108 protein-coding genes and 18 tRNA genes (2 of these 126 only partly in view) are annotated in these 115,343 nt (G+C 49.3%); 39 read left to right on the top strand and 87 right to left on the bottom strand.

Translation table 11 applies throughout. The features are described 5' to 3' along the window. The 7 genes from cysI to cyaB form a co-directional block, all read right to left on the bottom strand. Window positions 1-109, bottom strand: the start of a protein-coding gene (gene cysI, locus AACQ93_RS01715) for an assimilatory sulfite reductase (NADPH) hemoprotein subunit (protein WP_064601714.1). 1,583 nt of this gene lie to the left of the window's left edge; only the first 109 of its 1,692 coding nucleotides appear in the window; the start codon lies at window positions 107-109; its stop codon lies beyond the left edge, outside the window. Continuing rightward, window positions 109-1,920: an assimilatory sulfite reductase (NADPH) flavoprotein subunit gene (locus AACQ93_RS01710; RefSeq protein ID WP_064601712.1), complete on the bottom strand. Its 1,812-nt coding sequence runs from the start codon at window positions 1,918-1,920 to the stop codon at window positions 109-111. Before AACQ93_RS01710 ends, cysI begins: the two co-directional genes overlap by 1 nt. Window positions 1,921-2,091: 171 nt before the next feature. Beyond that, window positions 2,092-2,325: a hypothetical protein gene (locus AACQ93_RS01705; RefSeq protein ID WP_007470785.1), complete on the bottom strand. Its 234-nt coding sequence runs from the start codon at window positions 2,323-2,325 to the stop codon at window positions 2,092-2,094. 117 nt (window positions 2,326-2,442) lie between these two features. Further along, on the bottom strand, window positions 2,443-3,084 hold the full coding sequence (locus tag AACQ93_RS01700; RefSeq protein WP_064601711.1) for a TIGR04219 family outer membrane beta-barrel protein: 642 nt from the start codon (window positions 3,082-3,084) through the stop codon (window positions 2,443-2,445). A gap of 189 nt (window positions 3,085-3,273) precedes the next feature. Then, window positions 3,274-3,510 carry an envelope stress response protein PspG gene (pspG, locus tag AACQ93_RS01695; RefSeq protein ID WP_064601709.1) on the bottom strand — a complete coding sequence of 79 codons (237 nt, stop codon included), beginning with the start codon at window positions 3,508-3,510 and terminating at the stop codon, window positions 3,274-3,276. Window positions 3,511-3,716: 206 nt separating this feature from the next. Beyond that, window positions 3,717-4,757 (bottom strand): tRNA dihydrouridine(20/20a) synthase DusA, encoded by a 1,041-nt coding sequence (gene dusA, locus AACQ93_RS01690; protein ID WP_064601707.1) that lies wholly within the window; start codon window positions 4,755-4,757, stop codon window positions 3,717-3,719. A gap of 505 nt (window positions 4,758-5,262) precedes the next feature. Next, window positions 5,263-5,805, bottom strand: coding sequence for a class IV adenylate cyclase (gene cyaB, locus AACQ93_RS01685; RefSeq protein WP_064601706.1), 543 nt, complete (start codon window positions 5,803-5,805; stop codon window positions 5,263-5,265). 614 nt (window positions 5,806-6,419) lie between these two features. On the opposite strand from cyaB, the gene zur reads away from it, so the two are divergent. From zur to AACQ93_RS01670, 3 genes are all read left to right on the top strand, one after another. Further along, window positions 6,420-6,869, top strand: coding sequence for a zinc uptake transcriptional repressor Zur (zur, locus tag AACQ93_RS01680; protein WP_007470791.1), 450 nt, complete (start codon window positions 6,420-6,422; stop codon window positions 6,867-6,869). A gap of 33 nt (window positions 6,870-6,902) precedes the next feature. Continuing rightward, window positions 6,903-7,367 (top strand): chemotaxis protein CheX, encoded by a 465-nt coding sequence (locus tag AACQ93_RS01675; protein ID WP_064601705.1) that lies wholly within the window; start codon window positions 6,903-6,905, stop codon window positions 7,365-7,367. A 269-nt stretch (window positions 7,368-7,636) separates the two neighbouring features. After that, entirely contained in the window at window positions 7,637-7,846 is a 210-nt protein-coding gene (locus AACQ93_RS01670) for a cold-shock protein (RefSeq protein WP_007470794.1), read from the top strand. 77 nt (window positions 7,847-7,923) lie between these two features. Here AACQ93_RS01670 and pgi read toward each other — a convergent pair whose 3' ends face one another. Beyond that, a complete protein-coding gene (gene pgi, locus AACQ93_RS01665) occupies window positions 7,924-9,576 on the bottom strand; it encodes a glucose-6-phosphate isomerase (RefSeq protein ID WP_064601703.1) in 1,653 nt (550 codons plus the stop codon). A gap of 280 nt (window positions 9,577-9,856) precedes the next feature. Between pgi and AACQ93_RS01660 the strand changes: the two genes are divergently transcribed. Further along, entirely contained in the window at window positions 9,857-10,276 is a 420-nt protein-coding gene (locus tag AACQ93_RS01660; RefSeq protein WP_064601702.1) for a secondary thiamine-phosphate synthase enzyme YjbQ, read from the top strand. A 108-nt stretch (window positions 10,277-10,384) separates the two neighbouring features. Here the strand turns inward: AACQ93_RS01660 and alr (AACQ93_RS01655) are convergent, their stop codons facing one another. Continuing rightward, entirely contained in the window at window positions 10,385-11,464 is a 1,080-nt protein-coding gene (gene alr / locus AACQ93_RS01655; RefSeq protein WP_064601700.1) for an alanine racemase, read from the bottom strand. A 71-nt stretch (window positions 11,465-11,535) separates the two neighbouring features. Beyond that, complete coding sequence (locus AACQ93_RS01650) at window positions 11,536-12,933, bottom strand: replicative DNA helicase (RefSeq protein ID WP_064606446.1); 1,398 nt, start codon at window positions 12,931-12,933, stop codon at window positions 11,536-11,538. Between the two features lie 265 nt (window positions 12,934-13,198). On the opposite strand from AACQ93_RS01650, the gene AACQ93_RS01645 reads away from it, so the two are divergent. Then, entirely contained in the window at window positions 13,199-13,951 is a 753-nt protein-coding gene (locus AACQ93_RS01645; RefSeq protein ID WP_084418896.1) for a DUF481 domain-containing protein, read from the top strand. An 86-nt stretch (window positions 13,952-14,037) separates the two neighbouring features. Here the strand turns inward: AACQ93_RS01645 and rplI are convergent, their stop codons facing one another. The 7 genes from rplI to nsrR form a co-directional block, all read right to left on the bottom strand. After that, window positions 14,038-14,490 (bottom strand): 50S ribosomal protein L9, encoded by a 453-nt coding sequence (gene rplI / locus AACQ93_RS01640; protein ID WP_064601697.1) that lies wholly within the window; start codon window positions 14,488-14,490, stop codon window positions 14,038-14,040. 37 nt (window positions 14,491-14,527) lie between these two features. Continuing rightward, a complete protein-coding gene (rpsR, locus tag AACQ93_RS01635; RefSeq protein WP_002539422.1) occupies window positions 14,528-14,755 on the bottom strand; it encodes a 30S ribosomal protein S18 in 228 nt (75 codons plus the stop codon). A gap of 16 nt (window positions 14,756-14,771) precedes the next feature. Then, window positions 14,772-15,074 (bottom strand): primosomal replication protein N, encoded by a 303-nt coding sequence (gene priB / locus AACQ93_RS01630; protein ID WP_007470813.1) that lies wholly within the window; start codon window positions 15,072-15,074, stop codon window positions 14,772-14,774. 6 nt (window positions 15,075-15,080) lie between these two features. Next, window positions 15,081-15,470 (bottom strand): 30S ribosomal protein S6, encoded by a 390-nt coding sequence (gene rpsF, locus AACQ93_RS01625; protein WP_007470815.1) that lies wholly within the window; start codon window positions 15,468-15,470, stop codon window positions 15,081-15,083. A 299-nt stretch (window positions 15,471-15,769) separates the two neighbouring features. Further along, on the bottom strand, window positions 15,770-16,504 hold the full coding sequence (gene rlmB, locus AACQ93_RS01620) for a 23S rRNA (guanosine(2251)-2'-O)-methyltransferase RlmB (RefSeq protein ID WP_064601695.1): 735 nt from the start codon (window positions 16,502-16,504) through the stop codon (window positions 15,770-15,772). A 3-nt stretch (window positions 16,505-16,507) separates the two neighbouring features. Beyond that, a complete protein-coding gene (gene rnr / locus AACQ93_RS01615) occupies window positions 16,508-19,060 on the bottom strand; it encodes a ribonuclease R (protein WP_064606444.1) in 2,553 nt (850 codons plus the stop codon). A gap of 121 nt (window positions 19,061-19,181) precedes the next feature. Then, complete coding sequence (gene nsrR / locus AACQ93_RS01610; RefSeq protein ID WP_064601693.1) at window positions 19,182-19,616, bottom strand: nitric oxide-sensing transcriptional repressor NsrR; 435 nt, start codon at window positions 19,614-19,616, stop codon at window positions 19,182-19,184. A 104-nt stretch (window positions 19,617-19,720) separates the two neighbouring features. Between nsrR and hmpA the strand changes: the two genes are divergently transcribed. Next, window positions 19,721-20,905 carry an NO-inducible flavohemoprotein gene (gene hmpA, locus AACQ93_RS01605; RefSeq protein ID WP_064601691.1) on the top strand — a complete coding sequence of 395 codons (1,185 nt, stop codon included), beginning with the start codon at window positions 19,721-19,723 and terminating at the stop codon, window positions 20,903-20,905. Window positions 20,906-21,012: 107 nt separating this feature from the next. Here hmpA and motX read toward each other — a convergent pair whose 3' ends face one another. The 12 genes from motX to AACQ93_RS01545 all read right to left on the bottom strand — a co-directional run bounded on the left by motX (window position 21,013) and on the right by AACQ93_RS01545 (window position 34,298). Beyond that, window positions 21,013-21,639 carry a flagellar protein MotX gene (motX, locus tag AACQ93_RS01600; RefSeq protein WP_007470823.1) on the bottom strand — a complete coding sequence of 209 codons (627 nt, stop codon included), beginning with the start codon at window positions 21,637-21,639 and terminating at the stop codon, window positions 21,013-21,015. 236 nt (window positions 21,640-21,875) lie between these two features. Beyond that, entirely contained in the window at window positions 21,876-23,192 is a 1,317-nt protein-coding gene (locus AACQ93_RS01595; protein WP_007470825.1) for an adenylosuccinate synthase, read from the bottom strand. 122 nt (window positions 23,193-23,314) lie between these two features. After that, a complete protein-coding gene (locus AACQ93_RS01590) occupies window positions 23,315-23,509 on the bottom strand; it encodes a DUF2065 domain-containing protein (RefSeq protein ID WP_007470829.1) in 195 nt (64 codons plus the stop codon). Between the two features lie 110 nt (window positions 23,510-23,619). After that, window positions 23,620-24,621 carry a protease modulator HflC gene (gene hflC, locus AACQ93_RS01585; protein ID WP_007470831.1) on the bottom strand — a complete coding sequence of 334 codons (1,002 nt, stop codon included), beginning with the start codon at window positions 24,619-24,621 and terminating at the stop codon, window positions 23,620-23,622. A 2-nt stretch (window positions 24,622-24,623) separates the two neighbouring features. Further along, entirely contained in the window at window positions 24,624-25,781 is a 1,158-nt protein-coding gene (gene hflK / locus AACQ93_RS01580; RefSeq protein WP_064601689.1) for an FtsH protease activity modulator HflK, read from the bottom strand. A 56-nt stretch (window positions 25,782-25,837) separates the two neighbouring features. Further along, window positions 25,838-27,127 (bottom strand): ribosome rescue GTPase HflX, encoded by a 1,290-nt coding sequence (gene hflX / locus AACQ93_RS01575; protein ID WP_064601688.1) that lies wholly within the window; start codon window positions 27,125-27,127, stop codon window positions 25,838-25,840. 26 nt (window positions 27,128-27,153) lie between these two features. Continuing rightward, the gene (gene hfq / locus AACQ93_RS01570; RefSeq protein ID WP_007470837.1) at window positions 27,154-27,423 is read right to left on the bottom strand and encodes an RNA chaperone Hfq; all 270 of its coding nucleotides are present in this window, start codon (window positions 27,421-27,423) and stop codon (window positions 27,154-27,156) included. 86 nt (window positions 27,424-27,509) lie between these two features. After that, the gene (gene miaA / locus AACQ93_RS01565) at window positions 27,510-28,445 is read right to left on the bottom strand and encodes a tRNA (adenosine(37)-N6)-dimethylallyltransferase MiaA (protein WP_007470839.1); all 936 of its coding nucleotides are present in this window, start codon (window positions 28,443-28,445) and stop codon (window positions 27,510-27,512) included. After that, window positions 28,442-30,619 carry a DNA mismatch repair endonuclease MutL gene (mutL, locus tag AACQ93_RS01560; protein WP_064601686.1) on the bottom strand — a complete coding sequence of 726 codons (2,178 nt, stop codon included), beginning with the start codon at window positions 30,617-30,619 and terminating at the stop codon, window positions 28,442-28,444. The genes miaA and mutL overlap by 4 nt, the downstream gene beginning before the upstream one ends. Before the next feature lie 18 nt (window positions 30,620-30,637). Then, the gene (locus tag AACQ93_RS01555; RefSeq protein ID WP_084418893.1) at window positions 30,638-32,332 is read right to left on the bottom strand and encodes a LysM peptidoglycan-binding domain-containing protein; all 1,695 of its coding nucleotides are present in this window, start codon (window positions 32,330-32,332) and stop codon (window positions 30,638-30,640) included. A gap of 5 nt (window positions 32,333-32,337) precedes the next feature. Beyond that, window positions 32,338-32,802 carry a tRNA (adenosine(37)-N6)-threonylcarbamoyltransferase complex ATPase subunit type 1 TsaE gene (gene tsaE / locus AACQ93_RS01550; protein ID WP_007470845.1) on the bottom strand — a complete coding sequence of 155 codons (465 nt, stop codon included), beginning with the start codon at window positions 32,800-32,802 and terminating at the stop codon, window positions 32,338-32,340. Between the two features lie 8 nt (window positions 32,803-32,810). Further along, window positions 32,811-34,298: a bifunctional ADP-dependent NAD(P)H-hydrate dehydratase/NAD(P)H-hydrate epimerase gene (locus AACQ93_RS01545; RefSeq protein WP_064601682.1), complete on the bottom strand. Its 1,488-nt coding sequence runs from the start codon at window positions 34,296-34,298 to the stop codon at window positions 32,811-32,813. A 232-nt stretch (window positions 34,299-34,530) separates the two neighbouring features. Here AACQ93_RS01545 and queG point away from each other — a divergent pair, with 232 nt between their 5' ends. Then, on the top strand, window positions 34,531-35,664 hold the full coding sequence (queG, locus tag AACQ93_RS01540) for a tRNA epoxyqueuosine(34) reductase QueG (protein WP_064601680.1): 1,134 nt from the start codon (window positions 34,531-34,533) through the stop codon (window positions 35,662-35,664). A gap of 853 nt (window positions 35,665-36,517) precedes the next feature. Here queG and AACQ93_RS01535 read toward each other — a convergent pair. From AACQ93_RS01535 to orn, 19 genes are all read right to left on the bottom strand, one after another. Then, a tRNA-Gly gene (locus AACQ93_RS01535) sits at window positions 36,518-36,593 on the bottom strand. Window positions 36,594-36,596: 3 nt separating this feature from the next. Next, window positions 36,597-36,673, bottom strand: a tRNA-Met gene (locus tag AACQ93_RS01530). Window positions 36,674-36,714: 41 nt separating this feature from the next. Then, window positions 36,715-36,790, bottom strand: a tRNA-Gly gene (locus AACQ93_RS01525). A 2-nt stretch (window positions 36,791-36,792) separates the two neighbouring features. Beyond that, a tRNA-Met gene (locus AACQ93_RS01520) sits at window positions 36,793-36,869 on the bottom strand. Between the two features lie 41 nt (window positions 36,870-36,910). Continuing rightward, window positions 36,911-36,986 (bottom strand) — tRNA-Gly (locus tag AACQ93_RS01515). 2 nt (window positions 36,987-36,988) lie between these two features. Then, a tRNA-Met gene (locus AACQ93_RS01510) sits at window positions 36,989-37,065 on the bottom strand. A gap of 41 nt (window positions 37,066-37,106) precedes the next feature. Further along, window positions 37,107-37,182 (bottom strand) — tRNA-Gly (locus AACQ93_RS01505). Between the two features lie 51 nt (window positions 37,183-37,233). After that, window positions 37,234-37,309: transfer RNA gene (locus tag AACQ93_RS01500), tRNA-Gly, on the bottom strand. A gap of 51 nt (window positions 37,310-37,360) precedes the next feature. Next, window positions 37,361-37,436 (bottom strand) — tRNA-Gly (locus AACQ93_RS01495). A gap of 51 nt (window positions 37,437-37,487) precedes the next feature. Then, window positions 37,488-37,563 (bottom strand) — tRNA-Gly (locus AACQ93_RS01490). Window positions 37,564-37,566: 3 nt separating this feature from the next. Then, window positions 37,567-37,643, bottom strand: a tRNA-Met gene (locus AACQ93_RS01485). 41 nt (window positions 37,644-37,684) lie between these two features. Beyond that, window positions 37,685-37,760, bottom strand: a tRNA-Gly gene (locus tag AACQ93_RS01480). Window positions 37,761-37,811: 51 nt separating this feature from the next. Next, window positions 37,812-37,887 (bottom strand) — tRNA-Gly (locus AACQ93_RS01475). Window positions 37,888-37,938: 51 nt separating this feature from the next. Next, window positions 37,939-38,014 (bottom strand) — tRNA-Gly (locus AACQ93_RS01470). Between the two features lie 51 nt (window positions 38,015-38,065). Beyond that, window positions 38,066-38,141 (bottom strand) — tRNA-Gly (locus AACQ93_RS01465). 2 nt (window positions 38,142-38,143) lie between these two features. Then, a tRNA-Met gene (locus tag AACQ93_RS01460) sits at window positions 38,144-38,220 on the bottom strand. A gap of 41 nt (window positions 38,221-38,261) precedes the next feature. Beyond that, a tRNA-Gly gene (locus tag AACQ93_RS01455) sits at window positions 38,262-38,337 on the bottom strand. A 3-nt stretch (window positions 38,338-38,340) separates the two neighbouring features. Continuing rightward, a tRNA-Met gene (locus AACQ93_RS01450) sits at window positions 38,341-38,417 on the bottom strand. 128 nt (window positions 38,418-38,545) lie between these two features. Then, window positions 38,546-39,091 carry an oligoribonuclease gene (orn, locus tag AACQ93_RS01445; RefSeq protein WP_064601679.1) on the bottom strand — a complete coding sequence of 182 codons (546 nt, stop codon included), beginning with the start codon at window positions 39,089-39,091 and terminating at the stop codon, window positions 38,546-38,548. A gap of 133 nt (window positions 39,092-39,224) precedes the next feature. On the opposite strand from orn, the gene rsgA reads away from it, so the two are divergent. The 4 genes from rsgA (at window position 39,225) to AACQ93_RS01425 (ending at window position 44,968) form a co-directional block, all read left to right on the top strand. Then, window positions 39,225-40,277 carry a small ribosomal subunit biogenesis GTPase RsgA gene (gene rsgA / locus AACQ93_RS01440; RefSeq protein WP_007463018.1) on the top strand — a complete coding sequence of 351 codons (1,053 nt, stop codon included), beginning with the start codon at window positions 39,225-39,227 and terminating at the stop codon, window positions 40,275-40,277. 156 nt (window positions 40,278-40,433) lie between these two features. Continuing rightward, window positions 40,434-41,315: an archaetidylserine decarboxylase gene (asd, locus tag AACQ93_RS01435; protein WP_007463016.1), complete on the top strand. Its 882-nt coding sequence runs from the start codon at window positions 40,434-40,436 to the stop codon at window positions 41,313-41,315. A gap of 143 nt (window positions 41,316-41,458) precedes the next feature. After that, a complete protein-coding gene (locus AACQ93_RS01430) occupies window positions 41,459-42,874 on the top strand; it encodes an SLC13 family permease (RefSeq protein ID WP_064601678.1) in 1,416 nt (471 codons plus the stop codon). A gap of 210 nt (window positions 42,875-43,084) precedes the next feature. Next, window positions 43,085-44,968 carry a methyl-accepting chemotaxis protein gene (locus tag AACQ93_RS01425; protein ID WP_064601676.1) on the top strand — a complete coding sequence of 628 codons (1,884 nt, stop codon included), beginning with the start codon at window positions 43,085-43,087 and terminating at the stop codon, window positions 44,966-44,968. A 432-nt stretch (window positions 44,969-45,400) separates the two neighbouring features. Here AACQ93_RS01425 and epmA read toward each other — a convergent pair whose 3' ends face one another. Then, a complete protein-coding gene (epmA, locus tag AACQ93_RS01420) occupies window positions 45,401-46,372 on the bottom strand; it encodes an elongation factor P--(R)-beta-lysine ligase (protein ID WP_064601674.1) in 972 nt (323 codons plus the stop codon). Window positions 46,373-46,917: 545 nt separating this feature from the next. On the opposite strand from epmA, the gene frdA reads away from it, so the two are divergent. The 5 genes from frdA to AACQ93_RS01395 all read left to right on the top strand — a co-directional run bounded on the left by frdA (window position 46,918) and on the right by AACQ93_RS01395 (window position 51,813). Continuing rightward, the gene (frdA, locus tag AACQ93_RS01415; protein WP_007463006.1) at window positions 46,918-48,723 is read left to right on the top strand and encodes a fumarate reductase (quinol) flavoprotein subunit; all 1,806 of its coding nucleotides are present in this window, start codon (window positions 46,918-46,920) and stop codon (window positions 48,721-48,723) included. Further along, the gene (locus AACQ93_RS01410) at window positions 48,723-49,463 is read left to right on the top strand and encodes a succinate dehydrogenase/fumarate reductase iron-sulfur subunit (protein WP_007463004.1); all 741 of its coding nucleotides are present in this window, start codon (window positions 48,723-48,725) and stop codon (window positions 49,461-49,463) included. Before frdA ends, AACQ93_RS01410 begins: the two co-directional genes overlap by 1 nt. Window positions 49,464-49,465: 2 nt before the next feature. Then, window positions 49,466-49,849: a fumarate reductase subunit FrdC gene (gene frdC, locus AACQ93_RS01405; RefSeq protein WP_064601673.1), complete on the top strand. Its 384-nt coding sequence runs from the start codon at window positions 49,466-49,468 to the stop codon at window positions 49,847-49,849. Between the two features lie 10 nt (window positions 49,850-49,859). Beyond that, window positions 49,860-50,222 (top strand): fumarate reductase subunit FrdD, encoded by a 363-nt coding sequence (frdD, locus tag AACQ93_RS01400; RefSeq protein WP_007463001.1) that lies wholly within the window; start codon window positions 49,860-49,862, stop codon window positions 50,220-50,222. Window positions 50,223-50,403: 181 nt separating this feature from the next. Next, on the top strand, window positions 50,404-51,813 hold the full coding sequence (locus tag AACQ93_RS01395) for a hypothetical protein (RefSeq protein ID WP_064601672.1): 1,410 nt from the start codon (window positions 50,404-50,406) through the stop codon (window positions 51,811-51,813). Window positions 51,814-51,984: 171 nt separating this feature from the next. Here the strand turns inward: AACQ93_RS01395 and efp are convergent, their stop codons facing one another. Next, a complete protein-coding gene (efp, locus tag AACQ93_RS01390) occupies window positions 51,985-52,551 on the bottom strand; it encodes an elongation factor P (RefSeq protein WP_007462997.1) in 567 nt (188 codons plus the stop codon). 33 nt (window positions 52,552-52,584) lie between these two features. Between efp and epmB the strand changes: the two genes are divergently transcribed. The 5 genes from epmB (at window position 52,585) to AACQ93_RS01365 (ending at window position 58,422) form a co-directional block, all read left to right on the top strand. Continuing rightward, a complete protein-coding gene (epmB, locus tag AACQ93_RS01385) occupies window positions 52,585-53,607 on the top strand; it encodes an EF-P beta-lysylation protein EpmB (RefSeq protein WP_064601671.1) in 1,023 nt (340 codons plus the stop codon). 217 nt (window positions 53,608-53,824) lie between these two features. Further along, window positions 53,825-55,441 (top strand): methyl-accepting chemotaxis protein, encoded by a 1,617-nt coding sequence (locus tag AACQ93_RS01380; RefSeq protein ID WP_064601670.1) that lies wholly within the window; start codon window positions 53,825-53,827, stop codon window positions 55,439-55,441. 43 nt (window positions 55,442-55,484) lie between these two features. After that, window positions 55,485-56,699 (top strand): alanine racemase, encoded by a 1,215-nt coding sequence (alr, locus tag AACQ93_RS01375; RefSeq protein WP_084418890.1) that lies wholly within the window; start codon window positions 55,485-55,487, stop codon window positions 56,697-56,699. Window positions 56,700-56,918: 219 nt separating this feature from the next. Then, window positions 56,919-57,824 carry a 30S ribosomal protein S6--L-glutamate ligase gene (gene rimK, locus AACQ93_RS01370; RefSeq protein ID WP_064601669.1) on the top strand — a complete coding sequence of 302 codons (906 nt, stop codon included), beginning with the start codon at window positions 56,919-56,921 and terminating at the stop codon, window positions 57,822-57,824. Between the two features lie 100 nt (window positions 57,825-57,924). After that, window positions 57,925-58,422 (top strand): MgtC/SapB family protein, encoded by a 498-nt coding sequence (locus AACQ93_RS01365; protein ID WP_064601668.1) that lies wholly within the window; start codon window positions 57,925-57,927, stop codon window positions 58,420-58,422. An 844-nt stretch (window positions 58,423-59,266) separates the two neighbouring features. On the opposite strand, the gene groL is transcribed toward AACQ93_RS01365, so the two are convergent. Together groL and AACQ93_RS01355 are read right to left on the bottom strand one after the other, a co-directional pair. Further along, complete coding sequence (gene groL / locus AACQ93_RS01360; protein ID WP_064601667.1) at window positions 59,267-60,904, bottom strand: chaperonin GroEL; 1,638 nt, start codon at window positions 60,902-60,904, stop codon at window positions 59,267-59,269. A gap of 41 nt (window positions 60,905-60,945) precedes the next feature. After that, window positions 60,946-61,242 carry a co-chaperone GroES gene (locus AACQ93_RS01355; protein WP_064601666.1) on the bottom strand — a complete coding sequence of 99 codons (297 nt, stop codon included), beginning with the start codon at window positions 61,240-61,242 and terminating at the stop codon, window positions 60,946-60,948. Between the two features lie 208 nt (window positions 61,243-61,450). Between AACQ93_RS01355 and AACQ93_RS01350 the strand changes: the two genes are divergently transcribed. Next, window positions 61,451-62,818: an MATE family efflux transporter gene (locus tag AACQ93_RS01350; protein WP_064601665.1), complete on the top strand. Its 1,368-nt coding sequence runs from the start codon at window positions 61,451-61,453 to the stop codon at window positions 62,816-62,818. A 106-nt stretch (window positions 62,819-62,924) separates the two neighbouring features. On the opposite strand, the gene AACQ93_RS01345 is transcribed toward AACQ93_RS01350, so the two are convergent. Further along, entirely contained in the window at window positions 62,925-63,458 is a 534-nt protein-coding gene (locus AACQ93_RS01345) for an FxsA family protein (RefSeq protein WP_007462978.1), read from the bottom strand. A gap of 466 nt (window positions 63,459-63,924) precedes the next feature. On the opposite strand from AACQ93_RS01345, the gene aspA reads away from it, so the two are divergent. From aspA to AACQ93_RS01325, 4 genes are all read left to right on the top strand, one after another. Then, complete coding sequence (aspA, locus tag AACQ93_RS01340; protein WP_007462976.1) at window positions 63,925-65,385, top strand: aspartate ammonia-lyase; 1,461 nt, start codon at window positions 63,925-63,927, stop codon at window positions 65,383-65,385. Between the two features lie 121 nt (window positions 65,386-65,506). After that, a complete protein-coding gene (locus AACQ93_RS01335; protein WP_007462974.1) occupies window positions 65,507-66,808 on the top strand; it encodes an anaerobic C4-dicarboxylate transporter in 1,302 nt (433 codons plus the stop codon). A 555-nt stretch (window positions 66,809-67,363) separates the two neighbouring features. Then, a complete protein-coding gene (locus tag AACQ93_RS01330; protein WP_232323268.1) occupies window positions 67,364-68,260 on the top strand; it encodes a LysR family transcriptional regulator in 897 nt (298 codons plus the stop codon). A gap of 128 nt (window positions 68,261-68,388) precedes the next feature. Then, window positions 68,389-70,245 carry a protein-disulfide reductase DsbD gene (locus AACQ93_RS01325; protein ID WP_064601663.1) on the top strand — a complete coding sequence of 619 codons (1,857 nt, stop codon included), beginning with the start codon at window positions 68,389-68,391 and terminating at the stop codon, window positions 70,243-70,245. Window positions 70,246-70,322: 77 nt separating this feature from the next. Here AACQ93_RS01325 and AACQ93_RS01320 read toward each other — a convergent pair whose 3' ends face one another. Further along, a complete protein-coding gene (locus AACQ93_RS01320; protein WP_064601662.1) occupies window positions 70,323-71,483 on the bottom strand; it encodes a GGDEF domain-containing protein in 1,161 nt (386 codons plus the stop codon). Window positions 71,484-71,683: 200 nt separating this feature from the next. Between AACQ93_RS01320 and AACQ93_RS01315 the strand changes: the two genes are divergently transcribed. The 3 genes from AACQ93_RS01315 (at window position 71,684) to AACQ93_RS01305 (ending at window position 74,557) form a co-directional block, all read left to right on the top strand. After that, complete coding sequence (locus tag AACQ93_RS01315; RefSeq protein ID WP_064601661.1) at window positions 71,684-72,328, top strand: response regulator transcription factor; 645 nt, start codon at window positions 71,684-71,686, stop codon at window positions 72,326-72,328. 248 nt (window positions 72,329-72,576) lie between these two features. Continuing rightward, window positions 72,577-72,843, top strand: a complete 267-nt coding sequence (locus AACQ93_RS01310; RefSeq protein WP_007462966.1) for a DUF4212 domain-containing protein — start codon at window positions 72,577-72,579, stop codon at window positions 72,841-72,843. Between the two features lie 10 nt (window positions 72,844-72,853). Continuing rightward, complete coding sequence (locus AACQ93_RS01305) at window positions 72,854-74,557, top strand: sodium:solute symporter family protein (protein WP_064601660.1); 1,704 nt, start codon at window positions 72,854-72,856, stop codon at window positions 74,555-74,557. 78 nt (window positions 74,558-74,635) lie between these two features. Here AACQ93_RS01305 and AACQ93_RS01300 read toward each other — a convergent pair whose 3' ends face one another. From AACQ93_RS01300 to flgB, 24 genes are all read right to left on the bottom strand, one after another. Beyond that, the gene (locus tag AACQ93_RS01300) at window positions 74,636-75,637 is read right to left on the bottom strand and encodes a hypothetical protein (RefSeq protein ID WP_064601659.1); all 1,002 of its coding nucleotides are present in this window, start codon (window positions 75,635-75,637) and stop codon (window positions 74,636-74,638) included. Beyond that, window positions 75,630-76,676, bottom strand: coding sequence for a plasmid segregation protein ParM domain-containing protein (gene parM / locus AACQ93_RS01295; protein WP_064601658.1), 1,047 nt, complete (start codon window positions 76,674-76,676; stop codon window positions 75,630-75,632). The genes AACQ93_RS01300 and parM overlap by 8 nt, the downstream gene beginning before the upstream one ends. A 483-nt stretch (window positions 76,677-77,159) precedes the next feature. Next, the gene (locus AACQ93_RS01290; protein ID WP_064601657.1) at window positions 77,160-78,149 is read right to left on the bottom strand and encodes a flagellar motor protein MotB; all 990 of its coding nucleotides are present in this window, start codon (window positions 78,147-78,149) and stop codon (window positions 77,160-77,162) included. A gap of 6 nt (window positions 78,150-78,155) precedes the next feature. Beyond that, window positions 78,156-79,004, bottom strand: coding sequence for a flagellar motor stator protein MotA (gene motA / locus AACQ93_RS01285; RefSeq protein ID WP_064601656.1), 849 nt, complete (start codon window positions 79,002-79,004; stop codon window positions 78,156-78,158). Window positions 79,005-79,016: 12 nt separating this feature from the next. Next, window positions 79,017-79,772: a FliA/WhiG family RNA polymerase sigma factor gene (locus AACQ93_RS01280; RefSeq protein WP_064601655.1), complete on the bottom strand. Its 756-nt coding sequence runs from the start codon at window positions 79,770-79,772 to the stop codon at window positions 79,017-79,019. A gap of 10 nt (window positions 79,773-79,782) precedes the next feature. Then, on the bottom strand, window positions 79,783-80,265 hold the full coding sequence (locus tag AACQ93_RS01275) for a flagellar basal body-associated FliL family protein (RefSeq protein ID WP_064601654.1): 483 nt from the start codon (window positions 80,263-80,265) through the stop codon (window positions 79,783-79,785). A gap of 19 nt (window positions 80,266-80,284) precedes the next feature. Then, window positions 80,285-81,448, bottom strand: coding sequence for a flagellar hook-length control protein FliK (locus tag AACQ93_RS01270; protein ID WP_064601653.1), 1,164 nt, complete (start codon window positions 81,446-81,448; stop codon window positions 80,285-80,287). 13 nt (window positions 81,449-81,461) lie between these two features. After that, window positions 81,462-81,749: a hypothetical protein gene (locus AACQ93_RS01265; protein WP_064601652.1), complete on the bottom strand. Its 288-nt coding sequence runs from the start codon at window positions 81,747-81,749 to the stop codon at window positions 81,462-81,464. Next, a complete protein-coding gene (gene fliS, locus AACQ93_RS01260; RefSeq protein WP_064601651.1) occupies window positions 81,739-82,146 on the bottom strand; it encodes a flagellar export chaperone FliS in 408 nt (135 codons plus the stop codon). Before fliS ends, AACQ93_RS01265 begins: the two co-directional genes overlap by 11 nt. A 12-nt stretch (window positions 82,147-82,158) precedes the next feature. Next, a complete protein-coding gene (gene fliD / locus AACQ93_RS01255; protein WP_064601650.1) occupies window positions 82,159-83,709 on the bottom strand; it encodes a flagellar filament capping protein FliD in 1,551 nt (516 codons plus the stop codon). 197 nt (window positions 83,710-83,906) lie between these two features. After that, window positions 83,907-85,097: a flagellin N-terminal helical domain-containing protein gene (locus AACQ93_RS01250; protein ID WP_064601649.1), complete on the bottom strand. Its 1,191-nt coding sequence runs from the start codon at window positions 85,095-85,097 to the stop codon at window positions 83,907-83,909. Between the two features lie 264 nt (window positions 85,098-85,361). Beyond that, window positions 85,362-86,582 (bottom strand): flagellin N-terminal helical domain-containing protein, encoded by a 1,221-nt coding sequence (locus tag AACQ93_RS01245; protein WP_064601648.1) that lies wholly within the window; start codon window positions 86,580-86,582, stop codon window positions 85,362-85,364. 469 nt (window positions 86,583-87,051) lie between these two features. Continuing rightward, complete coding sequence (locus AACQ93_RS01240; RefSeq protein ID WP_064601647.1) at window positions 87,052-88,140, bottom strand: hypothetical protein; 1,089 nt, start codon at window positions 88,138-88,140, stop codon at window positions 87,052-87,054. Between the two features lie 66 nt (window positions 88,141-88,206). Further along, a complete protein-coding gene (flgL, locus tag AACQ93_RS01235) occupies window positions 88,207-89,121 on the bottom strand; it encodes a flagellar hook-associated protein FlgL (protein ID WP_064601646.1) in 915 nt (304 codons plus the stop codon). A gap of 27 nt (window positions 89,122-89,148) precedes the next feature. After that, a complete protein-coding gene (flgK, locus tag AACQ93_RS01230; RefSeq protein ID WP_064601645.1) occupies window positions 89,149-90,552 on the bottom strand; it encodes a flagellar hook-associated protein FlgK in 1,404 nt (467 codons plus the stop codon). After that, on the bottom strand, window positions 90,549-91,055 hold the full coding sequence (locus tag AACQ93_RS01225) for a rod-binding protein (RefSeq protein ID WP_064601644.1): 507 nt from the start codon (window positions 91,053-91,055) through the stop codon (window positions 90,549-90,551). Before AACQ93_RS01225 ends, flgK begins: the two co-directional genes overlap by 4 nt. Next, window positions 91,055-92,158, bottom strand: a complete 1,104-nt coding sequence (locus tag AACQ93_RS01220; RefSeq protein WP_064606440.1) for a flagellar basal body P-ring protein FlgI — start codon at window positions 92,156-92,158, stop codon at window positions 91,055-91,057. The genes AACQ93_RS01225 and AACQ93_RS01220 overlap by 1 nt, the downstream gene beginning before the upstream one ends. Window positions 92,159-92,163: 5 nt before the next feature. Continuing rightward, complete coding sequence (gene flgH / locus AACQ93_RS01215; RefSeq protein ID WP_064601643.1) at window positions 92,164-92,823, bottom strand: flagellar basal body L-ring protein FlgH; 660 nt, start codon at window positions 92,821-92,823, stop codon at window positions 92,164-92,166. Between the two features lie 10 nt (window positions 92,824-92,833). Then, entirely contained in the window at window positions 92,834-93,619 is a 786-nt protein-coding gene (gene flgG, locus AACQ93_RS01210; protein ID WP_064601642.1) for a flagellar basal-body rod protein FlgG, read from the bottom strand. Window positions 93,620-93,695: 76 nt separating this feature from the next. Beyond that, window positions 93,696-94,430, bottom strand: coding sequence for a flagellar basal body rod protein FlgF (locus AACQ93_RS01205; RefSeq protein WP_064601641.1), 735 nt, complete (start codon window positions 94,428-94,430; stop codon window positions 93,696-93,698). 16 nt (window positions 94,431-94,446) lie between these two features. After that, a complete protein-coding gene (gene flgE, locus AACQ93_RS01200) occupies window positions 94,447-95,652 on the bottom strand; it encodes a flagellar hook protein FlgE (protein WP_064601640.1) in 1,206 nt (401 codons plus the stop codon). A 32-nt stretch (window positions 95,653-95,684) separates the two neighbouring features. After that, window positions 95,685-96,359: a flagellar hook assembly protein FlgD gene (locus AACQ93_RS01195; protein WP_064601639.1), complete on the bottom strand. Its 675-nt coding sequence runs from the start codon at window positions 96,357-96,359 to the stop codon at window positions 95,685-95,687. An 11-nt stretch (window positions 96,360-96,370) separates the two neighbouring features. Further along, window positions 96,371-96,790 (bottom strand): flagellar basal body rod protein FlgC, encoded by a 420-nt coding sequence (flgC, locus tag AACQ93_RS01190; protein WP_064601638.1) that lies wholly within the window; start codon window positions 96,788-96,790, stop codon window positions 96,371-96,373. A 5-nt stretch (window positions 96,791-96,795) separates the two neighbouring features. After that, a complete protein-coding gene (gene flgB, locus AACQ93_RS01185; protein ID WP_064601637.1) occupies window positions 96,796-97,176 on the bottom strand; it encodes a flagellar basal body rod protein FlgB in 381 nt (126 codons plus the stop codon). A 119-nt stretch (window positions 97,177-97,295) separates the two neighbouring features. Between flgB and flgA the strand changes: the two genes are divergently transcribed. The 3 genes from flgA to AACQ93_RS01170 all read left to right on the top strand — a co-directional run bounded on the left by flgA (window position 97,296) and on the right by AACQ93_RS01170 (window position 98,824). Further along, window positions 97,296-98,033 carry a flagellar basal body P-ring formation chaperone FlgA gene (gene flgA, locus AACQ93_RS01180; protein ID WP_232323266.1) on the top strand — a complete coding sequence of 246 codons (738 nt, stop codon included), beginning with the start codon at window positions 97,296-97,298 and terminating at the stop codon, window positions 98,031-98,033. A gap of 84 nt (window positions 98,034-98,117) precedes the next feature. Further along, window positions 98,118-98,390, top strand: a complete 273-nt coding sequence (flgM, locus tag AACQ93_RS01175; protein WP_064601636.1) for a flagellar biosynthesis anti-sigma factor FlgM — start codon at window positions 98,118-98,120, stop codon at window positions 98,388-98,390. Next, window positions 98,390-98,824 carry a flagellar protein FlgN gene (locus AACQ93_RS01170; protein WP_064601635.1) on the top strand — a complete coding sequence of 145 codons (435 nt, stop codon included), beginning with the start codon at window positions 98,390-98,392 and terminating at the stop codon, window positions 98,822-98,824. Before flgM ends, AACQ93_RS01170 begins: the two co-directional genes overlap by 1 nt. A gap of 20 nt (window positions 98,825-98,844) precedes the next feature. Here AACQ93_RS01170 and AACQ93_RS01165 read toward each other — a convergent pair whose 3' ends face one another. From AACQ93_RS01165 to AACQ93_RS01130, 8 genes are read right to left on the bottom strand one after another with little or no spacing between them, the layout of a single operon-like run. Beyond that, window positions 98,845-99,276, bottom strand: a complete 432-nt coding sequence (locus AACQ93_RS01165) for a flagellar export protein FliJ (RefSeq protein WP_064601634.1) — start codon at window positions 99,274-99,276, stop codon at window positions 98,845-98,847. Window positions 99,277-99,279: 3 nt separating this feature from the next. Beyond that, complete coding sequence (fliI, locus tag AACQ93_RS01160) at window positions 99,280-100,620, bottom strand: flagellar protein export ATPase FliI (protein ID WP_064601633.1); 1,341 nt, start codon at window positions 100,618-100,620, stop codon at window positions 99,280-99,282. Then, window positions 100,613-101,326 (bottom strand): flagellar assembly protein FliH, encoded by a 714-nt coding sequence (fliH, locus tag AACQ93_RS01155; protein WP_064601632.1) that lies wholly within the window; start codon window positions 101,324-101,326, stop codon window positions 100,613-100,615. The genes fliI and fliH overlap by 8 nt, the downstream gene beginning before the upstream one ends. A 2-nt stretch (window positions 101,327-101,328) precedes the next feature. Next, complete coding sequence (fliG, locus tag AACQ93_RS01150) at window positions 101,329-102,336, bottom strand: flagellar motor switch protein FliG (RefSeq protein ID WP_064601631.1); 1,008 nt, start codon at window positions 102,334-102,336, stop codon at window positions 101,329-101,331. After that, a complete protein-coding gene (gene fliF / locus AACQ93_RS01145; RefSeq protein ID WP_064601630.1) occupies window positions 102,317-104,020 on the bottom strand; it encodes a flagellar basal-body MS-ring/collar protein FliF in 1,704 nt (567 codons plus the stop codon). Before fliF ends, fliG begins: the two co-directional genes overlap by 20 nt. A gap of 13 nt (window positions 104,021-104,033) precedes the next feature. After that, on the bottom strand, window positions 104,034-104,378 hold the full coding sequence (gene fliE, locus AACQ93_RS01140) for a flagellar hook-basal body complex protein FliE (protein ID WP_064601629.1): 345 nt from the start codon (window positions 104,376-104,378) through the stop codon (window positions 104,034-104,036). A 28-nt stretch (window positions 104,379-104,406) separates the two neighbouring features. Continuing rightward, window positions 104,407-105,807: a sigma-54 dependent transcriptional regulator gene (locus tag AACQ93_RS01135; RefSeq protein ID WP_064606436.1), complete on the bottom strand. Its 1,401-nt coding sequence runs from the start codon at window positions 105,805-105,807 to the stop codon at window positions 104,407-104,409. Window positions 105,808-105,834: 27 nt separating this feature from the next. Continuing rightward, complete coding sequence (locus AACQ93_RS01130) at window positions 105,835-106,704, bottom strand: OmpA family protein (protein ID WP_232323263.1); 870 nt, start codon at window positions 106,702-106,704, stop codon at window positions 105,835-105,837. A gap of 799 nt (window positions 106,705-107,503) precedes the next feature. Between AACQ93_RS01130 and AACQ93_RS01125 the strand changes: the two genes are divergently transcribed. From AACQ93_RS01125 to flhA, 7 genes are read left to right on the top strand one after another with little or no spacing between them, the layout of a single operon-like run. Then, window positions 107,504-108,397 carry a flagellar motor switch protein FliM gene (locus AACQ93_RS01125; protein ID WP_064601627.1) on the top strand — a complete coding sequence of 298 codons (894 nt, stop codon included), beginning with the start codon at window positions 107,504-107,506 and terminating at the stop codon, window positions 108,395-108,397. An 11-nt stretch (window positions 108,398-108,408) separates the two neighbouring features. Continuing rightward, window positions 108,409-108,765 (top strand): flagellar motor switch protein FliN, encoded by a 357-nt coding sequence (fliN, locus tag AACQ93_RS01120; protein ID WP_064601626.1) that lies wholly within the window; start codon window positions 108,409-108,411, stop codon window positions 108,763-108,765. After that, window positions 108,765-109,493: a flagellar type III secretion system pore protein FliP gene (gene fliP, locus AACQ93_RS01115; protein WP_064601625.1), complete on the top strand. Its 729-nt coding sequence runs from the start codon at window positions 108,765-108,767 to the stop codon at window positions 109,491-109,493. Before fliN ends, fliP begins: the two co-directional genes overlap by 1 nt. Window positions 109,494-109,496: 3 nt before the next feature. Next, window positions 109,497-109,766 carry a flagellar biosynthetic protein FliQ gene (locus tag AACQ93_RS01110; RefSeq protein ID WP_007462886.1) on the top strand — a complete coding sequence of 90 codons (270 nt, stop codon included), beginning with the start codon at window positions 109,497-109,499 and terminating at the stop codon, window positions 109,764-109,766. A gap of 7 nt (window positions 109,767-109,773) precedes the next feature. Continuing rightward, window positions 109,774-110,547, top strand: a complete 774-nt coding sequence (gene fliR, locus AACQ93_RS01105; RefSeq protein WP_064601624.1) for a flagellar biosynthetic protein FliR — start codon at window positions 109,774-109,776, stop codon at window positions 110,545-110,547. After that, window positions 110,547-111,674: a flagellar biosynthesis protein FlhB gene (gene flhB, locus AACQ93_RS01100; protein WP_064601623.1), complete on the top strand. Its 1,128-nt coding sequence runs from the start codon at window positions 110,547-110,549 to the stop codon at window positions 111,672-111,674. The genes fliR and flhB overlap by 1 nt, the downstream gene beginning before the upstream one ends. A 15-nt stretch (window positions 111,675-111,689) precedes the next feature. Next, complete coding sequence (gene flhA, locus AACQ93_RS01095) at window positions 111,690-113,789, top strand: flagellar biosynthesis protein FlhA (RefSeq protein ID WP_064601622.1); 2,100 nt, start codon at window positions 111,690-111,692, stop codon at window positions 113,787-113,789. A gap of 76 nt (window positions 113,790-113,865) precedes the next feature. Here the strand turns inward: flhA and AACQ93_RS01090 are convergent, their stop codons facing one another. Further along, window positions 113,866-115,343 carry the final stretch of a PAS domain-containing hybrid sensor histidine kinase/response regulator gene (locus AACQ93_RS01090; RefSeq protein ID WP_064601621.1) on the bottom strand. Its footprint extends 2,011 nt past the window's final position, so 1,478 of the gene's 3,489 nt are visible here — the last part of the coding sequence; the start codon falls outside the window, past its right edge; its stop codon occupies window positions 113,866-113,868.

The following is a 115,343-nucleotide window of genomic DNA, read 5'->3' as shown; positions in this document are numbered from 1 at the left end:
CAGTAAAACCGCCGGTAATGCGATCATTCAAATCGTCAACAATGGTCCCGCGCAAGAAATTACTTTCGCCTTTCAGGCGTTCGTTATCTGATAATTTTTGCTCGCTCATTAGTACACATCCCTTTGATAACGCTTGGTCTTGCGCAGTTCATTCAAATACTGCTCCGCCTGTTCGCGGCTCTGCTTACCCTGTTGTTCAACGACTGAGATCAGGGCTTCATGGACATCTTTCGCCATCCGGTTGGCATCTCCGCAGACATACAGGTGGGCACCGTCCTGCAGCCACTGCCATACCTGTCCGGCGTGTTCTAAAATCCGGTGCTGGACATAAACCTTCTCGGCCTGGTCCCGGCTAAACGCCACATCCATCTGAGTCAATACGCCATCTTTCAGATACTTCTGCCATTCAACCTGATACAGAAAATCGTCAGTAAAGGTCCGGTCGCCAAATAACAACCAGTTCTTACCCGTGGCATCCCGGTTGTCCCGCTCCTGAACAAAGGCGCGGAATGGCGCAATTCCCGTTCCGGGGCCTATCATGATCACCGAAGTATTATCATCAGCCGGAAGCTTGAAGTTATTGTTAGCTTCGACAAAAACCTTCACCTCTCCACCTTCCTCAAGGCGACGGGACAGATACCCGGAAGCTCCGCCCTGTCGGGTTTCATCTCCGGCATCGTATTCCACAACCCCGACGGTCAGGTGTACCTCTTCTCCAACCTCTTCCTGGCTGGAGGCGATGGAATACAGACGTGGTGTTAACCTGCGCAGCAAACCGATAAGCTGCTGTGCTGTCAGCCTGGTTTTCTTCTCTGCCAATACATCGACTACCTGAGTATTGGCAGCATAACTGCGTAACTTGTCTTTATCGGCCAACAGCTTAGCCAGCTTTTTACTGCCAGACAGATCAGCATAAGCCGTCACCAATTGCGGGTTGGCAAGTGTAATTTCGTATTTACTGATCAGAGCCTGTTTCAGAGAAAGGCTTTCCCCATCAACCTCGACACTCTCCGAGCCATCAAGCCCGGCCCGAATAAGCAGGGCATCAACTAAAGCCGGATCGTTTTCGTACCAGACACCAAGGGCATCACCCGGTTGGTAACTCAATCCGGAACCTTCAAGATCAATTTCAATGTGACGAACATCCTTACCTGAACTGCGACCGGTAATTTTCTGATTGGTCAGCAAAGTTGCGGTGTACGGATTTTGTTTAGTGTAAACAGACGTCACCTGCTGGGCATGGCCAACCGGCAACTGGACTACCTCGGCATCACCAACTGATAAGGTTTCCTGAACCTTTTCCAGTGCCTGATGACGCCACTCAGCCGCCGGCGCATCATAGTCGACATCGCAGTCAAAGCGCGGCAACATTGGCTCGGCCCCTAACTTACTGAGGAAACCATCGAAATCTTTCGCCGTCTGGCAGAAGAACTCATAACTGGAATCTCCCAGCCCTATGACCGCATATTTCAGATTGGGGAGTTTCGGGGCTTTTTTCGACTGCAGGAATTCATGCAGTTCAATAGCATCATCCGGTGCTTCCCCTTCACCATGAGTGGAAGCAACAATGATGACATGGGTTTCTTTGGCGAGGTTTTTACCTTTGTAATCACCGGCAGCAAAGAGTTCAACGGCAACACCGGCTGAATCGGCTTCTTCTTTAAGGGCCTGCGCGACACCTTTGGCATTTCCCGTCTGGGAAGCATAAATAATAGTAAGCTTACCTGCTGGCCGGGCCGCTGCAGCAGGTTGCTGAGCAGGCTGTAACTGACCGACAGGCTGAGTCTGGCTTAAGCCCCAGAAGTATCCGCTGAGCCACGCCATCTGCTGTGGCGTTAACTCTGCTGCGGCCTGCTGCAGTTGACTTATCTGCTTATCATTGAGTGGACTGGCTATAGCCGAGAGTTCCTTGAGTAACATGACACGACGATCCCTATACATTGCGTAGTGTTAGATTAGCCACTCAAGGAAATAACTAGAAAGAATAGATAAGAATGCTTTATAACTTTTAGTAAGGTAAAACACAGCCAGCTTTTCCGGCTTAACTAAGGTTAAGCCGGACTATTTTTGCTGAGACCATTTGCTTAGGATTCAGAAAGTATCTGCAATACGTACCTGATGGAAGCCAACTTCAAACGCCCGTTCTGTCGCGGTATCAATATCGTGGTAGCACTTTTCGCTGCCGGAACCGTCGGTCAGCGGAACAAAGCCCCCACGGCGATGCCGAAACTCGACGATCCAGCCATTAGCCTGAATCGAAGGCTCGATAACCGCTTCCACTATCTCGCTGTTGGCATATAAACGCTTCAGTTCAGTTAATGTCATTCGCCCATTTCCTGATAATTGTATCACTTTTAAAAATGGTACAAAAAACCAAAAACAGGCAACAAAAAAGCCACGCAAAAGCGTGGCTTTTAAAAATACAGCTGTTAAAGCAAAAGATTAGAAATCAACTTCAACACCGGCAAACCAACCATCCAGCTTCACTTCACCACCAGCAGGGTGTTTAATAAAGTCAAAATCATAATCCATCACACGATAGCCGCCGCGCAGGTTAAGATCAGCGGCAATCAGTGGAAGTGTCCACTTCACACCCACCTGAGCATCAACAGTACTAGTGCTGTCATAGTTACCGAAGTTCAGATCACCAAATACGGATACCGGCGTCATCGGCAGACCCAACTCTACGTTACCGTATAGATTTGGCTGCCATTCACTGAAGCTTTCATTTCCGAATTTACCGGCATTGAATTTCGACATGGTGATACCGATATCGAACGCAACAGCATCGTTATCAAGAATTTCGTAGTACGCTGTATAGTCAGTCTGACCAAAAGATACGTTACCTGCATCAATGTCGCTGTAGCGCAAACGGAAGTTTGGTACCAATGGGATAAAGTGCTCCAACGCTACATAGTATGACTGGTGAGTATCACTATCACTGTTGCTAACGTTGTTAACTTTAGCGTCTGCAAACCATGCATCTGCACCTGCCTTCACGCCTAGTAGCGTTGCTGCCTGCGCCGGAACTGCCGCTGACAAAGCAACCGCCGCAGCGACAGCAGAAATTGTCAATTTTTTCATGCCGAGTCTCCGCTCTTATTAGAATTTTCAGATCGCGAAGACTATACCAGATGGCGTACAAAAAAACCGCATTTCCATCTCGAGCTTATTAAGCTCGGCACAAAATCAGCATTCGTTGCCAGAATCCGCTTATACAGGCACAGCATGTCATAACGGACCTGAATACCAGGCTTCAACAATAGTCAATGGTTATGGCCGACGACGATAATGGTGACAATGACGCTGCTCGCCTTTTCTGTCTTTATATAACCAGACGGCAACGGCTATCAGGATCAGCCATGGTAACAACTTGAACATCATGCCGATCATGCCCGCCAGCGCCATGACCACAAAACCAATCAGCACGGCAAACAACATGCCGACAATACTTACCCCGGTAAACACCAGTACAAAGGCAAACGCCAATAAAAACAGGAACTCAATCATCGTCAGGCCTCTCTTCGCTTCAGTTTATTTGCTTTAACTTCCTTTCTTTTCCTTAATTGTAATAGCACAAACCGAGCCAGACTCACGCCGTTTATCTAATTCCATATTTATCAGCCAGATACAAAAAAAGCGCGACCCGTTTACTGTTCGCGCTTTTCTCTTTTAGCTTTTCCCGCCATTTAATATGGCGAAATTAACCACATTGATTACACATCAAGATGAGCAGGAATTTTCGCCATTGCCTGCTCCAGTACTTCAATACCAGAACCCGGCTTGTGGGCGTTTTCACTGATATGACGACGCCACTGACGGGCACCCGGCATATTCTGGAACAAGCCCAGCATATGACGTGAGATATGATTCAGGTAAGTACCTTTTGCCAGCTCACGCTCAATGTATGGGAACATGGCTTCCACCACTTCACGGCGTTTTTTCACCGGCTTGTTGCTGCCAAACAGGCGCTGGTCAAGATCGGCCATCATATACGGATTCTGGTATGCCTCACGGCCAACCATTACGCCATCCAAATGCTCAAGGTGCGCTTCAACTTCTTCCATCGTTTTTACCCCACCATTAATCGCCATGGTCAGGTGTGCAAAATCTTTCTTCAGCTGATAAACACGCGGGTAATCCAGCGGCGGGATCTCTCGGTTTTCTTTCGGACTCAAACCCTGCAACCAAGCTTTACGAGCGTGGATAGTAAAGTCGCTGCAACCGCCTTTTTCGCTTACCGTGCCAATGAAGTCAGTCAGGAACTGGTAAGAATCCTGCTCATCAATACCAATGCGGGTTTTAACGCTGACCGGGATATCCACCACTTCACGCATAGCTGCCACACACTGAGCAACCAGCTCCGCTTCACCCATCAGGCAGGCACCGAAACGACCATTCTGAACACGGTCAGACGGGCAACCTACATTCAGGTTCACTTCGTCATAACCACGTTCCTGCGCGAGTTTAGCACACTGGGTAAGTTCAGCCGGGTTCGAGCCACCCAGCTGAAGAACCAGAGGATGTTCTTCTTCGTTATAAGCCAGGTAATCTGCTTTGCCGTGAATAATTGCACCGGTTGTCACCATTTCAGTATACAGCTGCACATGCTCGCTCAACTGACGATGGAAATAGCGGCAATGACGGTCCGTCCAATCGAGCATCGGGGCAACAGAGAAGCGGCATGAAGGGTAATCACCCTTCGCTGTTTGTTCTGTCTGTAGATCGTCGCGGTTGGCAACAGCACTGTTTGGCATCGAAAAAACCTCAATTTAACCCGTTTACCCGTTATCTGAACATCATCATGTCATTCGAATGACACAACCCTTAGCCTCTGTCCGGCAAAAAACCAAACGGAAAGCCAGTATTCTTAACGGCTGTTTATATAAAAGAGAGCGGATTCTACCCCATTATGGCTTTGAGCCCAATAGGACCGGATGCTCCCCTTTTACTGCTTTTCACTAATGCTGGGATAGCAAAAAGAACATCATATTACTTTCACTAAAAGGTGTAATACACTGTTTTTAAATAATTAAATAAAACAACCACCAAAAACGCACAGCAATATAAGCTTTTGACCACCAACAACCCAAAAACCTGTACACTCGGTCTCAACCATTGAAATTCAGTAACTTAACAACAAGCAATTCATTCTACCGTCCAATCGGAAACCTTTTTTCTGTTTTTTAACCGAAAAGCTGTACAGGGATTTATCTGTTTGCGCCTTCCCCCCTTGGCTTAGGCTATTCCAGCTACGACTGTTTATATATGGCCTAACAGAGCACGGTATGAGTTCACTTCCAAAGCATCGCTGCCTAAGCCCAATTTTTCACTCAATTGAAGGCACTGCTCTTTTAGTGGTTCCAACAACTCAGCTTCATCTGTCATTACTGCAATTTCAACAAAACAGCCCAGTTCACTGACCACATCCAGAGTGACATGAAACTGCTCCAGAAAATAAATACTGCGGGATTTCTCAATCGTAAATGCAGGGTGATAGCCCAGAGTTTCCAGCATGCTACAGGTTTTACTCACCGACTCGACATTAACGGCTTCACATCGATCATTTCCTGGGCCTTTCACAATCCACAGCTTGATCCCGGAAGGCTTCATCACCCGTACACTCATGCTCACTCCTTGCTGAGCCAACTCCTTATCACCAAGTTCAAAGTAAATATCCCGCTCACGGTTTTGCTCCACAAACACACAGGCACCCAGCGCCTGCAGTGTCGCCAGTACAGATTGGTGCGATTCAACCCGGTACTTGTATTCCACTTCATATTTGCCCACAAAATGCTCACTCATTTCACTCAGTCCTTTGCCTTCATTTCTTTTGCCATTATTAAAACAGACTAAATTGTAAAAACTGGTTAATCAGTTTCTGATTCTGTAACTATGTCACAGCTTAATGAGAATTAGGCTATAGCAGAAAGAAAGCTCTCCATAAGGAGATACACCTCATATAAAACCAATCTTTTAGACACCTATAGGCCAAATACTAATAACATCGAACAGTAAAAATAAGCACAACCACTATCAGAAAAACAAAAATTACATATAAAACAAAAGATTGAGCAAGACCTCAAAATAAAAAAGAGAAGCAAAAAAGCATTTGGACAACTACAGGCAAAAAGCTAAAAGAGCTGTACAACAGATAACTATCAATAACTTAGCTATCAAAATATTAGGAGTTTTTTAGAGGTGGCAGCAAAAAGCTTATAAATACAAATAAAGGTGTACGCACACAAAGATGATGGACAGCATCCTGTTATTACGACATTACCAAGTAAAATCCAGACAGTTGAGCGTGATCCTACACACGATTTTTCTGAGCTATTTGTCCAGAATTAATGGAACTAAGATACGTTTGGCGCGAGCTATGATAAACTACTGCACTTGTCGCTGTTTTTTGAGGTTATATGGCAAATCAAACGCAACTGCTGAATAAAGCCCAACAGATTTGCGAGCAACGGGGAGTAAGGCTGACACCTCAAAGGCTGAAAGTCCTTGAGTTAATTGTTGAGCATCACAGCTCAATCAGCGCCTACGAACTGCTGGACTTACTCAGGGAAACCGAGCCGCAAGCGAAGCCACCGACAGTTTACCGGGCTCTTGATTTTCTACTAGCTCAGGGTTTTGTTCATAAAGTGGAGTCCACCAACAGTTATATTGCCTGTTGTGTCTTGGGACACGCGGATCACAGTTCCCAGCTGCTTATTTGTGACGAGTGCGGTACGGTCGAAGAGTGCCATGATGACGAACTGGCTAAACTATTACGTCAGAAGGCGGAAAAACACGGCTTCCGGATATCTAACCACGTAGTGGAAAGCCATGGCATTTGCCATAAATGTCAAAACAGTGAGCAATAGTTCCTTAAATTTCAATACAGTCATTATCAGATTATGCGTGCAGAATTCGTAAACCCTTTCCTAGCTTCGCTCCTGAATGTCCTGAAAACCATGGCATCAATGGAGCTGGCACCGCAAAAACCTCGAGTTAAGCGTGACGAGGTTGCCCGCGGTGATGTTTCTGGTCTTATCGGCATGGTTGGCCCACAAACCCGTGGTTCAATGTCGATTACTTTTGATGAAAGTCTGGCGCTGGAAATCATGCAGCGTATGCTGGGCGAACGACCGAACGGGATTAATGAAGAAGTCACGGACATGGTGGGTGAAATCACCAATATGGTAACCGGTGGTGCGAAACGCATCCTGGCAGAAAAAGGCTATGATTTTGAAATGGCCACCCCGGCAGTTGTTTCTGGCCGCGGCCACACCATCACTCACAAGTGTGAAGGCGCAATTATCATCATGCCGTTTAACTCTGAATTTGGTAAAGCATTTATCGAAATCTGCTTCGACGGCTAATACCCCGCTTTACTCTGCGAATCGCTCCAGTCAGAGGATTATTCTGGCTGGCGATCCCTCACTTCCCGTCTCAATTTTGCTATCACTTTGAAATTTATGTGAAGCAGCCAGAAATCCCAGACAAAAAACTACCACCCCTCATATAATCGATCTAGACTTGGTTATGCTGAATAAGCATCAAGGCTCTTATAGATTGATCGTCAGCACGTTATTTTGCTCAGCCAAGCTGGCGAGCAAGGAAATACTTCATTCAAAGGAAAGATCGTAACATGAACAAACTGACTGGAACCGTAAAATGGTTTAACGATGAAAAAGGCTTTGGCTTCATTTCTGGTGCTGATGGCAAGGATGTATTCGTTCACTACAGTGCAATTCAGGCTCAGGGCCGCCGCACTCTGCACGAAGGCCAGAGCGTTGAATTTATCGTAACAGATGGTCAGAAAGGTCCACAGGCGAGCGAAGTTATTGCACTGCCTTAATTTGGCTGAGCACCAAAAGTCTCAGAATAAAAAAACGCCGCAAATGCGGCGTTTTTTATATTCAGTACGTCAACGTCTTATTTGCGCCAGTTTTTGAACGCATTGATTAGGCCATTAGTTGAGCTGTCGTGGCTGCTGATCTCTTCAGCATTGTTCAGCTCTGGCAAGATGTTGTTGGCCAGCTGTTTACCCAGCTCAACGCCCCACTGATCGAAGCTGAAGATGTTCCAGATAACGCCCTGAGTGAAGATCTTGTGCTCGTACAGCGCGATCAGAGACCCCAGAACAGCAGGTGTTACCTGCTTAACCAGAATTGAGTTGGTTGGGCGGTTACCTTCAAATACTTTAAACGGAACCAGATCTTTCACTTCGTCCAGAGACTTACCTGCTGCAACGAATTCAGCTTCTACCTGCTCTTTAGTCTTACCGAATGCCAGTGCTTCAGTCTGAGCGAAGAAGTTCGCCATCAGCTTAGGATGGTGATCGCTCAACGGATTGTGGCTAAGAGCTGGTGCAATGAAGTCACAAGGGATCAGCTTAGTACCCTGGTGGATCAGCTGGTAGAACGCGTGCTGACCGTTAGTGCCTGGTTCACCCCAGATGATTGGGCCAGTCTGGTAGTCAATTGGGTTACCGCCACGGTCTACACACTTACCGTTAGATTCCATGTTGCCCTGCTGGAAGTAAGCCGCAAAGCGGTGCAGGTACTGGTCGTAAGGCAGGATAGCTTCAGATTCTGCACCGTGGAAGTTGTTGTACCAAATGCCAATCAGCGCAAGGATTACAGGCAGGTTTTCAGCCATAGGCGCTTCTGCAAAGTGCTTGTCCATTGCATGGGCACCTTCCAGAAGCTCAACAAAGTTATCGAAGCCAATAGACAGGCTAATTGACAGACCGATAGCAGAGCAAAGAGAGTAACGACCGCCAACCCAGTCCCAGAATTCGAACATGTTGTCAGTATCGATACCGAACTCAGCAACAGCAGAAGCGTTAGTAGACAGCGCAGCAAAGTGCTTAGCTACGTGTGCCTGATCCTGTGCTTGAGCCAGGAACCAGTCACGTGCAGAGTGCGCGTTAGTCATCGTTTCCTGGGTAGTGAATGTCTTAGATGCAATCAGGAACAGAGTTGTTTCCGGATTCAGTTTCTTCAGTGTCTCGGCAATATGAGTGCCGTCAACATTCGATACGAAGTGCAGGTTCAGGCGAGTTTTGTATGCAGCCAGCGCTTCAGTCACCATGTAAGGGCCAAGGTCAGAGCCACCGATACCGATGTTTACAACATCAGTGATTTCCTTACCGGTGTAACCTTTCCATTCACCATCAACGATGCGGGCTGTGAAGTGTTTCATCTTCTCCAGAACCGCATTCACGTTTGGCATTACATCTTCACCGTCAACCATGATCGGTGTATTGCTGCGGTTACGCAGAGCTGAGTGCAGTACTGCACGGCCTTCAGTCTGGTTGATCTTCTCACCGCTGAACAGATCAGCAATCGCTGCTTTAACTTCTGTTTGCTCTGCCAGATCAAGCAGCTTACTCATAGTCTCTTCTGTAATCAGGTTCTTTGAGTAATCCAGCAGGATGTCTGAACCGAAATTAGCCGAGAATTTAGCGAAACGCTCGCTGTCTTTTGCAAACAGCTCACTAAGCTGTAGATCCTGTGCCTCTTCAAAATGTGCTGTCAGTGCTTTCCAAGCAGGAGTCTGCGTTGGGTTGATGTTTTTCAACATGGTGAAGTTCCTGATTTTTTAATTTTAATCCATCGGCTTTATCAGACTGATCCTGCCCATGGATCCCCGATATTCTTAAATGTTGTCAATTGTAGCGCAACCTGCTGGCCTGGCTATATTTTTGTAATTTTACGACTTGTGACAAATTATGACGTGAAGATATCCCAAGCTTCATTGAGTCAGGTCACGAAAACCGAGAGTAAATAATAGACGTAAAGCATCTGCATGAATACAGTAATCAACTAAGATTGCAGCAAAACGATAACAAAAGGGCGAACAGATGTGGTTTCAAAAAACGATTCAGCTAAAACCTCGTAGCCGGGGGTTTCATCTGATAACCGATGAAATTGAACAACAAATCCCGGAGCTTCAGCAGTATCAAGTTGGCCTGCTTCACTGTTTTATTCAGCACACCTCCGCCAGCCTGACAATCAATGAAAATGCCGATCCGACCGTACGCAGCGACATGGAAGCCCATTTCAACAAGTCAGTACCGGAGCGGGCTTCATATTACCGTCACACTTATGAAGGTGATGATGACATGCCGGCACATATCAAAACCTCAACCCTGGGCAACAGCCTGATGATTCCGATCACACAAGGCCGCCTGGCACTGGGGACTTGGCAGGGGATCTACCTCGGGGAACACAGAGATTTCGGTGGCAGCCGCCGGGTGGTCATAACGATTCAGGGCGAATAAGCACGCAATCCATTCAACAGATACAAAAAAGCCGCAGCAAACGCTGCGGCTTTCAAAACCTTGGTTGCCACCCAAATCAAAGCTACTTGGTCTGGGCTATCCGGCTAATTAACAATAAGCCATGGCAACGCGGGATGTCAGCTTGGTCACCAGCTCATAAGCGATGGTACCGATGTGTTCAGCCACCACTTCTGCCGGCAGGCCTTCGCCCCACAAAATCGCTTCATCGCCGACTTTATCGGTCGCATCCGGTCCCAAATCCACCGTCAGCATGTCCATCGACACTCGGCCAGCCATAGGAACAACACGGCCATTAACTAACACAGGTGTGCCGTTTGGTGCTGTACGCGGGTAACCGTCACCGTAACCGATAGCAATAACGCCCACTTTGGTATCTCGCTCACTGGTCCAGATGCCACCATAGCCGACTTTCTCGCCTTTCTTAACATCCCTGACGGCAATCAGGCTGGAGGTCAGTGTCATCACCGGCTTCATGCCATAAGAGGCAGCCGAACGCTCTGGCTCCACAAAAGGAGAAACACCGTACATGATGATACCCGGGCGGATCCATTCCAGATGGCTGTCAGGCCAGGCCAGAATCCCCCCAGATGCCGCCAGCGAGCGTTCTCCGCTACATCCTTCAGTCAAAGACAGGAAGGTATTGATTTGCTGACAGGTCACATCACTTTCAAGCTCATCAGCGCAGCCAAAATGGCTCATGTAACGCAGCGGCTTAGCGACATTTTTACAGGCATGAAGACGCTCGACGAACTCCTGAAACTGTTCAGGGCGTACGCCAAGGCGATGCATGCCGGTATCGATTTTCAGCCACACCACAACGGGCCCGTCCAGCTTCGCTTGCTCAAGCGCTTCAAGCTGTTCGATAGAATGAACCACGGTGTGGATATTGTTAGTCACCAGTACAGGCAAATCCGACGGCGCGTAAAAACCTTCCAATAAAAGCACCGGCTTAACAACACCTTTGGCCCGCAAGGCCAACGCCTCTTCGATGCGGGCAACACCAAAACCATCAACATCAGGCAGGCTTGTAGCCACATGCGCCAGGCCGTGCCCGTAGCCGTTGGCCTTCACTACCGCCAGAATTTTGCTGTGTGGTGCCTGTAACCGGATTTGGCTGAGATTGTGAATCAGCGCTTCCGTGTTGATATAAGCTGTCGCTGCTTTCATTGAAAATCCTATACTCATTTGTTCAAACTGGCGCAATCATCCGTTGCTCCAGTGATAAAGAAAACTGCCGTTTACTCCTCGTCGAAGGCCGGGCCGGCGTAGTTGTCGAAGCGTGAGAACTGCCCCTGGAAGGTCAAACGTACCGAACCGATCGGACCGTTACGCTGCTTACCGATGATGATTTCTGCAATCCCCTTCAGAGCACTGTCTTCGTGGTACACCTCGTCACGGTAGATGAACATGATCAAGTCGGCATCCTGCTCAATCGCACCGGATTCACGAAGGTCCGAGTTAACCGGGCGTTTATCAGCACGTTGTTCCAGCGATCGGTTAAGCTGCGACAGAGCAACCACAGGCACATTAAGCTCTTTCGCCAGCGCCTTAAGGGAGCGGGAAATTTCGGCAATTTCCAGGGTACGGTTGTCCTGCAAGCCTGGAACACGCATCAGCTGAAGGTAGTCGACCATGATCAGGCTTAAGCCACCGTGATCACGGGCAACCCGGCGAGCACGGGAGCGAACTTCAGTCGGTGTCAAACCTGAACTGTCATCAATGTACATGTTTTTCTTCTCCATCAGGATCCCCATGGTAGAAGAAATACGTGCCCAGTCTTCGTCATCCAGCTGACCAGTACGGATCTTAGTCTGGTCGACCCGAGACAGGGACGCCAGCATACGCATCATGATCTGTTCTGAAGGCATCTCCAACGAGAAGATAAGCACCGGCTTATCCTGTTCCATGGCTGCGTTTTCACACAGGTTCATGGCAAAGGTTGTTTTACCCATCGACGGACGCGCTGCCACGATGATCAAATCTGAACCCTGCAGACCTGCGGTTTTCTTGTTCAAGTCGGTAAAACCGGTCGAAACACCAGTCACACCATCCTGAGGGCTCTGATACAACAGCTCGATACGTTCCAGCGTTTTCTCAAGGATATTATCGACATTCTGCGGGCCTTCATTTTCAGAGGTGCGCTGTTCCGCAATGGCGAAAACCTTACTCTCTGCCATATCGAGCAGATCTTCACTGGTGCGACCCTGCGGGTCATAACCGGCATCGGCAATCTCATTCGCCACACCAATCATGTCGCGGATCAGTGCACGCTCACGGACAATCTCAGCATAGGCCGAAATATTGGCCGCTGACGGGGTGTTTTTGGCCAATTCCGCCAGGTAGGCAAAGCCGCCGACATCTTCCAGCTGATCCGACTGTTCAAGGTGCTCCGACAGAGTGATCAGATCCAATGGCTGACCGTTTTCGAGTAAAACCGAAGCACCCTCGAAAATCATCCGGTGAGGACGACTATAGAAATCTTTTGCGACGACTTTTTCTGCCACCGTATCCCATTTTTCATTGTCCAGCATCAGGCCGCCTAGGACGGACTGTTCTGCCTCCAGCGAGTGCGGCGGCATCTTAGCTGCATCCATCTGGGAATCTTTGGATTTATACGGTTTACTTTTCTCTGCCATAGGAATTGCGTGGTTACCGGAAAAAACTGAGCGGTGCATTATACCTTATTCAAACAGACTCTGAGCACCAATCTCATTAATACATCAAATAATAGTGAGGAAAGGATCAACATCCCAGTGTCAGGTTAACTCATCAGCATTATGTCGCGAAATCATGCCAGCTGCGCACATGAATACAATTCCTGACCAAATAATGACATTTATAGGGTAAAATCTGTGGTTTGCTTCCATATTTACTACTTGCCCGCTATCCAAAGGAGGACTCTTGGCAAGATACCTGATGGTCTTATTGCTACTTGCCAATACTGCCGCCTATGCAGACGACGAGGATGCCCCGACCAAGCCACCCTCACCCTGGACCAGCGAACTGGAGCTTGGTTACCAGTCATTGGGGGGGAACTCCGACTCTGAATCCCTGAATACCCGCGTAGGGCTGACCTATGTAAAGAAGCAGCTGCGTCAAACCGTCGAAGCCAAATACCTACTGGCAGAAAAAGATGGTGAGGAAGACAAGCGTAAAGGCCAGCTTGAGCTGCAGAGTGACCTTAAGGTCAACGAGAAAACCTATGTGCTGGGCAACGCCAACTACGTAGATGACAAGTATGGGCCATACTTTACGGATTTCACCCTATCAACCGGTCTGGGTTACCAGTTATTGCGATTAGAGACCTTTCAGATGGAAGTCGAACTCGGTCCAGGTTACCGTCATCAGGAACCCAATATCGACGAAATTGATGATGACGATATCATCGTACAGGAAACAGTGGATGAGTTGATCCTCCGTGCCAACACCAAGTTTACCTGGAAACCATCGAAAAACGTCGAACTCAGCGGTCGTGTTACCGGTATTGCTGGCAACAGTAACAGTACCCTCGAAGCTCAGATTAACCTGACCAGTGCCGTGACTGAAAATATCGCCATCAAAATCAGCAACACCCAAAAGTTAAACAGCTGGGTACCGGAAGGGCTGAAAAAGCGCGATTCCACCATGACTATTAACCTGCTTTTCAAAATCTGATAAAGGACGGTCAGATTTTCCCAAACCTCAAACGCAAAAAAGCCAGCCCGAAGGCTGGCTTTTCCACTTATTAACGCTAAAAGCTATTACTCAGCAGCAACAACGTTTAGGTTAACAGTTGCGAATACGTCAGAGTGCAGCTGGATGCTGATCTCGAATTCGCCAGTCGTGCGCAGAGCGCCTTCTGGTAGACGAACTTCGCTCTTCGCTACTTCAACGCCAGCTGCAGTGATTGCATCAGCGATGTCACGAGTACCGATAGAACCGAATAGTTTACCTTCGTCACCAGCTTTAGAAGCGATAACTACAGCTTCTAGAGCGTTGATTTTCTCAGCGCGTGCTTCAGCAGCAGACAGTTGCTCAGCAACTTTAGCTTCTAGCTCAGCACGACGAGCTTCGAACATCTCAACGTTAGCTTTAGTAGCCATTACTGCCTTACCCTGTGGGATAAGGAAGTTACGTGCATAACCCGCTTTAACGTTAACCTGATCGCCTAGGCCACCCAGGTTACCGATTTTATCAAGTAGAATAACTTGCATTATCTTGTCCTCTTAAACTTAATTAAACCGCTACCGATTACTGATGCTTGTCAGTGTATGGTAGAAGTGCTAGGTAACGAGAACGCTTGATAGCGCGAGCTAGCTGACGCTGGTATTTAGCGCGAGTACCAGTGATACGGCTTGGTACGATTTTACCAGCTTCAGTGATGTAGTTTTTCAGAGTTGCTACGTCTTTGTAGTCAATCTCTTGTACGCCTTCTGCAGTGAAACGGCAGAACTTACGACGACGGAAGAAACGTGCCATGGGCTTATCTCCTGAACTAAATTTTTTCAATGTGGTCAGCATGTAACACTAATTTACCGATACCATTCCGACCGGTTTGGTATGAGACAAAGCCTCCTACCTTAATGTGACTGCCGACAGCTAAATCTTGAGTGAGAACTTGTTGACCTTGCCCGCTAACCACCACGTTGATGTAACAATACACCTGGCGTGGTAAATCAGCTTCTTGCTGGTAAGAACGATGCTCAAGCACAAAGTGACAATGAGGAATTCCTGCCAGCGACCGGCTTCGTTTGGGTTCTTTGGCGATAACGCCAGACAACTCCAGACGATTGGTCATCCAATATTACTCAGCTGCTTCTTCGCCTTTAGATTGTGCAGGTTCTGCACGCTCTTCACGACGTGGGGCACGCTCTTCTTTAGCCTTCATCATTGGAGATGGCTCAGTGATAGCGCCTTTGGTGCGCATGATCATGTTACGGATCACAGCGTCGTTGAAGCGGAAGTTAGACTCCAGCTCGTCGATTACAGACTGCTCAGCTTCAACGTTCATCAGAACGTAGTGTGCTTTGTGCAGTTTGTTGATTGGGTAAGCCAGTTGACGACGGCCCCAATCTTCTAGACGGTGAATCTGACCACCAGAATCTTTGATTGCACCAGTGTAGCGCTCGATCATGCCAGCAACTTGCTCGCTCTGATCTGGGTGCACCATGAATACGATTTCGTAATGACGCATTGGTTGCTCCTTACGGATTTATCAGCTTCTCTAGTTGGCTCGGTCATCCATGAGAAGCAAGGAACTAAAAAAAGAACCGAGAATTTGGAGGCAGAATAGTACAGAGAATGGGCAATCTAAGCAAGCGAATTTTAAAAAAGAAACAAGGTGCGAGACGCCGAAAATGGCAAGCCCTGTGAACATTGCAGCAATTTTACTTGCTTAACATTCACAGGGCTGCTTTTCTCGAAACTCGTTACTGACTAACACGCTTCTTATTCAGAGAGCCAAAGGCCACAAAGCCGCTACTTCCCTGACTGTTACTGACGCTGACGCACCGCCTCAAACAGGCAGATACCGGTCGCTACCGATACGTTCAAGCTGGATACTGAACCAGCCATCGGAATTTTGATCAAATCATCACAGGTTTCGCGGGTCAGACGGCGCATACCTTCACCTTCAGCTCCCATCACAATCGCCAACGGGCCTGTCAGCTTACTGTGGTAGATATCGTGTGTCGCTTCACCGGCAGTGCCGACAACCCATACACCTTGCTCCTGCAGCGCTCGCAGCGTACGAGCCAGGTTAGTGACGCGTACCAGTGGCACCACTTCTGCAGCACCACAAGCTACTTTGCTGGCTGTCGCATTCAGCTGGGCTGAACGATCTTTCGGTACAATCACCGCTACCGCACCCGCAGCGTCGGCATTTCGCAGACAGGCACCCAGGTTGTGCGGATCTGTTACACCATCCAATACCAGCAGCAACGGATTTTCTTTACCTGCCAGTATATCTTCCAGGTCATTTTCGTTGTACTGCTTCCCCGGACGCACTCGGGCGACAATTCCCTGGTGCGAAGCGCCCCTGACTTTGTCATCCAGCGCCTTACGGCCAGCCTGCTGGATAGTGATACCCAACATCTGCAGCTCATTCAGCACTGGCAGCAGACGCTCGTCCTGACGACCTTTCAGGACAAACACTTCAATAAAGCGTGCAGGATCCGACGCCAAAACGGCTTTAACGGCATGAATGCCGAAAATCATGTCATTACTCATTGGTTATTTCTTCTTTGCTGCCCGTTCTTTCTTACCAGCACGTTGCTTCTTCTTACGTGCCTTGGTGGATTTCTTTTTCGGCTTTTGGGTATCTTCTTGTTTGCTACCTTTTTTGCCTTTCGGTGGCTTGTCCCCCTCAATCTGAGGCACTGCACCATCTTTAAGCATCTGGCGTACCGAGCGACGCTCTTTTTTCGCCTTGCTCCGGTGCTCCTGCTGAGCCTCGCCTTCTTCAACCCGATAGACTTTCAGGCTCTGACGCTTCAGCCCATCCGCTTTACGCATACGCTGCTTTTTCTCGCGATTCTTGACTGTTTTACCAGCACCACGCGGCTTGCGGCCACTGCCAACAATATCAAAGTCAATTTGACGATCATTAAGGTTAATCGCCGCCACCTTGACCTTCACCGGATCACCTAAGCGATATACCTGACCGGAACTGTCACCAATCAAACGCTGACCGATAGCATCATACTGGTAGTAATCATTTGCCAGATTCGAAATGTGCACCAGACCGTCAATGTTCAGTTCGTTCAGGCGAACAAAGAAACCAAAACCAGTTACATTGGCAATCACCCCGTCGAACTCATCACCGACGTGATCCTGCATGTACTCACACTTCAGCCAGTCCGCAACATCACGGGTTGCATCGTCAGCACGACGCTCTGTCATTGAGCATTGCTCACCCAGAGTATCCATATCATCGAAGGAGTAATGGTAACCACCCGACGGAGTCCAGCGATCTTTGTTGGTACCTTCCTGTTTCGCTATCAGGTACTTAAGCGCACGGTGCAGAGTCAAATCCGGGTAACGGCGGATTGGCGATGTAAAGTGAGCATACTGCTTAAGAGCCAAACCGAAGTGGCCGATATTGTCAGCCTGGTAAACCGCCTGCTTCATCGAACGCAGCAGCATGGTCTGGATCAGCTCTTTATCCGGACGATTCTGGATCAGCGTTGCAAGTGCCGCATAGTCTCGCGGAGACGGCTCAAGGCCACCGGACAACTGCAGGCTCAATTCACCCAGGAAGTCACGGAAACCGGTCAGACGCTCTTCACCCGGGGCATCGTGAACTCGGTATAGAGCCGGTTCTTTGGCTTTTTCGACAAAGCGAGCCGAGGCAATATTGGCCAGGATCATACATTCTTCGATGATCTTGTGCGCATCGTTACGCTCAGCAGGGACGATACGGTCAATTTTGCGGTCAGCGTTGAAAATGAACTGGGTTTCCACTGTTTCAAATTCAATTGCACCACGAAGCTCACGCTCAGCTTTCAGCACCTTATACATACCGTACAGCTCTTCAAGGTGTGGAACCAGCGGCTTATAACGCTCGCGCAGTTCTTCGTCACCTTCAAGCATCTTGCTGACCTTGGTGTAAGTCAGGCGAGCATGTGAATTCATCACCGCTTCGTAGTGCTTATATCCAGACAACTTGCCGCTTTCCGAGATAGTCATCTCACAAACCATACACAGGCGATCTACCTGTGGGTTAAGCGAACACAGGCCATTGGACAGCACTTCCGGCAGCATAGGGATAACCTGTGACGGGAAGTACACCGAGTTACCACGCTTAACGGCTTCATTATCCAGTGCAGAGTCAGGGCGAACGTAATGGCTTACATCAGCGATGGCAACCCACAGGCGCCAGCCGCCGGAGCGCTTGCGTTCACAGTAAACGGCATCATCGAAATCACGGGCATCTTCACCATCAATCGTAACCAGTGGCAAATCACGCAGATCGACACGACCTTTTTTGGCCTCTTCCGGTACTTCTTCACCCAGCCCCTGGATCTGCTTTTCGACCTCAGTCGGCCATTCATTTGGAATATCATGGGTACGCAAAGCAATTTCAATTTCCATCCCGGGAGCCATGTTCTCACCCAGAACTTCAACCACTTTACCGATGGCATTGTGCTGACGGGTTGCCCGCTGATGGATCTCAACCACAACCACGTTACCCATACGGGCCCCCATACGCTCATCATTCGGGATCACAATGTCCTGAGCAATGCGGGAATCGTCCGGCACCACGTAGCCAAGGCCATCTTCAATAAAGAAGCGCCCCACAATCTGACCAGTGTATTGCTGTAGCACACGGACAACTCGACCTTCGCGACGGCCTCGCTTATCCGTTCCCGCAACTTGGGCAAGGATATAGTCACCATGGATCACTCCACGCATCTGGTGCGCCGGCAACAGTAAATCTTCTTCTTTGGCATTCGCCCCTTCCGGACGCAAGAAACCAAAACCATCGCGGTGACCAATAACATGGCCCTTGATCAAATCAAGACGCTCCGGCAGAGCATAACACTGGCGACGGGTGTAAATAAGCTGACCATCTCGCTCCATCGCACGCAGGCGACGGCGCAGGCCTTCATATTGGTCATCTCCTTCAAGCTTCAGCTCAGCAAATAGCTGATCCCGGCTGACAGGAGTACTAAAACCACGAATTACTTCAAGAAGCATCTCGCGGCTTGGAATTGGGTTTTCGTATTTTGATGCTTCGCGATCGCGAAAAGGGTCGACCGGTAAATCGGTAGTACCTTTGGACATAATCAGATCCATATTGGCGAAGATATAACCATAGTATATCCGGGCCATAGGTGAACAGACGGGAGCAAAGTTCAATTTCTTTACTCCACAGAACAACTTAAGAAGTTATTGGTTGGCTCAGTTATGAGGCAGCAGGTTGATCCAGCAAAACCCGAAGCGGTGAGTTATCATCAATCACACTTGCCAGGGTATGTTTGTCCAGTTCAGCTAAAAATGCTGTTCTTGCTGCGTCAAAAATCCCTTTCAACCGGCAAGCCGGGGTGATATGGCAAAACTCCGGACTGCAGTTCACAATCTGCAGCGGCTCGATCGCGCGTACCACATCGCCAATGACAATTTTGTCAGCAGGCATACCTAAACGGATACCGCCATTTTTACCACGCACGGTTTCAACGTAACCCAACTGGCCTAATCTATTGATAATTTTGACCATATGGTTACGTGACACGTTATAAATCTCGGTCACTTTCGAAATACTGGCCAACTCCCCTTCAGGTAACGTTGCCAGGTAAATCAGGGCCCGCAAGCCGTAATCGGTAAAACTTGTCAGTTGCACAATAACTCCTCCTGCCGCCATTTTAATCGCGTTATTGACTAAAAGATACAGATCATATACAAGTTATAAGATGCATTATAAATACAACTATTAATGAGAAAGTAATGATTAGTCAAAACACCATCAATACAATTAAAGCCACTGCTCCGCTGCTGGCACAAACCGGCCCGGCCCTTACCGCCCATTTTTACCAACGTATGTTCAGCCATAATCCTGAACTGAAAGATATTTTCAACATGAGTAACCAGCGTAACGGCGACCAGCGCGAAGCCTTGTTCAACGCTATTTGTGCTTATGCCAACAACATCGACAATCTTGCCGTGTTATTACCGGCAGTAGAAAAAATCGCGCATAAACATACCAGCTTTATGATCACCGCGGAGCAATATGCCATTGTCGGTCACCACTTGCTGGCTACCATTGATGGATTATTCTCGCCGGGACAGGAGGTTCTGGATGCATGGGGAGAAGCATACGGCGTGCTGGCCGATATATTCATCCAACGTGAAGAAAGTATCTATCAGGAAAATGAAAAACGGGAAGGCGGATGGCGCGGTACCCGCGAGTTTGAAGTTATAGAAAAAACGCAGGAAAGCAATGAGATCACCAGCTTCATTTTCAAGCCAGTTGATAACAAACCAGTCGCGACATTCAAACCCGGCCAATATCTCGGGATCTACCTGAAACCGGAAGGATTTGAGTACCAGGAGATCCGCCAGTACAGCCTGTCCGGCGCTCCGTGCAATGACAGCTACCGGATCTCAGTCAAGCGCGAAGAAAACGGCAAAGTTTCCAATTACCTGCACAATGAGCTGCAGGTCGGTGACAAAGTCAGGCTCGCCCCGCCTGCCGGCGACTTCTTCCTAGATATAGAACCGACAACACCAGTCGCATTAATCTCCGGTGGTGTCGGCTTAACACCAACCCTGTCGATGCTGGAAAGCCTGACGGCTCACCAAGCTGAAGTCCACTGGTTGCATGCAGCAGAAAACGGTCACCATCACGCCTTCAAAGACCACATCACAAACTTGGCGAAACATCATCAGCACATCAGTGCCACTATCTGGTATCACCAGCCTCAGGACTCCGATCGTCCGGGTGAAGATTACCAACATGCAGGACTGATGGATCTCAAACAACTCACAACCCAGCTGACAATTCCGGACATGCACTACTATTTCTGCGGTCCGATTGGTTTCATGCAATACATTGCCAAGCAGCTCATCGATATGGGAGTGTCCGAATCACATCTACACTATGAGTGCTTCGGCCCGCATAAGGTTCTTTAATACTAAGAAGCAAAGTGTGAAAACGAAATATATGCAGTAGAAACGCAAAGAGAGGCCAACTGGCCTCTCTTTTATTGTTCATCTTGTGGTAGCACTAACGCTCATGCCTACCAAAATACGTCCCGTCGCTTTGCCCTGGCAATCACATTGGCCGGCATGCGATTTTCCAGGCCACGACGCAGTTTGGTGATCTTACTGTGCACAGAGCTACTTGCTGTCACCGTGTTGTATAGCCAACGATAGGCATCTTCAAAATCCAACGGACTACCGTAATTACTAAGCAACAGCTCAGCTAACTGAATGCGAGCATCAACATTGCCCATGGCTGCAGCTTCACGCAGATACGGAATTGCCCGCTCACGATCCTGCTGAACCAGAGTGCCGGTCGCATAATAACGCCCCAGTTGTTCAAGAGCGGCTGGCGATCCCTGATGAGCTGCCGACTGCATGTAGTAAACACCCAGTTCAACATCACGATCAACACAAACGCCCCAGGCCAGCATATCGCCATACAAAAACTGATACGACGGGGACTCTACCCGCTGTGCCCGTGCTTCAATATCCTGGACCAGCTGACATTCATCAGCCTTTACCCGCTGAAGATGACTATTGGATTCAAACAAACGGATCAGTTCACCATCGGTATAAACAGGTACTGCATCGCCTACATCCTCTAATGCATAAGCGGGTGCCGCTGCCAGCAATGTTAAAAGAAGCAGTTTACGCAGTTTCATGAACTAATCTCAGTTGAACCGTAGTTAACTTATCGGCAAGGGCAAAACAGACTTTAACCTCTTTTACCAAAAAAACGGCAATCTATTGCCGCTTGAATATTTGGCACAGCCAAGCTATTGATACAAATGTTTTTTCAATATTTGGGATCAGTATCTTTACTTGCCTCCCGGCAAAGAGGCATAAAAAAACCAACCCCGGAGGGTTGGTTTTTATCGAACGTCATCAAAGGCGATGATTATTCACCGTATGGGTGAACCTTGATGATAGTTTCGTTACGGTCTGGGCCTGTTGAGATGATGTCAACTGGCACACCAGTTAGCTCTTCGATGCGAGCGATGTAATCTAGTGCCGCTTGTGGAAGCGCATCTAGAGACTTAGCACCGAATGTGTTTTCAGACCAGCCAGGTACGGTTTCGTAGATTGGCTCGATGTTTTCGTAAGCGTCTGCCGCCATTGGAGACACTTCTAGGATTTCGCCATCTTTAGTCTTGTAACCAGTACAGATCTTGATCTCTTCCAGGCCATCTAGTACGTCTAGCTTGGTTAGACAGAAGCCTGAGATTGAGTTGATCTGAATAGCGCGACGCATAGCTACTGCATCGAACCAACCAGTACGACGTAGACGACCTGTAGTTGCGCCAAACTCGTTACCTACTTCACCTAGGTGCTTACCAACTGGGTCTTGCTTATCTTGACCATCGTATAGCTCAGTTGGGAATGGACCAGCACCAACACGTGTGCAGTATGCTTTCGCAATACCCAGAATATAACCCAGGTGACGAGGACCGAAGCCAGAACCTGCAGCAACACCACCAGCAGTAGTGTTAGAAGAAGTTACATACGGGTAAGTACCGTGGTCGATGTCTAGAAGAGTACCTTGCGCACCTTCGAACATGATCTTGTCGCCACGCTGACGCGCGTCATCAAGTTCTTTAGTTACGTCGATAACCATAGAAGTCAGAACATCAGCTTGCGCCATGATGTTTTCCAGAACTTCTTCGTAGCTTACAGGCTCTGCATTGTAGTAGTGCTCAAGCTGGAAGTTGTGGAAAGCCATAACTTCTTTAAGCTTCTCAGCAAATGCTTCTTTGTCGAACAGGTCGCCAACACGCAGGCCACGACGAGCAACTTTATCTTCGTAAGCTGGACCGATACCACGGCCAGTTGTACCGATCGCTTTTTTACCGCGAGCAACTTCACGAGCCTGGTCTAGAGCGATGTGGTATGGAAGGATTAGCGGACAAGCTTCTGACAGGAACAGGCGTTCACGAACTGGGATACCACGTTCTTCAAGTGGGCCCATTTCTTTCATCAGAGCATCTGGAGAAAGTACAACACCGTTACCGATGATACATTTAACGTTGTCACGCAGGATACCTGATGGGATCAGGTGAAGGACAGTTTTTTCACCGTCAATGACAAGGGTGTGACCAGCGTTGTGGCCACCTTGGTAGCGCACTACATATTTTGCATCTTCGGTCAAAAGATCAACGATCTTCCCCTTACCTTCGTCACCCCACTGGGTGCCAAGAACGACTACATTATTTGCCATCTTTCTTCGTCTATCAGTAGTTAAAAAGGGATTCTAGCACCTTAAAGGCCGCGTTGCAGTCATTTTTTAACCATAGGCAGCTTTTCGACTGGCACCGCATCACGATATCGTGAAACCAGAATTTACATACTAGTGTACATCATATAAGCAATCACACTGCCCGCCACCACCAGGCAACCACCAATGCGCCGCAAGGTGTTGTCATTCTGCTGGCTAAGCTGGCTCACCATTTCCCGCCAGCCGCGTGGTGCAAGCAATGGACCCAAGCCTTCAAAAATCAACACCAGGCCCAATGCCAGCCAAATAGCTTTACTCATTTGTTCTTTCCTTATGCCGGAATCACAGCCCGGTCTCGCGAAAATTATTATATAACGGCAAAAAAAAAGACAAGGCCAAAGCCTTGTCTTTCAATTCAGATAGCTACTGGTTAGTTAGCAACACCGTTAGCATCTTTCATGTACTTGAAGAAGTCACTGTTCGGGTCAACAACCAGAATGTCACTCTTCGACTTGAAGCTGTTCTCGTATGCTTTCAATGAACGCAGGAAGTCAAAGAATTCCGGGTTCTTATTGAATGCTGCAGAGTAAATTTCAGCAGACTTCGCATCAGCCGAGCCTCGAAGAACACGAGCTTCACGATCAGCTGCTGCCAGAATCTTAGCGACTTCCAGCTCAGACTGAGCGCGAATTACTTCTGCCTTCTCACGGCCTTGCGAACGGTGCTTACGAGCAACTGATTCACGTTCAGCACGCATACGACGGTAGATAGACTCACTGATCTCATCTGGCAGGTTGATTTTCTTCATTCGGAAATCAACTACTGCAACGCCCAAGTCTTTAGCCGCACTAATCTGGATATCAGCAAGTACATTATCCATGATTTCGTCGCGCTGGCCTTCAACCTCTTTACGAGGAGCAACTTCTGCAACAATTTCTGTTGCTGGCGCATCGCTTTCATCAGAGGCAACTGCGTTAGCATCAACCTGCTTACCACGATCCGGACCAGACACAATCTGCTTGATTTCACGCGAACCGATTTCAGCACGCAGACTATCAACCACTTTACGTTTCAGCAGAGCCTCAGCTGTAGAAGCATCACCACCACCGGTACTCAGGTAGTACTGGCCGAAGTCTTCGATACGCCACTTCACGTAGGTATCGATGATAACGTCTTTTTTCTCAGCCGTTACGAAACGGTCAGCTTGGTCATCCATAGTCTGGATACGAGCATCAAGCATACGAACACGGTCAAATACCGGCACCTTGAAGTGCAGGCCTGGTTCGTAGATACGTGCAATTTCGGTGTTATCATCTTTCAGAATACGACCGAAACGTACCACGATACCGCGCTCACCTTCCTGAACGACAAACATCGACATCAGCAGGGTAGCAACAAAGATGACAATCACCGGGATCATTAACTTACGCATAATTAATATCTCCCCTGACGACCAGTATCCGGACGTGGTGACGTCGTTACCGGCGCTGTTTCAACTTTTTCCAGCTCAATACCGAACGAACTGCTTGATGTGCTGCTCTTCGGTTGTGCGCTGCGCTCCGAAGGGGAGATCAGCTTATCCAAAGGCAGATAAAGCAGGTTGCCGCTAGAGTTAGAGTCAATCATCACTTTGCTGGTATTGCCGTAAACGCGTTCCATCGTTTCCAGGTACAGACGATTGCGTGTTACTTCTTGCGCAGCCAGGTACTCAGGTAGCAGCTTTTCAAACTGAGCCACTTCACCAAGTGCACCGTTAACAACCTTTTCAGAGTAACCCTGAGCTTCTTTCTTCAGACGCTCAGCACGACCGGTTGCCTTCGGCAAGATGTCGTTGCTGTAAGCTTCTGCTTCACGAACAAAACGTTCCTCATCCTCTCGAGCAGCAATCGCATCATCAAATGCATCTTTTACTGCTTCCGGTGGACGTGCTGACTGGAAGTTCACATCGACAACCAAGATACCCATATCGTACTTCTGGATGATCTTGTCAATCGCTTCCTGTGTGTTAGCACGGATCGTTTGACGGCCCGTTGTCAGTGCTTCGTCCATTGTCGAGTCACCGATCACTGCACGCAGTGCAGAGTCAGTAGCCTGACGCAGGCTATCATCAGCATTCGTTACGCTATACAGGTACTTCTTAGGTTCAGAAACACGGTACTGGACGTCCATTTCAACTTTCAGTACGTTTTCATCTTTCGTCAGCATCAAGCCAGAGCTACGCAGCGAACGGATCGCCTGTACGTTTACAGCTTCCACTTTATCAACGAAAGTTGGTTTCCAGTTCAGACCCGGATCGACGATTTCATAGAACTTACCGAAACGAAGTACAACACCACGTTCCGCTTCGCCAATCGTATAGAAACCCGAAAATGCCCATACAGCTGCAGCAATTACGGCCAACGCCCCCAATCCGACAGCACTGCCGCCAGTCGAAGGTCCTCGCTTATTCCCAAAAATACCACCGAATTTACGACTCAGTTTTGAAAAAACTTCATCGAGATCCGGCGGACCTTGATCACGACCACCGCGATTATTATTCCCCCAAGGGTCTTTATCACGGCCGCCGTTGTTTCCAGGCTCATTCCACGCCATTATAGAACTCCATCAATATGATATGACGACAGTTTTTTTATTACTCTAGCAGTCCATTAAGCAACGATAAAGTCATCTAACGAAGTACTTTCTCTTTTTTGTAACCGAGACCACTCTGTCATTGGCAGGCGAATATCAATCGTCAGGCTGCCATCAGATTCATATTCTTCGCGCAAGATACATCCAAGCTGATAAAACTTGCTGCGGTAACGACCAATCAAATGCGGCGGCAATCGCAGGGTATGCTTCACCATTGTGCCGGACAAGCGTTCAGTGAGGGCTTCAAAAAGCAAGTCGATCCCCAGCCCTTCCATCGCAGAAACCCAGACTCGACGAGGAATGCCATCCTCATCTCGCTCAATTCGAGGTTCTGCATCTTCCAGGTTGTCGATCTTGTTCATCACTACCAGCATCGGCACTTCTGATGCATCGATCTCTTCCAGCACCTCATTTACCGCATCAATATTTTCACGGAAACGATCATCGCTGGCATCTACCACATGCAGCAGCAAAGTTGCATCCTGCGTTTCTTTCAGTGTGGCTTTAAACGCCGCTACCAAATCATGTGGCAAGTGACGAATGAACCCAACGGTATCCGCCAAAATCGTTGCACCGACATCAGCAACATCGATCTTTCGCAAAGTCGGATCCAAGGTTGCAAACAGCTGATCGGCTGCATATACCCCGGCATCCGTCACCCGGTTAAACAGGGTGGACTTCCCGGCGTTGGTGTAACCTACCAGAGAGATAGTCGGAATTTCAGCCCGATTTCGAGCCCGACGTCCCTGCTCCCGCTGCTTGGACACTTTTTCCAATCGGCGCAATATGGTTTTAATTCGATCCCGCAACAGACGTCGGTCTGTTTCCAACTGAGTTTCACCCGGACCACGCAAGCCAATACCACCCTTCTGTCGTTCAAGGTGGGTCCAACCGCGGATCAATCGAGTAGAAATGTGGCGAAGTTGGGCTAGCTCAACCTGCAGCTTACCTTCGTGGGTTCGTGCGCGCTGGGCAAAGATATCAAGGATCAGACCGGTTCGGTCTAACACCCTACATTTGCAAATGCGCTCCAAGTTACGCTCTTGCGCTGGAGAGAGGGAGTGGTTGAAAATGACAATCTCGGCTTCTTCAGCCCGTACCGCGTCGGCAATTTCCTGTGCTTTACCTTCTCCCACGTAATACTTAGGGTGGGGAGTTTTACGACTACCTGTTACCACACGTAGCGTATTCACTCCCGCCGAGGAGACCAGCATTTCAAACTCGCTTAAGTCTTCCCATTCCCCTTCTTGCGTGAAGTTGATATGAACAAGAATCGCCTGCTCACCGGCTTCATAACGGTCAAACAAGCAATCAACTCCTTATTGAAGAACGATTATTCTTCAGTTTTTTCCTGAGAACGCTCAGCAGGAGCCTGACGCTCACCTGCGTGATGGTGGTTAACCGGACGAGCAGGAACCACTGTTGAGATCGCGTGCTTGTATACCATCTGGTTCACAGTGTTCTTCAGTAGGATCACGAACTGATCGAAAGACTCAATCTGGCCCTGTAGCTTGATGCCGTTTACCAGGTAAATAGAGACCGGGATTCTTTCACGACGCAGCGCATTCAAAAACGGGTCTTGTAGAGATTGCCCCTTAGCCATTATTTCTTTTCCTTATTTGTTTGTAGTTGTAGTTAGCAACGAACAAAAATTAAAAATACGCAAAACAGTGAGAGTATACACGCTAATCAAACGTCACATCTAATTGAGTTTGTGACGGTTTGTAACGATGTATCCACATCACTGCTATCCAACCACGTCAAATCTTTCCAGCTGCGAAGCCAGGTAATTTGACGCTTAGCCAATTGACGGGTAGCACAGATTCCGCGAAAAACCGCTTCGTCCAAATTGCAGCTCCCGTCCAAATAATCCCACATCTGTCGATAGCCAACGCAACGGATCGAGGGCAGATCGGGGTGAAGATCACCACGGTCATACAAAGCTCGAACTTCCTGTTCAAAGCCAGCTTCGATCATGTTGTCAAAACGTTGCTCGATTCTCTGATGCAGGACAGCCCTATCCTTGGGTGTAATTGCAAACTGGTGAACCTTATATGGTAAAGATTCACCCTGTGTTTTCGTCAGCTCAGTTAAAGTTTTACCTGAAATGCGGAAAACTTCCAATGCCCGAGACAAGCGCTGCGGATCATTGGGATGAATTCGTGCTCCGGATACAGGATCAATACGCACTAACTCGTCGTGCAAAGCCTGCCAGCCCTTTTCCTGGGCCTCACGCTCAATCTCTGCCCGGATCGCCGGATCCGCTGCCGGCAGTGGTGACAATCCTTCAAGTAGTGCCTTGAAGTAAAGCATAGTACCACCAACCAACAAAGGAATACGTCCTGCTGCAACTATATCAGCCATTTCTTTCAGTGCATCAGCACGAAAGTCTGCAGCCGAATAACTTTGCGCTGGATCACGAATATCGATAAGACGGTGAGGAGCGAGGGAAAGTTCCTGCTCGTCCGGCTTAGCGGTACCAATATCCATTCCTTTATAGATAAGGGCTGAATCAACACTTATCAACTCTACCGGGAGTTGCTGACGCAATCTTATTGCCAGATCTGTTTTTCCCGATGCGGTCGGCCCCATTAAAAAAATGGCCTGAGGTAGTGGCTTACTCATAAATTAAATGCTTCTATTGCTGCGCCGACATCAACCGGACGCAACAAGTTTTGATAATAGTCTTCAAGTGTCTCCCCCCATAACTGCTCCAGCTCAGTCACCAACTGAATCGCCTGTGACAAACTGAATGCATCGGTCGGGATCACTAATTGTGATGCTAACCAGTCCAGTAACTTATCCCACCCCTGAGCTTCCGGGTCCTCGGCCACCGAAGCCAGGTAACCCAGCAAGGTCGGGATCAGCTGTTGCAGGTTTTGCTGCCGAAGCGGCTGGCAGACCGACATAATAATCAGCCCGTTCCGGCCCTTGGCCTTTAATTGAATACCCAGCTGTTTCAGCAGCTGCGCATGTTGTTCGGCACATTCTATCATGCCTGGCTCAACAGGGATCGAATGCGGGATCAACAACGGCTGGGGTTTGAGCCCTTCACTTGCAGCTAGGCGCAGTTGCCCCTTATTGCGCAGGCGCTGGGCATAGTCCAGTGACAAAACAAACACTCCGTCATCACGGCTAAGCAGCAGAAAACGTTGCTCAAACAGACAAAGCGCTTTACCCAGACCAACACCGCAACTCGAATCGATAGCGTTCTGCTTTACCGGCGCAGCAAGCGATGGTTTTGCCGGAGCCAGTTCATAACGCTCTGGCATCTGCGGAGTCTGAACCTGTGACACAGCAGAGTCAATCTCATCCATCTGCGGCGTCTGCATTAATTGCTGGTAAGCACTGACTTCTTTTTTAGACGGAGCTTCATTGCCGTAATGTTGGGAATGACGAGGTTGTGATCCGCCAGATCTGGCTGCTGATGCGCCACTACCAGCATAATTCTGCCCGGCTGAGCGGTTATGACCAGAATAGTTAGCACCTGAGCTTGAGTGGTTGGCACCTGAATAACGAGAGCTGGAGTTATCATTACCCAAGTTATAGCTACCCGTTTTCTCACAGCTATCGCTATTACCTTCCCGACGACGTGGGGAATCAGAATCTCCCGAGGTTGGTAACCACTCACTTGGACTGGCTTTATTGGGATAATCCGGTGTCTGTGCCACAGCAGCCATCAAAGGAGACGGCTCAGCAATCTGGTTTTCCGATGCATCATAACCAGCAGAATTTGTTGCCACAGAGGCTGCCGCGCTGGCGCGCTGAACAGGCTGATAGACCGGTTCGCCCATTTCAAGCTGACTTTGATGCAGGGCACTTTGTAACCCCTGCAAAATAAAATCATGAACCAGACGAGCCTGATGGAAACGTACCTCATGTTTGGCCGGGTGAACGTTAACATCAACTTGGTGTGGGTCCACTTCGATAAACAAGACATAAGCCGCGTACTGATCCGGATTCAGGCTGGTTTCATACGCCTGACGTATAGCGTGGTTGATGAGCTTATCTTTCATCATCCGGCCATTAACGTAGCAATACTGGATATCGTTTTGCGCCCTGGCACCTTGCGGACTGCAAATCCAGCCGGACAGCTTAAGATCGCCATGGGCCAGCTCAACGGCCAGAGCATGGTTAAGGAAATTACTGCCACAAACCGCGGCCAAACGACGCTCTTTTTGTACCTGGGTCTGGGCAGCCCGGTATTGGCGGATCATTTTGCCGTTATGACGCAGGTTAATCGTGACATCAAACCGACTCAGGGCGATGCGCTTGAGCAGCTCATCAATGTGGCTAAACTCGGTTTTCTCGGTGCGCAGAAACTTACGCCGGGCCGGGGTATTGAAAAACAGATCCAGCACTTCCAGTGTTGTGCCGACCGGATGCGCAGCCGGTTTCAGCTTCACATCCATGTCGCGCCCTTCGGCATAAGCAGACCAGGCTTCTTCCTGCTCTGCCGTTTTCGACGTCAGCGTCAGGCGGGAAACAGAACTGATACTCGCCAAAGCCTCACCGCGAAAGCCGAGGCTCATGATTGCTTCCAGATCATCCAGTGTTGAGATCTTCGAAGTGGCATGACGACTCAGGGCCAAGCCCAGTTCATCTTTTGAAATCCCCTTACCGTTATCACGAATGCGAATCGTCCGGCTGCCGCCCTTGTCGATATCAATATCGATACGGGTTGCACCGGCATCCAAGCTGTTTTCTACCAGCTCTTTCACCACCGAAGCGGGGCGCTCAACAACTTCACCGGCAGCAATTTGGTTTGCCAGCCGGGCTGGCAAAATCTGAATAGGCATAATGCACTTCTAATCGGATTAACTTCTGGGAATCGTCAGCTTTTGGCCGACCGCCAGGGTATCGGTACGCAGTTTATTGGCCTCGCGAATACTAGCGACACTGGTCCCGTAACGGGATGCAATCTTACCCAGGAATTCGCCACGCTGGACTGTATGCTGGATAGGCTTAAGGTTACGGCCGTTAATCTTAAGTTTCTGGCCCACCGCCAGCTCATCAGAACGCAACTTGTTCAGGCTGCGGATACTGGCAACCGACACACCATAGTCTGCCGCTATTTTGCCAAGATACTCACCACGTTTCACCGTGTGATTCACTGTTTTCACTACAGCTTTCGCTGAGCGGGTAGACGCAACTGCCACCCCGCCCGGGATCACCAGTACCTGACCTACTTTCAAGGTATTACTGCGAAGATTATTCGCATGCTTCAGGTTCGACACCGACGTCCCGTATTTGGCGGCAATAATGCTAAGCGACTGGCCCGAAGTGACCTTATGCTTGATGCCATTTTTCCTGGACGCAAACAACGTACCTTGCGGTGGCTTAGCATTAAAGTAACTCAGTACCCCTTTATATACTGCGTTTGCCAGTTTGCTCTGGTGAGCACGGGAATTCAGCAGGCGCTCTTCCTTCGGGTTAGTAATAAACCCGGTTTCAACTAGCAGCGACGGGATATCCGGCGATTTTAATACTGCCAGGCTGGCGTGTTCCGGCTTACTCTTGTGCAGCGTAGTGATTTTGCTCAGCTCTTTCAGGACACGAGAGGCTACGTCATAGCCCTCTTTCTGGGAGTGACTGAACTGTAAGTCCAACACCGCCATGCTAAGGTACTGGTCATCGTTATCGCCAGACAGAACATCGCCACCACCGAGTAATTCAGACTGCTTCTCATGCTGCTCCAGCCAGCGACCAATCTCACTGTTGGCCCGGCGTGTATTGAGCACCCATACCGATGCCCCGCGCGGTTGCGGCTTATGGAAACCATCAGCATGGATAGAAACTAACAGGTGTGCTTTGTACTTACGGGCAATCTCCGAGCGCTTATTGAGATTAACAAAGTAGTCACCGCGACGGGTCAGTACCGCTTTCATACCCGGTGTTGCATCTATTTTCGCTGCAACCTTCCTGGCAATATCCATGGTGACATTCTTCTCATATTTTTTGCTCGGACCGATAGAGCCGGGATCTTCCCCGCCATGCCCGGCATCAACAGCAACCACGATATCGTCCGTGCCATAAGGCAACACGGCTTTCTTGTTTTCTGTCACCGACTTCTTTGACTTCAGTACCTGCGCCTTTACCGGCTTCTTGCTGTGCGGTAAATCCAAAACTAAACGGTGGCCGTAGTGACCGTCAGGGGTCGGTGACAATTTGAAAATAGTCGGGTTCACCCCCGCCTTGGTTTCAAACACCAGACGGTAAGAGCCCTTTTCCGGAGGACTACTGCTGCGGATCTTTTTCAGCACGGCACTGTCTTTAACCGTGAGCGGCAGCTTCGTCTTCAGCGACGTATTCTTGAGATCAACAACCAGTCGATCCGGCTTGGTCAGGGTAAAGTAAGAAAATACAGCCGCATCCTGTACGTCCAGAACAACCCGAGTTTCATCGGGCGCCGGCCAGACACGAATGCCCTTCAGCTCGTTGGCCATCACCAACGAACTGAACAATCCTGCCCCTGCTAATAACAAAACATGAAAAAAAGTCCGCGATGACATCCTGATCAACACAACTCCAAACGCTTGATCAAATTTAGACCATATTCATTATTTGCGGTAATCGTCGCTTTACGCTGATCGCCGCTGTAACGCATTTCAATTTCCAGATCAGGAGCTGGCAACAGCCCTTCACCTTTTTCCGGCCACTCAACCAGGCAAATTGCATCTTCAGTGAAATAATCACGGATCCCCATAAATTCCAGCTCTTCCGGATCAGCCAGTCGATACAGATCAAAGTGGTAAACATGCCACGGCGGCAGCTCGTAAGGTTCAACCAAAGTATATGTCGGACTTTTTACATTTCCGTTATGGCCCAGAGCACGGATAAAGCCGCGGCTGAACGTGGTTTTCCCCGCCCCCAAATCTCCGTGCAGAAAAATGGTTGTCTGTTGCTGACATGCTTGTGCTAATTTCAGGCCAAAATCTACTGTTGCCTGCTCATCGGCAAGAAGAGTTTCAAATTTTTGCATTGATATCTTTATCTTGGATTTACTAATTGTCGAATATAAGGAAATAGATCGCTGGCCAACACGCCCCGTTCACCCTCTAGGGCGCATAAATCAGCTGCAGTACTGTGGATCCAAACGCCAACTCTGGCGGCTTCGGACAAGGACAGCCCCTGACCGGCTAACGCACCGATAATGCCAGAAAGCACATCCCCCATGCCACCCGTCGCCATGCCCGGGTTGCCTGCCATGCAGAGCCAGTACTGCTGTCCGCCATAGATCAGCGTACCTGCTCCTTTCAGTACAACAACGCCACCGAATTTCTGTTGCAGCGATTGTGCTGCAGCAAAGCGGTCGGCTTCAACCTCTGCTACTGTCGTTCCCAGTAACCGGGCAGCCTCCCCCGGATGCGGCGTTATTATACGATTATTTTTATAGTCTGGTGAAAGGGCTAATAAGTTCAATCCATCCGCATCCACTACCATGGTTTTCTCGGTCGATTCAAAATGGAACAACAAAGCCTTGCTCCAGTCACTCTGACCAAGCCCGGGGCCAATAACAACCACATCAGCCCAGTCCAGCCGCTGGGTTATTTCGTGGGCCTTATCCTGCCAGCCCTGCGCCATTATCTCAGGTCTAGCCCCGACAATTGACAATACATTGTCAGGTTGAGTGATCACCGCAGTCAAACCTGCGCCACATCGGGCACAAGCTTCCGATGCCAGGCGAATAGCACCTGCCATTCCAAGATCACCACCAACACACAACACTCGACCATGATCACCTTTATGTGCTGTACGAGATCGTGACGGCAAACAGCGACTCACTTCATCTCGGCTGATCCGCATTGCGGCAGGTTTACACTCATCATCAAAAGCGGCTTCAACCCCAAGGCCTGAAAAACAAAGCTGGCCGGTATAATTCGCGGCCTGGCCGGTACATAGCCCCTGCTTCATCCCGATGAAAGTAACCGTCGCCTCAGCCCGGATCACCGGGCCTAATTCTACGCCGGTATCAGCACACAAGCCGGAAGGAATATCCACCGCCACCACCGGGCAGGCAAATTCATTTATCAACTGAATCAACCCGGCACAGTCGCCTCGAACCCGCCCTTTCAACCCGGTTCCGAGCAACGCATCAACCACGACTTCAGTTGATGACGAAATAGATGACTGAGGCTGACAAATCTCACCGCCAGACGCCAGCCAGGCATCACGGGCCAAAGCCGCGTCTCCGGTCAGTTTACCGGCGTCACCCAGTTGCCATAAAATCACATCCATACCAACTTCACGAGCCAGACGCGCCACAATATAACCGTCACCACCGTTATTCCCGCCTCCGGAACACACTAACAGCGACTTCACCTCAGGAAATTGCTGCACCAATACGTCAAACACTGCCTGTCCGGCTCGCTCCATTAACTGATACATTTCCAACTGCATGGCTTTTGCAGCCAGTTGCTCTCCCTGACGAACCTGATCGGCCTTATAAAGACGAACTGGTAGCTGTGAAGTCTCCATGAAATACCTCTAATGTTAGTTATAAGCAGACGATGATGACTGCGACAGGGTAAACCAAAGGCATGATGCATAAATATTGCCCAAAACTTCTGCCGGGCACAATATCTCAACGCGCCTTAACTGCCTGTCTGAGATCCCGCTTCGCGAAGATCAATAAAAGGATCCGTGAAAGCCATGATGATTGTGGTACACTTCCGCCCCCGATTATTCAGCCATACTGTGAATCAAACCTATGAGCATCGACTACAGCGAACTAGCCCATAAGATAAAACAATGGGGTAAAGAGCTTGGTTTTCAACAGGTGGGGATCAGCGACACTGATCTTCAACAGCATGAAGCCCAACTTCAGCGCTGGCTTGATGCAGGCTATCACGGAGACATGGACTGGATGGCTCGCCACGGTATGATGCGAGCCCGCCCGGCAGAGCTACTGCCCGGCACTATCCGGGTGATCAGTGTAAGGATGAATTACTTACCGCCGGAGGCCGGCTTTGCCCAAAGCCTCAACAATCCGGATACCGCCTATATCAGCCGCTATTCGCTTGGCCGCGACTATCATAAGCTGATCCGCAACCGCCTTAAGCGCCTTGGTCAATTAATTGAACAGGAAGCCGGCCAGTTCGGTTACCGCCCTTTTGTCGATTCAGCTCCAATACTGGAACGACCGCTGGCACAAAAAGCCGGATTAGGTTGGACAGGTAAAAACTCCCTGATACTCAATAAAGAAGCCGGGTCATGGTTTTTTCTTGGTGAACTACTGGTCGATTTACCTTTACCGGTTGATACACCGGCTGACAATCAATGTGGGAAATGTGTGGCCTGCATAACCAGCTGCCCGACCGGGGCCATCATTGAAGAAGGTGTCATTGATGCCAGACGCTGCATTTCATACCTAACCATTGAATATGACGGCATTATCCCGGAAGAATTTCGCGAACCAATCGGTAGCCGAATATACGGTTGTGATGACTGTCAGCTGGTATGCCCGTTTAACCGCTTCTCAGACATTACCGATGAAGCCGATTACCATTGCAGGGATAGCCTGGACCAACCACCACTGCATGAATTATTCCAATGGACCGAAAAAGAGTTTCTAAAAAACACTGAAGGCTCTGCAATTCGCCGTATTGGTCATATCCAGTGGTTACGTAACCTGACTATTGCCATGGGCAATGCCCCTTATCAGGACGATATTCTGGCCGCCCTACAAGCACGCCTCGGAGAAAATGAGCTACTTGATGTACACCTTCACTGGGCAATCTGTAAGCAAGAGGAAAAGCGCAAAGCAAATGTCATTGACGTTTTGCCGGCCAAAACTAAACGATTAGTGCGAATTGTGGAAAAGGGACTTCCGCGTGACGCATAACATATCCTAAAAAGAATCGACTGCCGAACGGCCTGCATCATTACGCCAGCTCAGAAGTACTCCATTTTGTATTCCGCTACAAAATGAGAGCGTCATCCTGCTAAGTGGAAAATGTGGAAAACATTTTCATACCAGCCAAATATTAACCTTGTTCAAAATATTAAACACAGCCCTGTGGGTAGCTAATCAAAACAGTTATCCCAAGAAGCACCATATTGATCGCGCTGTATATAAACTATGGATAAAAACAACAAAAGCCATATATATCAAGGCTTTGAGCTGTTGATATTTTTAGTGGAATTATGAGGAGTTTAATCGTTTGGCTGCAAACCGAAGAGTTATTCACACGGCATCGGCACACGTAATCAACCGACTTACCCACAGTTTATGATGTGTGGATAAGTCTGTGTACTAACAATGGAATTCATCCAGATAACAGGTGAAAAACCTCAAAAGCAGTCGCTCTTGAATAAAGCATTTAACCTGAATAATGAAGAGAAGATACGATACACAGATCTTTTAAGACCGCCTTTATGGCCGCCGATAAGGCATGGCTTGCAGTATCAACTTGATTAAAGAGCATGTGTCGTCACTTGACACCAATACGCTATGGTATTGGCTACAGAGCACCAAGTTCAGCTAAGACAAAAAAGCCAGCCCATAAGGCAGACTCAGTATCAGATGATTGATGTTGTATTCGAAGCGGTTGCTTCTTACGGTTTCCAGTAGCCGAAGCTATGAAACTTGAGGTAACACACAAAGCTATCGATTGTCGAATAACTCAGGAATGCTACATTAGGACTAATACTTCACAGTAGTAGTTTCACCGTTAACAAACGATGACGGAAGAAATTGGAGCGACACACGAGGTTCGAACTCGTGACCTCAACCTTGGCAAGGTTGCGCTCTACCAGCTGAGCTAGTGTCGCATTTGGTTGCGGGGGCCGGATTTGAACCGACGACCTTCGGGTTATGAGCCCGACGAGCTACCAAGCTGCTCCACCCCGCGTCCGTATTGTTTCACCGATAAAGCCCGATGACAGCTTAAATTGGAGCGACACACGAGGTTCGAACTCGTGACCTCAACCTTGGCAAGGTTGCGCTCTACCAGCTGAGCTAGTGTCGCATTGGTTGCGGGGGCCGGATTTGAACCGACGACCTTCGGGTTATGAGCCCGACGAGCTACCAAGCTGCTCCACCCCGCGTCCGTATTGTTTCACCGATAAAGCCCGATGACAGCTTAAATTGGAGCGACACACGAGGTTCGAACTCGTGACCTCAACCTTGGCAAGGTTGCGCTCTACCAGCTGAGCTAGTGTCGCATTGGTTGCGGGGGCCGGATTTGAACCGACGACCTTCGGGTTATGAGCCCGACGAGCTACCAAGCTGCTCCACCCCGCGTCCGTATTGTTTCACCGATAAAGCCCGATGACAGCTTAAATTGGAGCGACACACGAGGTTCGAACTCGTGACCTCAACCTTGGCAAGGTTGCGCTCTACCAGCTGAGCTAGTGTCGCATGGGAAGTCTTTCACCTTCCGGTTACCGCCGAAGCCATAACCTATCAAATTGGAGCGACACACGAGGTTCGAACTCGTGACCTCAACCTTGGCAAGGTTGCGCTCTACCAGCTGAGCTAGTGTCGCATGGGAAGTCTTTCACCTTCCGGTTACCGCCGAAGCCATAACCTATCAAATTGGAGCGACACACGAGGTTCGAACTCGTGACCTCAACCTTGGCAAGGTTGCGCTCTACCAGCTGAGCTAGTGTCGCATGGGAAGTCTTTCATCTTCCGGTTACCGCCGAAGCCATAACCTATCAAATTGGAGCGACACACGAGGTTCGAACTCGTGACCTCAACCTTGGCAAGGTTGCGCTCTACCAGCTGAGCTAGTGTCGCATTTGGTTGCGGGGGCCGGATTTGAACCGACGACCTTCGGGTTATGAGCCCGACGAGCTACCATACTGCTCCACCCCGCGTCCGTATTGTTTCACCGATAAAGCCCGATGACAGCTTAAATTGGAGCGACACACGAGGTTCGAACTCGTGACCTCAACCTTGGCAAGGTTGCGCTCTACCAGCTGAGCTAGTGTCGCATAGGAAGTCTTTCACCTTCCGGTTACCGCCGTAGCCATAACCTATCAAATTGGAGCGACACACGAGGTTCGAACTCGTGACCTCAACCTTGGCAAGGTTGCGCTCTACCAGCTGAGCTAGTGTCGCATGGGAAGTCTTTCATCTTCCGGTTACCGCCGAAGCCATAACCTATCAAATTGGAGCGACACACGAGGTTCGAACTCGTGACCTCAACCTTGGCAAGGTTGCGCTCTACCAGCTGAGCTAGTGTCGCATAGGAAGTCTTTCACCTTCCGGTTACCGCCGTAGCCATAACCTATCAAATTGGAGCGACACACGAGGTTCGAACTCGTGACCTCAACCTTGGCAAGGTTGCGCTCTACCAGCTGAGCTAGTGTCGCATTGGTTGCGGGGGCCGGATTTGAACCGACGACCTTCGGGTTATGAGCCCGACGAGCTACCAAGCTGCTCCACCCCGCGTCCGTATTGTTTCACCGATAAAGCCCGATGACAGCTTAAATTGGAGCGACACACGAGGTTCGAACTCGTGACCTCAACCTTGGCAAGGTTGCGCTCTACCAACTGAGCTAGTGTCGCATTTGGTTGCGGGGGCCGGATTTGAACCGACGACCTTCGGGTTATGAGCCCGACGAGCTACCAAGCTGCTCCACCCCGCGTCCGTATTAGCAAAAACAGTTAAAAGGATAACTGCCTTCGAGGCTGCGCATTATACGAGGAAAATTTACGGATGCAATAGTTCCAAAAACAAAAACCGCAAATTTTCCTGCAAACGCTTATTTTACAATCAAATATTGAAGATATGTTCACGATAGTAGCGTAATTCAGCGATCGAATCACGAATATCATCCAGCGCCAAATGGCTGCCCTTCTTATTGAAGCCAGATAAAAGCTCTGGTTTCCAGCGACGGGTAAGCTCTTTCAACGTACTGACATCCAGATAGCGATAGTGGAAGTACTGCTCCAGCTCAGGCATATGCTTGTATAGAAAACGGCGATCCTGGCCGATACTATTACCACAGATTGGCGATGCGCCTTTCGGTACCCACTGCTCCAGGAAAGCGATCGTCTGGCGAACAGCTTCTTCTTCATCAATATTGCTCTGTCGAATCCGCTCAACCAATCCGCTATTGGTATGGGTTGTCGTGCACCATTCATCCATTTTTGCCAATTCAGCTTCCGGCTGATGAATTGCCAGCACCGGACCTTCAGCCAGAATATTTAGCTGTGCATCCGTCACTATGGTTGCAATTTCAATAATTTGGTGAGTTTCCGGATCCAAACCGGTCATCTCCAGATCGATCCAAATTAAGTTCTGATCGCTGATTGTCATTGGATATTGCCTATTTTGTGAGTAAACCATGTATGATAATACCAAACGGAATCATTATCTGAATCCCAATAGGCCCAGATAATTAATCCAGTGGATATATTACCGTAAGCCAACCAAACTGAACGATATTCTTGTGGCAAAAAAGAAAAAGCTGACTAAAGGTCAGAGCCGCCGAGTGCGCTCTAACCAAAACAAACGACTACGTCGTGATAAAGATGACGTACAGTGGGATGAAGCCCTGCTGGAGTCCGCCCGTGAGGGCCTGGTGATCACCCGCTTCGGCCAACATGCCGATGTCGAAGATCCGGAAACAGGCATCATCCACCGCTGCAACCTGCGCCGAAGCATCCAGAGCCTGGTATCCGGTGACCGTGTCGTCTGGCGCCCCGGTGTTGAAGCCCTGCAGGGGATCGCAGGTGTGGTGGAAGCCGTGCACGAACGTGAATCCATGCTAACCCGCCCGGACTACTACGATGGCGTTAAAGCCGTTGCCGCGAACGTCAACCGAATCATTATCGTATCGGCCGTTGTTCCCGAGCTGTCACTCAACATCATTGACCGTTATCTGATTGCTGCGGAAACAGTTGGTATTGAACCACTGATTGTTCTCAATAAAGTTGATTTACTGGATGATGAAAACCGTCAACAGGTTGAACAGACGCTGTCGCTCTATCAGGATATCGGTTACCAACTTCGCTTTGTCAGTACCGATACCGGCGAAGGAATGGATCAACTGAAAGAAGATCTCAAAGATCACGTTACTATCTTTGCTGGCCAGTCTGGTGTGGGTAAATCCAGTATGGTCAATGCACTGATGCCGGAAGTAGACGCCGAAATCGGTGATGTATCAGAAAACTCAGGCCTTGGTCAGCACACGACCACAGCAGCTCGCCTGTACCACTTCCCTGAAGGTGGTGACCTGATCGACTCTCCCGGAGTACGTGAATTCGGCCTCTGGCATCTGGAACCAGAACAGGTTACTGAAGCTTTTGTTGAGTTCCGTGAATACCTTGGCGGCTGCAAATTCCGAGACTGTAAGCACGGCAACGATCCCGGCTGTCTGATCCGCGAAGCCGTCGAAGAAGGCAAAATCAGCCAGGAACGCTACGAGAGCTATCACAGGATCATCGAGAGCATGTCAGAAAACGTCGCTAACCGTCAGTTTTCCCGCAACAAGCCCGAATAATCTCGAGCCTCCCCTATACTAAGGGGAGGACTCCTCCCACCACCAACCACTGACTTTCCTCACTAATTTAGGTATTATTATTTGTTCGGGTTATTCTTGGAATGTTATAAGAGTGACCAAGTTGTTGATTAGTTGAGACTTTCTGGAAAACATACCGTGCACGATAATCTCAAAATCGGTCTGCAGTACTGCGCGCCGAAACATGCCCTGACCCGTCTGGCAGGCAAACTCGCTTCACTTAAAGCCGGCATGCTGACCACAGCCGTTATTCGCTGGTTCATCGGCCGCTACAAAGTTGATATGGCTGAAGCTCGCAACCCGGATCCTGCGGCGTATGCGACCTTTAATGATTTCTTTGTCCGCGAGCTGAAAGACGGCGCTCGTCCAATCAACGACGATGCCAATATCATTTCCCACCCGGCAGATGCCTGCGTCAGCCAGCTTGGCCCGATCAAAGAAGGCCGCCTGTTCCAGGCTAAAGGCCACTACTTTGACGCCGTTGAGCTATTGGGCGGTGATGAAGAACTGGCTGAAGAATTCAAAGACGGTGATTTTGCGACCCTTTACCTGTCGCCACGTGACTATCACCGTGTTCACATGCCATGTGACGGCACCCTGCGCCAGATGATCTATATCCCGGGCGATCTGTTCTCGGTTAACCCGCTGACAGCAAAGAACGTTCCGAACCTGTTTGCCCGCAACGAACGTGTGGTATGTATCTTTGATACGGCGCATGGCCCTGTTGCTCAGGTACTGGTTGGCGCAACGATCGTCGGCAGCATCGAAACGGTATGGGCTGGTACAGTAACACCGCCAACCGGACCGGAAGTCCGCCGCTGGAACTACCCGGCTGAAGGTGATCAGGCAGTTGTCTTGAAGAAAGGCGAAGAAATGGGCCGCTTCAAGCTGGGATCAACAGTAATCAACCTGTTCCCGAAAGAGGCCATCCGCTTCGTTGAAGACATGAAACCGGATCAGCCAACCCGCATGGGCCAGCCATATGCAGAGCTGAAACAACCGGGTGATGCAGAAGCGTAACCACTTAACATTTTTGAATAAAAGGGGCTGTTTCAGCCCCTTTTTTGATAAAAAAAATTGACCATACCGAGGAAATTTTCGCCGCTCAAATAGTATGCTGATGAATAGTCTATAACTACAAGCAAACCGACATACGACATACTATGAAGAAGATATCCATTGCTCAGCTTTTTAAGCTGCTGATCGCTTTCGGGATCCCGCTCGGTATTTTGATGCTCCCCATCGACATCATACCGATAGAGGGGCTGACACTTATCCAACACCGGCTGCTTACCATCTTTGCTCTCGCCGCTCTTCTCTGGGTCCTTGAACCTGTTCCTGTTTTCGCTACTTCCATCTTAATCATTGCCCTCGAGCTCATCATGATCTCCGATAAAGGGCTGCACCTGTTCCGCAGCCCGCCAAGCGGACATGATTTAGGTGAGATGCTCAAGTACACAGATATCTTCGGCGCCTTTTCATCACCTATTATCATCCTGTTTATGGGTGGTTTTGCCCTAGCGATTGCCGCTTCCAAATATGAACTGGATAACAACCTGGCCCGAGTCCTGCTCAAACCGTTCGGCACCCAACCCAGGTTCATCATGCTGGGGCTGATGCTGATCACTGCGGTGTTCTCAATGTTTATGTCCAATACCGCCACCACAGTCATGATGCTGGCCCTTCTGGCCCCGATCGTAGCTTCTGTACCTAAAGGTGATACCGGCATCAAAGCACTGGTGCTATGTATTCCGATTGCCGCCAATACCGGTGGTATTGCCACGCCTATCGGTACGCCACCGAATGCCATTGCGCTGCAATACCTGACCGGCGAACACAGTATCAGCTTCCTGGGCTGGATGGTATTTGGTCTGCCATTTGTCGTCCTTCAGCTGGCATTTGCCTGGTGGCTGCTACAAAAACTGTTTCCCTCGACTCAGAATCAGATGCACCTCAAACTTGACGGTTCATTCCAGACCGGATGGCAGGCCATGGTGGTCTATGTCACCTTCGCCCTGACCATCATTCTGTGGATGACCACCGCCCTGCACGGTATGAATACCTATGTTGTCTCCATCATCCCATTGGCGGTATTCACCCTAACCGGGATCATGGGTAAAGAAGAGCTGAAACTGATCAACTGGGATGTACTCTGGCTGGTTGCCGGTGGTATCGCTATCGGCCTGGGCCTGGATAAAACCGGCCTGGCAGCAGCCCTAGCCCATGCGATCGACTACAACAGCCTGTCGCCGGTCGCCGTGGTTCTGACCCTGTCGCTGATCTGCTGGCTGATGGCAAACTTCATGTCGAATACCGCCACCGCCAACCTGTTGATGCCAATTGCTGCTGCCGTTGCTGCCTCAATGGAAAGCCTGGCTTCACTGGGAGGCCTGCAAGGCGTGTTAATTGTGGTCGCCTTCTCAGCATCGCTGGGCATGATCCTACCGGTATCAACGCCACCTAACTCACTGGCTTATTCCACCGGTCTTATCGAAAGCAAAGATATGGCCAAAGCCGGAGTCATTATCGGTATTGTGGGCCTGATTGTGCTGTATATCGGTGCCATGATACTAACCTGATTCCGACCAACCACTTCCGCAGAGGTAAGGGATACCTCTGCGGAATTTTCCGAATGTGGCCTTTCTCCCCATTTGGTAGCAAGGTCACACTTTTCCCAACCAATATCGCTAATGATTAACCACTCACTGCCGATAAATTAAGCAGTTCATACCTAATCTTTAATCATCATGCCGATAACAACAACAATACGGTAGAACGCGAGAACCTCGATGAAATACACGATCAAACTCAAAATACAGATCGCAATAGCAGTAATTATTGCCTCTGTCAGCGCAGTTCAGGCTTGGATATCCATCAACCAGTTAAAACAGGAAACCACCTCAGAAATCAGCAGCCAGATGCAAAATATCAGCGAGGCCACCAGCCGCTATATTACTGACTGGCTCAAAACCCGCAGCGAGATGATGCTAGCGAATGAATCGCTGATCGCCAACGAACCCAATGTGGATCGTGAACTCCTGCTGACCAAACGCGCCGGTCAGTTCCTGTCTGTTTATGCCGGTTTTGCCGATGGCAGCATCGCTTACGGCGATAAAACGGAAGACTGGCCAAGTGACTACGATCCCCGTACCCGCCCTTGGTACAAAGATGCCATCAGCGCCGGTAATCTGGTGTTGACTGAACCGTATCAGGACTTTGACGGCAGTATTGTAGTGAGCTTTGCTAAAGCCTTTGATGGTCGCAAGCGTGGGGTTCTGGCTGCCGATTTGACCGTTACCCACATCATCGACCAAATCCTGAACCTCAAGCTGGATAACAACGGCTTTGCACTGCTGATCGACGGTAACAACAACATCGTGGCTTACCGAGACGAAAAGCTGAGTCAGAAGCCAATCACTGAGCTTGACGGTGAACTGACACCAGCTCTGTTCAGCCAGCTTCAGAGCGAACAAGCTATCCACACCATTGAGTTCGATGGCGACAGCCGGGAGAAACTTATCTACGCGACACCGGTTCCGGGCACTGACTGGACCCTGGCGCTGGTTGAAGACAAAGACTTGGCCTATGCCTCTATCGGCGAGCAGGTGAAGTTTGTCCTATTTGCTTCTGTTCTGCTGTATATCGTCATTGCCGCCGTAGCGACCTTCATAATCAACAACCTGCTGCGCCCACTGACAGTGCTGAACCAGTCGGTCAGCCAACTTGCTCAGGGCAGTGGTGATTTGACCCAGCGTATTGAAATCAAGCGTATGGACGAAATTGGTGAGCTGGCAGAAAACATGAACCGCTTCCTGGCCCAGTTACAGACCATGATCAAAGGTGTCGTCAACCATTCAGGAACCTTAAGCCAGCATGCTGAGCGCTCAGCTCAGCAAAGCAGTCAGGCTTCAGCTCGTGTTGCCGATCAGCAAAACGACGTCAACCAGATTGCAACAGCAATCCACGAAATGTCAGCCACTTCCGGTGAAGTTGCCAATCATGCGGAAATGACCGCCTCTGCCGCTCAGGCTTCAACCGCTGCTTGTGATCAAGGTCAGGAAGTGATCGGTCAGAACCGTGATGCTATTACCTCACTGGCAAATCAGGTCCAGGATGCCGCGAATGTTATCCACGAGCTGGAAAACAATGCCCAAGGTATCAATCAGATCCTGTCAACGATTCAGGGCATCGCTGAGCAGACCAACCTGCTGGCACTGAACGCCGCCATTGAGGCAGCCCGTGCAGGTGAACAAGGCCGCGGCTTTGCCGTGGTTGCCGACGAAGTCCGGGTACTGAGTCAACGTACGCATGATTCTACGGAAGAAATCCGCAGCATGATTGAAACCCTGCAGCAAAACACCCAGCAAGCAGTTGATAGCATGCAAACCAGTAATGAGCTGGCTGAGCAGAGCGTGGGATATGCAGAAGCTGCCAATGACAGCCTGACGCAAATCACCCAATCAATTACAGAGATATCAGATATGGCAACCCATATCGCCAGCGCCGCAGAAGAACAGCGTGCGGTCAGCGAAGATATCAGCCGTAATACCCAGGCAATCAAAGAAGCCTCGGATCACCTGGCAGAACAGACAGCCCAGGTCAGCCAGAGCAGCCTCGAAATGAACAACTCAGCAGAGACCATGCGCCGGGATGTCGAGCGCTTTAAAGTTTAAAACGCTGCGTTTAAATCAAGTCAACAGCCGCCATCTGGCGGCTGTTTTCTTATATGTATTCCATGCCTGATACCCAAATAAAAATACACTAGACATCTTACCAGCCTCTTTTGGGTACAGTTACAAGTGATAACTATTTGCATTTAGAGCTTGTATTGCTTATAGTTTGTTCCGCTTCGATAAGACGCCTTGAAATCCTAACTTGCCGCCTGTCGATGCACTACTGGCTGTTCCCCGGCTTTCTGGCTTTTCACATTTACGTAGAAGCTGTCATAGGAAAGTCTATCCGTACTTAATGGCTCAGGTACGGAAAACACCAACAGGTAAGATCGAACACCCTTTGGCCGCATGGCCACTCGAACACATGGCTGACAATAAAAAACGCGGCAATTGCCGCGTTTTTTATATCTGCTTGATAAGTAAGATCGGAAATCAGGCAATATCGATCGGAAACGCCGTCACCTGATCAATATGATCCAATCCCTGCGCCAGCATGATCAAACGATCAATGCCCAACGCAACCCCGGCACAATCCGGGAAACCAGCACGCAATGCCTCCACTAGGTGATGATCAATCGGCTGAGGTGCCAGCCCCATCTTCAGGCGCTTACCATTATCATCTTCAAAACGAGCCAGTTGCTCATCGCCATCAGCCAGTTCATGGAAACCATTAGCCAATTCAATGCCTTTAAAATAGACCTCAAAACGCTCAGCTACCCGAAGATCATCCGGGTTGATCTGCGCCAGAGCTGCCTGCGAAGCAGGGAAATCATAAACAAATGCCGGCACCTGCTGGCCGATTTTCGGCTCTACCCCGACACTGAACAACAGTTGCAACAAGGTATCGCGGTCTTCTTCCGGCTCAGCAATATCAGACAGCCCCAGAGAGCCGGCAGCAGCTTTCAGCTCATCCATACTACCTTCCAGCGGACACACACCAAGGACACGGATAAACGCCTGCTGGTAAGTCATGCGTTCGGCAGCCTGACAGCCCAGAACTAACTGCAGCAACTCATCCATTTCATCCATCAGCTGATGATGATCAAAGCCCGGGCGATACCACTCCAACATGGTAAATTCAGGATTATGATACCTGCCTGACTCTTCATTACGGAATGACTTACAGATCTGGTAGATGGGGCCACTACCGGCTGACAACAACCGCTTCATATGGAACTCAGGGCTGGTCATCAGATACAACATCTGACCATCCGCAAAACCTGGCCCGACAAACTGAGTCTGAAAAGTATGAAGATGGATATCTGTCACTGTTGCCTGGCTCATCGCAGGTGTATCCACTTCCATTACCTTACGACGAGCAAAGAAATCACGAATGGTGGCGATAGTCGCCGCACGCTGTTTCAGCTGTTCAATTGAGGCGGTAGGTTGCCAATGAAAAGTCATAGAGCACTTCTTAATATACGAGTGATTATTTTGTCGCCCAGTTTACCAAACTCCCCTTTAAGCAGCAGCCAGATTACATACCAATACTCTCACCGATGCATACATGTGACTAATTATGAATAGGCACACTTTCAAAAGGTAAACACCAACCACAAATTAGATCACCACAGAAACACAATAAAGCAACATTACAAACACCAAACAGACATAAAACCAACATTAATTGGTTATGCAACCCTTATCACCATTCGGTTCCTTTTTTAAATTAAGGAGTTAGAACAAAAGCACGAAACACACCCTTAATGAGCCAGAAACAATTCACACAAAATAAAACGGTAATTTAACAACCATAAAACATTGCAGCTTGTGACAATAATCACAGTTTTTGTAATCATCTTATACTTTTGGGCTATTTCCATAAAAAAGCTGCGTCTAAATCAAATTTTCTGCCGATTTTGTTTCATAGAATGACCTCAGGATTTCAAGGATAAGTACGCTTTAGCGTACTTTTTTAAATTTTATCGTCTTACCTTCGGAGGATAGCTGTGAAGACTATTACCACAGATATCGCTGTAATCGGCGCAGGTGGTGCAGGCCTGCGTGCTGCCATCGCTGCAGCAGAAGCAAACCCAGACTTGGAAATTGCACTGATTTCTAAAGTTTACCCAATGCGCTCTCACACCGTAGCGGCTGAGGGTGGTTCCGCTGCCGTAATCAAGGATGAAGATAGCCTGGATAACCACTTCAACGATACTGTTGGCGGTGGTGACTGGCTGTGTGAACAGGACGTTGTTGAATATTTCGTAGAAAATGCGACTCGCGAGATGACTCAGCTGGAGCAGTGGGGTTGTCCATGGAGCCGTAAGGAAAACGGCGACGTTAACGTTCGTCGTTTCGGCGGTATGAAGGTTGAACGTACGTGGTTCGCAGCGGATAAAACCGGCTTCCACATGCTTCACACTCTATTCCAGACTTCTATCAAGTACGATCAGATCAAACGCTTCGACGAATACTTCGTTGTTGACCTGCTGGTTGACGAAGGCGAGGTTCAGGGTCTGATTGCTATCCACATGTCCGAAGGTGAACTGGTTTGCATCAAAGCGAAGTCTGTTGTTCTTGCAACAGGTGGCGCAGGTCGTGTTTACCACTGCAACACTAACGGCGGTATCGTAACCGGCGACGGTATGGCGATGGCTTTCCGTCACGGCGTGCCACTGCGTGATATGGAGTTCGTTCAGTATCACCCAACAGGTCTGCCAGGCACTGGTATCCTGATGACCGAAGGTTGTCGTGGTGAAGGCGGTATCATTGTCAACAAGAACGGCTACCGTTACCTGCAAGACTACGGCATGGGCCCGGAAACTCCAGTTGGCCAGCCAAAGAACAAATACATGGAACTGGGTCCTCGCGACAAAGTTTCTCAGGCTTTCTGGCACGAACAGCAGAAAGGCAACACTATCAAGCACCCTCTGGGTGACGTAGTGCACCTTGACCTTCGCCACTTGGGTGAAGAGTACCTACACGAGCGTCTGCCGTTCATCTGTGAGCTGGCGAAAGCGTACGTTAACGTTGACCCGGCGAAAGAGCCTATCCCTATCCGTCCAACTGTTCACTACACCATGGGTGGTATTGAGACTGACAACCACAACGAAACCCGCATCAAGGGTCTGTTCGCTGTAGGTGAATGTTCATCTGTTGGTCTGCACGGTGCTAACCGTCTGGGTTCTAACTCTCTGGCTGAGCTAGTTGTATTCGGCCGCGTTGCCGGTGAAGGTGCAGCGAAGCGTGCTGAAGAATTCAAAGGCTGGAACGAAGACGTCATCGCAGCACAAATCAAAGACGTTCAGGCTCGCATCGATACCCTGATGGCTCAAGAAGGTGACGAAAACTGGGCTGACATCCGTACTGAAATGGGCCAATCCATGGAAGCAGGCTGTGGTATCTACCGCCAGGAAGATCTGATGCAGGCTACTATTGAGAAGCTGGCCGAGCTTCGCGAGCGTTACAAGAAGATCAGCATCAAAGACAAAGGCAAAGTATTCAACACCGATCTGCTATACGCAATCGAAGTTGGCTACGGCCTGGAAGTCGCGGAAGCGATGGCTCACTCTGCAATTCAGCGTCGTGAATCCCGTGGTGCACACCAGCGTCTTGACGAAGGTTGCACAGAGCGTGATGACGAGAACTTCCTGAAGCATACGCTGGCCTACTACAACGGTGACAAAGCACCTCGCATCGAATACAGCGACGTGACTATCACCAAGTCTCAGCCTAAAGCCCGTCTGTACGGTGCAGCGGCAGAAGAGGCAGCAGCGAAAGAAGCAGCAGAGCAGAAAGAGGAGCAGGCATAATGTCAGGCAACCGCATCCAAAAAGTAGAAATTCTGCGTTATGACCCGGCCAAGGACGCAGAACCATACTTCGAAACTTTCGAAGTACCGTTTAACGAAACCATGTCTGTACTGGACGCACTGGGTTACATCAAAGATAACCTGGACAAAGATCTGGCCTACCGCTGGTCTTGCCGTATGGCAATCTGTGGTTCTTGCGGCATGATGGTCAACAACGTGCCGAAACTGGCTTGTAAGACTTTCCTGCGTGACTACCAGAACGGCCTGAAGATCGAGCCACTGGCGAACTTCGCAATCGAAAAAGACCTGATTGTTGATATGACTCCGTTCATCGAGCGTCTGGAAGCAATCAAGCCATACATCATCGGTAATGACCGCACTCCGGAAGATGGCCCGAACAACCAGACTCCAGAGCAAATGGCGCGCTACAAGCAGTTCTCAGCCTGTATCAACTGTGGCCTGTGCTATGCAGCTTGTCCTCAGTTCGGTCTGAACCCAGAGTTCATTGGCCCGGCAGCGCTGACCCTGGCTCACCGTTACAACCTGGACAGCCGTGACAACGGTGCTGATGAGCGTATGAAGCTGATCAACGGCGAAAACGGTGCATGGGGCTGTACGTTCGTAGGTTACTGTTCTGAAGTTTGTCCGAAGAGCGTAGACCCGGCAGCAGCGGTTAACCAAGGCAAAGTTGAATCTTCTAAAGATTTCGTTATTGCCATGTTGAAACCTCAGGAGGCATAAGGATGAGCAACCGTAAACCTTACGTTCGCGAAATGAAGCGTACCTGGTGGAAGGATCATCCTTTCTACCGCTTCTACATGGTTCGTGAAGCAACTGTACTACCACTGATTTTCTTCACCATCTGCCTGACTTTCGGTCTTGGCTGCCTGGTGAAAGGTCCTGAAGCGTGGCAAAGCTGGCTGGATTTCATGGCGAACCCTGTCGTGCTAATCCTGAACATCCTGGCACTGGCTGGTAGCCTGTTCCACGCACAGACTTTCTTCAGCATGATGCCTCAGGTGATGCCAATCCGCATCAAAGGCAAAACGCTGGACAAGAAAATCATTGTTCTGGGTCAGTGGGCTGCAGTAGCAGCAATTACACTGTTCGTTCTGGTACTGGTTTAAGGAGAGCCCCATGATTAACCTGAATCCTAAACGTTCTGACGAGCCGGTATGGTGGGGTCTGTTCGGTGCTGGCGGTACTTGGTTTGCCATGCTGACACCTGTAACCGTGCTGGTACTGGGCATCATGGTTCCGCTTGGCATGATTGATGCCGAGGCAATGAGCTATGAGCGTGTATCTGGTTTCGTAACCAGCATCATCGGTGGCCTGTTCACTATCGCCACTCTGGCACTACCAATGTGGCATGCAATGCACCGTGTTCACCACGGTATGCACGACCTGAAATTCCACACAGGTACAGCGGGTAAAGTTGCCTGCTACGCAACTGCCTTCCTGGTATCTGCGCTGGCTGTTATTTTCGTCTTTATGATTTAAAGAGAAAATACGATTCAACAAGAGCGGCATCACTTCGGTGGTGCCGCTCTTTTGTTTTCTTCACATCAATTTCATCACTTACACGCTATTACACGCCATTACACCCAACGGCTATCCCGCTCTATACAATTGGGCCTCGCAACATTCAATTTTCGTTGAACATTTTGTCCGGGTTACCCATATGAACAATAAAGTCATTCTTCTGGCTTCAATTTTGGCCGCTACACTAACCGGGTGTAGTGAAGACACATCAAGCTCAACTTCGAACTCAACATCAGCGCAGGCAATTGATGCCTCAAAACCCAATGAGGTGTTAAAGCTGGGGAATAACTACAAAATCGACTTTGGCATTAAATCCATCAAGCCCCTGTCAGATAGCCACTTCAATGTAGATGCCACCGTGTTCAGTAACGAGCTGATGAAAAACGGCTTTTTCGCTCAGGTTAATGGAATAACAAAACGGAACTACAAAACGTTTTCTGATGCCGAATTCAGTTTCGATGTGACAGCAACAACAGCTGAAGGGAAAAAGTATCAACTGACCAACTATAACGTCTATTACGAAAACTTTACCTCCACCAAAGTCCCGGCAGAGCTTGCTATCGCTAAAATCGAAAATGACCCGAACAACGTAAAATTGTGGGGAAAGATAACATCGGCAAAAATCGATCGTGATTTTGTCGATAACAACGAAGGAAGTAAGTTCAGCATAGATAATATGCGACCAATGAACTTATATGTACGTGTCGCCGATACACTGAGTAACGGAATTCAGTTCCTTCCGACAGCCCCGGACAACAGTACCAATCAATACCAGAAAGTATCGAATGGCAATTGCACTATCATTACCGATACAACCGGCGAGCTAAACCGCAACGGTATCAAACATAAAACCTGTATCGAGGTTCATGGCTATAAGATCCCGCTTCTTATTGAAGACAAAGCCCAACAAAACTCAGAAGCCAAAGTTGCCCATGTAAAAAAAATCATGGTTTATTACCTCAATCACTTACCGGCTGAAATTACCAAGGCTATTTCTGACAGCAATGCCACGATGGCATTTTTCTACGACGAGGACTGGAGTGATCGTGCCGGTGATTTCATGGAAGAAAACTATCGCTTCCAGGATCTGTTCTCGACAGAAACCACCACGACCGATACAGATCATGACAAAGACTACTTAGCGAATAAGCGCGATGCCGCATTTGAAGAGATTCTTCATTTTGTTCACGACTACGGCATTATGAACTACGCAATAGCTCACCCGACCTCACAATGGGCCGCTATGCAAAAAGAATTGGATACATTGAACGAAAAAGCCATTCGCTCCGGTAACTATTATCCAAACGGCAAAGTTTCAACGATTGCAGAAGCGGATCTGGATGCAGAATCCTACGATCAGGAATATCTGGCTTATGCGCTCTACGCCTATTACGACATCAACAACAAGAACTTCGCAGCTTCAGAGTCAAAGTCATCAACATATGCAGACCTGACAACCAATGATCCTGATATGGTGAAATTCTTGGATAAGTATTTCCCTGCCCGAAATGACTTCAAGGCAACGTTCCCAGGTTACCCAAACAACTAACCTCATTATTCCTCTATAAAAAGAAGCCTGGTCATGATGACCAGGCTTCTTGATTTCGGCAGAAAATACCGTCAATAGCCTTTCACTAAAGAGGCCATCAACAATCAATTCCTAGGATATCAGGCAACAAAAAAGGCCGCCTGAGCGACCTTTTTCAGCAATAGCCGGGGATTACTTCACGCGGCTTACGTATTCACCAGAGCGGGTGTCAACTTTGATCACTTCGCCAATCTGGATGAACAGAGGAACACGTACAACTGCACCAGTAGACAGAGTTGCCGGCTTACCACCAGTACCCTGAGTATCGCCTTTAAGGCCTGGATCAGTTTCAGTTACTTCAAGCTCAACGAAGTTTGGTGGTGTCACTGCGATTGGGTTGCCGTTCCACAGTGTTAGCGTACAGCTATCGTTTTCTACCAGCCATTTCGCATTGTCACCAACAGCTTTCAGGTCTGCCGCGATCTGCTCGAAAGTTTCATTGTTCATGAAGTGGTAGAATTCACCGTCGTTGTACAGGTAATCAAGATCGGTGTCGATTACGTCTGCAGCTTCAACTGTTTCACCAGATTTGAAAGTCTTCTCAAGAACTTTACCAGAAAGCAGTTTACGGATTTTCACACGGTTGAACGCCTGGCCTTTACCTGGCTTAACAAATTCGTTTTCGATAATGACACATGGTTCATTATCAAGCATAATTTTCATTCCGCCGCGGAATTCATTGGTGCTGAAAGACGCCATTTCTATCCTCTTAACATCTTCGAGTTGTATTTAATGCCGCACATAATAACCCGAAACGCCGCAACTGTTGAGCAAAACTGGCTTAATGAGCTTGCGAATGCGATATCAGACCCTTATCAACTGCTCAAAACCCTGAAAATTGATCCTGCGCCGTGGGAAAAAGGGCTGGGAGCCCGGAAATTATTTGCGCTGCGTGTTCCTATGAGCTTTGTCGAAAGAATGGAAGTTGGCAACCCCTACGATCCATTGTTGCGCCAAGTGCTCCCGCTGGAAGAAGAATATGAAGTACATAAAGGCTACTCACTCGATCCGCTGGAAGAACAGGACAACGCCATTCCCGGCTTGCTACACAAGTACAAAAACCGGGTTTTGCTGATCGTCAAGGGTGGCTGCGCCGTCAACTGCCGCTACTGTTTCCGCCGTCACTTCCCTTATCAGGAAAACAAAGGCGGCAAACGTCAATGGCAGACGGCTCTGGACTATGTCGCCGGCCAGCCTGAAATCAATGAAGTGATCTTCTCCGGCGGTGACCCGCTGATGGCCAAAGATCATGAATTGCAGTGGCTGGTAGAGAATATAGCCCAAATCCCGCATATCAAGCGACTGCGGATCCACACTCGCCTGCCTGTGGTACTGCCATCAAGGATCACCGATGAATTGTGCGAACTACTACAACAAACCCGCCTGCAAGTGGTGCTGGTTACGCATCTCAACCATGCCAATGAAGTAAATGGTGACCTTCGCCAGGCAATGAGCAAGCTAAAGCAGGCCGGTGTTACCCTGCTCAACCAGGGCGTATTACTTAAAGGTGTGAATGACTCGGTCGGCGCTCTTACACAGCTAAGCGAAGCCCTGTTCGATGCTGGTATCCTGCCGTACTACCTTCATGTACTTGATAAAGTTCAGGGAGCGGCTCACTTTATGGTGGGTGACGACCGTGCCCGCCAGCTAATGAAGGGGCTGATGGAAAACGTATCCGGTTATATGGTACCGCAACTGACCCGAGAAATCGGCGGTCGCCGCAGCAAGACACCACTTGACCTCCATCTCGAATAAACCTCACCTTTCCTCTTAATATACAAAAGATTTTGTGTCACCACAGACACAAAATCTTACCCATTATTCCTTGCAAAAAACTTTTTTTCGAGAACTTGCGGAAAAAAGCAACGAACAGTTCGTCTTCACTTAAGTTCCGTGTATTTTTCGCCGCTCCTTTCATAAGCAACATATATATATGGAATAAGAGTCACACTCTCGAGAAGACAAACACAACATGAATCTCAAGACCAAACTATCAGCCTGCTTTGCAGTGCTGTCACTCTCAATTATTTTGGTGTTATCGAGTTTCTCCTACCAGACACTTGAGGAGTCGACCCTCAACAGACTGGACTCGGAACTGGCAACCGCAGCGTACGCCACCAAAAAAATTGTCGGTGATGAACGACACAACCATCTCGACAAAAACAACAGTGATTACGACCAAATCTCGCGTGATTTAACCGATTTCACCACGGCATCCAAACTGGACTGGGCCTACACCACCGTAATGAAAAACGGACGAGTGTATTACACCTACATCAACCAAACCGAGGATGAAAGGCGCTCCGGACGCTACCAGAACTGGTATCTGGAAGAGTACAAAATTGTGCCGAAGATGCTTCGCGAGGCATTCCTCACAGAACAAATACAATTCGAGGAATACCAGGGCGAATTTGGCCGCTACCGCTCTATTTTTGTGCCGTTCCGCAACCACCAGGGTGAGCTGTATGTGGTTGGTGTCGATATCTCGCTTAATGCTGTTGATGCCATGCTAAGCAGTGAGTTAAAGCAAGTATGCCTGACCGCCGCTATCGTGCTAGCACTGGCCCTTATCGGTGCCCAGGTATTTGCCAACCGTCTTGTTCGGCCAGTGAATGCTCTGAACAAAGTGCTGCTGAATATCGCCAACGGCGACTGGAACCTGAACCAGCGTGTTGCGGTAACCAGCAAAGATGAAATCGGTGCAATGGCGAATGCCTTCAACACCTTTATGGCAGCACTGCGTGAACGCCTGCTTGAAGTCAGCCAGTCAACCGAAAGCGTAGCCGCAATCACGACCCAGCTTGATCATCTGGTGCAGGCCGTTACCGACCGCTCAATAGAACAGGCCGAGAATGTCGGTAACAGCGCGACAGCAATTGAAGAGCTGGCAACCAGCAGCCAGAGCATCTCGGAAGTCGTTGGCAATGCCAACCAGAAGATGAACCATTTTGAAGAACACACGCAAAACACCGTCGCCGCCATCAACGACGCGGTTAACGGCATGCAGAGTGTTCAAAAAGAAACCAACTCAGTGGCCGAAAAGCTACAGCTGCTCGACAGTCGCGCCGGTGAGATCAACTCCATTGTTGAAGTGATCAAAGACATCGCCGATCAGACCAACCTGCTGGCACTTAATGCCGCCATCGAAGCAGCACGTGCCGGTGAACAGGGCCGTGGTTTTGCCGTGGTTGCCGACGAAGTACGTCAACTGTCAGAGCGTACCGCTAAAGCCACTGTCGAGATTGGCTCCATGATCAATACCGTACAGAGCGATACCGGTTCAGCAACCGAAACCATGCAGCAAGCCGTTGAACAGGTCGATAACTGTGTTCAGCACGCCGATCAGGCCAATGAATCGCTGAACAGCTTCCGCACCGAAATCACCTCGGTAACGGAAGGAATGGAAGAAATTACCGAGTCGGTAAAAGAACAAGCCTGTGCCTCAGAGCACCTGTCATCCAACGTTGCCGCACTGAGCAGCAGCGCAGATGAAAACCGACTATCAACTCAGGATGCACAACAAGGGGTTGAAGAGCTGAAGCGCCGGGCAACCGCGCTACGCGACGTTGTGCATCTTTTTACACTTTAACTTCAACCAACAAGAAGCAATAACTCATAACAGGAGATATCCTTTGAAACTGAAACTTAGCCTGGTAGCACTGGCACTTATGGGCCAAACAGCCGCTCAAGCAGCACCTCTGCTGGTAGATTTTAACGACGAACACCGCGAAGAGCGCATTCAGTCAAGCAACGCATGGCTGGAAATTGATACTCAGGCATTTTCTGACAACATCCAGCTACTACAGAAGGATCTGAAGGGTAACACTAAAATCTGTGCCATTATGAAAGCGGACGCTTACGGTAATGGTATTGCTGGCCTGATGCCAACCATCATCGCTAATAACGTACCATGCGTTGGTATCACCAGTAACGAAGAAGCACGCCTTGTTCGTGAGCACGGTTACGAAGGTAAAGTAATGCGTGTTCGTGCTGCTAGCAAGAACGAAATCGAAGGCGGTCTGGATTACAAAATCGAAGAGCTGATCGGTACTAAGATGCAGGCTGATCAAATCATCGACATCGCAATGGAAAACGACACAACGATTCCTGTTCACCTGGCACTAAACACATCAGGCATGGGTCGTAACGGCCTGGATCTGACTACTTATGAAGGTCAGGTTGAAGGTGTAGAAATCGCCAGCGCTCCAAACCTGGAAATCGTGGGTATGATGACGCACTTCCCGAACGAAGGCCTTGACGAAATCAAGCGCAAAGTTGAGCGTTTTAAAGTTGAAACTAAGTGGCTGATGGACAGCGCTGGTCTGAAGCGTAAAGATATCACTCTGCACGTTGCTAACTCTTACATCACGCTGAACCTTCCTGAAGCGCACCTGGATATGGTTCGCCCAGGCGGCATGCTGTACGGTGACTACCCAGCAACTGCACCATACAAGCGCATCGTTTCTTTCAAAACTCGCATCGCTTCTCTGCACCACTTCCCAGCAGGCAGCACTATCGGTTACGGCAGCACCAAAGTACTTGAGCGCGACTCTGTACTGGCTAACCTGCCAATCGGCTACTCTGACGGCTTCGCTCGTTCACTGAGCAACAAAGCAGACGTTCTGATCAACGGCCAGCGTGCTCGCGTAATGGGCATGGCGTCAATGAACACAACCATGGTTGACGTAACTGACATCGTTGGCGTACAGGCTAACGACGAAGTAGTTGTATTCGGCCAGCAGGGTTCTGAAAAAATCACAGGTGAAGAGACTGAAGAGAAGAGCGGTCGCATTCTGCCTGAACACTACACTATCTGGGGTGCAACTAACCCACGCGTTTACCGTTAATCACAAACGCAAAGATAGCCAAGGCCAGCCTCATGCTGGCCTTTTTTCTACCCGCCGTTCCAGCAATTTTTTCCATCCTGACGATAAAAAAATATCATCGCCAATTTGCTCGCTTTTCCACCTGATTAAGCGCATAGTCGCGCTCCAAATCGGTAAGCAGAGAAGGCAGCCAAACTTCTCTCTTATAACCTTTTCACTTTATTTTTTACGAGTAGCGCGATGAAAATTGGCATCCTTTCCCAAAACGAAAACCTGTACTCCACCCGCCGTCTACGCGAAGCCATTGAGCAACGCGGACACCAAGCGGTGATTATCAACGCTCTGCGATGTTATATGAACATTAACTCGGTAAAACCTTCCATCCATTTTGAAGGTGAAGAGCTGACCGGGTTTGATGCGATTATTCCTCGCATCGGTGCTGATATTACGTTTTACGGTTGTTCGGTACTGCGTCAGTTTGAAATGATGGATGTTTTTTCGGTCAACCAGTCGATCGCAATATCCCGCTCTCGGGACAAACTTCGTTCGCTGCAACTGCTGAGCAGAAAAGGGATTGGTATGCCAGTCACAGGCTTTGCCAGCAAGCCGGACGATGTGCCAGATCTGATCAAAATGGTGGGCGGTGCGCCACTGGTGATCAAGCTGCTTGAAGGTACCCAAGGGATCGGTGTCGTGCTGGCCGAAACACAAAAAGCGGCCGAAAGCGTTATCGAAGCTTTCATGGGGCTGAAAGCAAATATCATGGTCCAGGAGTTCATTGAAGAAGCCGGTGGCGCCGACATCCGCTGCTTTGTTATCGGCGACAAAGTGATTGCCGCAATGAAACGCCAGGCCGCAGACGGTGAATTCCGCTCCAATCTGCACCGAGGCGGTAGCGCAACACTGATCCGTATTACGCCGGAAGAGCGCAAGACAGCCGTAGCGGCAGCTAAAGCAATGGGTTTGAGTGTGGCCGGGGTTGATTTACTGCGCTCCAAGCGCGGCCCGCTGGTGATGGAGGTGAACTCCTCGCCGGGCCTGGAAGGCATTGAAACCGCCACCGGGAAAGATATTGCAGGTATGATTGTCGAACACATCGAAAAGCATGCCGGAAAAAAGCGAAGTCACCGCTTACAGCATCAATAAAAACAACCAAACAGAATAAACACGAGCCTTAGCCACTCTTTCATAAAGCAGCCAGAAGGCTGCTTTTTTTCACTGACTTAACGAACAGGAGACAACTGCAATGTTGCCTGACATTGCGCCTTTTGCATGGCCAGCATTACTGAAATGCGCCATTTGCGGCACCATGATTGGTTTTGAGCGCCAATTGCGGGGGAAACCGGTCGGCATACGAACCGCTACCCTGATTATCGTCGGAACATACTGCTTCATAACTCTGGGCCAGACATTATCGGCCAGCGATGCCGACCTGGCACGGGTGATGTCCCAGATCATTACCGGTATCGGCTTTCTTGGTGCTGGCGTTATGATGAACCGGGATGGGCAGATCCACGGCGTAACATCAGCAGCAGTTGTCTGGATGCTGGCAGCACTTGGCGTCACCATTGGCCTCGGGTACGGCCAAAGTGCGGTATTGATGACTGGCGTCATTATCTCGGTTTTGCTTGGTGTGGATAAGCTGGAAAACAGCCTGCGCTTTTTACGCAAAGGCGTTCATGCCCATTGGTCCGATCGTCGCCAGCGGAAAAAAATGCAGCGCCACCAATCAGCAGCCGATTAGAAAACAAAATAGGTACACCTTTTTACCAACAGATACACCTTAAAGCTGAACACAAATAACCATTGAGTAATAAAACCAAAACTCACGGCGTAAGTTGCTGATTTTAAATGAATTACTTTTTGTTCAGCTTTTACGGCTTTTTCTCCAAAAAGCTTACAACGACTCATTCGATTCTTTCTCATTCACGCGTACAGCTTCATGCATAAAAATCAGCTTTTCGCTGAGCAAAATGACCACCATAATCAAAAGCCTTAGAAAAGTACGTAATATACTGATTTTAAACAATTAAAAACATGTGCAGCTTTCTCGGCTTTTTTCCTGATAAAGTCAGATCTCAAATCTAACCCTTCTTAAAGCAATTCCGTACACCTTTTTACTCCTTTGACAGCGAAAAGGCGAGCAACATTACAGCCGCTATCTAAAAGGCCGTCAATCAAACTTAATATACTGATTTTATTGGGTTATTTTTACGTTCAGCTTTTCAGGATTTTTTCCTAGTGAACTCTGCACAAGATATTTCCGAGGAGGGCACCAACAATGTACAGCTTTTCCCTTACTGAACACCAAAAAGATGAGCCCTTTTACACCCACGTTACTAGCACGACAAAGTAAAGCATAAAACTCTGTTTTTATTGTGTTTTTATTGGCGTACAGCTTTTTGGGGAATTTTCAGAGTGAACTATGAGAGACGAGATACAGCAAAATAAATTATGAAGTGGCTTATAACAAAGCAAAAAACGAAGAACAAAAGAAAAAGGCCGGGAGAATCTCCCGGCCTTTGAGTGGTTCAGTTATCCATTAATCGACTTCTTAAAGCCGACTAAGGATGAGTGAACGGGTCAGCTTACATCATGCCACCCATACCACCCATGCCGCCCATATCAGGCATTGCAGGAGCGTCTTTCTGTGGCAGGTCTGTAACCATCGCTTCTGTAGTGATCATCAGGCCAGCAACAGATGCTGCGAACTGGATAGCAGAACGAGTTACTTTAGTTGGGTCAAGGATACCCATCTCGATCATGTCGCCGTACTCGCCAGTAGCAGCGTTGTAACCGTAGTTAGCTTCGCCTGCACGAACGTTGTTAGCAACAACAGATTCTTCATCACCAGCGTTTCGAGTGATTTGACGGATAGGTGCTTCCATCGCACGCAGAGCAACGCGGATACCTACGTTCTGCTCTTCGTTGTCACCCTGCAGATCAACAATCTTAGAAGCAGCGCGGATAAGAGCAACACCACCACCAGCGACAACACCTTCTTCAACGGCTGCGCGAGTTGCGTGAAGTGCGTCTTCTACACGGTCTTTCTTCTCTTTCATTTCAACTTCAGTTGCTGCACCAACTTTGATTACTGCAACACCGCCTGCCAGTTTAGCAACGCGCTCCTGAAGTTTTTCTTTGTCGTAGTCTGAAGTCGCTTCTTCAATCTGCTGACGGATCTGAGCTACACGGCCCTGAATCATCGCTTCTTCACCAATACCGTCGATGATAGTGGTGTTTTCTTTAGTGATTGTTACACGCTTCGCCTGACCCATGTCTTCAAGCTGAACTTTTTCCAGCTCCAGGCCAACTTCTTCAGAAATTACAGTACCAGCAGTCAGTACCGCGATGTCCTGAAGCATTGCTTTACGACGGTCACCGAAACCAGGTGCTTTAACAGCAGCTACTTTCACGATACCGCGCATGTTGTTCACAACCAGTGTTGCCAGTGCTTCGCCTTCAACATCTTCAGCGATGATCAGAAGAGGGCGAGATGCTTTCGCTACTGCCTCAAGAGCTGGTAGCAGTTCACGGATGTTAGATACTTTCTTGTCAATCAGCAGGATGAATGGGTTTTCCAGATCAACCGCACCCGCTTCCTGGTTGTTGATGAAGTATGGAGACAGGTAACCGCGGTCGAACTGCATACCTTCAACTACGTCCAGCTCGTCTTGCAGAGCCTGACCTTCTTCAACAGTGATAACACCGTCGCGGCCTACTTTTTCCATTGCTTCTGCAATGATGTTACCTACAGTCGCATCAGAGTTTGCAGAGATAGTACCAACCTGTGCGATAGCTTTAGTGTCTTCACATGGAACAGACAGTGCTTTCAGTTCTTCAACCGCAGCAACAACTGCTTTGTCGATACCGCGCTTCAGGTCCATTGGGTTCATGCCAGCAGCAACTGCTTTCAGACCTTCGTTTACGATAGCCTGAGCCAGTACTGTTGCAGTAGTTGTACCGTCACCAGCAGCATCGTTAGCCTGAGACGCCACTTCTTTAACCATCTGTGCGCCCATGTTCTGGAACTTGTCTTCCAGTTCGATTTCACGCGCTACAGAAACACCATCTTTAGTGATAGTCGGAGCACCGAAAGATTTGTCCAGTACTACGTTACGGCCTTTAGGGCCCAGTGTTACTTTTACAGCGTCAGCCAGAACGTTTACACCTTCCAGCATTTTGATTCGTGCATCGTTACCAAATTTAACGTCTTTAGCAGCCATGTCAGTCTTCCTTTCTTAATTTTTAATTTGAAGTGATCGGATTATTCAACGATAGCCATGATGTCGTTTTCAGACATGATCAGGACTTCTTTACCGTTGATCTTTTCAGCCTTAGTGCTAGTGTCGTAGCCTTCAGCAAAGATCACAGTATCACCAACTTTAACGTCCAGCGGCTGTACTGAGCCGTTTTCCAGAATGCGGCCTTTACCTACTGCCAGTACTGTACCGCGAGTAGATTTTTCAGCTGCAGAACCAGTCAGAACGATGCCGCCAGCAGATTTTGATTCAACTTCTTGGCGCTCAACGATAACTCGGTCATGTAAAGGACGAATGTTCATCGGTCGTCTCTCCTGATTTGGTAAAATCCATACAATAAATAAAGGTAAGGGTTCGTGTCCCTTACTTTTTCTGATAACTAGACATGTTGGGACGTTTTTTCGAATCCCAAGTCCCCGGCGACATTTTTTTCAAAAAATTCACCGAGAATTTTTGCCCGATCACACTCTTTGCATTAGGGTAAGCGGGCATCCCACTTCTGAGACCACTATGTCGATAGCAAGAAAGGCAGATAAACACGGGCTGTTGTCCGCTCCGATCCCCCTCGCCCTGCGCCGATTAACCATTCCTATGGTATTCGGTATGGTGGCGATCCTGATGTTTAACTTGGTCGACACCTTCTTTATTTCACTGCTGGGCACCGAAGCGCTGGCAGCGGTGAGTTTCACCTTCCCGGTTACCTTTGCCCTCAACTGCATCACCATGGGAGTCAGTGTCGGGATATCAACCAGCATTGGTCGTCTGCTCGGCAGCGGCAATAACCAGGATGCCGCTAGGTTGGCGACTCACGGCCTGTTACTCGCTGTCGTTCTGGTGATCGCAGCCTCCATTCTGGGATTAAACACAATAGAGCCCCTTTTTAGCCTGCTCGGTGCGACACCTGAGCTGCTACCCGTTATCAAACAATATATGCAGATCTGGTATTTAGCCATTCCGCTGCTGGTGATCCCAATGGCAGGCAACAGTGCAATCCGGGCAACCGGGGATGCCAAAAGCCCGGCCCAGATCATGATGCTGGCCGGATTTATCAATGGTGTACTGGATCCTTTACTGATCTTTGGATTAGGGCCGTTTCCCGAACTCGGCGTGCAGGGCGCTGCCATTGCCAGCGGGATCAGCTGGGCTTTCGCCCTGATCAATTCGCTCTATATTCTAATCAGAAGAGAAAAACTGCTGGCCAGACCGCAACTGACGTTAATTAACAAAGACTGCCGCCAAATCCTGCAGGTTGGTACGCCAGCCGGGCTGTCCAATGCGCTTAACCCGCTCTCCGGCGCACTGTTAATGTGGTTGCTAGCAGCTCAGGGCACTGCGTCTATTGCCGCCTACGGTGCAGCAATGCGGATAGAATCGATTCTGGTGATTGTAATGATGGCACTGGGTTCAGCTCTGATGCCGTTTATGGCCCAGAACTTAGGCGCTAATCAGAACCACCGGGCATTCCAGGCGCTGTTTACCTCCATGCGCTTTGCCATCATCTTCCAGCTACTGGTCTTTATCATGATGGTGCCTCTGAGCTGGCCGTTGTCGTCAATGTTCAGCCAGGATACCGCGGTACAGCAGCAGCTCTGGCATTACCTGATTGTGGTACCGCTCAGCTATGGTATGCAGGCTGTTTGCATGCTGCTGATCAGTGCGCTTAATGCTATGCACAAACCCATCCATTCCCTGATCTGGAACTTGCTACGACTGTTCGGATTTTTACTGCCGGCAGCTTGGGTTGGCAGCCAGATTGACGGGACGGAAGGGCTGTTTGTCGGTATTGCCATCGCCAATATGATCAGCGGGATCGGTGCTTATTTATATGCGGTCAAAATGCGGCGTGATGTGTACAAAAATCCGGTCAAAACGATCTGAATCTGCCCCATTATTTCTCAACGGCAAATATTAACAGCATTAACAGAAAAGGCAGCCAAACGGCTGCCTTCTTATTCAACACTAGTCATAACAGACTACTAATGAATTAATGCAATCTGCGGTCAGTATCGTTCTCTTTCTGTTCGTCCTTACGTTCGAATTCACCATCGAACACATCACCTTCAGAAGAACGCTGGCGGAATGGGTCATCCTGCTGTTCAAATGGCCCCTGGCTACCGAAGCCCTGACTGCCGAAACCAGCACTGAATCCGCTGCCCATATTCTGAACCTTAACCCTACTCATCAGCTGCTTAGCCAACATCGCCCGTGGTGCAGGCAGTAGCACCATCATACCGAGAGCATCCGTCATAAAGCCCGGAGTCAGCAGCAACACACCGGCTACGGCCAGCATCACCCCTTCAACAATCTGCTGGGCAGGCAACTCGCCTTGCTGCAGGCGGCTTTGCACCGACATCAGCGTTGCGATTCCCTGACTGCGAACCAGCGATGCCCCGACAATGGCAGTAACCAATACCAGCGCTATCGTAGGCCACAGGCCGAGAAATCCCCCCAACTGGACAAACAGGGCGATTTCAATGATAGGTACAACGATAAAAAGCAATAGCAAAACAGGAAACACGACTTACCTCGATACGGTTGATGTCTGTTACAAATAATCACGTTATGGCAATAATCTTGCCCGAAAACATAACCCTTCTTTATCTCTATTAATAATGGGAACAATCCGGCAGTTTTCAACTACGCGAGTGTAACAGAAAGCAACCATAATTAATTTGCTGAACGGCACCTGAAAGGATGACACAGGGACTTCACATCCTGTCATATTTCGTCATTTTTAAACATAAAACACCGAGGGAAAATTAACAGTAAATGTGAAGTCGATCGCGTTTTTGTGCAAATGTATTCAACCACCTTAAAAAAGTGATCTTGATTATGTTTTTACCCCTAAAGGGGAGTATTATCAGCCCCAGACAAAAGGTGTCAGGTACGATCATCTAGCCAAAATCTCTACGGAATGGACTCTGTTCTTTCAGATTGGCTCAACATTTGTTTTTTTATAGCAGATTCCACTTTAAGGCTACGTTATGTCTCAGATGATTGATCTAGAAAAAAAAGAAACAACTACTAATGTTGCAACCCGCATTGAAGAAGATCTTCTTGGTGAACGCCACGTCCCAGCTGAAGCATACTGGGGTATTCATACTCTTCGTGCAGTAGAAAACTTCAACATCTCCAATAAAACTATCTCTGACGTTCCAGAATTCGTTCGCGGTATGGTTTTCACCAAAAAAGCTGCGGCAATGGCGAACAAAGAGCTGGGTGCTATCCCTTCTGATGTAGGTGAATACATCATCAAAGCGTGTGACCAGATCCTTGAAACAGGTAAGTGCATGGATCAATTCCCGTCAGACGTTTTCCAGGGCGGTGCCGGTACATCAGTAAACATGAACTCTAACGAAGTTATCGCTAACCTTGCTCTTGAACTTATGGGCAAAGAAAAAGGCGAATACGACATCGTTAACCCTAACGACCACGTAAACAAGTCTCAGTCTACTAACTGTGCCTACCCAACAGGTTTCCGTGTTGCTGTTTACAACAGCATCATGAACATGCTGGAAGCACTTGAGTACCTGAAAGCAGCATTCGACGCGAAAGGCGAAGAATTCGGCGACGTACTGAAAATGGGCCGCACCCAGCTTCAGGATGCTGTACCTATGACTGTTGGCCAGGAATTCCACGCATTCGGCGTACTGGTTAAAGAAGAAATCAAAAACCTTCGTCACACAGCTCAGCTTCTGCTTGAAGTAAACCTGGGTGCAACAGCTATCGGTACTGGCCTGAACGCAGCAACTGGCTACCAGGAACTGGCTGTTCAGCGTCTGGCTGAAGTAACTGGCCTACCTTGTGTACCAGCTGAAGACCTGATCGAAGCAACATCAGACTGTGGTGCTTACGTAATGGTTCACGGTGCTCTTAAGCGTACCGCTGTTAAGCTATCTAAGATCAGCAACGACCTGCGTCTTCTTTCTTCAGGTCCACGTGCCGGTCTGAACGAAATCAACCTACCTGAAATGCAGGCTGGTTCTTCTATCATGCCAGCTAAAGTAAACCCAGTAATCCCTGAAGTGGTTAACCAGGTTTGCTTCAAGGTTATCGGTAACGACACCACGGTTACTTTCGCAGCAGAAGCAGGTCAGCTTCAGCTAAACGTTATGGAACCAGTTATCGGTCAGGCAGTATTCGAATCTATCGAGCTGCTGAAGAACGCTGCAATCAACCTGCGTGACAAGTGCATTGATGGCATCACAGTAAACAAAGAAGTTTGTGAAAACTTCGTGTTCAACTCAATCGGTATCGTAACTTACCTTAACCCGTTCATCGGCCACCACGAAGGTGACATCGTAGGTAAGATTTGTGCCGAAACAGGTAAGAGCGTACGTGAAGTAGTTCTTGAGCGCGGTCTGCTGACTGAAGAACAACTGGACGACATCTTCTCTGTTGATAACCTGATGCACCCAGAGTACAAAGCGAAGCGTTACAACTAATAACGCATTAGCGAGTTAATTTAATACAAGGCGGATTTTCAGGACGAGGATCCGCCATTTTTTGCTACAGATTTCCCCCTTTTTTTATTTATTTTTTATTTTACTAAGACAGGACAATCTCATGATTGGTGTAGAACTATTTGTCGTTCTCGCGTTCATTTATCTGGGCGCAAGAATCGGCGGTATCGGTATTGGTTTTGCCGGCGGTGCTGGTGTGTTGGTGCTTTCTCTAGGTCTGGGAATGGATGCAGGTAATATTCCTGTAGACGTTATCCTGATCATCATGTCGGTAATTACCGCAATCGCAGCCATGCAGGTTGCCGGCGGTATGGACTGGCTGGTTGATCTGGCAGAAAAATTCCTGCGTAAGAACCCTAAACGCATCACCTTCTACGCACCGATGGTAACTTACTTCATGACTCTGCTTGCAGGTACAGGCCACACAGCCTTCTCGACCCTGCCGGTAATTGCAGAAGTTGCCAAAGAGCAAGGCGTTCGCCCTTCCCGCCCACTATCAATTGCAGTTGTGGCTTCACAGATTGCAATTACCGCATCGCCTATCTCCGCAGCGGTTGTATTCTTCTCTGGCATTCTCGAACCGCTCGGAGTGGGCTACCTAACTCTGTTGGCTATCTGTATCCCTACTACCTTCATTGCGTGTATGGCCGGTGCATTTGTGTCTAACTTTATCGGCTGTGAGCTGAAAGATGATCCGGTTTACCAGGATCACCTGGCGAAAGGTCTGATCAAAATCCAGGGCGCAACCAAGCGTGATATCCTGCCGACAGCGAAAAAAGCCACTTATATCTTCATTATCGCTATCATCGCTGTTGTTGCTTACGCAACCATGATTTCAAAAGCGGTTGGTGTTATCGAAGATCCGGCACTGGGCCGTAACGACGCTATCATGGTATTCATGCTGACAGCGGCAATGGCTATCGTCACCTTCACTAAGATTGACGCATCGAAAATTGCCAACGCACCGACATTCAAGTCTGGTATGAGCGCTTGTGTGTGTGTACTTGGTGTGGCATGGCTGGGTGATACTTTCGTATCTGGCCACATTGCAGAAATCAAAGAATTTGCCGGTGAGATTCTGGCTCAGTACCCATGGATGCTGGCAGTAACCCTGTTCTTTGCTTCTATGCTGCTGTACTCACAGGGCGCAACAACCACTGCTCTGATGCCTGCGGCACTGGCTATCGGCGTAGCTCCGCTAACAGCTATTGCGTCTTTCGCAGCAGTAAGTGCGCTGTTCGTACTGCCTACTTACCCAACCCTGCTGGCTGCGGTTGAGATGGATGAAACAGGCTCTACCCGTATCGGTAACCTGGTATTCAACCACCCGTTCTTTATTCCGGGTGTAGTCACTATCACGACTTCTGTAGCCCTGGGCTTCTTGGTTGGTGGTATGTTCCTGTAATTGCCACCAGCAATACGAATATACAAAGGCTGCCTCCGGGCGGCCTTTTTATTGGGCACTTCTTTTCGAGCCTTTGAGACGCTTAATCCTAACAGGCGATAACAACGGCTACCCGGCAAAGCCTTCAGCTCAAGGCTAGTTCCAAAACAATAATATTAAGACAAGAGAAACCGTCTCTCTTGAATTGTCATCTCACAACCAATGCAATGAAATTGCATAGTAAGCAATCACTAACATAACAAGAAAGACGAAGATAAAAACAGACAAATCCGGTTACGTTTTACCGGGAAATAAAACAAGCAGTGGATAAACAAGACAGGTAAGATGGGGGATTTAATGTCTCCGCCTCATCCTGAGGCGAAGACAGTGAACAAATCCGGATTCCCATCGAATTTGTTCAACCGGTTCGTTCGTCAATCCCAACGAGCTGGCCGGTGCTATGTCTCAATTTGCTACAGACTCAAGCTTAAGACAGGAAAGCCTGAGCCGCTATAGTAGTGATTGAGCGAGCGTGGTGATAGAGGTAAAAGCGTGATGCAGCGATGCAAAAATGGTATGAAGTTAGACGACCTGCGCACTCTGATTGCAATTGCTCAACAAGGAAGTTTCAGGGCGGCAGCCAGTGCGTTAGATATTCCCCCTGCCACCCTGAGCAGGCGGTTACAACGGCTGGAAGATACCCTGGGCAGCCAGCTGGTAATCCGGGACAGCCGCAATGTTTCGTTAACCCCACTGGGACAGAATTATTTCGAACGCTGCCAGCCTCTGATTGATGGGCTGGAAAGTGCCACCACCGAACTACAGGACAGCAGCCACAGCAATCCACGCGGTGCGCTGCGAATTTCTGCGCCGGTCGGCCTACTGACTTACCGCCTGATGCCGTTATTTAACCACTTTATGGCGCAGTACCCGGAAGTCACCCTATCGCTGACCCACCTGTCAAACCAGCACCATGACTACAGCCCGGAGCAATATGACGTGGTGTTCCGTGTCGGCCGGCAACCGGACTCCAGCTTTGCTGCCGCCAAAATCGGCCAATCACAACGAATTCTGGTCGCCTCTCCGGATTACCTAGCGCGACATGGCGCGCCATCGCATCCTAACGATCTCAATCAGCATGCCCGCCTGGCAAGCGTCCCGGAGTTTGAGTGGGCACTTACCTGCAAGGATGAAAACCACCAGCAGGAAACCATCTGGGTTAACTCCCCGGTCAGAATGGCGATCGCCGATCTTAACAGCATCAAACAGGCAGCCATCGACGGGCTGGGAATTGCCAGCCTGCCTAACTATGTTGTTGCCGATGACTGTCAGCAACAACGCCTGACAACCCTGATGGACGACTGGTATGCACCGCCCCGCCCTATCTATATGTTATATCAGCGACTTGGCTACATTCCGGCTCATATCCGCTGCTTTACCGACTTTATGCGTGATGCACTGGCAGGCTTTTAACGGTAAGCTTGGCAACAGATTTCAAGGTCGATGAAACCAAACACTGATTAACACGGTCTGAGGGGGTATAGTAATAATATCCTCACTGTACCTGCTGCAGGGACGTTCTGCATACGAGTCTGACTTTAATGATGAGATTGACAAAGCACTACGGGTTATCCCGATTTTCCTCCCTTATCGCGCTGTTAGGGATTTTGCTGGCCACTATCGCCAGTCTGCCAGTCCGGGCCGAGTTTTCCTTTGGTTTCAACAGCAGCAGCGAGACACAGTTTGTCGCCGTTGATGAGGCCTTTCCTTTCAACTTCAGCCAGCAGGGTAATGTGGTTTACCTCGACTGGCAGATCAAGCCCGGCTACTACCTGTACCAGCACCAGCTATCTGTCAGCTCAGATAATGCCAAAATCGGCACTCCCGACATTCCAGCCGGGCAACCATACAAAGATGAGTTCTTCGGGGACATCAATATCTACACCGAGCCGCTGACCGTCTCGGTTCCGCTGCTTGAAGCCGACAACAGCTCAGTGCTGACAGTCCGTTACCAGGGCTGTGCCAAAGCCGGTTTCTGCTATCCGCCGGAAATTCGTCAGGTACCGTTAACGGCGGTAATGGCAGCCAAAGATGTAACACCTCCGGGTTCAGCAACCACCTCTGCATCAAGCGATAAGAGAGAAGTAAGTACTGACATTCAGACATCAGCAAGCACAGTCATCACACCTGCGACCCAACAAGATCAGCTGGCCAGCGATCTTGCCGAACAATGGTGGACCCCGTTGGTCTTCCTGGCTCTGGGGGTTGGCCTCGCCTTTACTCCGTGTGTTCTGCCGATGTACCCAATCCTGACCGGTATCGTTCTGGGAGGCGGTCAGCTCAGCCACGGCAGAACTTTCCGCCTATCATTTACCTATGTTCAGGGGATGGCACTGACCTATACCCTGCTGGGGCTGGTTGTCGCTTCTGCCGGTATGCAGTTCCAGGCAGCCCTGCAACACCCTTACGTACTAATTGGCCTGAGTGTAATGTTTGTCCTGCTGGCGCTTTCTATGTTCGGTGCCTACACCCTGCAACTACCAAGCAGCGTCCAGACCTGGCTCAGCACCCTAAGCAACCGCCAGGAAGCTGGTAACACCGGCAGCGTGTTCATCATGGGCGCCATTTCCGGCCTGGTGTGTTCACCATGTACGACAGCACCGCTATCCGGGGCGCTTATTTATGTTGCCCAGAGCGGCGACCTGCTGACCGGTGCTGTTGCTCTTTACGCCTTAGCGCTGGGTATGGGTATCCCGCTGATCCTGGCCGCTATGTTCGGCAACAAATTACTGCCGAAGGCCGGCAACTGGATGGTGCATGTGAAGGTCTTCTTTGGCTTTATCCTGCTGGCCGTGCCTGTCTTCCTGCTTGAGCGCATCCTACCGCACAACGTTGTGCCTTACCTGTGGTCGGCGCTGGGTATTGCCGCATTTGGCTGGCTCTACCATGTCAAAAATACCCTAGCGGTGTCATGGCGCAGCAGTTCGCTGGCGGTGATTGCGATTGTCGGCCTGTTTATCTCGGTCCAGCCGATGTACCAGTTCATCGCCGGTGGGGCAACAACAGCGGCGCAGCAACAGGAAGTGAAGGTTGAATTTGAACGCGTAACCACCATTGATGATCTCAACCTGGCGCTGGCTGAAGCCAAAGCACAGGGCAAACCAGTCATGCTCGACTTCTATGCCGACTGGTGTGTGGCCTGTAAAGAGTTCGAAAAATACACCTTCCATGACCCGGCTGTAGCACCAAGGCTTGAACAATTTATCCTGCTGCAAGCTGACGTGACTAACAGCTCACCGGCTGATATTGAAATGCTCAAAGAGATGGATGTACTCGGCCTGCCAACGCTGGATTTCTGGGATGCTGAAGGTAACCGTAACAGCCGCGCCCGCCTGACCGGCTTTATGGAAGCCAAGCCGTTTATCAACCACCTGGAAAACCACCAGCTAGTTAACTGATAAGAAATCGGATACCACAAAAAAGGAGCACTGTGTGCTCCTTTTTCATTCATACCAACGAACAACTAAATATAACGCTATTCCCGCAGCCCCCGCAGCAATTCATAGCGCGCGACAATATCTTCAGTTTCTTCACTCTCTTCATACTGCTCACGCAGCTCATTAATCGCATCATGCATAGATTTACTCATACGATTAACATTACAACTCGGTGCCCATTCCAGTATTGAAATCATCACACTGACCGGCTTTTCCAAATCAAGCTTAACCAAGTTGTCGCAACAACGATGAACATGGCGCTGTATCCGTTCGGCCACCGTTTTTGCACCGCTTAAATCGGTATCCGGCAACAGCACAGCGAACTCATCGCTGCCTACCCGGGCAATGAAATCCCGCGGCCGGTAAACCCCGCGACGCAACCCTTTGGCAACCCGCTTCAGTAAATCTTCATAGGCATTATGGCCACAGGTCATCGTATAAAGTCGCAACGGCTCAATGCTCACCACCATCACTGTCAGATCACTGTTATGCCGACGGGCCGCCATAATTTCCCGATCCAGCATCAGCTCGAAATGACGGTTGTTCTGCAAGCCGGTTACCGGATCAACCAACGCAACCGAATCCAGTTCCTTACGCAATCGCATCTCTTCAAATTCATGCAGTACCGATGAGTGGAACCAGTGATACAGGCATTCCCTGATCACAATCACAATCAACAATCGGCTGAACAGGCTCAGAAAAGAGATGGCATCATGATCGATCTCAGAATAAACACCAATAAAAAGAAACGAGCTGAAAACCGGAACAACCGCCAGATACATAGCCGGACGATAACTGAAAAATGCCACCACCGAGAGGAAGACAAACAAGTCGCCGTAAACAAAGAGAGAGGAAAAGTAAGTTTCATGCAGCAGCAACGGAAACAATACGGCCCAACCACTTCCTAACAGCCCGGCCAATGCCAGTGAAACACTCTGCCAGCGAACCTTAACTGAAATGATCTGCACCAAGGTCCACAACACAAGTGCTGCAACCCCTAATACGGCAACAACGCCGCTAAAAGCTGATTTCACCGTACTGGATATCGCAGGTTCCACCCAAAACAACTCAGCAGCCACCAAAACCAGCAATAATACTGATGTGGTGATAATCATTTTCCAGCCCTGAACCTGACGCTCAAACTGCTGCTGTTCTAAATAGCCCTGTCCGCTATCACGAGTATCAATGTGACGGATCATTCCTTGTACCCAATATTGTGTGCATTCATTATATTAAGCGACTTAAGTGATCAATAACTTAATAATACCTCAAGCCCGACTGTTAGTATGAGTAAGAACTGATCCAGCTCTGATCTTGGAGGCGAGCAAATTGATCAGACTAATTTCCGGTGATAGCGTTGTTTATTAAGTACAACAAAAACAAACAGAAGTAACTGCACATGGACGCTCAGTACACTATTGTTATTGCCGATGATCACCCGCTCTTCCGTAATGCGCTGTTTCAGTCTGTGCATATGGCGATCAGCGGAGCCAACCTACTGGAAGCCGGCTCACTCGATACTCTGCTCACCCTGCTGGAAAAGGAACCGGATGTTGATCTGCTACTGCTTGATTTGAAAATGCCCGGCGCAAACGGCATGTCCGGCCTTATTCAACTGCGCAGCCAATATCCGGATTTACCTGTTGTTGTTATCTCTGCCAGTGAAGAGCCCTGCATTATCCGCCAAGTACGCAGTCACGGTGCCTTCGGTTTTATCCCAAAATCCAGTGACATGCGCGCTTTAATTGCGGCCCTGAACCAGGTGCTCGAAGGCGAACCTTATTTCCCGGAAGGACTTGGCGAAGGGGAAGACAATGACGAAATCAATGAGCTGGCCGAGCGCATCGCTGCACTGACCCCGCAACAGTACAAAGTGCTATGCATGCTCTCCGACGGCCTGCTCAATAAACAGATTGCCTATGAACTGAATGTCTCCGAAGCCACTATCAAGGCACATATGACAGCGATCTTCCGCAAACTCGGGGTGAAAAACCGCACCCAGGCGGTGATATTGCTACAACAGATGGACTTAAGCCATCCATAGCCGAAACAACCGACCCATCGGAATCCAGGATTTCTCTCTGACGGGTTAGACTTTTGGCTAAAGCAACATTTTCATAACACACCTAAACCTCAATCCAATTCACAAAATCGCCGTCATGACGGCGATTTTTTCGTTTTTCTCTCGACTAAAGTTGCACGGTTAGCTTTGAAGATCGTTGCTATTGTCTCTTGGTAACAATTTCTTAACTTGGCTGTATTAGCTAAAGGATGACGTGAAAGGAGATAACAATGGCGTTTGAATCCAAGGAACAGGCTCAGGCCTATTGGAAGGAGAACCTCACCACGATGGGCTCGCTGCTGGCCATCTGGTTTCTGGTGTCTTACGGAGCCGGCATTCTGTTTGTCGATGCCCTCAACAGCCTCCAGCTCGGCGGCTTCAAATTAGGTTTCTGGTTCTCACAGCAGGGTTCAATCTACACCTTTGTTGCCCTGATTTTTGTCTATGTCGTGCGCATGAACGCACTCGACCGTAAGTTCAACGTACACGAAGACTGAGGGGAAATTCATGGATATCCAGACCTGGACCTTTATTTTGGTGGGCATTACTTTTGCCCTGTATATCGGTATCGCCATCTGGGCTCGTGCCGGTTCCACCAGTGAATTTTATGTTGCCGGCGGTGGTATTCACCCGGTCGCCAACGGTATGGCAACAGCCGCAGACTGGATGTCTGCTGCATCCTTTATCTCTATGGCCGGTATAATTTCATTTGTCGGTTACGACGGCGGGGTATATCTGATGGGCTGGACCGGCGGCTACGTTCTGCTGGCACTGTGTCTTGCTCCTTACCTGCGTAAGTTCGGTCAGTTCACGGTGCCGGATTTTATCGGTGAACGTTATTACTCGAAAACTGCCCGTATGGTTGCCGTCTTTTGTGCCATCTTCGTTTCCTTTACCTATGTGGCAGGCCAGATGCGTGGTGTCGGCGTGGTATTCGCCCGTTTCCTTGAAGTGGATATCAACATCGGGATCATCATCGGCATGGGGATCGTCTTTTTCTATGCGGTCTTGGGCGGAATGAAAGGCATCACCTATACCCAAGTCGCCCAATTCTGCGTCCTGATTTTCGCTTTCCTAGTACCGGCAATCTTCACTTCGATCATGATGACAGGCAATCCGATCCCGCAGATCGGCATGGGATCCACCATCAGTGGTTCAGAAACCTATGTTCTGGATAAACTCGACGGCCTGACCACTGAACTCGGCTTTACCGCCTACACTGACGGCTCAAAGAGCATGGTTGATGTCTTCTTCATCTGTGCCGCCCTGATGGTCGGTACAGCTGGTCTGCCACACGTAATCATCCGCTTCTTTACCGTACCGCGCGTAAGGGATGCTCGTATTTCAGCTGGTTGGGCACTGCTGTTTATCTCTATGCTCTACACCACAGCTCCGGCGGTGGCTGCCTTTGCCCGCGTTAATATGATTGAAACCATCAATGGCCCGGACCAACAAGGCGTCGCCGCTGCTGAAGCCCCTGGCTGGGTGACAAACTGGGAAAAAACCGGCCTGGTGAAGTGGGAAGATAAAAACGGTGACGGCAAGATGTTCTATTCCGGAGATGAACGCAATGAGATGAGCGTTAACCGCGATATCATCGTTCTGGCAAGCCCTGAGCTGGCGAAACTGCCGAACTGGGTGGTCGCCCTGCTGGCTGCCGGTGGCTTGGCTGCCGCCCTGTCGACAGCTGCAGGTCTGCTGCTGGTGATCTCAACCTCGATTTCCCATGACCTGCTGAAGAAAGGCTTCAAACCAAACATGACGGACAAGCAGGAGCTGATGGCCGCCCGTGTTGCTTCGGCACTGGCTATCGTCGGAGCCGGTTACTTAGGGATCAACCCGCCGGGCTTTGTCGCCCAGGTTGTTGCCTTCGCATTCGGACTGGCTGCCGCTTCATTCTTCCCGGCGATTATTCTGGGGATCTTCTATAAGCAGATGAACAAAGAAGGGGCCATTGCCGGCATGGTATCAGGTATTGTCTTCACCGCTTCTTACATCATCTACTTTAAGTTCATCAACCCGACCGCTAATACCCCTGATAACTGGTTCTTCGGCATCAGCCCGGAAGGTATCGGTACTCTGGGGATGTGCCTGAACTTTGTCATCTCGATTGTGGTAAACAAGGTGACTTCGGAAGTGCCGCACAATGTACAGGAAATGGTGGAATCTATCCGCTATCCAAAAGGAGCCGGTGAAGCACAAGAGCACTAAAGATTAGGAGCGAGAGAAAAGAAATAAAATCTCAGATAGAAAAAACGGAGCTCTCAGCTCCGTTTTTTATTCTTCCTGTTACCACAGGCCTTTTTTCTTCACCTTCTGCATATTTGCAATGGTTTCGGTCAAGTCCTGCTCTTCTTCTGCCGGTTTTTCCGCGGGCGCACCAGCTATCGGAGCAACAGATAGTTTCTTAATCAACTCACTCTGGGCTTTAATCAGAGCCTTCAGCTCAGCAATCTCACGCTTGTGGTTAGTCGCGCGAATCTCATCCGTCAGTGTCTCTTGAAGCTCAGAAAAATCAGGCAGTGCAGCCTCAGAAGATGGCTCCGTAACAACAGGCATTTCAGGTACAACCGGGGCCTCAGGTGCCGTTGGCGCAGCCGCCGCTGATGGAATTTCAATGGATGACACAGACTCAGCCAATTCAGTACACAGGTTCACCAAAGTCTGGCGGGTTTCAGCCAGTTCCTGCTGAGTTTCCTGTTGATTCTGTAGCAACGCTTGTTCACGTTCAGATGATTCAGAAGACAAGGTCATCAATGCCTGACGCGTTTCAGTCAGCTCCTGCTGAGTTTTCTGCTGACTAAGCAGCAACTCTTTCTCACGCTCAGCAGATTCAGTCACATGACGCAGATTTTCTTCACTGGCATAACGAAGATCATCACGTAGCGATTGGATCTCGGTAAACAGCGGCGTCATATTAACCGCAGATTTAATCGCTTCAATATCCTGGCGGGAAATATCAGTAGGCTGACCCGACGCCATTGGAACAACCAGACCACAGGCATCCAGTTGCTGCTTCAGTGTCGCCATCTTAATGGTGTCATCACCAAGGCAAGTGGACAGTCCAGCGCTCAGCGCCGGACTCAGCAGGTGCAAAAACATCCCGGAAAGATAGATGTTTTTATGCATATGCAGGCTGTTATGGAGATCCATACCAGCATCCGGGTTATCGAGCATACTTTTACGCTCGTTCACCCATTTCTGCATAACGCCGACCGCATAGCGGTCGGACAATGAGTTGACAGGATTTAGATAAATCGAGTAGTTAACTCGCTTTAACTGACTACTCATCTTCTACCTCAATAAGGGTTTCACGCTCGATGTGTACCTCATCCTCTTCGGTGTTGTACAGGCACAGTTCACGAGCAAGTGCAGACTGAGAATCTTTGATCAGCACTACACGATCACCCAGGGTGTCATACGCTTTCTTAATTGCAGGGTAAACCAGCGGAGCACCGCCGCCTACCAGATAAACACGGTTCGGGTTTTTAGAAAACTTCTTCGCTTCATAAGCTACCGCGCTACCCAATTCTTCAATCTTGGTCTCAATTTTCTCAAGAATGATATCGATCTTAGACTCGTCGTTTACAACCTCTTTAACGAAATCCAGATCATCACGGCGCTTGATCAGCTCGTTAGCAACCAGGTAGCTTGAATCACTGTCTGCTGCCGCCAGTGCTTTACGAGCCGCATCGGTAACCATAGAAACACCGATCTCGTTGTTACCATAAATAGCAGACACATCGTCAAACTCACCAACCACGATGCCCATATCCAGCGTAGTACCACCGCAGTCAACCACCAGCGAACGGGTAAACTCATTACAGCTTGAGTTAATCAGCGTGGACATCACAGCCGGCAGACTTTCCGGCATCACTTCCACTTCAACCACTTCAAACAGCTCACCCTTATTCAGGCTGATTTCACGCATCAGGTTCTCGCGCTTCTTGGCGATTTTCGCTTCATTACGCTGGCAGTCTTCTGAGTTGTAGAATTCAGTAATCGGCAGAGTCACTACTAGGGTAACCGGACAAGGCTTCAGGCCAGTCTGCAGCAGAGCATGGTGAACAGCCAGCAGGTTAAGATCGTCGTACTGGTAGTCAACATGCGTAGTTTCCAGCGCCTTATCAGAGGTCGCATCGTATGTGTACTTAGTTGTACCGATTGTGTAGTTATATACTTTCTTATCGCGTCGCAGCGCTGCACTCTTCCAGTCTTTGCGGAAAGAGTTCGGTGATACGATGGTTTTCAGCTGGTTATTCTCAATCCAGCTCACCTTCACATTTGTCGAACCATCATCAACCGCAATTTTAAACGCAGATACCGTCATAACTTTTCTCACAAATAAAACTAATAATTACAATTAGCAAGGATGTTCTTCTCCCCGGATATTTCATTCGGCAGAGACAAGACACCGCTGTCATATGCAACAAACTCAACAATTAAAAGACATCTAACGTTAATTGTCAGATGGCATATCAAGTTTGAATTAAAGATGGTGATACCTTAATAAAAGCAATATTTGCCATTATCAGATCAGGATAAAAAAGGGTTAAGCTCACCATCTCGTTAAAAAAACATATTACTCAACCAATTGGCACAATTGCCTATAGAGCTAAAATCGGTTGAGTTGCTGTATTATCTTGCATGATTAAAAAATAAACAACGGGCTATTATTGTTAATATCAATAAGAGTCATAGCCCGATACATTTTTCATTGTTTACGCAGGAAAGTAGGCGTTTAAAATCATGTAAATACAGCCTTTATACAATTCATAATCTGCTATGTTACATTCAATAAAATAACAGGTTATTAATTCACCAGCATATCAAGACGAGATACCGGACGATTTGACTCTGCAAAGCGGCGAGCATTTTCCACGGCCTGACCTTCACTCTCATCAATCTGACCTTTACCAAAGAGCAGCGCCAATTGTTCATCCGCTTCTTTGGTTAGTACCATCATTTCAATCCGGCGGTTTTTACCACTTCGTGTATCTTCTTTATAAACTGGCGTACGCTCAGCCATCGCAACTACCTGCAGTACATTTGACTTAGGCAGGCCGGAATCAACTAATACCTGACGAGCTTTTAGGGCACGTGCGCCTGACAGATCCCAGTTACTGTAATCCTGGCGCTTAAACCGGGTACTGTCGGTATGGCCACTGATCACCATACGGTTTTGGATTTGCCCCAAAATCGGTGCAATATTGAATAGCATGTCTTCAAAGAACGGGGTCAGTTCAACACTACCACGCTCATACATGAAGTGATCATCATCATCCTGGATCAGGATACGCAGCCCCTGCGGGACAATTTCCAGTACAATATTTTCAGATGCAGACAGTTCTTCAGCAATCTGGCTGATCGCTTTTGCCAGCACAGATAGCTCTGGTGTAGACAAATGCTTACCGGCAATTGCTGAATTCAGCTTACGGTTACGGCCGCCTTTTTCGCTGCCTTGTGATGACTTATTGAACATCGACGAACCAAAGCGTTCCTCTCCGGAACTAAGCTCACTCATCGGCTTTTCAAACGGAGACATGCTACCGTCAAAATCTATCGGGAACGGGCTATTGGTGATTTCAAAAATATTATCGAATACCGTTGCCGTCTGCAGACGCTTTTCAATGATAAGGCGCTCTTCCTGGGTGGTGATACCCATTAGCCACAGCACCATGAAAAACGCCATCATTGCCACAGCAAAGTCAGCAAAAGCTACCTTCCACGCACCACCATGATGCTCATCATGGTGGCCTCGTTTTTTCTTCTTAACAATTATAATGTGATGATCTTTGCTCATGATTGATTACTGCCCGGTCATCCAGCCTTCCATTGCAGCAAACGTCGGCTTATATTCGGTATGCAGTACTTTACGACCCGCATCCAGAGCCAACAGCGTTGGTTTCCCTTGAGCCTGGGCAACCAGAATCGCCGTAATCATGTGCAGTGCCATCATCTCTTTCTTAACCTGGTTAGCAATAGTCGCTGCCAATGGTTCAAACACGGCATAACACATCAAAATACCGAAAAAGGTACCAACAAGAGCCGCCGCTACTTTTACACCGATAAGCGCCAGGTCACCACCAATGCTCTGCATAGTTACTACGATACCCAGTACCGCAGCAACGATACCAAAGCCCGGCATCGCCTCACCAACTTTCGCCAGCGCTTTAGAAGGGCGGAGCAAATCTTCTTCAAGCGTATGCAGCTCCAGCTCCAGCACAGCTTCCAAATCGTGATGGTTAACCTTACCCATCGCCATCATCCGCAGGTTATCGGTAATAAAACTAACAATAACGTTGGATTTCGCCACATCCGGATACTTGGCAAAAATGGCGCTGCTTTCAGGGTTCTCGATATGATCATCTAGCTTTTTGATACCGTCTTTACGAATCACTTCTAGCAATTCAAACATCAGCTCCAGCGTAGACTTATAAAAATCCGAACCGTAGCCTTTACCGAAAGCCATCTTCAGGCGAGTAGCAATATTTTTAAGCACATAAGTTGGGTTGGAGATCACCATAGCCCCAAAGCCGGCACCCAAAATAATAATGAATTCAGCTGGCTGCCAAAGTGCCAGCAGGCGTCCCGATGCATGGGTGTAACCGTAAACAATGCACCCGAAAATAATGACAAAACCGATAATAATTTGCATCTTATGACTCCGTTAAACTGACTCTCGCCAGTCAGCTAACATGCTATTCAAACTTTTCAATGCCTTCTTATGGATCTGGCTGACCCGCGCTTCAGTCAGCTCAAACACCAGGGCAATTTCCTTAAGGTTCATTTCGTGCTCGTAGTAAAAACTCAGAATGACCTGTTCGCGCTCGGGTAAACGAGCCAATGCAGAAGCCATTGCTTTTTTTAATTGACCACGTTCATAGGTATTACACTGAAAACTCAGGCCGAAGAATTGCTCTCCATCCTCTTGCAAGGATTCAACACTACCGAGGTTTTCAGCCTGGCTGTCAAGGCGGCGCTGCTGTACTTCAGTCAGTTCAATACCCATTTCTTCCGCCATCTCCTGCTCCGTCGGCTGTCGTCCTAACTGACGGGAGAGCTGGCGTTCAATATCTTTGAGTTCGTAGCTATTCTGACGTGAACGACGAGAACGCCAGTCCATTCGGCGTAACTCATCCAGAACCGCGCCACGAATACGCTGCACAGCAAGGCGTTCTAGAGCCGCATCCTCTTCATCCGGATAGCGACGGATAACATCAAGCAAAGCCATCAGGCCAATCTGCTCCATGTCTTCCAACGACATCACAGTCGTGACCTGTGCTGTCAAATGCTTTACGACACGCTTTACCAGACCAGCATACTTCGCAACAAGACGCTGCTCGCGCGCCTTCTGGCCTAACTGGTGGCTCTGCTGATAAGCCTGAAGCCCCTGGGCTTCATAGGACATTGCTGCACTGTGCATATCAAACTCCTTACTGAACCACCAACTTGGTGATCAGTACTTGATCGATACCGTTACTACTTGCCATGTCGTTCATGACTTTCTGAACTTTCTCTCGCAATGCCACCTGCAGTGGCTCCATTATCCCGGGCTGAGTCAAATCGTTGTAATGCAGCTCACTCAATAAAGTGATGATGGCATTACGAACAACTGGCATGAATTCCTGAACCAGATCCAGTTGTTCCTGGTTGTAGCTCATAATTGACAGCTCCAACATCAGGTAATGAAGACGGTCGTCTCCCGGAACACTCACCACAAATTTAGTCAACGGCAAAAATACCGGCTTCTTAACCAGCGCAGCAGGCGGTATAGCCTCAGGAACCGGCACTTCAACATGCTTTGCCTGCTGCTGGAAATACCACCAGCCACCGGCACCGGCTAACACAACCACCAGAACAACGGCGGCTATAATTAACGGCAACTTGCTCTTGGCTTTTTTGTTTTCTTCTGTCATATCAATAGATTAAATACTACTAAACCATGGATTCATAACGACCGCCTGACTCCTGTGAAGGAGTTGACGTCGTTTCTTGCTTGGCTGCCATCACATTATTTGCGACCACGGCCGGCTCATCATCCCCTCCCGACTGCTGATGGGACTGCTGGTACATACCGCTGGAAACCGAAACATCAGCCAATTGCATCTGGCTGCCGTCAAAATCAAAGCGCAGACGTTCCGCATTGGCTGCTAATGCTTCGCGTAATTGCGGATGGGCAGCAGTAAAGTGAACTGACACTTTGTCGCCTTCCAGACGCAAATTGATCTCCAAACGTCCCAGTTCTGGCGGGTCAAGGCGTACATGCGCATGCTGGATCTGATCCGTTTTGCTTAGCTGCATACGGGATCGCAATTGATCCACCAGATCACGCCCCCATTCCGGCTGAGTGATGTCAACACTTGCCTGCAATTGTTGTGCCTGTGTGTTAGCCGCAGTCGCAGATTGTGCTGACGCCTGTGCTGCCTGCGTTAACATGTTGATATTACTGCTCATCGCACTGTGAACATGAAGCGTTGGTGTCGACAACGAAGTTGCGGTCAGCTTTTCAAGCACAGAGGCATCAACCGCGGCCATCAGATCTTTATTGTTGCTCAGCATCTCATTGGGAATAACTGCAGCTTTAACCTGAGGTAACGGCTCTCTGGCTGTCAGCAATGCTTCACTAACAAGCGCTTGTGATTCTTTAGACAAAGATGCCGTATTCGCTGCTGGTGTCGTCTGTGGCTTCACCAACTGCTGTAATTGCTCCATTACCGCTACTTTACCTGGTTCAGCACTGGCGCCAACCTGTGCAACCTGACCTGTAAGCATTGCCTGCATGGCTTCCGCTGAAACTTCCGCTTCCGCTTCCGCCGGTAAGCTTGCCCCTTCCGGTTTCACCGCTTGAGCCAGTAACTGCTCAACCTGTGCAGCCAGATCTTCAGCTGAAAGTTGCTGTTGTGGTTCAGCAACCAGCTGAGGCTGGCCTTCAGGCGTCGGCATTGCCTGGTCTGAATCCGACTGGTTATCCAGACGTTGTTCAAACTCAGCAAAGCTCATCGGCTGATCACTATCCGCACCATTCGGTTTAACACTTGGCATATCTGCAGACGTAGCCTTAGCTACATTTTTTACTGCTACATTGGCTGTAACTTGCATGTCACTCTTTTTATTATCTGTTTTGCATGTAGGCGTGCATTCCTTCTCGGGTGTCCGCCTGTTGCGATATCTGCTGCTGAATACGGGCTTTCTCCCGTTCTCCGGCAGCAATCATGGTGCTGTAAAGTGAATTAATTCGTTGAAGCTGGAGCTTCGCTGCCTGGGTCAGGTTTTTTTGCTGGATTTTAGGAATTGCCTGCTGCAGCTTAGTGTCCAGCGAGGCCAGCTTATCCCAGTTTTGAGCAGCCAGAGCCTGCTCAAAACTGGTAAGCAACTCTTCCAGCTGACGCTCAAGACTCATCGCCAACCTGCACGCGATCTGGTTTCAGTACTACCCAGCCTTCCAGAATGTCACTTATCAGGCGGTTAACTTCATCGATAGCTTCAACATCGTTGCTGATGTTGGCTTCAAAAAGTCGACGGCCGCAGTAGTCATAAAGACGGAACAGCTCCTGTGTCACTTCACCGCCTTTTTCCTCATCAAGTACTGAGCTCAGACCATTCAGAATGTCGAGGCACTTGGAGATCATCATGCCTTTGTCTGAAGTCTGACCGCGCTCCATAAAGCCACGAGCACGGGACAGGTTTTCCAGCAAGCCTTCAAGCAGCATCTGGATCAGGCGGTGCGGACTGGCCGACGCCGCCTGTGCATGGTTCTGTGAATGTTGATATGCACCTAAGCCTTCGTTAATCATCATCTTTCACTCTAATTAGGCCAACATGCCGATTAGCATGCTCTGGGTTTGGTTCATGTTTGCGATTTTGCTATCCATTTTTGCGTAGTAGTCACGCAGCGTTATCGTTTTAGCTTCCATGCGCGCATCCAGCTGCTCACGATCATCAGCGATACGTTTGTTGTTATATTCCAGCTGGTCAATACGACGATCAAAGGCACCACCATTTTTGTGGTAGTCATCCAGCACAGTCAGCATGCTGTCCATGACACCTCTAGTAGCACCATCGCCTAAAAACAGTTTGGATACCTCGTCGAAGTTATCTTCAAGCGCTTTATCCAGTTTCTTCTGGTCAATCTCCAGCGTACCTTTACGGGTCGTAGTGATCCCCAGCTCAGAAAGTGTCGAGAACGTAGAGGTTGTGTACTCATCACCAATCACAGCGCGCAGACGGCTTACCAAGCTTCGGGTCGCGGAATCGCCCGACAGTGCCGCCGCTTCTTCTTCACTGGATTTGGTGTAGGTATTGACGGTTTCAATAACCTTGTTGTAGGTATCCACAAACTCTTTAATCGTTGAGTTTACTGATGCCTCATCACGTTCCACTTTCACATTGACGGTACCGGTCGCCTTCAGGTTCAGGGTGATACCGTCAATCACGTTTTCCATTTTGTTGGTTGTGGAAGTCAGCTCCATCGAACCATATTTAACAATGGCGTCTTGTGCCGCCTGTAATGACTTCTGACCATTTTCCGGTTGGGCCTGATCCAGGGTATTCCCCTTCAGACTCATACCGCTGACCGTAATTGCACCAATAGCATTGGCCACACCAGTGTCTTTGCCATTCAGCACCATACTGATGCCGTCGCCAGAACGTACCAGCGTTGCTTTAACACCATCATTGGCAGGATCATTGTTAATAGCAGTTTGCAGCTCTTCAACTGTCACACCATCATTAGTCAGGCGAGTAACTTTATCAGTGTACGACTGCTGCTGGTTGGTATAGCTGTCAAAGCGAGCCTGGTCGAAACGAGAGTCTGTAGAGTCTGTAAGAGCTTTATGAGCATCGGTTTCCCAACCGGGCACCGTCATGTCGATGTTGTGCTTTTCAGCAACATCTTTATAGACCTGTGCCTGATGATCAGCTTTTTTGGTATTTTGCTCATCAATCAACTGGGTATTTAGAGCAGCAATATCGATATTAACTGAGCCGAAGCTAATCGAACCGGACGTGAAGGTAGTGCCCTCAGTAACCTTAAACAACTGGTCACGCTGTGCCTGCGCCATCTGGGTAACTTCAAAGCTGTATTCACCAGCTACGGCATTACTGTCAACGCTTGCAGCCAGTACATCTTCGTTGCTCAATACAGCTTTCAGCTTTTGCAGCTCACGGCTGGAGTTCAGGTCTTCAACCTTGTCACGGAAGCTGTTAAGCGTACTTTGAATTTCCTTCAACGCATCCATTTCGGCAGTATTCATGCCTTCCTGGCGGTTAAGCTGATTATCTTTTGGAGCACGTTCGGCCGAGATGATTGCACTAATCATCGCTTCGTAATCAATTCCCGAACCCAAACCTGTCATTAACATACTTTACTCTCCGTCGAGGATGCCTTTCCCGGAACCAGCCAGCCAGATCACAGTTAAAGCAAAATCCATACCATAGTTAAGTTATTGATTTTTAAAAGCAATAGATAAAAATAAAGCGGAAGTAATACTTCCGCTCGGAAAAAGTGGCGACTATGTGAAGCATCGTCGCCACAGATTCTTTATTTGTTACGCTGAAATTAGCGCAGCAGCTGAGATACCATGCTTGGCATCTGGTTTGCCTGAGACAGAACTGTGATACCAGCCTGCATCATAGTGTTCTGCTTAGTCATGTTTGCAGACTCAGCGGCAATGTCTGCATCCATGATGCGGCCTTTCGCCACAGCCATGTTTTCTTTGATGTTGCCCAGGTTGTTGATAGTTGACTGGAAACGGTTCTGAGTCGCACCCAGATCAGCACGTACTGAACCTACGTTGTCGATCATTTTGTCGATTTCCTGGATTGCTTTCTCAGAGTCAGAGATTGAGTCAATCTTACCCAGGCTAGCTGTATCCAGAGAGTTGTTGTCTACCTTCACTTGGATAACGTTCGGATCTTCAAATGCTGTAGAGCTGATACCCGCTTTATCCATTGCCGTTTTAAGTGCTGTCAGATCATTCTGACCAGTACCATCTGCTGTATCTGCTTTAGTTGTAATACCGGCAGCTGCTTTACCAGCAGCAAGAAGGTCTTGTTGTTCTTGCGTTAGCGTTGATTTGTCTAGTGTCGCTGTACCATCTGTAGCCAACGAAAGACCCAGCGCCAAGTTCACAGCTTCTGCATCAGCTTTAAGTAGTTTCGCAGAACCATCTAACTTACCTTCAGCTGTACTCAATGCAGCAAGGTCAACACCATTAAGCTCACTTTTTACATCAGCAATAGCTTTGTCAGCATCAGCTTTAGTTACAGTAGTCGTATCTTTTGGCTCAACATCAGAACCAACCTGGAAATCAACGCCTTTACCCAGTTTTTCAAACAGCTTTTCGCCTTTACCGAAAGTTGTAGTGTCAACGATACGGTCAAGTTCTTTGGTCATCGCCTGGTATTCTTTGTCCAGCGCCGCACGGTCAGCGTCAGAGTTTGTGCCGTTCTTAGACTGTACAGACAGATCACGCATACGCTGAAGAATGTTGGTGTATTCCTGAAGGGCACCTTCTGCTGTCTGAGACATAGAGATACCGTCGTTCGCATTACGCTGAGCCACACCCAGACCGTTGATCTGAGAGTTCATGCGGTTAGCGATTTGCAAACCAGCCGCATCATCAGATGCACTGTTAATGCGCAAGCCAGTAGACAGACGACCCAGTGAAGTATTTAGTGAGTTCTGAGTATTTAGCAGGTTACGCTGTGCATTCATTGATGCAAAGTTAGTGTTCAGGCTCATTGCCATGGGAATATTCCTCTATTCGGTCATGTCACACCGTGCCAGCTACAAAAAGCAGGGTGTTGTTTTCATTACCATCCTAGAGCGACCAACGAATCAGCGTTCTTAAAAAAAAAGTGGACTCAAAAGTTAGAGTGATTACTTTACAAACCAAACCCAATCAAAACACACAGAATTTAACCACCTAACACTTATAAAAAAACGGTAGTCAGGCTCTTAGTCAGATAAAACTGAAGCCAGGCCCGGCTACCGTTTTTCGGTTACGTCAAATTAACGTAGCAGCTGAGATACCATGCTTGGCATCTGGTTTGCCTGAGACAGAACCGTAACACCAGCTTGCATCATAGTGTTCTGCTTAGTCATGTTTGCAGATTCTGCTGCGATGTCAGCATCCATGATGCGGCCTTTCGCTACTGCCATGTTTTCTTTGATGTTACCCAGGTTGTTGATAGTTGACTGGAAGCGGTTCTGAGTCGCACCCAGGTCAGCACGTACTGAACCTACGTTGTCGATCAGCTTGTCGATTTCCTGAACTGCAGTTTCAGAGTCAGCAATAGTATCAATCTTACCCAGAGCAGAAGTATCAAGAGACGCACTGTCTACTTTCACGTTGATTACGTTTGGATCCGCGAATGCTGTAGATGTTACGCCCGCAGCATCCATAGCAGTCTTAAGCGCAGACATGTCGTTCGCACCAGTGCCGTCTGCATTGTCAGTAGTCAGGTCGCTACCATCGAATTTCTTAGTAACAGCACCTGCTAAATCAACCAATTTTTGTTCATCCGCAGAAAAAGATGCACCATCAACATCATCTGTTGTGTTGTATGCTGTTGAGCCAAGTGCTTTATTCAGAGCAGCCGCTTCAGTTGCTGTTAGCTTCACAGCTGAACCTGTAGAACCACCAACTTTACCTACAGCCGTTTTAACAGCAGCAAGTTCAGTATCATCAATACCACCCAATGCTTTCTGAGCGTCAGCAAGTGCTGCAGTACCATCAGCAGTAGTCATTGTTGTTGCATCTTTTGGCTCTACATCTGCGCCAACCTGGAAATCAACACCGTTTGACAGTTTGTCAAACAGCTTCTCGCCTTTACCGAAAGTAGTGGTATCAACGATACGGTTAAGCTCTTTGGTCATTGCCTGGAATTCTTTGTTCAGTGCCGCACGGTCTGAATCAGAGTTAGTGCCGTTCTTAGACTGTACAGACAGGTCACGCATACGCTGCAGAATGTTTGTGTACTCTTGTAGTGCACCTTCAGCAGTTTGTGACATTGAAATACCGTCATTCGCGTTACGCTGAGCAACACCCAGACCGTTGATCTGAGAGTTCATACGGTTAGCGATTTGCAGACCCGCCGCATCGTCAGCTGCGCTGTTGATACGCAGACCAGTAGACAGACGACCCAGAGAAGAGTTTAGTGACTGCTGAGTGCTGAAAAGGTTACGCTGAGCATTCATTGATGCAAAGTTGGTGTTAAGGCTCATTGCCATGGTATAGATCCTCTATTCTTTGTAAAACGAGCCATGTCAAAACGAGTATCGAATGACAGTGCTTCTTGTCTAGTCACTTATTTAAAGCGACCAACTTTGATCACTCTTAAGTCGATTTAAGAGACTTTTAATTAAAAAACGTACAAAAAGGTGATCTCGCTCCCACCACTTAATCAGCAATATTTTTTTTACCATTAAAGACAATGGCTTAGAAAAATAAAAATTTAAGCTCATTATTAAAAATTAAACTTCCCCCTTTCTTTTTTGCCCGAAAAACGATTTCCACAATAAATTTAAGCGAAAAGAAGCGGCTATCTTTACTTATTTTTCTTCCTTTCTTCTCCCCCGTTAAATTAACAACTTTCTCTGAAATCGATATTTAGCCTCATATTTCAACTCAGAACCTATTACAGATATAAAAAAAGCGAGCCGAAGCTCGCTTTTTCTAATTGGTTATTTATTTGTCTGCTTATGGCTCCAGCAAAGCCACTACGTTATGGCGAGATGCATTCGCCTGAGCCAGTAACGTCGGTACCGCATTATCCATCAGCTGAAGCGATACATCCTGAGGTGCTTCCAGCCAGGTAGCTTCAATCGAACCATCATTATTTACCACACCGGATTTCATCATATTGGTGGTAACCATACGTTCTAGATCGATACTGACCTGACGTTGTACTTTACTCATCTCAGCCAATGCCTGCTGAACCTTCTGCATCATGCGTTCAATATCTGCCAGCGCCTTGCGGGTCGACTGAGGCTTAGCGAATTCCAGCTCCTGCGGCTCGGCCGCCTGCTTATCATGAGATTCCAGCTTGGCTTTTACCGGGTTACCCGATGGCAGGATCTGACCGCCACCCGACATCCAGACACCTTTTTTAATTTCAGGCCACTGCTCTTTGGGTACAGAAAAAGCCAGATCACCGAATCTATCGACATCAACCTGAATATTACGCGGGGCAAATGCCTGATTCATTTTCTCGGCAATTTCATTGATATTTTCATCGTTATCAATGCGAACCCGAACCGAGCTCGGTGTACCTGAATCAAACTGGAAGCGCAGGATTTCATCCTGCTGTCGCATCGTATTCAGACGCAACCCTTTCATTGAGAAACCTTCCTGCTGAGGCTGTTCACTCAAGCGAGGTGTCAGATCATGATGCAGCACCGGCTCATCTTCATACTTGGCATCACGAGTCAACTTAACCAGCTTATTTTTCAGCTGATGCAGCGTTTGCTGCAGCTGATCTTTTTTATTTTCCTGGACATTGAGCGAACGGCGTGCCATTTGGCGAAGCTGATTCAGCAGCTCACTAGCTTCCTGCAAGGCTTTCTGAGCACTCTGGGCCTGAGCGGCCTGACGGTGAGCCAGGCTGGTCTGCACCAGCAAACTACCCTTTTTCTGGTTACCCAGACTAGAGTTCTGCTGTTGTTCTTTCTGCTGTTTTTCACTGACCTTTGGAACAGCAACCACAGGCTGCTGTTTGGTAACTCGGTCAGCCTGCGTAGAGTCACTGCTTCGTAGGGTATTGTGACTAGAGGTAATTTGATTTACCAAGGTTGCCTCACATATCAATCTAAAAGGGCCAGGGGCAAAACCTTAGCCCCCACCGGTTAAACCCGATTACATCAATTTAAACAGGGACAGGTTTTGAATCTTGCTATAAGTCATCTGGGTTGCCTGCAATGCTGCCATCTGGGTGTTCATTTCCAGAATTGCCTCACTGTAGTCCAGATCCTTCACATCACCGATCAGTTTCTTGTTCAGCAGTTTATTATCTTCATGAGAGCCATCGATTCGGGTCAGCGAATTTCGTTGTCCGCCAACCTCAGACCAGACCCCGTTAATAGAGTCCATTGCGCTATCGATATCGCCTTGTGCCTTCGTAACCTTAGCTGTGAGAGCATCACCACTCACCGCTGGATCACGCAATGCCGAAATCACCTGATCAAGACCGTTGAATATATCACTTCCGCCACTGAAGAAAATAGATTCTGCAGTCTGATTCGCAGGAAGTGTGGTTGATTCGGCCACTTGTACCATACGCTGGTCACTATTGCCCATGTAAGTGTACTTACCGGTTGCAGGGTCTTTAACGATAGGCTGAGTATCTGTTTTGGTCCCGGCAAAAATGTAGTCACCATTCGGATTCTTGCTGTTCGCAATATCTGACAGCTGATCCAGGATAGATTCCAGCTCAGTCGCAATCGCTTCGCGGCCCGCCATGGTACTGTTGCTGGCATTGCCTACACTGATAACCAGTTCCTGGGCGCGCAACACCGCATTATTGGATGCATCCAGCTGTGATTCAGTCTGACCCAGCTGAACTTCCAGGTTCTTGATGTTTTTCTGGAACTGACCGATATTTGACTGCTCGCGGTCAAGCATCATCAGCTGAACTGCACCTAACGGATCATCCGATGGTTTAAGCATTCGCTCGCCGGAGCTCAGCTGCATAAAGTTCTTATTTACCCCTGAGCTTGAGGTCTGCATGCTTGAGAGCATCACAGTATTAAGCTGAGCCGTACTTAATCGCATGTAACTTTCCTCTTGAACTGATATCGTTTAGCGGAACATTGACAGAGTGACATCAAACAGGGTTTGCGCTGTTGAAATCACCTGAGCATTCGCCTGATACATCTGCGTGTAGGTCATAATGCTGGCCGCTTCTTCGTCCAGGTTTACACCACTGACACTATCACGATCACCTTCTGCCTGTTTTACCAACGAGTCAGCAGCCTTGGTATCCGCCTCAATCTGAGCCGTCTTGATTGCCCAGTCACCCGTCATACCGGTATAGCTGGTGTGAATTGGCTTGCCATCCAGTTTTGCAATCGCCGCTTTAAACTTATCCGCTTCCGCAGGAGTCAGCTTAGTAGTATCAATCGACACAGGTGCATTTTTCAGATCAATAAGCTGTTGCAGGTTTTCACTGTTACCCGGCTCATCCGCTGCTGAAGAAAATGCCAGTTTTTTCGGGTCGTCGACCAACAGAGTCAGGTTTTTCGCAGCGCCTTCAATCTGATCTACACCACCAAAAACAGCACCACCGGCATCACCGTTAAGATCAAAGCCTTTAGCATGATTTTCATTGAACTGGGAAGCAAAGCTGTACGCCATTACATCCAGTTCCTGCTGCAACTGTTTCAGCTCAACATCTCGATACTGAATCAGGCCACCCAGAGTGCCACCCATTTGGTTATCAAGCGCAAAACGACCGTTGCCGCGCAGCAACTCCATGCTACCATCTGGCATCTGGTTCAGTTTCCCGGCTTGACTGCCGTTTACCAGCGGCTGTCCCTGATCCAAGGTGATAGAAACTGTACCGTCATCGTTATAAGTCGCGTTAATATCCAACATTGAGGACAACTGACGAATGGCCTCATCACGGGAGTCCAACAGATCTGTCATCTGCTCGCCCTTACCCGCACTGTTGCTCAGGCTGTCATTCATCTTAGCAATGCTGGCAATCAAGGTGTTGGCTTCAGTGATAGCCGCATCAAGCTGACCATTTACCTGTTTAGCCTGACCATCCAGCTGTGAGCTCATGTTATTGAATCGCTGCACCATTGACTCACTCTGGCTGAGAATTGTCTGACGGTGAGCAATATCCTGAGGTGCTGTTGAAGCCTCACTCAGAGCTGCATTGAAACGATCCAGCCCCTTGTTAATACTAGAGCTGTCGTTGTTAAGCAGCGCTTCGGTTTTCGACATGTACTGATGACGGACGGAGTTAAAACCCCAGGAACCTTTCTGCTTATAGATCTGCTGATTGAGATAATTATCAGCCATACGCTCGACACTGCTTACGCCAACACCTGCACCACCAAGGCCATTCACCTCAGCTCCAAAGCCGACACGCTGACGGCTAAAACCCGGAGTCATAACGTTGGCAATATTGTGTGAAGTAACTGTTAGTCCCGCATTGGAGGCATTTAAGCCTGAAAGGCCGATATTAATTATGCTCATAGTTCTTCGTCATCCAGATGGAGATTCATTTGCTGCGACAGAGGAGCGACACCACGCCACAACTGAGGCCGCTCAACCTGTGAATAGTTAAGTTCAGCGGCAGCAGGCAGCGGACTGGCCGATCCCGGCGCAATTTCCTGTCCTTGTTGTACCATAGCGACCATTTGTTGCTTTGGCTTAAATGCTTCATGCTGACCAAGTTGCTTTACCAGCATATCGGCAATACCCAGGCTTTGCTGCTGGCTCATCTCCACCGCAATCTGGCTGTCATGCATTGAACGGTAGAACTTCTGCTGACGACTGTTGAAGACTGAATCTTCCTCGTCATGCATCGCATCCGAAGCCTGACGCATATTCTTAAGCACCGTCTGCAAAAAGACTGCCTCAAACTGACCGGCCGCCTGCTCAAGGGCTTCCATTTTGTCGCCATTGGCTTTGATATTCTGCAGGCTGGTCAGATCGTTATACATTGCAGCATGCGTTTCATGATCATTAACTTTCATTACAGCACCACCAGTTCGCCATCCAGTGCACCGGCTTCATCCAGCGCAATAAGAATCGCCATCAGATCGTTAGGCGTTGCACCAAGGCTGTTCACTGCATCAACAATGGTCTGCAATGACGTACCTTCATCACTCTCCGGCCAAATGAATACTTTACCTTTCTCTTGGTCAATCGAAACATCCGACTCAGGTGTTACTGTGGTATTACCGCGACCAAACGCATTCGGCTGGCTGACGTTATAGCTTTCCGCAACACTCACTGTCAGGTTACCGTGGCTGACAGCAGCAGTATGAACACGCACATCTTTACCAACCACAATGGTGCCGGTACGGGCGTTAAAGACCACCTTAGCCTTGCGTGGCCCCTGTTCAATTTCCAGGTTTTCCAGCATTGCCAGGAAGGTAACACGCTGACTCTTGTCATGTGGTGCTCGTACGGCAACGCGAGCATGACTCTGCGCAACGGCAACACCAGGGCCAAATACCTTGTTAATTTCTTTTTCGATATTACGGGCAGTATTAAAACCCGGCTGCTTGAGGTTCAGGACAACATCAGAAGAGGTCAGGAAAGATGATGGAATTTCACGCTCAATAATACCGCCGTTAGGGATCAGGCCAGCAGTCGGAATGTTAATGGTAATACCGCTGCCGCTGTTACCTTCCGCTTTCACACCGCCTACCACAAGGTTCCCTTGCGCTACCGCATAAATCTGGCCATCAAGGCCTTTCAACGGTGTCATCAGCAGGGTACCGCCACGCAGACTTTTTGCATCACCGATAGAAGATACGGTGATATCCAGAGCCTGGCCCTTGCTGGCCAGCGGCGGAATGGTGGCATGCACCGCAACGGCTGCCACATTTTTAAGTTTTGGGTCGTCATTAGCGGCCAGCTGAACACCGAACTGGCTCAGCATGTTTTTCACCGACTGGGAAGTGAATTTAGTCTGGCTTTTATCACCAGTACCACTTAAGCCAACAACCAGGCCGTAACCCACCAGCTGGTTATCACGTACACCCTGGATATCCACCAGGCTCAATAGCGGTCGGGCCTGTCCCAACAATGGGAACAGGCAAACCAGCAGACCGATAATAATTTTTTTCATCGCCATCAGATTGGGAACCAAGAGCTGTTAAAGAATCGGGACAACCAGCCGGCTTCATTGGCATCAGCCAGAGCACCACGACCGGAATAGGTGATACGGGCATCACCCAGGCGCTGGGAAGAGACGCGATTAGAGCCATCGATATCATCAACCCGAACCAGACCGGAAAGGCGGATAAACTCATCACCCTGGTTCAGCTTGAGCCACTTTTCACCACGAATGCGCAATACACCGTTAGGTAGTACTTCCTGCACCATCACCGTAATATTGCCCGACAGTGAGTTCTGCTGTGAGCTTGATGACGAGCCTTTAAAGTCACGATCACCCTCAAGGGAAAACTGACCTTTGGCGTACGTCTTTCCGGCAAAAATCGGAGGGGCAATCGTCGCATTACTTTCCTTGCCAAAACTGGTACCCGCTTTTTTACTTGAGCGAGTCTGCTCGTCCAGCACCACAGTCAGGATATCGCCGATACGGAAGGCCCGACGATCCTGGAACAGCGCCATACCATAGCTAGCACTGAATAAGCTGCCATCCGGATCAACCTTGTATTCCGGAAATTCCATCGGCGGCTTGTTTTCTTCCGGCTGGACATCTACGTATGATGACACCGGTGCACAACCGGCCAGCAACAGCAATCCAAGCAAATAAATTACGCGTACCATGCCCCACCACTTACATTGACTGGCTGACAAATTTCAGCATTTGATCGGCACTCGATACCACCTTAGCGTTCATCTCGTAGGCACGCTGGGTCGTGATCATGTTAACCATCTCTTCCACGACACTAACGTTAGAGCCTTCAAGGCTGAACTGGCTGATACTGCCGATACCGTCTTCGCCCGGAACACCTTCAGTCGGTGCGCCCGATGCGCCGGATTCTTTAAACAAGTTACCGCCCAGCGCTTCCAGACCAGCCGGGTTCGTAAACTTCGCCAAAGTAAGCTGACCGATTTCCTGCGGCTGAGGATCATCTGATGTTGTGATGGTCACGATACCGTCAGAACCGACATTAAAGTTGGTCGCGTTATCCGGGATCTCAACATTCGGCATCAACGGCAAACCTGCCGCAGTTACCAGCATACCTTCTGAGTTACGGTGGAACTGACCGTTACGGGTATACGCCGTATTGCCGTCTGGCAACTCAACCTGGAAAAAACCTGAGCCCAGAATCGCCATATCCGTTGCCTGCTCGGTATTCTGGTAGGCACCGGTTTTCATCAGCTTCTGAGTACCCACAGTGCGCACACCGTTACCCAGCTGAAGACCACCCGGTCTTTCATTCTGCTGGTCAGCCATGGCACCCGGCTGCTTTTTCATCTGGTAGAACAGATCTTCAAATACCGCTCGGTCCTGCTTGAAACCAACAGTATTTACGTTTGCCAGGTTATTCGAAATAACCTGCATTTGGGTATCTTGTGCCGCCAGGCCAGTCTTACTGACCCAAAGTGCTGCGTGCATATTGATTTGCTCCTAAAAACTCTTCCGCCCCTGCTGCCAGGGAAGGCTACTCGCCTAAATTAACGACTCGCCTGAATTAACGGTCACGAATAATCCGGTTACCGGCATTGGCCAGGTTCTCGGCTGTCTTCATCATCTTGATTTGAAATTCAAAGTTACGAGACAGTGAGATGTTGTTAACCAGTGCATCAATGGCATTGACGTTACTACTTTCCAGATAACCGGAAGCTACAGTAACGGTTTCATCCATATCAGCCTGGGCGCCGACGCCTGCCACGCGGAACAGGCCATCTTCACCTTTATAAACGCTGGCCAGATCCGGCTTAACCAATTTCAAACGACCAACTTCCTGCACCAGGCCTCCGCCCTCAGGGACAATCGAAATTGTGCCGTCGGTACCGATATCCAGTTGCTTGTACTGCGGAATCACAATCGTACCGCCGTCACCCATCACCGGACGGTCACCCAGCATCAGTTCACCCTCGGCATTAAGGTGAAAGTTACCGGCACGGGTGTAGGCTTCATCATTTTCACCGGCCTGAACCGCAAAGAAACCTTCACCACGGATAGCTACATCAAACGGATTGTTCGTGTGCTGCAGGGCACCACTGGAAAAGTCCGTACCGCCAGCACGCGCAGCAACCAGAGTACGGCTTTGAAAGCCGTCACCTTTCACAGCCACACTTTCCGCTTGTTCAATATCAGCGCGGAAACCGGAAGTGTTCACATTCGCCAGGTTGTTAGCCTGAACCTGTTGCGCCATCATTACCCGGCTGGCACCGGACATAGCGGTAAATAGCAACTTATCCATACCCTGCTCCTAAGGCTTACAGATTCTGGAACAGGATCTGAGTCATTTCCTGCGATACCTGAATGGTCTTCGCATTCGCCTGGTAGTTACTCTGCGCAGACATCAGACCAACCATTTCACTGGTCAGGTCTACGTTTGAGTTCTCGTACATACCAGTACGCAGCTGACCCAGCTGACCAGAACCCGCAACACCGGTCAGAGGCGCACCGGAAGAGAAGCTCTGAGTCCAGCGGGTACCGCCTGCTTGCTGCAGGCCTTCCTGGTTAGGGAAGCGAGCCAGAAGGATCTGCCCCTGAGGTTTAGTCTGACCGTTGGAGTAACGGGCATACACTGTGCCATCTTTTTCAAAATACCAACCAGCCAGCTTACCTGGTGCATAACCGTCCTGTGCGTTCTTATTGATTGAGAACTCGCTGCCGTACTGGCTGACATCAGCCATATCAAACTTAACTGTCTGAGCACCGGCACCGTTAGTCGGAGTAAAGGCTAAATCAACACCACCGGTCGGTGCCGTGATCTTACCGTTAGCATCAAACGTCACATCGACCGTTTTAGCCGGAGTGGTACCGTCATCAACAACATAGTGAGCTTGCCATTGGTTAGCACCGGTTTTCACATAGTACTGAGTCACTTCGTGCTCAGCACCGATTGAATCAAAAACCGTTGTTGTCACACTAGAGGTAAAAGTTGTCGGATCTTCTTTATCGAAAGGCTTTGCCTTTGGATCAATCACTGTCGCATTCGCATCCAGGTTCAGGCCCAGATTAACTTTAGAAGTCGTCTTCGCCGCCATATCGCCGGTTTCAACTGTCAGGTCAGTAACGGTACCGTTTTGAATCTGGCCTGCATCATTAGCGCCATAACCCTGAAGGCGGTAACCGTCAGACGTTTCTAGATAACCGTCAGCGTTCAAGTTGAATACGCCGTTACGGGTATACATCTGCTGGCCGTTGCTCTGCACCATGAAGAAACCTTCACCGTTGATTGCAAGGTCGCCGTTACGACCGGTCGGAGTTGTTGCACCACCGCTGAAACTCTGACGAACCGCCGCCACTTCCACACCGTTCATCTGGCCACCGCCAAACTCAGGTGCATAGATGTCCTGGAACTCAGTACGTGAAGACTTATAGCCAGCAGTGCCCACGTTGGCGATGTTGTGGCTGATAGTGTTCATTTGCTCAGAAGTGGACTTCAGGCCACTCATACCAATGTTAATTGACATAACCTTTCCTACTTAAATTCTTATTCGCTGACTTACGCAGTGATTTCACGCATGTTGTACATAGACATCTTGCCCAGGCCTTTCAGGCTCAGCATGATGGCGCCACCATCAGAAGGGATGTTGACCGACTCCACCTCAGCCGCAATCATCATTTTCTGCGTCCAGGCATCGTTTCCTTTTTCGGCTACAACTTCGAAGGTGTAATTGCCGGAGCCCAGCTTGTCACCTTCGATTTGGAATTCCGCCATGCCGGTTCCCTGTGGACCCAACTTGATTTCATCGACGACTTTACCTTTCTCGTCGTAAACCATAACCTTGGCAGTATCCACTGACTTATCAAACTGAACTCGGCCTTCAATGACCTGGCCTTCAGACACTTCGACTTCACCGTTGGCTTCCATCAGCACTTTCTTGCCAACCAGGTTGGTCGCCTGCAGCATCTCGATGTTTTTTGAGCCAATGTTCAAACCTGTCAGGCCTGCTTTCATGGTTTCCAGGCTTTCTACCGCCGACATCATGCCCAGCTGAGTCAGGTATTCGGTGCCGTCAGTCGGGTTCAGCGGATTCTGGTTCTGAACCTGAGCAACCATCATGGTCAGGAAGTCATTGCCTGTCGGCTGACTGCCGTTTTGAGCGACCTGAGGCTCAGCAGCAGCTGATTTCTGGTTGTTGTACTGACCGGTTGTTGTAATTTGTGGCAAACTCACTTAAAAATCTCCTACCCCATCTTGCCCAGACGAAGGATGCTTTGCTGCATACTGCGAGCACGGCTCATCACATCAACATTGGTTTCAAAGTTGCGTGATGCCGCCATCATGTCCGCCATCTCTTCAACCACATTGACGGTTGAGTAATACACATACCCTTCACCATTGGCTTTCGGGTGGTTTGGTTCATAGCGGCGACGCAGTGGCTCATCGCTCTCAACAACATCATCAATCTGTACTTTCGAGCCCGCTGCCGGGCTATTCAGATCAACCATTACAGTCGAAAACACCGGGCGCTTGGCACGATAACCGGCTTTCTCCGAGCCTGATACCACATCAGCATTCGCCAGGTTACTGGCAACCGTGTTAAGGCGAACGGTCTGGGCCGTCATTGCTGAACCGGCAATGTCATAAATCGTTGAAAAAGACATAGCAGTTACTGTCCGTTAATGGCTTTTTTCAAGCCGTTGAGTTTCATATTCAAGAACGTGGTGCTGGTTTCAAAAGCCATCGCATTCTCAGCAAACTTCGCCTGCTCCACACCCAGCTCGACGGTATTTCCGTCCTGAGACGGCTGGTTAGGGTTGCGGTACAACAGCTCATAGCGCTGTGGCTGTGTAGTACGACGGCGTTCCAGGTGTTTAGCCCGGGCCTCATTGGCAACATGGGCCATCGCATCTTCAAAACTGATGTCACGCGCTTTGTAGTTCGGGGTATCAACATTCGCCAGGTTACCCGCCAATACCTTCGCGCGTTGAGTTCGAAACGCCAATGTATTAGGGTGTACCCCCAGTGCCTGTTCAAAATTAATAGCCATTGTTACTCGCCGTTGTACGCAGTTACAAAACGTATAGATGGTGAAACCGACATTGCATTAAGCATGAAACGTGCCAACTACATAAGCATTTAATTTCAAACACTTATGGTTGTTATATCGTGTTCTCAAACCTAAAGCGGAAGTGTCGCTTCCGAGCGGAAAAGGCGGTTTTCACCCTGTTGCTGAGTGCTCTGCTTCCGGTCTCTGGCCTGTGTGCTGACGCAAAGCCGGGCAGTGATGCCAAACAGGCTGTAGAGCAATACCTGGAGCACCAGGTAAAACGTTATGCAGCCAGTATCGGAAGCCAGGATTATCACATCCGTCTGAAACCACTCAGGGATCTGCCTGAGTGCGATGCTGCATTGCAAAAAACCTTAAGTGATCCTGAAGAACCCATCGGCAGACTGACCATTACCCTGGAATGTCACCAACCTCAGTACTGGAAAGCTCGGGCCAGGGCGGAAGTGGAAGTTTTCCTTCCGCTGGTTGTAGCAAAGCAAACCATCAGCCGTCACCAGCTCATCAGTCATGATGCTCTGAGCCTCAAGCGCAGCAATATTGCTTACTTACGCAGAAACTACTTCACCAGCCCTGATGATCTGATCGGTCAGACCAGCCGACGCAAGATAATTGCAGGTAAAATAATCAGTCCGAAGATGGTAGAATCGCCACAGCTGGTGCAGCGCAATGAGGAAGTGATCATCGAAGCAACCTTTGGTGCGATGACCGCCAGAATGAAAGGAATTGCTTTGGAATCAGGCGCTAAAGGTAACACCATCCGGGTACGTAATCTGTCCTCGAACAAAGAGATTTTTGCGACAGTTACCGGCAAGCAGCGAGTCAGAACGACCTTTTAATCAAAACAGGCACAAAGTATTTAAGTGTTTTACGAACTGGTCGCTGTAAATCAATAACCACAACATACTTTTAATGTGAAGGCTATGATTGGAAAAATTTCTCACTCACAACCTGTCGCAATGCCGACAGAAGCAAGCAACTCATCGGTTGCAAGCACAAAAGCGCCACAGGCACAAGTTGAGCTTAGCCACGAGATGAAGTCACTACAATCTGCGAAACAATCTATGGAATCTGCTCCTGACGTTGATATGGATAAAGTTGCTGAAATGAAGGCAATGTTGAAAGCCGGCAATGTCTCAGTCAACCTGGATAACCTTGCAGACAGCATGATCGACTTCTATCAGGGGCAAAACTAATGACTTCCCGTACACAGCTGGTCAAAGCACTTTTCGGCGAGCTGGCACAGGATGTTAAAAGCTACCAGCAACTGGCAACGCAGCTGAAACACCAGCAAACTTTGTTGGTTAACCGCGACAGCCAGGCTCTGCTGACGCACAATGTCCAGCTACAGGAATTGATGCAGCAACTGAGCAACAATGCTCATAAGCGTAGTAATTACTTGGAAACCTTAGGGGTAAGTGCCGATGATGCTGGCATGAAACGCCTACTGGCAGCGCTACCTGCGCAATTCAACCAACAAGGTAACCAGTTATGGCAACAGCTTTATCAACTGACGCTTCAGTGTCAGGAACTGAATAATGCCAACGGACGTGTGCTGGCGCAGCAAAAACAAATGATAGATAAGTTGCTCAAACCCGAGCAGCAATACTGTTATGGCCCAGGCTGTTAAACGCTTTCAACAGAGAGTTTTTAGCGGCGATGAAAAAAGCGGTTCATTGACAGTTCGTCGAGGATTTTTTGTTCCTGGCGGGCTTGTTTGAGCTGATACTGGGCCATACGCTTATCAATGATTTTATCCCCTTTCTTAACCTGACAGTGCTGCTCAACCAAGCGTGAATTCATGCTCCGAAGTTCTACCTCCGAAAGAGCCAGCTCCTGGCGCTGAAGATTTGTCAGATTATCCAGCTGATGACGAAAACGACCGATCCCCTTCAACAATAAAGCAGAGGCTTCACTGCCACTGGCAACCGAATATTGACCAGACAGGCTTTCCAGCAACTCCAAACGCTGCTCATGCGCTATCTTCTGCTGATTCATCTCCGTAAACTGCTGCTGCAGTTCATCAAACATCTTCTGTTGCTGATCCCGCCAGCTTTCAACCACTTTGACACGCTTCAACATAGATTAGCTTCCTCCGACAAGGTGCATCAACTGCTGCTGACTTTCTTCAAGCGGTACTGAATCATGAATACCCTGTTGCAGGAACCCACAAATTTCAGGATATGACTGCACGGCCAAATCAAGATTCGGATCCTGCCCCGGCTGGTAACCGCCTAGGGAAATCAGATCCTGTACCTGACGGTAACGAGCATAAAGCTGTTTTACCCGCTGAGCTTTTCTCAGCTGCTCTTGGGTAACAACCTGAGGCATCGCACGACTGATTGACTGTTCAATATCAATTGCCGGGTAGTGTCCCTGCTCAGCCAGCTCACGGTTAAGTACGATATGACCATCCAGAATCGCACGGGCCGCATCGGCAATCGGATCCTGCTGATCATCACCTTCGGACAAAACGGTATAGAAGGCGGTGATTGATCCCCGCTCCGTTGCACCGTTACCGGCACGCTCAACCAACTGAGGCAACAGGCTGAATACAGAAGGCGGATAACCTTTGGTTGCCGGCGGTTCACCCACAGCCAGAGCGATTTCACGCTGAGCCTGGGCATAACGAGTTAATGAATCCATCAGCAACAGGACGTCATGGCCCTGGTCTCGAAAGAACTCAGCAATCCGGTGACACAATACCGATGCACGTAGTCGCATCAATGGCGGATCATCCGCCGGCGAAGCGATCACTACCGCATTTTTCATACCTTCCGGACCCAGTGAGTGTTCGATGAATTCACGCACCTCTCGGCCACGTTCACCGATAAGCCCCACCACGGTAATTTCTGCGGTGGTATTACGGGTCATCATCCCCAGCAGCACACTCTTACCGACACCACTACCGGCAAACAAACCCATTCGCTGGCCTTTACCCACACTGAGCATGCCATTGATCGCCCTGACTCCGACATCAAGCTGAGTCGAAATCGGCAGACGTTGCAGCGGGTTGATTGTTTCACCATGAAGGTTGATACGATGTTCGGCTGTCAGCTGACCTTTGCCGTCCAGCGGCTCACCAAGGCCGTTAAGCACCCTACCGAGCATGTTAAAGCCGACATTAATTTTGCTGTCGCCGTGAAGCGGAAGAACCCGGCTGCCGGGACGCAGACCAGTAGTGTGGCGGATTGGCATCAGAACCGATGCATTACGATCGAACCCCACAACTTCAGCTTCCACCAAAGTTCCGAGGTCCGTTTCAATCATACAGCGCTGGCCGGTACTCAGCCGGCAACCTACAGCTTCCAGGGTCAACCCGGCCATGCGGGTCAATCGGCCATAGGTGCGGGCAACCGGCACGTCAGGAACCTGCTCGACGGCCGAGGATAAACGAGCATTCAGCTCCTGAAAAATATCACGCATCTGTCAGTAAATTATCCCGAATCGATTCCATACAGGCTTCCAGACGCTCTTCGCTGTCGGCGAAGGCCTCTGAATCACTGGTTACCACGCGGCAGCTGCCGATTGCTAATGAGTCATCCGGCTTCAGGTTCCAGCTGCTGATCTGCTCCGGAACCAAATCCACCAAGCGCTGACAGTCCTGCGGGTTAAGATAAACCTCAAGCTCCGGCTTGTGCTCTGGCATCTGAGCCAGGGTTTCTTCAATCAGGTTGACCATCTGGCTTGGTACCAGAGTCAGCTCAGCACGAATAACCTGGCGCGACACTTTCTGCACCAGGTCACAAATCATCTCACTCTGCTGACGAACATGCTGGTGAAACACCTGCTGAATTTGCTGCATCAGATTATCAACAGATGTCACTGTACTGCCCATCTGCTGCTGCACCTGGGAAAGACCTTCACGGACACCCTGCTGACGCCCCTGATCTAAACCTTGTTGTTCACCGGCCTGCAGGCCCTGGGCCTGACCTTCCTGATAGCCCTGCTCAAAACCTTTCTGCTGGCCATCCTGAAAACCGTCATTGAACTCATCCTGATAGGAAGCGCCACTGCCCGCAGACAGGTCATCACCGAATAAATCCTCTTCCGGCTCAACCAGTGGCGGAAAATGATAATTGCGGAACTGGCCCATCTGGGGATGAAGAATTTTCACTGCCTGCTTCTTCATACCTACTCCACAACCGGTTCACTGAACAGCTGAAGCTCAATCTCACCCTCGTCAGCAAGCCGACGCAACGTGGTAATAAGTTGGGAACGGGCTTCTTCGACCGCGCTGAGACGAACTCGTCCCTTGCCTTCCATTGCTTCGCGCAGGTACTGAGCCGCACGCTTCGGCATAGTGCCAAAAATCTTGTCCTGCAAAGCCTGCTCGCTGCCTTTCAGTGCAGTTGCCAGCAGTTCCTGATCGACTTCCTCGACCAGACGCTCCAGCGTATCTTCGGTCTGGCGTACCAGAATGTCGAAGTTGTACATCTTGCTTTCCAGCGTTGAAACCAGCTCCGGATCCAGTTCTTTCAGTCCCAGCATTACTTGCTGGCTCTGATCGCCGTTCAGGCGGTTGATGATCTCGCTTGCCTTCTCGGTACCATCGATCAGAGTACTGTTCTGCTGCCCCACCTGAGAAAGGAATTTCTCCAACAGAACATGAACCTCATCGATCATGTTCGGGTGGACTTCTTTCAGGTTAGCCAAACGGAAAAGCAAGTCATCCAGATTTTCTGTCGGCAGACGTGCCAGCAGCTGAGTAGCGACTTCCGGCTCAAGGTAAGCCAGGAATACCGCCTGCATCTGCGGGTGTTCACCTGAAATCAGCTCAGCCAGCTTGGCTGGCTCCAGCCACTGCAGACGCTGCAAGTTATGTTTAAGCGAGTCGCCGTAAATAGAGTCCAGCAAAGGCTGGGACAGAGACTGTCCCAATGCCTTGTTCAAGGTGCGCTCAAGGTAGTTACGAGATGCACCTGAAATGCCCGACTCCGTCTTGAAGTCATTGAAAAAACGTTGAAAAACATTTTCAGCTTCGGTCTTTTTCACGGCAGGGATATTAGCCATCGCAATTGACAGCTGACGCACCTGCTCACGATCAAGTTGTTTGAGCACATTAGCTGCCGCTTCTTCACCCATGCTCAACAGCAGGATAGCAGCCTGTTCCATTCCAGGATTATTCTCGGTCGTCGTCATCTTTCGGTGTAATCCACTGTTTAACTACATGAGCAACACGCTCTGGTTCTTTCTCAGACAGCATCTGAAGGTAAGACAGCTGCGCTTCAAGACCCGTTTCAGGGCTCGGCAACTCAGGCAGTTCTTCGCTCGAAACAACAGAGCTCAAACCAGGAGTTGCAGTTTGGGTTGCCACCACTTCGGCATCAGATTCAGTATCCTGACTCTCAACTTCACCGGCAGCAGGTACCGTTGCCACTGCGGTTGACGTTTCTTTCTCAGGCAGGTTTTCAGCCTCAGGGATCATCAGCTCGTTCGCTTTATTAGCGCCAGACAGCTGACGTATTGCAGGGCGAACAACAACCAGCAGAATCACCAATGCAACCAGTGCGGACAACAGATAACGCAGGTAATCAAGCCAAATTGGCTGCGTCCACCATGATGGCTCATCGGCCAGCAGGTTAGCGTCACCACGATTGAACGGATAAACCACAACGCTGAACTTATCGCCCCGGGCTGTATCAATACCAATCGAGTCAGCCAGCATCTGCTTAATGTCCTGCAACTGTGTCTGGCTGAATGCATCCGGCTGACCATTTAACAGCACCGACACACTCAGACGCTTAATCTGCCCCTGCTGGTACAGGGTATGCTTCAAAGTACGATCAATCGCGAAGTCACGAGATGATTCACCACGCTCATTACCCTGGTTCTTATCGGCATCCTCTTCACCTTCCTCCGGCGGACGGTTGCTCAGTGCACCAGGTACACCCTGAGCAGGCTTGCCGATACGGCGATCATAAGTGCTGTATTCATTCGCTACCGTACCGTCCGGCGCGTACAGTTCTTCTGTCGCTTCAACACGGTCAAAGTTAATATCTGCCGCCACTTCAACCTGGAAGTTTTCCATGCCGACCAGCGGACGCAGCATGCGGGATGCTCGCTCAATATAGCTACGCTCCAGCTTCTGAACATATTCCAGGTAACGGCTGCTGTTACGGCCATGTTTGCCATCATCATTGATCACAGCTGACAACAGGTTACCCTGCTGATCGATCACATTAACGCGCTCTGAACTTAAGTCCGGCACACTGCCGGCAACCAGATTCACGATAGCAGTGACCTGCTCGGTGTTCAGGCTCTGCCCCGGACGCAGCGAGACCACAACCGATGCTGATGGTTGCTCTTTCTCGCGGCGAACAAACAGAGTTTGCTTCGGAATCGCCAAGTGAACTCGAACATTGCTCACCGGATCCAGTGCCATGATGCTGCGCGCCAGTTCGCCTTCAAGGCCGTGACGGTAGCGGGCATTCTCAATAAACTGACTGGTACCCAGGCTGGAGTCCTGCGACAGAATTTCCAAACCTGTTGGCAACTGAGCCTCAATACCTGCCGAAGCCATCGCCATGCGAGCTTGGCCCAAACTGTGACGATCCACCATGATGGTGCCCTGCTGAGGGTCGATGTAGAAATCCATCCCTTTCTGCTCAAGTACAGACAGCACTTGGGCACGGTCAAAGTTTTCATGCTCACCGTACAGCGGACGATACTGGGTATTGCCCTGCCACAGACCAATCACCACCACAGAAGCAACTAGAGTAGCAATGATCCCCAGCAGTACCATCAGTCGGGCACCGGAAAACAGCTGCCCTATGCTTGAAGGGCCGGCGATACCAGCCAGCCTTTGTTTAATTAATTCAGTCACTTAATTCGTCTCATTACACCGGCATTTTCATGACGTCATCATAAGCAGTAAGCAGCTTATTACGCACCTGCACCATAGCGGCAAACGACAGGCTAGCTTTCTGGCTGGCAACCATAGCGCCAACCAAGTCATCACTCTTTCCGGTATCAACCGCAGTCATCATGGCTGATGCTTCTTTACCTTGCTGGTCGACACTGGTGATCGCCTGCGAAATAACATCCGTGAAGTTGACCGGGTTTGTCTGGTTAACCGTCATCGGATTCGGGGCAATCTGCATTGGCTCCAGCGTATTCATCTGAGCCTGAATCTCATTCATCTGGCTAAGCGGCAATTGCATGCTCATCACTTTATCTTGCATATCAGGTTCTCGCGTAATGACGGTTCAGTTACGAATAATTTAAATTGGTTGCAGCAAAATCCGTGTTTTGCCCAGTAATAATTTTTTCAACATCCAGTCCCTGCTCGCGCATTGTCTGGATCTTGTATCTCAGAGCCCGGGTTGAGACCCCCAACTCTTCGGCGGTTTTGCTGCGGTGACCGTTAAACCGGCGCAGCGTTTCAATAATGGTGTCAAACTCAGCCAGCTTACGACTCTTCTGCAAATTCGGCTTGGCGTCACTTTCGGCAGCCTGTTGCCTCACCGGCAAAACATTCATCTCAGCAAGCGGCTCAACAGACGGTTCCTGTCTTGCTTGTACCGGCAGCATCAAATCTTCGCCTCGGATTAAACAGCCTCTGCTCATAACCAACGCACGCTGAATAACATTTTCCAGTTCACGGACATTGCCCGGCCAGTCATAGCTACGTAGTGCCAGCTGAGCTTCCTCTGTGAACTCTGTCGCCAACTGATCATTCGGCATATGTCTAGCAAGCAAATGGCGTGCCAGAGGAACGATGTCTTCCCGACGCTCTTTCAGAGTTGCGCAGTACATTGGAAAAACATTCAGGCGGTAATACAAGTCAGCACGGAAACGGCCTTCGGCAACTTCCTTTTCCAGGTCGCGGTTGGTTGCCGCCAGAACCCGGATATCCAGTTTAATCTTCTGATGGCTGCCTAAGCGCTCAACCTCACGTTCCTGCAATACTCGCAACAACTTAGTCTGCAGTGACAATGGCAGCTCACCGATTTCATCCAGCATCAGAGTGCCGCCGTTGGCAATCTCCAACTTACCCGCCTGAGCAGAAGTAGCACCGGTAAACGCACCTTTGGTGTGACCAAACAGGATCGATTCAATCATGGTTTCCGGAATCGCAGCACAGTTAATAGCGACAAACGGACCAGAGGCGCGCGGGGATGATTCATGAATAAAACGGGCCAGCACTTCTTTACCGGTACCGCTCTCACCGTTGATCAGTACAGAAGCATCAGCCTGAGCAACTCGTTGTGCCAGCTGGAATAACTGCTTGCTCTGGTGAGACTCAGCGACAATTGCCTGACGCTGCCGCTCAGGCTGAAGACGCTGAACCAGCTGGCTCAGGTGCATGTGACCGAACGGGATCAGTAGGTAATCCATGGCACCTTGCTGCAAAGCCCGCGTTACCTGGGCAACATGCTGCAGCTCGGAAACAACAACCACTTCACCTTTATAGCGAGGTTGTACCAGCTTGATCAGGTCAGCAGCCTCGGTGCCGTCCGGCAACCAGGCAGGTACCAAAACCAGATCCCAGTGGTGCTGGGTAAGCAGGGTCAGACAATCAGCCAGATCAGCTGTTTGGATTAATTGGTACCCTTTAGCTTCGCCCTCTGACAGAACCTGTTCTAAACCAGGGTGTAAAGGGTGAAACATTAAAACTTGCCAATTCTTCTTCATTTACTAACCTGCCGCAGACTTTTTAATTAAACGTACTGTTACCCGTCGATTCTTCTTTCGTCCCAATTCCAGAGAGTTATCAGCGATAGGATAGCGATCGCCATGAGAACGAATTTGAATCATCTTATGGGGAATGCCGAACTCAATCAGCGCCGCCGCCACTTCCTCTGCCCGTTCCCGGGACATTCTGAGCTTCACACCGACCCGCCCCTGGCTATCGGAGTGACCATCAATCAGGATCTTACTGATTGATTTGGTTTCCCTGATGTATTCCGCAATACCACGCAATGCACGCAGGCTATCTTTCGATACCGAGGTCGATCCCGATGGGAAATAGAATTCACTGTTTCTGACCTGCTGATAGTTAACCGGCAGCAGGTGATTACGACATGTCAGAAAATCTTCAGCAGGTTCCTGGAAATTAATATTAGGTAAAACGACACTGTCAGTTATTTGACGTTCGTCTTTTAGCTGGACTTTGACCCACGTTCCATTTTTTAATTTTTCAAACACCACATCGGCCTGGTGAACCACTAACTCACCAGTAAGTGGAGAAAAATTAATCATCCCAATATCATAGATAAGCTTAGTGGCATTATTCGCCCAAACTGCAGGCATTTCATACAAAGAACGATATGCAATTTGTTTTTTCAGCTCGTTAGACTTAATTTCCAGACGAGTTTCCTCACCCGCCTCAGCAATAATTGCAGCTACACCAAAATCTTCTATTTCGTGCGAAATAGAACACATCGTTTTATTTCCTTTATATGTCCAATGACTATTATCCAGAGCCGACATCCGGGTATTCTCCCGGCTGTACCCCTGGGTTGAAGCCAATAACATCAACAAGGTAGCAACACTTCGTCTAACCATCACAAGCCTAAATAACGTTGTATGTGTTTCGTTGGTGATTAAGGGTAAAAGTCCCCCTGTCGCTGGAATTACCATCGACAAAATCATTTATATTTTCCGGCCAATCTAATATTTGACTATTGCAAAACTGTTAAGCCACAGAGAAAAACAAAAGGAAACAACACCTTAAATCCGTCACACCGACAGGTTTTCCATATATATGAGAGGGTTATCAATCCAACCGATGTTTGGGCGTCATATTTATTTTATTATTTTGCTAAATGAGAAAACATTCGGGTTTATCTGTCAACTGTCAATAAAATGAACACCACCAGAATAACGCACGGTAATATTTTGACGTATGCATCAAATAATATATTTGTTTGACAAAGCCATTGCTCAAACGGTAGTCTCCCGCGCCTAACAAGCACAGTGCAAACACTCTAAGGTGATGTGCACTGCCTAGTATATCGGAAAAAATAATTTGACAGGAAGCAAAATTCGCGAAAATATTGGGTTTACAAACGAACAATAAATGAACAAAACATCAATATTTTACGCTCTTGTTAATATCTTTATATATAAGGCCAAAAGATATTAATAAGTGGTGCTTTATAAGTGTGAGGTCCATTCCAGTATTTAATAACCATTATTAATTAAATATTAACTTGGCCGTTACTCTTTAATTAATGAGCATCTTTAAGCTCAGTAATAATAAAAATATTAAAAGCATTATTGCGATCTTGATTCATAGTTTTAAATATTCAACGTAATTAATACATTTTTCGAAAAACACAAATTCCATTGGTTGCCATAGGTTATGACGAAAAAGAGCAAAATAATCTCCGAACTTGATCAGGTTGAAGTTCGAGCATTTGATCTCGCGAGCCCGGAACACCGTATTGGCGCCCTTCAAGCCATCATTGACAATGTCTGCAAGCAGTTTGAAAGATCGGCTCGCCAGTCTTTCCATCACCTGCTTCGCCACCCAGTAGAATTCCGCTTTGAGCAACAAGACACGCTCAAGCTGCAGGACTATCTGCAACAGCTGAAAAAGCCAAGCCTGTATCGCGAGTTCATGGTAAGCCCGCATGACCTGCACGGTGCTGTCTCTATCGATGGCGACCTGCTTTTCTTCATGGTTGATCTGTTCTTCGGTGGCAGCGGCAACAATAAACGCCGCCAGAATGACATGAGTGATACCGAGCTGCGTCTGGTTGAGCTTTTCTTCAATCAAGCGCTGGAACAATTTTCCAACGGCTGGCACAGCATCACAAACTGGCAAAGCACTCTGACAGAAAAGAACACCCTGCGCCTGGGTAACCCGATGCAGAATAATCAGCTTTACCAGGTGTGTCGTTTTACCCTTGAGGTCAGTGGTCACCAAGGCTGGTTTGATATTGCGCTACCTTTTGGAGGGCTCGATTTTTTGCGCGATCAGCAGTGCAAACCTGCTGACGTTGAAGCCGACCCTGAACTTCAGGCCAAAATCCAGGAAAAGCTGTGCCATATACCAATGCGCCTGATGACCACCCTGTGTGAGCGACGTCTGGCGCTGGGTGATGTGATGGATTTGAAACCAGGTGATGTTATTCCTGTGGAGCTTCCGGGCGAAGTGACCGTGCGCGCAGGTAAGACATCCCTCTTCAAGGCCCGTATTGCAGAAAACAACTCTAGCCTTGTTTTGCAGATTCAAGATGTGATTAAACAGTAACAGGAACCACCATGTCTGAACAAACCGAAGATCTGAATATTGACCTTGATGAACTTGACCTGGGTAGCCTGAGTCAGGAACCGCAAAGTGCAAATGCAACCGCTCAACAGGACATGTCGTTTATCCGCAATATTCCGGTAAACCTGACCCTGGAAGTAGCCAGTACCGAACTGATGGTAGGCGATCTAATGAATGTTTCACTGGGTACAGTTATCGAGCTTGATAAACTGAGCGGTGAAGCGATGGACGTAAAAGTGAACGGTACGCTACTGGGTCATGCCGAAGTGGTTATCGTGAACAACAAATACGGCCTGCGTCTGGTAAATGTTGTTGATGACAACGACATGCTAAAGGGACTGACCAAGTAATGCGTCGCATCTGGGTTGTACTGGCCTGCCTGTTATTCAGCGTTCCTGCGCTGGCACAGGATCTGCCGCTGCTAACCATTAATGGTCCGAACGGCGCGGAAGAGTACAGCGTGAAGCTGCAAATCTTCCTGCTGATGACTGCACTGGCTTTTTTGCCAGCCATGCTGCTGATGGTGACCAGTTTTACCCGGATCATCATCGTACTGGGCATCTTGCGCCAGGCGATGGGTCTACAGCAAAGTCCGCCTAACCGGGTACTCATCGGTATAGCCCTGACCCTGTCGCTGTTTATCATGCGCCCGGTTCTTTATGAAGTCTACGATAACGCCATTGTTCCCTACCAGAGCGGTTCAATGACCATGGTCGAAGCACTGAATACAGCTGAAAAACCATTGCGCCACTTTATGCTGCAGCAAACCCGTGAGACGGATCTGGAGCAAATCCTGCGTATTGCCAATGAACCGGCGCCGAATAACATGGAAGAGCTCGACTTTCTGATTGTGATGCCAGCCTTCATTCTCAGCGAGCTGAAAACCGCGTTTCAAATCGGCTTCATGCTGTTTATCCCGTTTTTGATCATCGATATCGTGGTCGCCAGTGTTCTGATGGCGATGGGTATGATGATGCTTTCACCCCTGATTATTTCGCTGCCGTTCAAGCTAATGATTTTCGTCATGGTGGATGGCTGGTCTATGACCGTTGGCACACTAAGCGCAAGTTTCGGATAGAGTATGGGAACAGAATTTCTCGCTACATTTTTCGGCGAGGCATTGATGATTATCGTCAGTATGGTCTGTGTGATGATCATCCCCAGCCTGATTATCGGCCTGCTTGTCAGTATTTTTCAGGCTGCGACCCAAATCAACGAGCAAACGCTCAGCTTCCTGCCACGTCTGTTGATGACACTGGCGATGCTAGGCTTTGCCGGTCCGTGGCTGCTACGTACGCTGGGTGATCTGTTCAACCGCTTATTCCTCAACATCCCGCACCTGATCGGCTGACGACGCCATGCTAGACATTTCAGCCGCTCAGTTAACGGCATGGCTTGGACAGATCTGGTGGCCTTTCTTCCGCCTCAGTGCTGCCATGATGCTGATGCCGATTTTTGGCGGCAACGGCGTCCCTGTACGGGTACGTATCGGCCTGGCATTCATGATCAGCATCCTTGCGGCACCGTTGATGCCAGCAATGCCAAGTGTCGACCCACTTTCCCTTGAAGCTCTGCTACTGGCCGCCCAACAGATGGTGATCGGCGGCCTAATGGGACTGATGCTGGAACTGCTGTTTGCGGTCTTTACTACCATGGGCCAGATCCTGTCAATGCAAATGGGTCTGGGTATGGCAATGATGAACGACCCAATCAACGGCGTCAGCATCCCGGCACTGGGTAAGTATTACCAGGTTTATACCCTACTGCTGTTTCTGGCTCTGGACGGTCATTTAATCGCACTGGATGTCATTGTCCGCAGTTTCGAAGTCTGGCCGGTTGGTGACATGCCGAGCCAGGATGCACTCTACAGCGTCATTATGCGTTTCGGCTGGATGATGGCAGCAGCTCTGTTACTGGCACTGCCGGCGGTATGTGCCATGCTGCTGGTTAACGGCTCATTCGGCATGATGAACCGGGCAGCACCGCAATTGAACGTCTTTGCCCTCGGTTTTCCGATGACCATGATGCTTGGTCTGATCTGCCTGCTGATCACAACCTCAGGTATTCCGGAGAACTTCACCCGTCTCTGCAGTGAAACCCTGCAGCTGATGGCCAATATGGAGGCGCGCTGATGAGTGATAACAGCAGTCAGGACAAAACGGAACAGCCCAGTCAGCAGAAACTGCGCAAGGCCAGAGAGGAAGGTAACCTCCCCCGCTCAAAAGAGCTGGTCACCGCACTGATGACTGTGGGTGCCGCCCTATTGCTGACCGGCTTTGCAGGCTCGATGGCCGAAATGTTCAAAGTAGTCACTAACCTCAACATGGCATTGCCGAAAGAAGCGGCTTTTGAAACCGAGTACATGTTCAAACATCTGTCGGAAAGCCTGATCGCCATGGTCAAGGCCATCGGCCCAATGCTGGGCATGCTGATGTTTATTACCGTGCTGGCAAACCTGCTCCGCGGTGGCTGGAATATGTCGGTTAAATCAGCCCAACCGAAGTTTTCCAAGCTGAATCCGATTTCGGGTATCAAGCGGATGTTCTCGACCAAGTCACTGGCCGAGCTGGTGAAAAGTATTCTGAAGGTAACGCTGATCAGCGGCACCTTGTACTGGTTGCTCAACAGCCACCTGACACAAATAGTCACACTCCAGCGCCTGCCGCTGCCGGAGGCTATCCTGCAGACCATTGACCTGCTGTGGCTGGGCCTGTTCAGCTTTGGCCTGGCGCTGCTGCTGATTGCTGTGCTCGAAATGCCTTACGCCGGCTGGGAGTACACCAAACAGCTGAAGATGACCAAACAAGAGGTAAAAGAAGAACATAAAAACAACGAAGGTAAGCCGGAAGTTAAAGCTAAGATCCGCCAGCTGCAACGTCAGATGTCACAGCGGCAGATGATGAAATCCGTCCCACAGGCCGATGTCGTTATCACCAACCCGACTCACTACGCCGTCGCCCTGAAATATGATTTAGATAAGGCTGGTGCACCGTTTGTTATCGCCAAAGCAGTGGATCAGGCAGCGTTGCAAATGCAGCAGATTGCCCGCCAGCATAACCGCCCGGTGGTCGAAATCCCGCCACTGACCCGTGCGGTGTATTACTCAACCAACGAGTGGCAGGAAATTCCAGCTCCGCTGTACGTGGCCGTCGCCCACGTACTGACATTTGTCTTCCAGATGGAGCAATACAAACAGGGACGTCAGGAACACAAACCTGAATTCCCGCAAGTTACGATTCCACAAGAATTACGTCGCTAACAGGAACTGAGCTAGATGAAACATAAACTCACCCCGTTACTGCAGCTACTCGCCAAGGGACAACTTGGTATCCCGCTGCTCCTGATGACGATACTGGCTATGGTGATCCTGCCTATCCCACCGATGGTGCTGGATATGCTGTTCACCTTCAATATCGTCCTGGCGCTGCTGGTAATGCTGGTCAGTGTTTACAGCAAACGCCCGCTCGATTTCTCGGTATTCCCGAGCATCCTGCTGGTTGCGACCCTGTTGCGTCTGGCGCTGAACGTCGCCTCAACCCGAGTAGTATTGCTCAACGGTCATGACGGCGGAGCCGCAGCCGGTAAGGTAATCGAAGCCTTCGGTGATGTGGTGATCGGCGGTAACTACGTCGTCGGTATGGTGGTGTTCGTGATCCTGATGATCATCAACTTCGTCGTGGTTACCAAAGGTGGTGAGCGTATATCGGAAGTAAGCGCCCGCTTCACTCTTGATGCGATGCCAGGTAAACAGATGGCTATCGATGCCGACCTGAACGCCGGTATCATCGACCATATACAGGCCAAGACCCGCCGTGAAGAAGTTGCCCGTGAGGCCGATTTCTACGGTTCGATGGACGGTGCCTCGAAGTTCGTCCGCGGTGATGCCGTGGCGGGTATGCTGATCCTGTTCATCAACATCATCGGTGGTATCAGCATCGGTGTATTCCAGTACGGCCTGTCATTCTCTGATGCATTTCAGACTTACGCCCTACTGACTATCGGTGACGGCCTGGTAGCCCAGATCCCTTCACTGTTGCTGGCGACCTCTGCTGCTATCATCGTGACCCGTGTCGCTGACAGCGACAACCTGTCCAAACAAATCAGCAGGCAAATGCTGGCTTCACCGACGGCCCTGTTTGTGGTTGCCGGAATCATGCTGATTCTGGGCCTGATCCCGGGCATGCCGCACATGGCGTTCCTGTGTTTTGCCGGTGTGGTTGGCCTGACGGCATGGCGGATGCGCAATTACGAGAATCCGACCAAACAGGAAGATCTCGAACGTGCCGAACAGATTGTGGAACAGCATGACCAGCCGGAAAACAAAGAGCTGGTTGTCGGAGACATCCCGCTGGTTCATGCCATGAGCCTGAATGTCGGTTTCCGTCTGGTGAACCTGATCGACCGCCGCCAGGGCGCAGAACTGCTTAACCGCCTGGTGGGTATCCGCAAGACCCTGACCGAACAGCGTGGTTTCGTGATCCCGCAAATTCACGTTAAAGACGATTTGGGGCTGGAAGCCAGCCAGTACCAAATCCTGATCCGTGGAGCCAAAGTCGTCCAGGCTGAACTGGAAATGGATCACTTACTGGCGATTAACCCTGGTCAGGTCTATGGAAACGTCGATGGTATCCTGACCAAAGATCCGGCCTATGGGATGGAAGCAGTCTGGATCACACCGTCAGACAAGGACAAAGCCGTAAACCTGGGCTATACCGTGGTGGATCACGCAACCATCATCTCGACCCATGTCAGTAAGATTATCAATGACCATATCGAAGATATCCTGAGTCCGGAAGAAATCTCCGGCGTAATCGATCGCCTGGCAACCATCAACAGCAAGCTGGCTGAAGATCTGCAAAAGAAACTGACGCCACAGCAACTGCTACGGGTATTCCGCCAACTGGCGATTGAAGGCGTATCCCTGTCTGACATCGTGACCATTTCCAACTCACTGGTCGAATCGGCAGAACTGTCGCAGGATCCGATCCTGCTGGCCGCGGATGTCCGTTGCGTTCTACGCCGGGTAATTTTGGGCAGCCTGATCGGCATGCGCCCGGATGTACCAGCGGTCACCCTGTCAAGTGAACTGGAAAATGTTCTGCTCGGTGCCCTAAGCCAGGCCCAGTCCGGCGGTCATGTCCAACTCGATGGTTTTGCCCTAGAGCCGACAGTTATCGAAAAGCTTCAGCGCACCCTGCCGGAAGTGCTGGATAACATGCGCCTGCACGGCCATCCGCCGATTCTACTGGTACTGCCTCAGCTTCGCCCGCTACTGGCCCGCTATGCGAGGGTCTGTGCCCGCGGCCTGCATGTACTGTCGTTCAATGAGATCCCGGATGACAAGAGCGTGTCCGTGGTCGGGAACATGGGATAATTCCCGGACAAGTAAACCTTATCAATACGCCGGCAACTGCCGGCGTATTCTTTATGGAAACCAACAAATATTAAGCCTAACCGGTTTCACGGATCTGCTGATTCAAAAACGCCCTCAGCTTTAGCGGCTTGACCGGCTTGCTGATAAATTTAAATCCATGAGCTTTCACCGCCTGCTGAGTTTCTGCCGTCCGGTCGGCACTGATCACCGCACCCCGGAAAACGTTACCTAACTGCAAAGTGCATTGCTGCAACACCTGCAACCCGGTCTGGTTATGCGCCAGATGATAATCGCTGAGCACAACATCAGGCTGCCAGTCGTCAGTTAACTGTGCCATGGCTTCGGCCACCGTTTCTGCCAGCCGGACATCACAACCCCAGCGAACCAGCAGGTTTTCCATTCCCAGCAAAATATCCGGTTCGTTATCGACACACAAAATACGCAGACCGGCCAGGGGAGCTGACTGTCCCACCGTTTCCGATGATGCATCGCTCTGGATCTGATGTAACGGTTTAACTAATACTCCACGGTGAACCGTCAGGGAAAATACCGTCCCTTTCCCCGGCCATGACCGCAGTGATAATGAATGCTCCAACACCCGACTGATCCCGCGAGCTATCGCCAGCCCCAATCCGAGGCCGTGATCAGCCCCTGAGTGCTCTATCCGGGTAAACTCCTCAAAAATATGTGCCTGCTTTTCTTCCGGTATGCCGGGGCCGTTATCCCAGACTTCTATTTGCAGTACGTTTTGCAACAGGTTTTTCCGGTCATTTTGTTTCCGACGCACGCCCAGCACTACCCTGCCGTTCGGGTTATAACGAAACGCATTGGTGAGGAAATTTTGCAATGCACGACGCAGCAGTTTCGGATCAGAGACAATCACAGCATCACTGTGGACTACCTCAAAATTGATCCCCTGCTGGCGTGCCAGCGCGCTGAATTCAGCATTCAGGGTGTCGAGTACCTCACTGACAGGAAACGGATGCACATGAACCTGCAGTTTCCCCGACTCCAGCCGTGAAACATCAAGCAAATCACCAATCAAATCTTCCGCAGCCCCCAGCGCACTCTCAATGTGACGGGCCAACTGAATGGTCTCCTTGTCTTTGGCCATTTCGGTCAGCGACGAAGAAAACAGCCGCGCAGCATTGAGCGGCTGCATCAAATCATGGCTCACAGCCGCCAGAAACCGGCCTTTCGAACTGGCTTGCAGCTCTGCCTGCTGTGTAGCAGCCACCAACTGCCGGTTCAGTGACTCTAGCTCCCGGGTCCGTAGTCTAACCCGCTCCTCCAAGTGTTCATTGGCTTCTTTCAGCGCCTGCTCGGCTTGGCGGAAAGCGGTAATGTCAGTAAAACTCATCACAAAACCGCCACCGGGCATCGGATTACCCTGCACTTCAATCACCAAACCGTCAGGCCGGGTGCGGGCGGAAGTATGAGCTGTCCCGCGCTTGAGGTGTGCCACCCGTTTGGCGACATGCTCTTCTACATCCCCCGGACCGCACAGTCCTTGCCGGGCATTGTGGCGGATCACATCAGCAATCGGCCTGCCGA

The organism is Photobacterium sp. J15 (assembly GCF_963870815.1).
In the GTDB taxonomy this organism is placed as follows: Bacteria; Pseudomonadota; Gammaproteobacteria; order Enterobacterales; family Vibrionaceae; genus Photobacterium; species Photobacterium marinum.
This window is presented reverse-complemented; position numbering and strand designations above follow the sequence as displayed.

Bases quoted from the DNA above. Each gene is read 5' to 3' on its own strand.
- AACQ93_RS01710 (WP_064601712.1), bottom strand. From the start codon at position 1,920: ATGTTACTCAAGGAACTCTCGGCTATAGCCAGTCCACTCAATGATAAG.
- AACQ93_RS01705 (WP_007470785.1), bottom strand. From the start codon at position 2,325: ATGACATTAACTGAACTGAAGCGTTTATATGCCAACAGCGAGATAGTG.
- AACQ93_RS01700 (WP_064601711.1), bottom strand. From the start codon at position 3,084: ATGAAAAAATTGACAATTTCTGCTGTCGCTGCGGCGGTTGCTTTGTCA.
- pspG (WP_064601709.1), bottom strand. From the start codon at position 3,510: ATGATTGAGTTCCTGTTTTTATTGGCGTTTGCCTTTGTACTGGTGTTT.
- dusA (WP_064601707.1), bottom strand. From the start codon at position 4,757: ATGCCAAACAGTGCTGTTGCCAACCGCGACGATCTACAGACAGAACAA.
- cyaB (WP_064601706.1), bottom strand. From the start codon at position 5,805: ATGAGTGAGCATTTTGTGGGCAAATATGAAGTGGAATACAAGTACCGG.
- zur (WP_007470791.1), top strand. From the start codon at position 6,420: ATGGCAAATCAAACGCAACTGCTGAATAAAGCCCAACAGATTTGCGAG.
- AACQ93_RS01675 (WP_064601705.1), top strand. From the start codon at position 6,903: ATGCGTGCAGAATTCGTAAACCCTTTCCTAGCTTCGCTCCTGAATGTC.
- AACQ93_RS01670 (WP_007470794.1), top strand. From the start codon at position 7,637: ATGAACAAACTGACTGGAACCGTAAAATGGTTTAACGATGAAAAAGGC.
- pgi (WP_064601703.1), bottom strand. From the start codon at position 9,576: ATGTTGAAAAACATCAACCCAACGCAGACTCCTGCTTGGAAAGCACTG.
- AACQ93_RS01660 (WP_064601702.1), top strand. From the start codon at position 9,857: ATGTGGTTTCAAAAAACGATTCAGCTAAAACCTCGTAGCCGGGGGTTT.
- alr (WP_064601700.1), bottom strand. From the start codon at position 11,464: ATGAAAGCAGCGACAGCTTATATCAACACGGAAGCGCTGATTCACAAT.
- AACQ93_RS01650 (WP_064606446.1), bottom strand. From the start codon at position 12,933: ATGGCAGAGAAAAGTAAACCGTATAAATCCAAAGATTCCCAGATGGAT.
- rplI (WP_064601697.1), bottom strand. From the start codon at position 14,490: ATGCAAGTTATTCTACTTGATAAAATCGGTAACCTGGGTGGCCTAGGC.
- rpsR (WP_002539422.1), bottom strand. From the start codon at position 14,755: ATGGCACGTTTCTTCCGTCGTCGTAAGTTCTGCCGTTTCACTGCAGAA.
- priB (WP_007470813.1), bottom strand. From the start codon at position 15,074: ATGACCAATCGTCTGGAGTTGTCTGGCGTTATCGCCAAAGAACCCAAA.
- rpsF (WP_007470815.1), bottom strand. From the start codon at position 15,470: ATGCGTCATTACGAAATCGTATTCATGGTGCACCCAGATCAGAGCGAG.
- rlmB (WP_064601695.1), bottom strand. From the start codon at position 16,504: ATGAGTAATGACATGATTTTCGGCATTCATGCCGTTAAAGCCGTTTTG.
- rnr (WP_064606444.1), bottom strand. From the start codon at position 19,060: ATGTCCAAAGGTACTACCGATTTACCGGTCGACCCTTTTCGCGATCGC.
- hmpA (WP_064601691.1), top strand. From the start codon at position 19,721: ATGATTAGTCAAAACACCATCAATACAATTAAAGCCACTGCTCCGCTG.
- motX (WP_007470823.1), bottom strand. From the start codon at position 21,639: ATGAAACTGCGTAAACTGCTTCTTTTAACATTGCTGGCAGCGGCACCC.
- AACQ93_RS01595 (WP_007470825.1), bottom strand. From the start codon at position 23,192: ATGGCAAATAATGTAGTCGTTCTTGGCACCCAGTGGGGTGACGAAGGT.
- AACQ93_RS01590 (WP_007470829.1), bottom strand. From the start codon at position 23,509: ATGAGTAAAGCTATTTGGCTGGCATTGGGCCTGGTGTTGATTTTTGAA.
- hflC (WP_007470831.1), bottom strand. From the start codon at position 24,621: ATGCGTAAGTTAATGATCCCGGTGATTGTCATCTTTGTTGCTACCCTG.
- hflK (WP_064601689.1), bottom strand. From the start codon at position 25,781: ATGGCGTGGAATGAGCCTGGAAACAACGGCGGCCGTGATAAAGACCCT.
- hfq (WP_007470837.1), bottom strand. From the start codon at position 27,423: ATGGCTAAGGGGCAATCTCTACAAGACCCGTTTTTGAATGCGCTGCGT.
- miaA (WP_007470839.1), bottom strand. From the start codon at position 28,445: ATGAGTAAGCCACTACCTCAGGCCATTTTTTTAATGGGGCCGACCGCA.
- mutL (WP_064601686.1), bottom strand. From the start codon at position 30,619: ATGCCTATTCAGATTTTGCCAGCCCGGCTGGCAAACCAAATTGCTGCC.
- AACQ93_RS01555 (WP_084418893.1), bottom strand. From the start codon at position 32,332: ATGTCATCGCGGACTTTTTTTCATGTTTTGTTATTAGCAGGGGCAGGA.
- tsaE (WP_007470845.1), bottom strand. From the start codon at position 32,802: ATGCAAAAATTTGAAACTCTTCTTGCCGATGAGCAGGCAACAGTAGAT.
- AACQ93_RS01545 (WP_064601682.1), bottom strand. From the start codon at position 34,298: ATGGAGACTTCACAGCTACCAGTTCGTCTTTATAAGGCCGATCAGGTT.
- queG (WP_064601680.1), top strand. From the start codon at position 34,531: ATGAGCATCGACTACAGCGAACTAGCCCATAAGATAAAACAATGGGGT.
- orn (WP_064601679.1), bottom strand. From the start codon at position 39,091: ATGACAATCAGCGATCAGAACTTAATTTGGATCGATCTGGAGATGACC.
- AACQ93_RS01430 (WP_064601678.1), top strand. From the start codon at position 41,459: ATGAAGAAGATATCCATTGCTCAGCTTTTTAAGCTGCTGATCGCTTTC.
- AACQ93_RS01425 (WP_064601676.1), top strand. From the start codon at position 43,085: ATGAAATACACGATCAAACTCAAAATACAGATCGCAATAGCAGTAATT.
- epmA (WP_064601674.1), bottom strand. From the start codon at position 46,372: ATGACTTTTCATTGGCAACCTACCGCCTCAATTGAACAGCTGAAACAG.
- AACQ93_RS01410 (WP_007463004.1), top strand. From the start codon at position 48,723: ATGTCAGGCAACCGCATCCAAAAAGTAGAAATTCTGCGTTATGACCCG.
- frdC (WP_064601673.1), top strand. From the start codon at position 49,466: ATGAGCAACCGTAAACCTTACGTTCGCGAAATGAAGCGTACCTGGTGG.
- frdD (WP_007463001.1), top strand. From the start codon at position 49,860: ATGATTAACCTGAATCCTAAACGTTCTGACGAGCCGGTATGGTGGGGT.
- AACQ93_RS01395 (WP_064601672.1), top strand. From the start codon at position 50,404: ATGAACAATAAAGTCATTCTTCTGGCTTCAATTTTGGCCGCTACACTA.
- efp (WP_007462997.1), bottom strand. From the start codon at position 52,551: ATGGCGTCTTTCAGCACCAATGAATTCCGCGGCGGAATGAAAATTATG.
- epmB (WP_064601671.1), top strand. From the start codon at position 52,585: ATGCCGCACATAATAACCCGAAACGCCGCAACTGTTGAGCAAAACTGG.
- AACQ93_RS01380 (WP_064601670.1), top strand. From the start codon at position 53,825: ATGAATCTCAAGACCAAACTATCAGCCTGCTTTGCAGTGCTGTCACTC.
- rimK (WP_064601669.1), top strand. From the start codon at position 56,919: ATGAAAATTGGCATCCTTTCCCAAAACGAAAACCTGTACTCCACCCGC.
- AACQ93_RS01365 (WP_064601668.1), top strand. From the start codon at position 57,925: ATGTTGCCTGACATTGCGCCTTTTGCATGGCCAGCATTACTGAAATGC.
- groL (WP_064601667.1), bottom strand. From the start codon at position 60,904: ATGGCTGCTAAAGACGTTAAATTTGGTAACGATGCACGAATCAAAATG.
- AACQ93_RS01355 (WP_064601666.1), bottom strand. From the start codon at position 61,242: ATGAACATTCGTCCTTTACATGACCGAGTTATCGTTGAGCGCCAAGAA.
- AACQ93_RS01350 (WP_064601665.1), top strand. From the start codon at position 61,451: ATGTCGATAGCAAGAAAGGCAGATAAACACGGGCTGTTGTCCGCTCCG.
- aspA (WP_007462976.1), top strand. From the start codon at position 63,925: ATGTCTCAGATGATTGATCTAGAAAAAAAAGAAACAACTACTAATGTT.
- AACQ93_RS01335 (WP_007462974.1), top strand. From the start codon at position 65,507: ATGATTGGTGTAGAACTATTTGTCGTTCTCGCGTTCATTTATCTGGGC.
- AACQ93_RS01330 (WP_232323268.1), top strand. From the start codon at position 67,364: ATGAAGTTAGACGACCTGCGCACTCTGATTGCAATTGCTCAACAAGGA.
- AACQ93_RS01325 (WP_064601663.1), top strand. From the start codon at position 68,389: ATGATGAGATTGACAAAGCACTACGGGTTATCCCGATTTTCCTCCCTT.
- AACQ93_RS01320 (WP_064601662.1), bottom strand. From the start codon at position 71,483: ATGATCCGTCACATTGATACTCGTGATAGCGGACAGGGCTATTTAGAA.
- AACQ93_RS01315 (WP_064601661.1), top strand. From the start codon at position 71,684: ATGGACGCTCAGTACACTATTGTTATTGCCGATGATCACCCGCTCTTC.
- AACQ93_RS01310 (WP_007462966.1), top strand. From the start codon at position 72,577: ATGGCGTTTGAATCCAAGGAACAGGCTCAGGCCTATTGGAAGGAGAAC.
- AACQ93_RS01305 (WP_064601660.1), top strand. From the start codon at position 72,854: ATGGATATCCAGACCTGGACCTTTATTTTGGTGGGCATTACTTTTGCC.
- AACQ93_RS01300 (WP_064601659.1), bottom strand. From the start codon at position 75,637: ATGAGTAGTCAGTTAAAGCGAGTTAACTACTCGATTTATCTAAATCCT.
- parM (WP_064601658.1), bottom strand. From the start codon at position 76,676: ATGACGGTATCTGCGTTTAAAATTGCGGTTGATGATGGTTCGACAAAT.
- AACQ93_RS01290 (WP_064601657.1), bottom strand. From the start codon at position 78,149: ATGAGCAAAGATCATCACATTATAATTGTTAAGAAGAAAAAACGAGGC.
- motA (WP_064601656.1), bottom strand. From the start codon at position 79,004: ATGCAAATTATTATCGGTTTTGTCATTATTTTCGGGTGCATTGTTTAC.
- AACQ93_RS01280 (WP_064601655.1), bottom strand. From the start codon at position 79,772: ATGCACAGTGCAGCAATGTCCTATGAAGCCCAGGGGCTTCAGGCTTAT.
- AACQ93_RS01275 (WP_064601654.1), bottom strand. From the start codon at position 80,265: ATGACAGAAGAAAACAAAAAAGCCAAGAGCAAGTTGCCGTTAATTATA.
- AACQ93_RS01270 (WP_064601653.1), bottom strand. From the start codon at position 81,448: ATGCAAGTTACAGCCAATGTAGCAGTAAAAAATGTAGCTAAGGCTACG.
- AACQ93_RS01265 (WP_064601652.1), bottom strand. From the start codon at position 81,749: ATGAGTCTTGAGCGTCAGCTGGAAGAGTTGCTTACCAGTTTTGAGCAG.
- fliS (WP_064601651.1), bottom strand. From the start codon at position 82,146: ATGATGATTAACGAAGGCTTAGGTGCATATCAACATTCACAGAACCAT.
- fliD (WP_064601650.1), bottom strand. From the start codon at position 83,709: ATGTTAATGACAGGTTTGGGTTCGGGAATTGATTACGAAGCGATGATT.
- AACQ93_RS01250 (WP_064601649.1), bottom strand. From the start codon at position 85,097: ATGGCAATGAGCCTGAACACTAACTTTGCATCAATGAATGCACAGCGT.
- AACQ93_RS01245 (WP_064601648.1), bottom strand. From the start codon at position 86,582: ATGGCAATGAGCCTTAACACCAACTTTGCATCAATGAATGCTCAGCGT.
- flgL (WP_064601646.1), bottom strand. From the start codon at position 89,121: ATGCGATTAAGTACGGCTCAGCTTAATACTGTGATGCTCTCAAGCATG.
- flgK (WP_064601645.1), bottom strand. From the start codon at position 90,552: ATGAGCATAATTAATATCGGCCTTTCAGGCTTAAATGCCTCCAATGCG.
- AACQ93_RS01225 (WP_064601644.1), bottom strand. From the start codon at position 91,055: ATGAAAGTTAATGATCATGAAACGCATGCTGCAATGTATAACGATCTG.
- AACQ93_RS01220 (WP_064606440.1), bottom strand. From the start codon at position 92,158: ATGAAAAAAATTATTATCGGTCTGCTGGTTTGCCTGTTCCCATTGTTG.
- flgH (WP_064601643.1), bottom strand. From the start codon at position 92,823: ATGGTACGCGTAATTTATTTGCTTGGATTGCTGTTGCTGGCCGGTTGT.
- flgG (WP_064601642.1), bottom strand. From the start codon at position 93,619: ATGCACGCAGCACTTTGGGTCAGTAAGACTGGCCTGGCGGCACAAGAT.
- AACQ93_RS01205 (WP_064601641.1), bottom strand. From the start codon at position 94,430: ATGGATAAGTTGCTATTTACCGCTATGTCCGGTGCCAGCCGGGTAATG.
- flgE (WP_064601640.1), bottom strand. From the start codon at position 95,652: ATGTCAATTAACATTGGTATGAGTGGCCTGAAGTCCACTTCTGAGCAA.
- flgC (WP_064601638.1), bottom strand. From the start codon at position 96,790: ATGTCTTTTTCAACGATTTATGACATTGCCGGTTCAGCAATGACGGCC.
- flgB (WP_064601637.1), bottom strand. From the start codon at position 97,176: ATGGCTATTAATTTTGAACAGGCACTGGGGGTACACCCTAATACATTG.
- flgM (WP_064601636.1), top strand. From the start codon at position 98,118: ATGATTGGAAAAATTTCTCACTCACAACCTGTCGCAATGCCGACAGAA.
- AACQ93_RS01170 (WP_064601635.1), top strand. From the start codon at position 98,390: ATGACTTCCCGTACACAGCTGGTCAAAGCACTTTTCGGCGAGCTGGCA.
- AACQ93_RS01165 (WP_064601634.1), bottom strand. From the start codon at position 99,276: ATGTTGAAGCGTGTCAAAGTGGTTGAAAGCTGGCGGGATCAGCAACAG.
- fliI (WP_064601633.1), bottom strand. From the start codon at position 100,620: ATGCGTGATATTTTTCAGGAGCTGAATGCTCGTTTATCCTCGGCCGTC.
- fliH (WP_064601632.1), bottom strand. From the start codon at position 101,326: ATGAAGAAGCAGGCAGTGAAAATTCTTCATCCCCAGATGGGCCAGTTC.
- fliG (WP_064601631.1), bottom strand. From the start codon at position 102,336: ATGACGACGACCGAGAATAATCCTGGAATGGAACAGGCTGCTATCCTG.
- fliE (WP_064601629.1), bottom strand. From the start codon at position 104,378: ATGCAAGATAAAGTGATGAGCATGCAATTGCCGCTTAGCCAGATGAAT.
- AACQ93_RS01135 (WP_064606436.1), bottom strand. From the start codon at position 105,807: ATGTTTCACCCTTTACACCCTGGTTTAGAACAGGTTCTGTCAGAGGGC.
- AACQ93_RS01130 (WP_232323263.1), bottom strand. From the start codon at position 106,704: ATGGTTAGACGAAGTGTTGCTACCTTGTTGATGTTATTGGCTTCAACC.
- AACQ93_RS01125 (WP_064601627.1), top strand. From the start codon at position 107,504: ATGACGAAAAAGAGCAAAATAATCTCCGAACTTGATCAGGTTGAAGTT.
- fliN (WP_064601626.1), top strand. From the start codon at position 108,409: ATGTCTGAACAAACCGAAGATCTGAATATTGACCTTGATGAACTTGAC.
- fliP (WP_064601625.1), top strand. From the start codon at position 108,765: ATGCGTCGCATCTGGGTTGTACTGGCCTGCCTGTTATTCAGCGTTCCT.
- AACQ93_RS01110 (WP_007462886.1), top strand. From the start codon at position 109,497: ATGGGAACAGAATTTCTCGCTACATTTTTCGGCGAGGCATTGATGATT.
- fliR (WP_064601624.1), top strand. From the start codon at position 109,774: ATGCTAGACATTTCAGCCGCTCAGTTAACGGCATGGCTTGGACAGATC.
- flhB (WP_064601623.1), top strand. From the start codon at position 110,547: ATGAGTGATAACAGCAGTCAGGACAAAACGGAACAGCCCAGTCAGCAG.
- flhA (WP_064601622.1), top strand. From the start codon at position 111,690: ATGAAACATAAACTCACCCCGTTACTGCAGCTACTCGCCAAGGGACAA.